Here is a 91,107-nt window from a genome sequence, read left to right on the forward strand (position 1 = left end):
CACACGATGGCCAGCGTCCAAACCAGTGCTGCCAGGAAGACCACGCAAGCGCGGCGCATGATGTAGCGTTCAACGACCTTCATGAAGGCTTTACTCGATTTTCTCGAACGGCATCATGCCACCTCGCCAAAGGTAGCTGTCCGGCGACGCCCGCACAACTGGCTCCGTTGCGCTGCGTTGGGCAGGCGAGCCGGTTCCCGTCCCACGTCGCGTGCCGCAGTAGGCCGGAGTGTCGGCGGCAATGGATAAGAAAGGACGAACATCGATGGTTAACAACAGGTTGCGGCATTAAGCGGGCCGTGCCGCGACGAATCGCCATCGATTCCATGTCTCATATGGGTAGCCATTTTGGCAAAGTCTTGCCAAATGCCGGAAAACGACCAAATGTCGCGGATCGCTTCAAACCGCTTCGCGCATCATCGCGCAATCCCCGAAAGCAGGACATGATGAACCCGAGACCATCGATCGCCTTTGCAAAATTCGTCGCGCCCCAGTCGGCGGCGAACAGAAAGGGCACGGTCTTCGTGCTGTCGGCGGATGATGGCTTGAGCGATGCGGCCAGGGCTTACGATCCGGGCAAGACGCTCGACCGGGCTTTCCCGGTCGCCGAGTTTACCGGCAAGTTCGCCGGCACTGTCGAAATCCTGGCGCCGGAAGCAACATCGCTCGACAGGCTGGTCGCGATCGGCGCCGGCAGGGTGTCGGGCCTCGACGAGTATGCCTGGCTGAAGCTCGGCGGCACCATTGCGGCATCGCTGCGCAAGGCAACCGACGTGGCCGTGGTCCTCGACCTGGCCGGTGCCTCGCCCGATGGCAAGGACGCCGCGAACCTCGCGGCGGGCATTCTTTTGCGCGGCTATTCCTTCGACAAGTACAAGACCAGGAAGGATAAGGACGAGGGCCAGGGGAGCGGCCAAGGGGGGGGCAAGGCCGATCCGAAAAAGCCGGTCAAGGTGACCATCCATACCGCCGACCCTGCGGGCGCCAAGAAAGCTTTCACCGATGCCGAGGCGGTGATCGACGGTGTGCTTCTGGCGCGCGATCTCGTCAACGAACCGGCAAACGTGCTGGGACCTGTCGAGTTCGCCGCCCGTGCCAAGGACCTCGAGGCGCTCGGCGTCAAGGTCGAGATCCTGACCGAGAAGGAGATGAAGAAGCTCGGCATGGGCTCGCTGCTCGGTGTCGCGCAAGGCTCGCCCCGAGGCGCCCGCATGGCGGTCATGCAATGGAACGGCGGCAAGGCCAAGGACAGCCCGGTCGCCTTCGTCGGCAAGGGCGTCACGTTCGACACCGGCGGCAATTCGATCAAGCCGGCCTCCGGCATGGAGGACATGAAAGGCGACATGGGCGGCGCTGCCGCCGTGACCGGGTTGATGCATGCGCTCGCCGCGCGCAAGGCCAAGGCCAATGTTGTCGGCATCATCGGTCTTGTCGAAAACGCCGTCGACGGTCATGCCCAGCGCCCGGGCGACATCGTCACCTCGATGTCGGGACAGACCATCGAGGTGCTCAACACCGACGCGGAGGGGCGCCTCGTTCTGGCCGACGCGCTGTGGTACTGCAACGACCGCTTCCAGCCGAAATTCATGGTCAACCTGGCGACGCTGACCGGCGCCATCATGGTTGCGCTCGGCCTGCATTATGCCGGCCTGTTCTCCAACAACGACGAACTGGCGCAAAGGCTGACCGCGGCCGGACAGTCAACGCAGGAACGGCTGTGGCGCATGCCGCTCGGCGCCGAATACGACAAGCTGATCGATTCCAAGAACGCCGACATGAAGAACATCGGTGGCCGCTACGGCGGCGCGATCATCGCCGCGCAGTTCCTGCAGCGCTTCGTCAAGGACACGCCCTGGGCGCATCTCGACATTGCCGGTACCGCGATGGGCTCGCCATTGAACGAGATCAACCAGTCGTGGGGTTCGGGTTTCGGCGTGCGGCTGCTGGACCGGCTGGTACGTGATCACTACGAGAGCTGACGTCGATCCATGGCCGATGTGCTGTTCTACCATCTGACCGAATCGACGCTGGAGGATACATTGCCCGGCCTGCTCGAGCGCAGCATCGATCGTGGCTGGCGCGCCGTGGTGCAGACCGGCACCGAGGAGCGGCGCGACGCGCTCGACCAGCATCTATGGACTTTCCGCGATGATTCCTTCCTGGCACACGCGACCGATCGCGAAGCTTACCCAGCTGAACAACCAATCCTGTTGACCACCGGCGACGGCAATCCCAACGAAGCCAGGATCAGGTTCCTGGTAGACGGCGCGGCGCCGCCCGATCTTGGCGGCTACGAGCGTGCGGTGTTCCTGTTCGATGGCCATGACGCGGCCCAGGTCGAAATGGCCCGGGCGCATTGGAAGACGATGAAGGACGCGGGCCACGCCGTCACCTATTGGCAGCAGACCGTGGACCGCCGCTGGGAGCGCAAGGCGTGAGAGCAGTGCCTAAAGCCGAAACGCGGACCAGAGATGACCCGCGCACCGAGTCATCTCTGTAGTGCCATTGAGGCTCACTGCCCGCCCAATTCTTGGGCTTACTGCCCGCCCATTTCCTTCTTGAATGTATCGAAATCGACCTGCATGCCGTTGAAGATGGTGCTCCAGTGGCGTGTCAGCGCCGCCATCGCCACGGCTTCCTGGATCTCCTCGTCGGTTGCGCCGGCGCGCTTGGCGTCCTGCGTGTCCGACCATATGCAGTAGGTGCAAGGAATCTGTGCCGCCACGGCCAGGGAGATCAGCGACTTGACCTTGGGCGGCAGCGCCGTCTTGTCGCTGAGTTCGATGGCCTTGACCTCGGCCCAGGCACCGGGCAGACCGGTTTTGGGAAACTGCTTCACAAAGCTCGGTACACCGCCCATGGTCGACTGTATGTCCTTGAGGGTTGCATCATAGTCGTCGGCGTGGGCCGGCGCGGTGCCGAGCGACAGCACGCAGGCTGCGGCGGCGAACAGGAACACATGCTGGGACGAAGACTGCACGGATTTGACGACGCGATGGTACGACATGGTTTTCTCCTCTGGTCTTTGTTAGCCTTACGATGTAAGGTGACGGTGAAAATGAACCTTACACTGTAAGTTGTCAAGCGGCGCAATGGATCAATCAATCAAGAAAAAGAGAGCGCGCGGACGTCTGTCGCGCGAGATGATCGAGGACGCGGCCTTCGAGGTGATCGAGAGGGAAGGGCTTGCCGGCTTTTCGATGCGCAAGCTGGCGGCAGCACTTGGTTGCGAGGCAATGAGCATTTATCATCACTTCCCCTCGCAGGCGCATCTCTTTGAGGCGCTGGTCGACAGGCTGATTGGTCCGTTGAAGATGCCGGATCCGGATCTGCCATGGCGCCAGAGGATGCGCATGGTGGTATTGGATTATCGGCGTATCGGTCGCGAGCATCCGGCCTTCGCGAGCTATTTTCTCAGCTACCGGATGAATTCGCCCGTTTGCCTTGCCTATATCGACAACATCGTGGGCTTGTTCAATGACGGCGGCTTCGATCAGGAAATGGCCGCAAGGCTGTTCCGTGCGGTGGGGTACTATCTGTTGGGGGCGGTACTCGACGAGACCGCCGGTTACTCAAAGGGCCCGTCGGCGGTCACAACGGTCGGCCGTGAGCAGCTTGAGCGCGATTTCCCCAACATCGCCATCGCGGGACGCTACTTTGGCACCGCTGAATTCGACAAAACCTTCGATCTTGGCCTGGAGATGCTTCTGGACGAGATGGAGCGGATCCGCACTGCTACCCCAGACAGGTCCGCGCAAGGCGGCAGCCATAGCGAGCAGAAGTAGAAATAGCCAAGGTTTTCGATGCGCTTTCTGTTTGTCCTGATCCTGCTCTCCGGCACCGGCATCGGTCTCATCTACCCCTGGGCGATGACCAATTTCTCCGGTCGCGAAATCGGCACCTGGCGGGTCTATGAGCAAGGCCGGTTCAGGCCGTTGACCATATCGCTCAAAGATCGCGATGCGCCGGTGCGGGTGCTGGTCGACCTGACCGCCAGGGCCGAGCGCATCGTTTCGCAGCAGCGCACGGTATTGACGCTGACCGCGGCCACCAATGGCCGCACTGTGCTTGCCTCGACGCTGCAGTTCAACCATGTGGACAATCCGCGCCAGGCCAGCCCGCAACTGCCCGACAAGATCTTTCGCGACGAGGCCGGCCTGATCGCCACCGTCAGCCCTGGCGCTTACCTCTTCACAGTCGGCCCGGGCGATGCCGAGGACATACCGATGCGGGCGGTCGACCTTGTCTTGCGCTCCGGCGTCGGCGAGATCGACGGCCGCGCGCGGCCGATAGGCTTCACGCTGATGGCGGTCGGCTTGATCGGCTTCCTGCTATCCCTGCGTTCTGGTGGCGGCCGGCCGGAAAATCCGAACTCGCAACCGCCGCCGCCACACTGGGGCAGGGGTCCCACATGAACTACCGCCACGCCTACCATGCCGGCAATTTTGCCGATGTCGTCAAGCATGTCGTGCTGACGCGCCTGCTCGACTATCTGAAGCAGAAGGACAAGGCGTTTCGTGTCGTGGACACCCATGCCGGCATTGGCCGCTACGACCTGTCGTCACTCGAAGCGCAAAAGACCGGTGAGTGGCAGGGCGGCATCGGCAGGCTGATCGATGCCTCGTTCGACGCGAAGGCGGCGGCGCTGCTGGCGCCCTATCTGGCGGCGGTGCGCTCGCTCAATCCCGAGGGCGGCGTGAAGAAATATCCGGGCTCGCCGCTGCTCGCGCGCAATCTCCTGCGCAAGCAGGACCGGTTGTCGGCGATCGAACTGCATCCGAAAGACGCCGCGAAGCTGAAGACGGAATTCGCCGGCGATTTCCAGACAAGGGTGATGGAACTTGACGGCTGGCTTGCGCTCGGGGCGCACCTGCCGCCGAAGGAAAAGCGCGGCTTGGTGCTGATCGATCCGCCCTTCGAGGAAGAGGGCGAGTTCGGCCGCCTCGTCGAGGGGCTGGTGAAGGCGCACAGGCGCTGGCCCAACGGCATCTACGCGCTGTGGTATCCGATCAAGAACCGCAAGGCGATCATCGCCTTCAGGAAAGCGCTGAAGCAATCCGGCATCCCGAAAATCCTCGACATAGAATTCGAGATCAGGCCGGCCTCTTCGGCACCCAGCCTCGATGGCACCGGCATGGTGGTGGTCAATCCGCCCTTCATGCTGGAAGGCGAACTGCGAACCATATTGCCGGCACTGCACAAATTGCTCGCCGTGGAAAAGCCGGCGCATTGGTCGATGGAATGGCTGGCCGGCGAGCAGGCCCCGCCGCCGGTATAGCTGGATTTGATCGCCGCGCCCCGTGCGACCGCATGATCCGCCCGCAGGGAACTTCGCCGTTACCCGCGGGTTGCTGCTTACAGCAACTACCCGCGCCGGTTTCTGGAAACCATTGTTTCGGCAACCGCTTGACCGCCGTCGAGCGAATCCGCACAGTGCGCGCAATCGACCTTGAGAGGCTGCCATGACTCGCTTCGCCAAATCCGCACTTGCTGCCCTGATTTCGCTCTGCACGCCCCTTGCCGCGCCTCTCGGTATCACCCAGGCGGTCCATGCGGCTGACCTTGCCGTCTATTCCGAGGACGATGGCAGCGTCTGTGGGGAGACATGGGTGCTGAGCAAGATCACGCATCGGTTCTCCTACCAGGTGCATCACGTGCCGCATCTGCCCGAGGTCGCCATCACCGATTTTCGCGACATTCGCCAACACCGCTATGAGCAGGCGAGCGAGGAATGGCCGATTGGCCGTCACTATTGCAGGGCAACCGTCAGCCTGTCGGATGGCCGGGACCGGTCGATCTTCTATCTGATCGAGGAAGGCCAGGGCTTTGCCTCGATCGGCGACAATGTCGAGTTCTGCGTCTCGGGCTTCGATCGCTGGATGGTCTATAACGGCCGTTGCCGCGTCCTGCGCTGAACGCGTCTCTTCTTCCCGATCTTTTTTCGCGCCTGCGGCCTGAAGGGGTCGCGGGCGCTTTGATGTCCTGCGTTGACAGGTGATGCGTTCCGTTGCACTGTGATGAGACAGACCTGTCTCATCACTTGGTTAGCGCATGACACCGTCACCTGCTTCCGACAAACGCCAGCATGTCGTCGAAACGGCCTATGCGCTGTTCAAGCGCGCCGGCTTCCATGCCACCGGCATCGACCGGATCATCGCCGAGGCGGACGTGGCCAAGATGACTATGTATCGCCATTTCCCCAGCAAGGACGAGCTGATCGTCGAGGTGCTCGACTATCGCGCCAGGCGTTTTGACGATCAGCTCGACCAGCTCGCCAGGGAGGGGACCACGCCGGAGCAGAAAATCGCGAAGATCTTTGACTGGCATGGCAGCTGGTTCCGCAGACCGGATTTTCATGGTTGCCTGTTTGCCCATGCCTTGGCCGAGTTTGGCGATCCCCAGCATCCTGTGTTCAAGGCTGTCGCCAGGCAGAAGAATGGCCTTAGGCAGCGCCTGCAGTCGATCCTCGAGCAGGTGATGCCGCGTGGGCGCGCCGAGAGTGCGGCGACGACCCTGTTGATGCTGATCGAAGGTGCGACCCTGATGGCGCAGATGGGGCAGGGAGACACCGCCATCCGCGACGCCCGCAAGGCCGCCTTGGACATCGTCGCCGCCTCGCGCAGGCCGCAATGAGCCCGCTGGTCATCGGGCTCGCGCTGTTCGCGGCGATTCTGCACGCAAGCTGGAACGCCTTCCTGCGAACGGGTGCCGACAGATTGTGGACCGTCACCGTCATGAGCTTCTCCAGCACGGCGCTTGCCATTCCCCTTGCAATCTTCAATGGTTTTCCGGCGACGCCCGCCTGGCCCTATGTCGGGCTCTCGGCCTGCCTGCAGGTCGGCTACAGCGTGTTTCTGGTGGCCGCCTACAGATATGGCGAACTGGGACAGGTCTACCCGATTGTTCGCGGCAGCGTGCCCCTGCTCGTCACGCTCGGCGGGTTCCTGCTGGCCGGCCAGCATCTCACCGCTCTGGGGACCGTGGGCGTTACCCTGGTCGGCGGCGGCATCATGGCTCTTTCGCTTGGGCGAGGAAGAGCCACCACGACATCGATCCTCTATGCGCTGGCAACGGGGGCAATCATCGCCGCCTATGCGATGGTCGACGCGATCGGCGTTCGTGCGGCGGGCAATGTCGGCGCCTACACCGCCTGGGTCCTGCTGGCCTATGGCGCACTGCTGCCGGCGACCTTCGTCGCCTGTCGCGGCAGGCTCGCTGTCGATGCGCGGGCACCGGAAACCTGGAAGGCGCTGGGCGGCGGCCTGTTCGCGCTTTTGGCCTATGGCGTGGTGGTGGCGGCCTTCGCGCTCGGGCCTGCCGGTCCGATCACCGCGATACGTGAGACCAGCGTCGTCTTCGCGGCCTTCATCGGCCGGTTGTTTCTCGGCGAGACGCTGACGCCCCGGCGAGTCGGCGCCTGCGCCGTCGTCGCGCTCGGCGCCATTTGTCTCGGCTATCAGCCGTGATGATAATGCCTCCTCGACACACGCGGCGATTCCGCCGCCATGGAAAAATTATCGGGACGGGCGGGTCACCGTATCATGAGACGGTGAACCGCTCAAAGGCGTTCGCTCGCCGTAGGGCCTATTTCCTGCGTTGTGCCTCTGCCTGATCGATGATCTTGCGAAGAAAGGCAATGTGACCGCGAAAGGCCCGCCGCCCGGCCGTCGTGGCTCTGATCCGTGTCTGCGGCCGACGTCCGACAAAGAGCTTTTCAATGTCGGCATAGCCGGCTCTGGCCAGCGTATCGAGATGTGCCCCGAGATTGCCGTCGGTGGTCTCGATCATGGCCTTCAACTGGGTGAACTCAAGCGCCTCGCGCCTTTCCAGCGTGTTCAGGACGGCCATGATCCTGAGCCGCGTACTCTGGTGGATAATGTCGTCGGCGCTCATCAATAAGCTCCAATGCGGCAAAGCCTCGGGCTGTCGCCGCGTGACCCGGCAATCTCTGCCAGCGGTGTGTCACTTGCCTTTGCACGGCCGAAATCAAAGGCGCGATAACATCCCCTGACAGAAAACTCTGTCATACAGAGTATTCTGTCAATCAGAAAACAGATGCTGGGAACATGCTTGACAAGGTGATCTTCAGATCGGGTGTCGCATCGCGCTCGTGATCCGCATGGACCGCTCGCTTGCAAAAGATGATCGCCTCGATGAGACGGCAAGTGATGATATTCACGACCGAAGATCATGCGTGAAGTTGCTCGCTGATCTTTGGAGCTTCATGGCGAATTCGCATCGGGAATGCCGGTGTCAAATTGCTGGCGACGCCGGAAGATCAACGGCGGATTTTTCCGGTGATGAGTGTGATTGTGTGTCGATCGCAACCAAAATTTAAGTTGAGAAAATCATACCATTGCTTCGCTGGCTAGCGAGACGCGAGTCAGATATGCATTGCGCGCCGGGGTCATTCACGGCCATCGGCATAACGTGAAGGGGCATGACATGGCTAAGCAGTCATCTAAAGCGCCGGCATCCAAGGCACCGGCAAAGAAAGCACCCGCAAAAGCAGTCGCGGCGAAGGCCGCAACGGCAGTGAAGAAAGCAGCGCCTGCCGCCAAGCCGAAGGCCGCCGCGGCAAAGGCACCGGCGAAGAAGCCTGCGGCAGCGGCAAAGGCCGTCGCGAAGCCGGCAATGAAGAAGGCGGCGCCCGCGAAAGCCGCGGCGAAGCCGGCAGCGAAAGCGGCACCGGCCAAAAAGCCTGCGGCCAAGGCGGCGGCCAAGCCCGCAGCCAAACCCGCAGCGAAGAAGGCGGCTCCCGCCAAGGCCGCGGCAAAGCCGGCAGCGAAAGCGGCACCGGCCAAGAAGCCGGCGGCCAAGCCAGTTGCGAAAGCAGCCGCCGCAGCGACCAAGCCGGCGGTGAAGAAAGCCGTGGCGCCGAAAGCAAAGGCAGCGCCCGCGAAGGCGAAGGCTCCGGGCAAGAAGTAGACGGATCGTTGGGGCGTCGCGTGTCCTTCGGGATGCGGCAAGGACGCTCTGACGCTCTGGATCGGAGCATATTCGGCAACGGGGCCAGCCCTCGGGACTGAGCATCGGGAAGGGGCCGAGGGGCAAGCAAAGCGAGGCGCCGGTTGGCTGCCTCGCTCGCCCGACTCTCTTTCGCCCCTTGCGGTGGTCGGCGAAGGTTCTCGGCGCGACGCTTTGGCGCCTGCGAAGTATGGGCTCCTGTGACGTGTGAACGCGGGGTTTAAACCCGGCGGCTTGCTGTCGTGGCCTGCTGATACTTCCTAGTGTGCCGGTTCAGGTTTGTCGTGATGCCAAGACGGAAACCGCGGCAGGTTTCTGGTCGTTGGTTTTTTGCACTCTGGCGATTGATCGCAAGAGTTTGTCCGGTCAACACTGGACGGTCGCAAACAGGAAACCGATCATGCCGAAGCTGCTCTACGCGTCCGCCTCTCCCTACAGCTCCAAGGTAAGGATGGCCGCGGCCTATGCCGGGATCGCTCTCGAGGAGGTGCCGGTCAGAACCGAGGACAGGCCGGCCGAACTGATCGGCGCCAATCCGCTCGGCAAGATCCCGGTGCTGGTGCTCGACGATGGCCGTTCGATTCACGACAGCCGCGCCATCACGCAGCACCTCAACCGGATTTCGAAGAACGCATTGTTTCCACGCAATCCCGACAAGCGTCTGGAAGCGGAAGTACTGGAGGCGCTGGCCGACGGCATCTGCGATTGCGCGCTGTCGATGGTCTATGAGCGCCGCACCCGCCCCGAAGAGATGGTCTATCAGCCCTGGCTCGACCGCCAGTGGGCGAAGATCACGGCAGCACTCGACCTGCTCAATGCCAATCCGCCAAAACTGCCGAAGAAGATCACGGCCGGTCAGTTGGCGTTGCGTGCCTGCCTCGGCTACCTCTCGCTGCGTTTCGCCGGCAAATGGGAAAAGAGCCGTGGCCGGTTGACCCGCTGGGCGGCGCGTTTCGACGAAAAATTCCCGGAGCTGAAGTCCGTGGTTCCGGCCTAATGCATGTCGCCCGGAAGTGTCCTCGGTTCCGGGACAACGACATGCATAAAATCAAAAGCTTACAGCAGGTCGGGCGAATCCTATTCGCCGCGACATGCTGTAAGCGACCGGACATAAAAAAAAGCCGGGCGCGAGGCCCGGCTTTTCGTGTCGTGGCTTGAACGACTTAGAACTTCATGCCGAGGCCAAAGGTGACGCGGTTGTCCGTCGCCTTGACCTTGCCAATACCACCTTCGAAGCTCTTGCTGCCGAAGTCGGTGTAGCGATATTCGACACGGCCGAACACGTTGTCGGTCAGCTTGATGTCGGTGCCGACGCCGGCGGTCCAGCCGAGCATGGTGGCGGTGTCGCTGGCGCCGAGAACGGTGTCTTCCACCTTCAGGCTTCTGCCGGCGAGGCCGCCGGTGCCATAAAGCAGGATTTCCGGGGTCACGGCGTAGCCGAGACGGGCACGCAGCGAGCCTTCGAAGCCGCCCTTGGAGTGGATGCCGTTGTCGTCACCCTTCACGCCGTTGTAGCCGAGTTCGGCTTCACCGCCGTACACGAAGTTCTCCTGCTGCCACTGATAGCCGCCGAAGACACTGCCGACAAAACCCTTGGTATCGGTCGAAACGCCGAAGTCCTTTTCCTTGGTCTTGCCGCTGAAGCCGTAGCCCAGGTTGATACCGGCATAGGGGCCGGCCCACGAGGCGACCGGAAGTTCGGCAACCGGAGCGGGTGCCGGCGGCTCTTCCGAAACGACGTCCGCGGCATAAGCGGTACCGCTGAGGGCGAAGAGCCCGAGCGCAACAGCCAGCGGCCGTGCGAATTTAAAATTGGCTTGCATTGTTCTTTACTCCTTAAGCCACAGGACACAGGCTTGTTTCTCACGATCGCCATCGACCCGTCCGGGGGGTGAAACGGATCTGGCGTTCGTCGGTTCCAAATGTCGTGTCAAAATGCGGCTGAACCGAACCTGAACTTGGGTCATTCCCCGGCACGAATGAGGCAGAACCTTGACGTTGCATCTTCGCAACAGCGAAATGTCAGCAGCAAGTTCATGCTGCGCTGCACACCGCTTGGTGCAAGGAGTCCAGCGACCTATATTGCGATCCAATGGTTCCGAGTCCAAGAGGGCTCGGCATGCCGAACCGGGCACTTCGCCACAATGTTGCCCCAGGTGCGAACGCCGTTTAACGCATGCCGGGCCACATTTCGTCGGCATCGCGTTTCGGGCCGAAATTGAGGATTGACAGCAGATGAGCAAAGCCACTGCCGTGGCGCTGGTGACCGGTGGGGCGAAACGGATTGGCAAGGCGATCGTCGAGGACCTCGCTAGCCATGGTTTTGCGGTCGCCATCCATTCCAATCGCTCGCACGATGAGGCGGATGCGTTGGCCGCGGGGATTAACCGGTCGGGCGGCCGCGCCGCCGTGGTGGCGGCTGATCTGACCGACATGGACGCCGTCAGCGACCTCGTCGGCCAGGCGGAAGCAGCGCTGGGCCCAATTTCGCTGCTGGTCAACAACGCTTCGCTCTTCGTCGATGATTCCGTGGAAGATTTCGACTGGCACGCCTGGGACCGCCATTTTGCCATTCACGTAAAAACCCCGGCGCTGTTGGCGCAGAACTTCGCCCGTTCCCTGCCGGAAGGGCATGAGGGGCTGATCGTCAACGTCATCGACCAGCGCGTCTGGAGGCCGACGCCGCGCTATTTTTCCTATGCGCTGTCGAAATCGGCATTGTGGACCCAGACGCAGATGCTGGCCCAGGCACTCGGACCCGCAATCCGCGTCAATGCGATAGGGCCGGGCCCGACGCTGAAGAACGTGCGCCAGGACGATTCGGATTTTGACGCGCAGGTCGCTGGCCTCATTCTGAGGCGCGGCCCGGAATTGCCGGAATTCGGCGCCACCATCCGCTATCTCTGGGAGACGCGCTCGGTCACCGGTCAGATGATCGCGCTCGATGGCGGCCAGCATCTTGCATGGCAGACGCCCGATGTGACAGGCATGGCGGAATGAGTCCTTTGGATCACAAGAACAAGGCGCGCGGCGGCACTGATGATCTTCCTCCCGAAATCGACCTCGAGGACGAGGCGCTGGAGGAGATCGTCGAACCGGTTGGCCCGGATGTCGCCTTCACGGCCATCGACTGGACGCCGCATGCCGGCGACGCCGAAGGCATGGTCGGCGCCGAGGTGATCCAGACGCTGGTGAAGCGGCTGCCCAATGCGCCCGGCGTTTATCGGATGATGAACGCCGCCGGCGACGTGCTCTATGTCGGCAAGGCGCGCAGCCTGAAGAAGCGTGTCACCAATTACGCGCAAGGCAGATTCCACACCAACCGCATCGGCCGCATGGTGCGCGAGACGTCGACGATGGAGTTCGTCGTCACCCGCACCGAGATCGAGGCGCTGCTGCTCGAAGCCAATCTTATCAAGCGTTTGCGGCCGCGGTTCAATGTGCTGATGCGGGACGACAAGTCGTTTCCGTATATCCTTTTGACAGGCGACCATGTCTCGCCCGGCATTTACAAGCATCGCGGGGCACGCTCGCGCAAGGGGGACTATTTCGGCCCCTTTGCTTCGGCGGGCGCCGTCGGCCGTACCATCAATTCGCTGCAGCGCGCTTTCCTGCTCAGAAGCTGCACCAATTCCTTCTACGAGAACCGCACGCGGCCATGCCTGCTCTACCAGATAAAGCGCTGCGCCGGGCCGTGCACCGGCGAGATCTCGCATGAGGGTTATGCCGAGCTGGTCGCCGAAGCGAAGGACTTTTTGTCCGGCCGCAGCCAGAAGGTGAAGACCGAGATTTCGGCTGCCATGCAGCAGGCTTCGCAAGACCTCGATTTCGAGCGCGCCGCGATCTATCGCGATCGGCTGGCGGCCTTGTCGCACGTGCAGAGCCATCAGGGCATCAACCCGGCGACCGTCGACGAGGCCGATGTCTTCGCTATCCACCAGGAGGGCGGCCAGGTCTGCATCCAGGTGTTTTTCTTCCGCACCGGCCAGAACTGGGGCAACCGTGCCTATTTCCCCAAGGCCGATCCGGCGCTGGAGGGATCGGAAGTGCTGGGTTCGTTCCTGGCGCAATTCTACGATGACAAGCCGACACCGCGTGCCATTCTCCTGTCGCAGACCGTCGAGGACCAGGAACTGCTGGCCGAGGCGCTCTCGACGCGCGCCGGCCGCAAGGTGGCGATCTCGGTGCCGCAGCGCGGCGAGAAAAAGGATCTGACCGACAACGCCTTGCAGAATGCGCGTGAGGCGCTTGGCCGCCGGCTGGCCGAAACCTCGACGCAAGCGCGGCTGCTTGCTGGTTTCGCCGAGACCTTCGGCCTGACCAAGCCGCCCGTGCGCATCGAGGTTTACGACAACTCGCACATTATGGGCACCAATGCCGTCGGCGCCATGGTCGTCGCGGGGCCGGAAGGCTTTGTGAAGAACCAGTACAGAAAATTCAACATCCGCTCGACCGAGATCACGCCGGGCGACGATTTCGGCATGATGCGCGAGGTGATGGAGCGGCGCTTTTCACGGCTGCTCAAGGAACATGGCGACGTTGCTCCCGACGAGACTGCCTCGGCGGATTCAGGCGACGATATCGAAGATGATATTTCCGGAAGCTTCCCTGCCTGGCCCGATGTCATCCTGATCGATGGTGGCCAGGGCCAGATGACGGCGGTGCGCAAGATCCTGTCGGATCTCGGCATCGAGGACCGGGTCGTCGCCATCGGCATAGCCAAGGGACAGGACCGTGATGCAGGCCGCGAGCGCTTCTTCGTCAAGGGCAGGGACTCGTTTTCGCTCCCCGTGCGCGATCCCGTTCTCTATTTCGTCCAGCGGCTGCGCGACGAGGTCCACCGCTTCGCCATCGGTTCGCACCGGGCCCGCCGCAAGAAGGAAATGGTCAAGAGCCCACTCGACGAAATCGCCGGCATCGGCCCCGGCCGCAAGCGCGCGCTTCTCTTGCATTTCGGCACCGCCAAGGCGGTCAGCCGCGCTGCAATCGAGGATCTGAGGAAGGTCGACGGCATTTCCGAACAGGTGGCGAAACTGGTCTACAATCACTTCCACGAGAGCTGAAGAAAATCGTCACTTTCAGCTGGCCAGTCGAATCTGGCCTGTTGACCCCCTACATCCGCTTCTGATTTGAGTACGCAGGCAGAAAGAGTCTCTGAAGACATGGCCCAGCGCGCATTTAACCTGCCCAACATGCTGACCTACGCCCGCATCATCGCGGTGCCGCTGGTCGTGCTGTGCTTTTTTCTCGAGGGCCATCTGAAATCGAGCGACTTCGCCCGCTGGTCGGCGCTGGTCATTTTCCTGCTGGCGTCCGTCACCGATTATTTCGACGGCTATTTTGCGCGCGCCTGGCAGCAGACCTCCAACATCGGCAAGATGCTCGATCCGATCGCCGACAAGCTGCTGGTCGCCACCTGCCTCTTGCTGCTGGCGGCCGACACCGACCGTCATGCCGGGATCGCTGGCTGGTCGCTGTGGGCGGCGATCATCATCCTGTGCCGCGAAATCCTGGTTTCGGGCCTGCGCGAATATCTGGCGGCGCTCAAGGTTTCGGTGCCGGTGACGCAGCTTGCCAAGTGGAAGACCACCATCCAGATGGTCGCCATCGCCTTCCTGCTGGCCGGACCTGCCGGTGACAAGATCTTTCCGCTGACCACGCAGACCGGCCTCGTGCTGTTGTGGATCGCGGCCCTCGTGACGCTCTACACCGGCTACGACTATTTCCGCGCCGGTCTCAAGCACATCATGGACGAGTGATATGACGACCCGTCTCATCTATTTCGCCTGGGTTCGCGAACGGATCGGCACATCGCAAGAAGATGTCGAATTGCCCGCCGGCATCGAGACGGTCGCCGACCTCTTGCGCTGGCTGCAATCGCGCGGCGAAGGGTACCAACACGCGCTGCAATATCCCGATGTCATCCGCGTCGCCATCAACCAGGAACATGTCGATCACCGCGAGAAGATATCGGGCGCACGCGAGATCGCACTGTTCCCGCCGATGACCGGGGGCTGACACTCATGCCGGCCGTCCTGGTGCCGACCGTGCGCATTCAGCGCCAGGATTTCGACGTCGCCGCCGAAATCGCCGCGCTGACGCAGGGCCGTGCCGACATTGGCGCGGTGGTCACCTTCTCCGGCCTGTGCCGCGACGAGCAGGGCGCTCTCTCGGCACTCGAGCTCGAGCACTATCCGGGCATGGCTGAAGCCGAGATCGGCCGCATCGCAACCGAAGCCAACGAGCGCTGGCCGCTGCAAGGCCTCACCGTCATACATCGCCATGGCAAGATCGCGCCGGGGGCGAACATCGTGCTGGTGGTGGCCACTTCGGCGCACCGCCAGGCGGCATTCGAGGCGGCGAACTTCCTCATGGACTATCTCAAGTCGCGTGCGCCCTTCTGGAAGAAGGAGCATCGCACCGACGGCTCCGAGGGCGGCTGGGTCGATGCCAAGGAAACCGACGCCGAGGCAGCTCGGCGCTGGGAGCAGCCGCCGTCCGAATAATACCGTGCAGGCGTCACGGAACGACCGCAATCCTTCTGCCAACTGGTCACGTGACTGATTTGGGCAAGGGAGACGGTCATGCTGGACAGGATCGCCGAGTTCTTCGTCTTCGGCTTGGTGCCGCTGGTCGTCGGCATCCTGGCGGTGCCGGAGCTTTCCCTTGCCGCGGAAAAGGCGGTGAGGGGCGAGGTGATCTATCGCGAGCGCATCGCATTGCCACCCAGCGCCGTGCTTTCCGTCGAGCTTGCCGACGTCTCGTTGGCGGACGCGCCCGCCAAAATCATCGGGCAACAGAAGGTCAGGCCCGCCGGTCAGGTGCCGATCAGCTTCGAGATCAAATTCGACCCCTCTGTCATCCGACCGCAGATGACCTATGCGCTGCAGGCCCGGATCACCGTGGACGGAAGGCTGATGTTCATCTCCGATGTGCGCCATCAGCTCGATCCGCTGACCGACGCGCCACAGACCATCATGCTGAAGATGGTCGCACCCAGCAAGGAGCCAATGACTTCCGTCTTTGATCAGCTCTGGGTGGTCGACTATGTCGACGGCATTGGCGCCATCGCCGCGCCGCAGGCGACCTTCAAGATCAGCGAGGCCGGCAAGGCCGGTGGCAACGGTCCTTGCAACACCTATTTTGCCACGGCGAAGGTCGAGGGCCAGGCAATCGCTATCGGCGATATCGGTTCGACCTACAAAGCCTGCGCGCCCAATGTGATGGCCGAGGAAAAAGCCCTGTTCGATGCGTTGGCCAAGGCGGCGTCATACACTGTCGATGCCGGCAAGCTCGCCATATCGGACAAGGACGGCCGCGAAATCCTGCGCTTCAGCGCCGCAAGCTGATTGCTCACCCTGCCTGTTCGAACACGGCGCCGTAGTGGTATGGCGGCACGTCAACCATTTCAGCCAGCTTGAAACCGGCCGGCTCCACGGCGGCGATGGTCTGTTCCGGCGACAGTCTCAACTCAGTCTTCGGTCCGCGAGGCTCGCCCAGCACCACCGTTCGCTCGCGCGGCGTCCGATGCCAGTTCACAATGGCAAAACGGCCTGACGGGCCAAGCGTCGCATGGACCGCGCGGGCCAGGCGGAGCTGATCCGGAACACCATGAAAGGCGTTTGCCATGAAGATGAAATCGGCGGGTTGGGCTGCCAGGCTGGCAACCTCATAGGCGTCGCCCGTCACGAAGTCGCAATTCGACAGGCCATTTTCAGTCAGGCGCCGACGCGCGACTTCGAGCAAGTCGCCATCGATATCGATGGCGGTGACATGACGCGCGACCCTGGCAATCTGCAACGTGAACCAGCCATCGCCGGAGCAGAGATCGATCACGTCCATACCCGGCTTGATCCCGGTGGCCGCAAGCACTGCCGCCGGATCGGGCCACAGCGCCTCCCACCATCCGCTGGTCGGCATATCGGTGCCCTGGAAGAACCCTGGAATTGCACTGGTCATGGTCGGATCGACTCCATCGCGACGGTGCTTCGCGCCGGTCCATTCACGCATCTCGTACTTTGCCGGACTTTCCGGCGGCTCGCTTCATGTGAGATGGCGCAGAGCTTAAGACCATGTCCTTATACGAAAAAAGGCCGACATTTCGCCGGCCTTTTCGCATGGAAAATTACGGTGTTCAGCTCAGCCGACGATCTCGGTATCCGAGAACCAGTACTTGATCTCCTGTGCGGCCGTTTCCGGCGCGTCCGAGCCGTGCACCGAGTTCTCGCCGATCGACAGCGCATGCACCTTGCGGATGGTGCCTTCGGCGGCATTGGCCGGATTGGTGGCGCCCATCACATCGCGGTTCTTGGTAATGGCGCTCTCGCCTTCCAGGACCTGCACGATGGTCGGGCCCGAGGACATGGATTCCACCAGCTCGCCGAAAAACGGCCGCTCCTTGTGGACGGCGTAGAAGCCTTCCGCCTCACGGCGGCTCATCCACACCCGGCGCGAGGCGATGACGCGCAGGCCGGCTTCCTCCAGCATCCTGGTGATGGCGCCGGTGAGATTGCGCCGCGTTGCGTCCGGCTTGATCATGGAAAAAGTGCGTTCGAGCGCCATGGGTCGTCCTTGTCTGAATTTGAATTGAGAGTGGCGGGCTCTATACAAGCCGCCCGGCCTATTGCCAAGAGGGGTGAGGAGCGGGGTGAGGAGCGGTCCGCGTAGTGGGCGGAAAGCCAATTGCTTTTGCTCTCCGAGCGACGAACACCCGGAGCGACAGCGAGCGCCGGACCGGTCTGCGCTTCCATGGCTGGTCGCCGCAGGCAGGCGGGATCAGATGGCTGTAAAGCAACGGTTTGCTTGCTATAGTCGCTCGGTCGGCGCCGCGCTGAAGTCGGCCCGAAGGGAGACAACATGACCATGACAGACGATCGTCAGGAGCGCATTCGCAACCGTGCACATCAGATCTGGCAGGAAGAAGGGCAACCGGCCGGTCATCACGAACGCCATTGGCACCAGGCGGCGGCCGACGTCGATCGGGAGGACGCGGGGAAGCCGTCGGCGGACATGAAGCCAGCCAAGAAGGCATCCGGCGCCGGCAAGACAAAAGCAGCCCCCAAGGAAGAAAAGGCCGCCGCGAAAGCCAGCAAGCCGAAGGCCAGCAAGCCAAAAAAGGCGGCCAAATAAGGCCAGCTGTTCGGCCGCTGATTTTCGCAATAGGTAGACGGCGCTCGAGCTACCTTGCGGGCAGGCAGGCCTTTGCGTCCGTCACGCCGCGGCGGAAACCTTTCGTCCCAGCCCGCCATGAAGGTCGAGGCAGCGGGTGAACCACTGCGCCACCGCGTCGCTGTCTTCGAGCAACTTGTAAGGTGATGCGATACGCGCCCATTGCAGCGCGCCGAAGACGATATAGTCGGCAAACAGCGGCGAGTCGCCGCCGATGAACGGCTGGTAGCTCAACATGGAGCGCAGCGGCTCCAGCGCTGCCCGGAAGGTTGCCAGGCCGGCGTCGCGTGCGGCGACGACGTCCTCCAGCCGCTTGCCGAGGCGCTGCTCCCGGCTCTGTCGGAAATACGAGGCGTTCTCCTCGTCTTGCATGGCATGAAGGTCAACGAACGCCGCGGTGGTGACATAAGGGTGAATGGTCAATTGCGACCAGCGCTCGATGAAGCGCGCCATCGCCTTGCCGCCTTCGCCGCCAAACAGCGTCGGGCGATCCGGATAGGCCTCATCGAGATAGAGCGCGATGGTGAAGGAATCGGCAACGACCTTGTCGCCATCGCGGATAACCGGAACGGTTTTCGAGACACCGCCTTCAATGGCCGGCACTTCGAGAAAACGCGTCGGCGCGGTCGAGGCATCAAGTCCCTTATGGGCCAGCGCCATCGTTGCCTTCCAGCAATGTGGGCTGAACGGACGGCCCTCGTCACGCCCGACGAGATCATAAAGCAGAATGGTCATTGGCGCCGGTTCCTTTGCGGTCTAGGTATCGCTCCCGACACCCGAAACAGGCGCGGCGGGAAAAAGATGAAACAGCACTTCATGATGTTTGCGGCATACAATCAATGGGCCAATGGCCGCATCTACGATGCCGCCGACGATCTCAACGATGAGGAATTCAATCGCGACGTCGGCGCCTTCTTCGGCTCGCTGATGGGCACGCTCAACCACCTGCTCGCTGCCGATCGCATCTGGATGAAACGCTTCACCGGCGAAGGCGCCGCGCCGACGACATTGGACGCCATATTGTACCGGGCCTTGCCTGTCCTGAGGACAGCGCGCGAGGCCGAGGACCGGCGGATCATTGACTGGCTCGGCGGCTTGAACGACAAGGCGCTGTCGGGTCGTTTCACCTATATGACCGTATCGGACATGCGCACCGTCTCGCAGCGCCTGGCGCCCGCGCTGGCTCATGTCTTCAACCACCAGACCCATCACCGCGGCCAGGCGCATATGATCCTGACGGTTCTGGGCCGCCCTTCCGTACCGCTCGATCTGGCGCATTTCCAGCGCACCGAGGAAGGAAGGGCCTTCGCCTGATCCACATGGTTTTGTTTTAAATTCGGGGCGACCGGTTCGCGCGGGCTACCGTCGCATTTTTTGCCGTAGCCCCACTTTTACATCAGGCCACTCGGAATCGATAATGCTGAACCGGACGGAATTGCGTTTCCGGCCGTCCGGCATGATCCGTTCATTGCGAACGATTCCTTCCTGTTTTGCTCCTATTCTCAAAATGGCCGCTCTCGACGCGTCATTGAGTTCGTCGGTCGTGAATTGCACGCGAACACAGCGCATGACTTCAAATGCCTGAACCAGGAGAAGATATTTAGCCTCGGTATTGACGCCCGATCGCTGGACCGAACTGCCGAGCCACGTGTGCCCAATCTCCAATTTTCTGTTCGCCCGATCGATTTTCCAGAACCGCGTACTACCGCAAATCAAGCCCGTGGCGCGCAGGATGATTGCGTATGGCATGACGGTCCCGGCCTGTCGTCCAGCCAGGGCATTGGCAATATAATCATCGATCGCGCCTGGCCCAGGAACCACGGTGGCCTTCAGGTTCCATAGCTCGCCATCCGCGGCGGCACTCAAAAGCGCCGCGGAATGCTCTGGCTGAAGGGGGCTGAGCTCAACGAGATCCCCGACCAAGGCGGGTTGCCTGGATTGGACGCCCATCAATCGATGATTCCTATTTCTCTTGCCTGCGGTCATCGAGCGGCAAGTGAGACCTATTCGAATTCAGACAGCCTCTGAAGCCAAGTCGGTGACTTCGCTGTCCAACTGGCGTTGCGTCATGGCCGCTTCCGCCATCACCCATTGTTTGAACAGCAGCACCTTGCGTGCGGCAGGGCTCTTGTGGGGCGAGACAAAGTACCAACCGGCCGTGTTCGGATGATGAACGGCAAACGGAGCGATCAGCTTTTCGGCGCGGATATCGCTGGCCATATAGGCACGGTTGGCAACGGCAAAACCCATTCCTGAGTTGGCCGCCTCGTAGGACATCATGCACGAATCGAAATAGATGCTTTTGGTCTCGCTGAGCACAAAACTGGCACCAGCAAAACCAAGCCAGGATTGCCAGTTCTGGGTGCAGGTGTCGGAATGCAGCAACGTGAAGTGCTTGAGGTCGTCCGGTGTGACCTTTGACAGCGGCTTCTGGCCGAGAACTTCATGGAACAGCTTGCGGCTGCACACCGGCGTCAGGTCTTCCCGAAACAACAGGTCCGATGGCAGTCCGTTGAAGTGGCCGTCGCCATAGCGGATTTCGAGATCGAATTCGGAAGTCGTGAACTCATGCGTCGCGTACGAGGTCGAAACTCGCATCACGATATCGGGATATTGCTGCTGAAAAAGTGGCAGGCGCGGAAACAGCCAGCGTGCGGCAAATGTCGGCAGCACGGATATCTTCAGCACATGTTCCTGTGATTGCCCGGTCGCTTCCATGCTGGCGGCGACGATCCGCTCCAGCGCCTCGCGAACGCGCGAGACATAGGTCTCGCCCTCCGGGGTCAGCGACACCGCATTGCCGCCGCGCTGGAAAATCTTGAAGCGCAGCTGGTCCTCCAGGCTTTTGACGCGCTGGCTGACCGCCGAAGCGGTGATGAACTGTTCTTCGCCGGCACGCGTGAAATTGCCGTGCCTCGCAGCACTCTCCACGATTTTCAGCGAATTGAGGTTGACCTGACTGAGCAGACGCACGGTTTCGACCTTAAGCTGGGCTTATGGTAGCACTAGCATTCCTAATTTTACAGGGGGAGCTAATTTAATCGACTGTTAACCAAGTGTTTGCCCCCACTTGGAGAAGTACAATGAACGCACATACGATACCCGAATTGCGCTATGCGATGAGCCGCGAGGCCATTATCGGTCACGAAACCGCCTGGAAAGTGTCGCGCTTTGGCGTTGCGCAGTATCTGCATGGCTATGATCCGGCACTGCTTGCCGCGATCGAGGAAGCCGCCCTGAAGCTCAAGGCCAGTCATGCCGTGCACAAGCACCTCGACCTGACCTTCATCACCGGCGCCGACCGTTTCATCCCCGAAATCAAGGAGTTGCTGAACGACAAGTTGCGCCTGGAGCGGCTCTCTGACATGATGGGCACGAAGCTGGAGCCCTATCCGCTGTCGATCGTCGGTTCGACCGTCACCTTCATGAACCCCAGGGATGGCGCCGTCGAATGGCATTGCGACGGCGTTCCGGTCACCGAGCTCATTCCGCTGTCGATCAGCGATCCGCTGGTCGGCGGCCAGCTCGAAATCTATTGCGACGATTCCGAGACCGGCCGCGCCATTCTCGAATCCGGCCGCGAGATTCCGCGCAACCGCATCATGCGCATCGATCACAAGATGAACTACGCCACGCTCGGGCAGTTCCTCGGCGTCCTGCATCGCACAGCGCCGATCCAGTTCGGCGAGCGCGTCACCTTGGTGCTCAACCAGCGCTCTGTGGCCAAGCCCTATGTCGACGATAACAGGATGTTCTATCTTGCCGCCGACAACGATCACGACCGCGAGTGGGTCAACGAACTGGCCGAAGACGTGTGGACCAACCAGCTGCCGGCCTATCGCCGGTTCGAGGCGGAACATCCGACGCCGGCCCCCGCCGAAGCGCCGGTTCCGGGCGGAGCCAGGGAATCATGGTAACGACCCATGACCCCGAAAAGTGGAAACCGGTTTTCGGACAGGATCATGATCGACCACAGGGATAGAGCCTCTTGCCGGTTGTTTCGGCATCGATCGGGCTCGGTATCCGCGCTGGTCTTCGCCACCGGCGCGGTGGCGTTGTGGTCGACAAATGCGCTGGTCGGCAAATCCCTGCTGGCCATTCACCCGGTGTCGCAAGTGCAATTCCTGCAATTTGTAGGGGCCGCACTGGTGTTCGCGGTCATCCGGTTGATGAGCCGCGAGAAAGCCGCGGCAGTCACGGCGAGCACCGCGCTGGCGCCGCTCGCGGTTGGCTTTATCGGTCTGGTCGGCACCATGGTGCTGCAATATATCTCCTTTGCCTTGATGCCGGTGATAGAAGCCAATCTCGTGGCCTACACCTGGCCCTTGATGGTTGCCGCGGCGGTGATCGCCTTCGACAATCCCCGGCGTCCGGCCTTGCTGGGCCTTGCCGCGGCCCTTGGGTTCGTCGGCGTCGCGTTGGTGATTTCGGGAGGACGTGACCGCACCTGGTTCCAGGGTGATCTCGCCGGCTATCTGGCCGCATTCGGATCTGCGCTGTGCATGGCTTTCTATTCGGTGATGGTGGGACGGCTCGCCAATTCGCCGGACCGCTTGTTGTTGCCCTCGTCGCTGGTTGGCGTCGCGTTGACACTCATATGGTCCGCTCGCGAAGGCGTCGCCTGGCCCACCGGGATGGATCTGGCCCTCGGGCTCTATCTCGGCGCCGGGCCGATGGGGCTGGGTTATTACTTCTGGTCGCACGCCTTGAAGCTCGGAGGCAGCGGCAAGGTCGCTGTCGTCGCCTATCTCACGCCGATTGTCTCGACGCTGCTGCTGACCTTGTCCGGTGAACGGCTGACGACGACCGCCATTGCCGGAGCCGTCCTCGTGATCGGCAGTTGTGTCGCGGTCGGCCTGGAGCGTACGGAGGCGCAAGACTATGTTTGACGACAATGAACGTCTGGCCAGGCAGGAAGCGCACTGGCTCATCAAGGAATTCGGCGCGGAGGCATCACTTTATGCCGCGATGAAGGCTGAAAAGGCGATTGAGCAGAAGGATTTCGGGCGCTGTGCCCGCTGGAAGCGTATTCTTGAGATATTGGCGGATGGTCGGACAACCAAGTCTGTCGCTTCGAAGTATTAGATTTTCTAATTTGCGCGACGTCGATTTCCCATAAAGGTAGTTGATGCCAAGTCTTGATTCGTTTTGGGACTTTGGCGGTCCGTTGGGGGCGCGGTTAAAGAGATACATCGACAAAAGTCTTCACTGGGGTAGATGACTTTGTCGCAAATAAGGTGAAAGAATTGTCAAATATCGAGGATAAGACCGTTATCGAGCTAACCGCCGATATTGTCTCGGCCTATGTAGGCAACAATCCGCTTCCGGCTTCTGGCCTGCCTGACCTGATTGCCAGCGTCAGCGCCTCGGTCCGAAAGCTGGCTGGCGCGGCCGTCGTGGAAAGCCCGAGCCTGGTTCCGGCTGTAAATCCGAAAAAGTCGGTGTTTCCCGACTACATCATCTGCCTGGAGGACGGCAAGAAGTTCAAGTCGCTCAAGCGACACCTCAGGACAGACTACGGTTTGAGCCCGGACGACTATCGGGCCAAATGGGGTTTGCCGCCGGATTATCCGATGGTCGCCCCGAATTACTCGGCGACCCGGTCGGCGCTGGCGAAATCGACGGGACTTGGCCGCAAGCCGGCCGCTGCGCCGGCAGTCGTGGCCAAGGCGACAAAGCGTGGCAAGGCCATTGCCTGAGGCCTTGCTGGCCGGTATGGCAGGCCACTGATCGGCTGCTCTGGCGGCGCATTATCTGCGCCGTTTCCAGGCCTTGTGTGGCCAACTGGCCCGCAAGGTCTTGCGAAGCGTTGATGTCCAGTGCAAAAGCGCGGCCATGCTTATCATCAATGACCTCTCGCTCCGCATGGCGGGGCGCTTGCTTCTCGACCACGCCTCGCTCACCTTGCCGGCCGGCACCAAGGCCGGTCTTGTCGGCCGCAACGGCACCGGCAAGACGACGCTGTTCAAGGCTATAACAGGCGATTTTCCCTCCGAGACCGGCTCGATCAACCTGCCGAAGAATACGCGCATCGGCCAGGTGGCGCAGGAAGCGCCTGGCACCGAGGACCCGCTGATAGAGATCGTGCTCAAGGCCGACCTTGAGCGCACGGCGCTGCTCGAAGAAGAAAAGACCGCCACCGATCCACACCGTATCGCCGACATCCATATGCGGCTTGCCGATATCGACGCCCATTCGGCGGAGTCGCGCGCGGCCACCATCCTCGCCGGCCTCGGCTTCGACGACGCCGCGCAGCGGCGTCCGGCCTCGTCCTTCTCCGGAGGCTGGCGTATGCGCGTGGCGTTGGCCGCCGTGCTGTTTTCCGAGCCGGATCTCCTGCTGCTGGACGAGCCGACCAACTATCTCGACCTCGAAGGCACGCTGTGGCTTGAGAACTACGTTTCAAAGTATCCGCACACCGTGCTGCTGATTTCGCACGACCGCGATCTGCTCAATCGTGCCGTCAATTCGATCGTTCACCTCGACCAGAAGAAGCTGACGTTCTGGCGCGGCGGCTACGACCAGTTCGAGCGCCAATACACCGAGCAGAAGGAATTGCAGGAAAAGGGCCGGGTCAAGCAGGAAGCCGCCCGCAAGCACATGGAATCCTTCGTCGAGCGTTTTCGCGCAAAGGCCTCCAAGGCAAGACAGGCACAATCGCGCATCAAGGCGCTGGAAAAGATGAAGCCGATCTCGGCCATCGTCAACGACACGGTGCGGCCGTTCTCTTTCCCCGAACCTGTGAAGACGGTGGCCTCGCCGATCGTTGCGCTGAACAACGTCAATGTCGGCTATACCGAAGGCCAGCCGATCCTGAAGAAGATGACGCTGCGCATCGATGCCGACGACCGCATCGCGCTGCTGGGCGCCAATGGCAATGGCAAGTCAACCTTCGCCAAGCTGCTGTCTGGCCGTCTGAAGCAGGAGACCGGCACCATGACGGTGGCGCCCGGGCTGAAAGTGGCGATCTTTGCCCAGCATCAGCTTGACGATCTGCGCCCTGAGGAAAACGCCTATGAGCATGTCCGCCGGATGATGCCGGAGGCGCCGGAATCGAAAGTGCGCGGCCGTGTCGCCCAATTCGGCCTCACGACCGAGAAAATGAACACGCCCGCCAAGGACCTGTCCGGTGGCGAGAAGGCGCGGCTGTTGATGGGTCTGTCGGCTTTCGAGGGGCCGAACCTGTTCATCCTCGACGAGCCGACCAACCATCTCGACATCGACAGCCGCGAATCGCTGATCCATGCGCTCAATGAGTTTCCCGGCGCTGTCATCCTGATCTCGCACGACCGCCATCTGCTCGAGGCGACCGCGGACCGGCTGTGGCTGGTCAAGGACGGCGCGGTCAATCCGTATGACGGCGACCTCGAGGATTATAAGACACTGGTCACCGGCGTCTCCGGCGACCGCCGCGGCAAGCGCGAGGCCGACAAGGCATCAAAGGCTGACCGCCGCCGCGATGCGGCCGCGCGTCGCACCGCCTTCGAACCGTTGGCCAAGGAAATCCGCGCCACTGAGGCGCTGATGGACCGCATCCGCAAGCGCATCGACGGCATCGAGGATGAGCTGTCCAACCCGGCGGTATATGAAAAGGATCCGTCGACGGCGACGAGGCTCGCCAAGGAACGCTCGCAGCTTGCGCAGACGCTTGCCGGCCATGAGGAAAAGTGGTTGACCATGTCGGCCGAGTATGAGGAAGGCACGGCGGAGTAGCGGATGTCGAAGGAATTGTGGGTCGACGCAGGGAAGATTCTGGCAGGTGATCCCAAAGCTGTCGTCAAATGCCCCGACTGCGGCGAGGCAACTCTGGACGTCCACGATAGTAAAGTGGATGCAACCCATTTCGAGCGCCACATGCGCTGCCCAAAATGCGGCGCCTACAACGGGCTGCTCAAGCGCATTGAAGGCGAATAACTGGCCCTACACGTGGCCATCATAAACGGCTAGTTTGCCCCCATGAACCAGCACGCGAACCTCCGCATCGGCCATTCGGCCTGTCCGCATGATTGTCCGTCGACCTGCGCGCTCGAGGTCGAATTGCTCGATGGCAACCGCATCGGGCGTGTCCATGGCGCCAAGGCCAACAGCTATACGTCGGGCGTCGTCTGCGCCAAGGTTGCCCGCTATGCCGACCGCGTCCATCATCCCGACCGTCTGCTGAAGCCGCTGGTGCGCAAGGGTGCCAAGGGCGAGGGCGTCTGGCAGGAATCAAGCTGGGAGGCCGCACTCGACCTCGTCGCCGAAAAGTTCATGTCGGCCGAGGAGAAGCATGGCTCGGAGACGGTCTGGCCTTACTATTACGCAGGCACGATGGGGCTGGTGCAGCGCGACGGCATCGACCGGCTGCGGCATTCGAAAAAGTACTCGGGCTTCTTCGGCTCGATCTGCACCAATCTCGCATGGACCGGCTGGATGATGGGGGCAGGCGCCTTGCGCGGACCGGACCCGCGCGAGATGGCCAAATCCGATTGCGTCGTGATCTGGGGCACCAATGCGGTGGTGACGCAAGTCAATGTCATGACCCACGCCATCAAGGCGCGCAAGGAACGTGGCGCGAAAATCGTCGCCGTCGACGTCTATGAAAACGCGACCATGAAACAGGCCGATATGGGCCTGGTCCTGAAGCCCGGCACCGATGGCGCGCTGGCTTGTGCTGTCATGCATGTCCTGTTCAGGGAAGGCTTGGCCGACCGCGCCTATCTCGAAAAATACACCGACGATCCGAAAGGACTGGAAGCGCACCTGAAGACGCGCTCGCCGGAATGGGCCTCTGCCATCACTGGCCTTGGCGTTGCCGAGATCGAGGCCTTCGCGCGATTGGTCGGCTCGACCAGGAAAACATATTTCCGCCTCGGCTATGGCTTTGCGCGCCAGCGCAACGGCGCCGTCAACATGCATGCGGCGTCCTGCATCGCCGCCGTCACCGGCGCCTGGCAGTATGAGGGCGGCGGCGCCTTCCATTCCAATTCCGGCATCTTCAAACTCAACCAGGATGTGCTCGAAGGCACGAGGATGCGCGATCCCTCGATCCGCTATCTCGACCATTCGCGTATCGGCCCGGTGCTGACTGGCGCCAGCGACGCGCTTTATGGCGGACCGCCGGTGGCGGCGATGCTGATCCAGAACACCAATCCGGTGAATGTCGCGCCCGAGCAGCGGCTGGTGAAACAGGGTTTCCTGCGCGACGATTTGTTCACCTGCGTGCACGAGCAGTTCATGACCGACACTGCCAAGCTGGCCGATGTCGTGCTGCCGGCGACGATGTTCGTCGAGCACGACGACATCTACAAGGGCGGCGGCAACCAGCACATCACGCTCGGCCCAAAACTGATCGAGCCGCCGGAAGGGCCGCGCACCAACCATTTCGTCATCGAGCAACTGGCCGAGCGCCTCGGTGTCGCCGACAGGCCGGGCTTCGGCCTCACCGAACAGCAGCATATCGACATCATTCTTGGCAAGCGCGGGCTGGGCAGCTTCGACTCCTTGAAGGACGAGAAGTGGATCGACCTGCAGCCGGATTTCGACACGGCGCATTTCATCCGGGGCTTTGGTCACGCAGACGGAAAATTCCGCTTCCGCGCCGACTGGACCGGGCAGGCGGCTCCCAACCGGCCGCCGAAGAGCATGGGCTTGTTCGGCCCGGTGGCGCGACTGCCTGAATTTCCCGATCATGTCGACCTGATCGAGGTGGCCGACGAAGCGCATCCGTTCCGGCTAGCGACCTCGCCGGCGCGCAACTTCCTCAACTCGACCTTTTCCGAAACACCGGTGTCGAAGGCCAAGGAGGGCCGCCCGGAGCTCCTGCTGCATCCCGACGATGCGGCGGCTCTCGATCTTGCCGACGGCGACCGTGTCGAGATCGGCAACATGCGCGGCGAGGTGGTGCTGCGCGCCAGATTGTTCGACGGTATCAAGCGCGGTGTCGTGATCGCCGAAGGCATCTGGCCGAACAGCGCGCATGAGCGCGGCGAAGGCATCAACGTGCTGACGGGAGCCGATGCGCCCGCCCCCTACGGCGGCGCTGCCTTCCACGACAACAAGGTGTGGCTGCGCAAGGCGGAAAACCTGGGCGCCTAGCGCTGCTGATTCCCGTTCCCGATTCCACCTCTGGCCCAAGCACCAGCGGTCGCGAACGCCAACTCCCGTCTCTATAGAGGCAGTCGTCCGTCGCAAATGGGAGAGTGTCGATGGCCGGCGCGATTTCGCTTCTGGGAATACCGCATGACGAGAATTCGTCCTATCTCCAGGGGGCTGCCAAGGCGCCACCGCTCATCAGGCGCGAACTCATCAGCGATGCTTACTCCTCATGGAGCGAGACCGGCTTCGACCTGACCGGCCGTTTCGTCGATCATGGCGACATCGACTTCGCCCAACCGGGCGATCCCTGGCAGCGGATCGAAAGCGAAGTCGACCGCGCACTGGACGCAGGCCATCCCCTGATCAGCCTGGGCGGCGATCACGCCATCTCCTGGCCGGTGCTGCGTGCGGTGCGCCGTCGCCATCCAAGCCTGACGATCGTTCACATCGATGCCCACCCCGACATCTATCAGGCCTACGGTGACAATCCGCGTTCGCACACATCGCCTTTCGCACGGATCATGGAGGAGCGGCTTGCCGACCGCCTGATCCAGATCGGCCTGCGCACCGTGAACGACCATCACCGCGATCAGTTCAAGCGCTTTGGCGTAGAGGTCGTGGAGGCTGCGCATTTCAGCGAAAGCCTGTCGCTTGATCTCAAGACGCCCGTCTATATCTCGATGGATCTCGACGGGCTCGATCCTGCTTTTGCGCCCGGCGTCTCCCATCGTGAGGCTGGCGGGCTGTCGACACGGCAAGCCATCAACCTGATTCAAGGCATCAACCAGCCGATCGTTGCTGCTGATATCGTTGAATACAATCCGAGCCAGGACCTCTCCAATGTGACGGCGCTTGTCGCCGCCAAACTGACGAAGGAGATCGCCGGCATGATGCTCAGAACATCATCAGCGGCGGATTGACGGCGCGGCCGAATTTCACACCGGCAGGGTCTCAGTCGCCTTTTTCCTGTTTTGCCGCTGGCGGATGTCGTCGGCGACCGCCTGGGCTTCGATACCGATTTCGCGCAGCAGCCCGGTGACCGCGTTGTGAAAGCCGACCAGATAGAGGCCGAGATCCGAAGCGCGGGCATTGACGCCGCTAGGCCCCGGCTCGATGCCGGGTTCGAGGAACCTGGCATAGCCCGGCCGATAGCCGGTGGCGAAGAGGATGGCGTCGAATTCGCTGTTCCTGCCGTCCGCAAAACGCGCACCGCGTTCCGAGATTTCAGCGATGTCGGGCGCCACCTTGATCGCGCCTTCGCGGATCTTGCCGATGGTGCCGACATCGATCACCGGAATGCGCGATGCAAGCGCGATCTGCTGCAGCAGTCCCTGCTTCGGCCGCCTGAGCCCAAACTTCTCCAGCCTGCCCAGCACCAGATCGAGGATGACGGGGAACAGGGCGTCGTTGATGCGCTGCGGCCCGAGCCGCGTTGCCATGCCGACCATCTGGATCGGCACGCCGAACAGTTCGCGCGGCACGATGTGAACGCCGCCACGCACCGAGATCGTCGGCCGGGCGCCGGCTTCCGCCAGATCGAGCGCAATCTCCGCACCGGTGTTGCCCATGCCGACGACCAGCACCGATTGGCCGGCAAAAGGCGTGGCGTTGCGATAGTCGGCGCTGTGCAGCGTCTTGCCCTTGAAGCTGTCGATGCCGGCAAATTTGGGCAGCAAGGGCTCGGCATTGTAGCCGGACGCTATCACCACATGCGAAGCACGTAAGGCGCCGGACGTCGATTCCACCCGCCAGCCGCGGCCCTCCCGGGCGACCGCCCGCACCGTCTCTCCGAAGCGGGGCTCGAGGTCGAAACGCTTTGCATAGGCTTCGAGATACTCGACCACGAGATGGCGCGGCACATAGCGCGGATAGTCCTTCGGGAAGGGGACGAAGGGCAGCGAGGAGTAACGCTTGGTCGTATGCAGGTGCACGCGGTCGTAGTGACGCCGCCAGGCTGGCGCCGCCTGCTGCTCCTTTTCGAGCATGACGAAATCCAGCCCGGCTTGCCGCAGACACGCAGCAACCGCCAGGCCCGCCGGTCCGGCACCGATGATCGCGACTTTCGTGGCTTCGTCCATGCGCGCCTCCACCGCCAATTCGCGATCCAGAATGTCAGAAACGTGGCAAGGGTGCCACCGGCTCATCCAGGCAAGGGCACCGTCAACCCGACCTTGACGCGGTCCATGGCGACGAAGGTGCGGAACTTCCGCACATTGTTGCTGCCGAAGAACAGTTTTCGCGTCAGCGCCTCGTAGGCGCCCATGTCGGCCACGGTGATGATGAGGATGAAGTCGCTTTCGCCGGTGACATAATAGCATTGCTGCACTTGCGGCTCCGCCGAGAATTGCCGCTTGGCCGCATCGATCAGTTCGGTGCGTTCGCTTTCCAGCTCGACCTCGACGAAGATGGTGATGGGCTGACCGAGGGCCGCCGGCTCCACAATGGCGACATTGCCGGCGATGACACCGGTCTGCTCCATGCGCTTGATGCGGCGCTGCACCGCCGGTGCCGACAGGTTCACCGCCTCGCCGATCAGCCGCTGCGGCGTCGTGTTGTCCCGCTGCAAAATGGCAAGGATAGCAAGATCGAATCTGTCGAGTGAGGGTGGCGGCTGAGGCACTGGCGTATCCTGACGAAAGAAACTTGCATTCTAGGTGCCGAATTACAGCGCCTTTTGCGCATCTCCTGCAATATCTTCTCTCAGACGACGCCGAGGGGAGACCGTCAATGTTCCTGCCCAATCGAAACGCCTTGCATGGCCGACCGCTGGACGCGGCCGATGCCGAAATCCTCGGCATTGCCGGGGCGGACACGGTCGAGCGCTTCCTTGCCCGCCGTGACAATTATCTGACGACGCCGCTGCACGCGCTGCCGGCGCTGGCTGGCGAACTCGGTCTCGCTGCCTTGCATGTCAAGGATGAGGGCTTTCGTCTCGGCCTCGGCAGCTTCAAGGCGTTGGGCGGCGCCTATGCGGTCTTCCGCCTGGTCCTGGAAGAGGCCAGCAAGCGGCTCGGCCGCCCCGTCGATGTCGGCGATCTCGATCGGCCCGAAGTCCAGTCGGTTGCAGCGACCATGACGGTTGCATGCGCCACCGACGGCAATCATGGCCGCTCCGTCGCGCAAGGCGCCGAGCTCGTCGGTGCCAAGGCGGTGATCTTTGTCCATGCCGGCGTCAGCGACGAGCGCGTCGCGGTCATCGCCCGCTATGGGGCCGAGATGATCCGCGTCGACGGCAATTACGACGATTCGATCAGGCAGGCGGCGCGCATCGCCGCGGAGAAAGGCTGGACGGTGGTTTCCGATACCTCATGGACGGGCTACGAACGCATTCCAGGCCTTGTCATGCAGGGTTACACGGCGATCGTGCGCGAGGCGCTGCGCCAGCTCTCCGAACCGCCGACCCATGTCTTCGTGCAGGCCGGCGTCGGCGGCATCGCGGCCGCGATCGCCGGCCATCTCGCCATCGTGCTCGGCGAAACCAGACCGGTTTTCACGGTGGTCGAACCCGCCCGTGCCGCCTGCGTCTTCGGCGCCGCCAAGGCCGGGCATCCGGTCAAGATCGCGCATGGCGAGGCGACGGTCATGGCGATGCTCGAATGTTACGAGGCGTCGCCGGTCGCCTGGCGGGTGCTGGCACGCGCCGCCGATGCCTTCATGACCGTCGACGAGGATGACGCCATCGCGGTCATGCGTCGGCTGGCATGGCCGGCCGGAAACGATCCGGCCATCGTCGCCGGTGAAAGCGGCGGGGTCGGTCTTGCCGGGCTGATCCGCGCGATGGCCGATCACAAGGCCGAGCTTGGCCTCGACGCCACTTCGCGCGTGCTGGTCGTCAACACCGAAGGCGCGACCGATCCTTGCCGCTATGCCGAACTCGTCGGCATGAATCCGGAGGATGTGCTTGCCGGCAAGGCGTTTTCTGAAGCAAAGCCATGACCTCGCTTGACGCACAAAGACTGCTTGGCCGCATCCGCGACGCGCAGATGATGCCGCGCCTTGCGCCCGCGGCGATGATTTTCATGCCGAGCGCCGGCGGCATCAGCCACAATCCGCGCGAACATACCGCCGATGCCGAGCTTGTCGCCGGCGCCAACATTCTGCTTGATGTCGTCACCCGCCTTGCTGATCAGGAGATATCAGGCAATGGCTGAAATCGATCGCGATGCGCTGAAGCTGGAGATGACCGGATGGCGGCGCGATCTGCACGCGCATCCCGAATTCGGCTTCGAGGAGAAGCGCACGGCGGCCTTCGTCGCGGCCAAGCTGCGCGAATTCGGCCTGGACGATGTCGCCGAGGGTGTCGGCGGCACCGGCGTCGTCGGCACTTTGAAGCGTGGCAGCGGCAACCGTGCCATCGCGCTGCGGGCCGACATGGATGCGCTGCGCATATCGGAGCAATCGACCGCGCCATACCGCTCCGGCAATCCCGGTCTCATGCATGCCTGCGGCCATGACGGCCACACGGCGATGCTGCTGGGTGCGGCCAAGCTTCTGGCTGGGGAGGGCGGTTTCGACGGCACCGTGCGCTTCATCTTCCAGCCGGCGGAGGAATGGGGAAAAGGCGCGTTGGCGATGCTCGACGATGGCCTGATGCAGCGCTTTCCCTTCGACGAGATATTCGGCCTGCACAACATGCCGGGCCTGCCCGTCGGGCATTTCGAAACCCGCGCCGGTCCGGTCATGTCGGCCGAGGATATTTTCGAGATCGTCCTCAGGGGATTGGGCGGCCACGCTGCTCGGCCGCATTCGGGTCAGGAAACGCTGGTTGCCGCCTGTGCGCTGGTCACCAACCTGCAGACCATCGTCTCCCGACGGCTGAGCCCGGCCGACATTTCCGTGGTTTCGGTGACCGAACTGATCACCGACGGCACCCGCAACGCACTGCCGGGCCTTGCCCGCATCCTTGGCGACGCGCGCAGTTTCCGCCCCGAGGTCAGCGCCGAAATCGAACGCCAGATGCGCATTGTCGCCGAAGGTATCGCTGCCGCCTACAATGTCAGCGCCGAGGTCAACTACACCAGGGAATTCGTGCCTTTGCGCAACGATGCCGAACTGGTCGATGCGGCCTTCGCAGCCGCCGGGACCGTTTTCGAGCCCGGCAATATCGCGGTCGCCCGCGAGCCGATGACGGCGTCGGAGGATTTCGCCCGCTTCCTCGACCACGTGCCGGGCTGCTTCGTCTTCCTTGGCAACGGCGAAGCCTCGTCACCGCTTCACAATTCCAGCTACGACTTCAACGATGACGGGCTGTTGTTCGGTGTCAATTTCCATGTCGCCATTGCCAGGCAGCGGCTTGGGACTTGAACCTCCGTGGGCTTTTCGCGGCACTTTACGGGGGGAAAAACGCCCGGGAAAGGTTGAAATCCCTGATCTCGCATGACGCAACGGCAAGACTCAGCTAGCCTACCTGGCGCGGCGGATCTGATATCCGCCTGGCCGGCGCTATCAGATTACCTCCCAAGCGGCGCCGGCCTTCTTCCCTGCGCTAAATTAGCTTTCGTTAAATTTAGAATGCTCGCGCTTGGCGGGCCACGAACCGCCAAGTTCCGCCTCGATCGCCTCGAGGAATGCATCACGGCAATGCCTGAGGGCGATGCCGTAATCGTCTGGCGCAGGGCACCATTCACTGGCCGGCAATGCCATTGTTCACGACAGGAATTGCGAGGTCTTGGTCCGCTCCAGTCGCCTTAGTCGGCGGCAGTTTGTTGTCGCAAGCCGAGAGAGCCAAGGCCACCAGCGCGAGGATCAGTACCAGCTTTTTCATCGCTACTTCCTCCACCCCCAAAACGACGCGGTGTCGGTTTGGTTGCGCGATTGCACCGAGGGAACAAAATCCGCTGCCTCAGGTTGACCCAGCGAAGGAGGACCGCCGCATGATCCGTTTGCTCCTGGTTGGCACGTTGGCCTTTGTTACTTACCGTCTCGCCCGCAAGATGATCGATGAGGTACCCGACAGTGTCGATCCTCTCTTGCTGCCGGCGCCCGCAAACGACCGCGAGGCGTTGCGCCGGCAATCGGCGTCGATGGGCGTTGACCCGAAACGCTGACCTTCTTGTTCCGCCGAATTGGCGGAGCTGCTTCTCTGTTGCGAACAAAGCGGAAACGATGCTTGATGGGCGATGAACCTCGCCGCCCATGATTCGACCTTTTTGGACTCGACCGTCCAGCCGGCTTATCTCGCCCGGCTAAACGACGCCCAACGCCAGGCCGTCGAACATGGCGACGGCAAGATTGCAGGCCCGCTGCTGGTCATCGCCGGCGCCGGCTCCGGCAAGACCAACACCCTGGCGCACCGCGTCGCCCATCTGATCGTCAAGGGAGCCGACCCGCGCCGCATCCTGCTGATGACGTTTTCGCGGCGCGCCGCATCCGAAATGGCCAGGCGCGTCGAGCGCATCGCCGGCGAGGTGCTAGGCCGCGATGCCGCCGTGATCACGGATGCGCTGACCTGGGCCGGCACTTTTCATGGCATCGGTGCGCGGCTGCTGCGCGATTATGCACTGGAGATCGGCCTCGATCCGGCCTTCACCATCCATGATCGCGAGGATTCCGCCGATCTGATGAATCTCATACGCCACGAACTCGGCTTCTCCAGGACGGAAGCGCGCTTTCCGACCAAAGGCACCTGCCTTGCCATCTATTCGCGCGCCGTCAACGCGCAGGTGCCGCTCGGTGAGGTGCTGGGATCTGCTTTCCCCTGGTGCGCCGGCTGGGCCGAGCAGCTCAAGCAGCTGTTTGCCGGCTATGTCGAGGCCAAGCAGGCGCAGAACGTGCTCGATTACGACGATCTGCTGCTCTACTGGGCGCAGATGACCGCCGAGCCTGAAATCGCAGCGCATCTTGGCGGGCGTTTCGACCATGTGCTGGTCGACGAATACCAGGACACCAATCGGCTGCAGGCGTCGATTCTGCTTGCGCTGAAACCCGACGGCGCCGGGCTGACGGTGGTCGGTGACGACGCGCAGTCGATCTATTCGTTCCGCGCTGCCGAAGTGCGCAACATCCTCGACTTCCCCAGGCAGTTCGCCCAGGCCGCCGATGTGGTGATGCTGGAGCGCAATTACCGCTCGACCGAGACCATTCTTGCGGCCGCCAATGCGGTCATCGGCGAAGCTTCGGAGCGCTTCACCAAGAACCTGTGGTCGGAACGCAAATCCGCCGACAAGCCAAGACTTGTGACCGTGCGTGACGAGGTCGAGCAGGCCAATTTCGTCTGCGACACGATCCTGGCGGAGCGCGAGGCTGGCACCGCGCTAAAGTCGCAGGCGGTGCTGTTTCGTGCCTCGCACCACAGCGGACCGCTGGAGATCGAACTTACGCGGCGCAACATTCCCTTCGTCAAGTTCGGTGGCCTGAAATTCCTCGATGCAGCCCACGTCAAGGACGTGCTGGCGGTGCTGCGCTTCGCCGAAAACCCGCGCGACCGTGTCGCCGGTTTTCGCGTGCTGCAGCTTTTGCCGGGGATAGGCCCTTCCGCCGCCGCGCAAATCGTCGAAGCGATGACGTCGGCGTTGGACGAGGCGATGGGCCTGACCGGCTGGCGTCCGCCGCCGCGCGCCGCCGACGATTGGCCGGGTTTTGTCTCGCTTTATTCCGGCTTGCGAGCTGGCGCCAAATGGCCAGCCGACCTCGAACAGGTCAGGCTGTGGTACGAACCGCATCTGGAACGCATCCACGAGGATGCGATCACGCGCCGGGCGGACCTGTTGCAGCTCGAGCAGATCGGCTCGGGCTATGCCTCGCGCGAACGCTTCCTGACTGAGCTGACGCTCGATCCGCCGGACGCGACCAGCGATCAGGCCGGGCCGCCGCATCGCGACGAGGACTATCTGATCCTGTCCACCATCCACTCGGCCAAGGGCCAGGAGTGGAAGAACGTCTTCGTGCTCAACACGGTCGATGGCTGCATTCCGGCCGATCTCGGCGTCGGCACCAAGGAGGACATCGAGGAAGAGCGCCGGCTGCTCTACGTGGCGATGACACGAGCCAAGGACAGCCTTAACCTGGTCATGCCGCAGCGCTTCTTTCCGCACGGCCAGGCGGCGCGCGGCGACCGCCATCTCTATGCCTCGCGCACCCGTTTCATCCCGGCCTCCATTCTTGCCGCCTTCCAGCAGCTTTCGTGGCCGGCCGCGCAAGCGGCGCAGGGCAGGGCACCCCGGCCGGAGGTGCGCGTCGACATCGGCGCCCGCATGCGCGGGATGTGGAAATAGCAGGAGCCGATGGCGCAGCCGCCGATCAGGATCGCCATATCAGGCGCGCTCGGCCGCATGGGACGCCAGATGGCGAATGCGGTGCGGGCCGATGCGCGCCTGGCGCTTGCCGCCCGCTTTCACCGCCCGGGCAGTGTCGGTGATGGGCTGGTGAGCCGCGACGAGGCGCTTGCGATGGCCGATGTGGTCGTCGACTTCACCACGCCGGCCGTCTCCGCCGACCTGGCCAGCTTCTGTGCGGAGCGCGGTGGACCAGCGCTGGTAATTGGCTCGACGGGTTTCGATGCCGCCGAACTGGCCACCATCGCCGCCGCCGCGAAAACCGTCGCCATTGTGCGGTCCGGAAGCTTCTCGCTCGGGCTCAACATGTTGGTCGGATTAGTCGGGCGGGCAGCGCGGGCACTTGGCCCGCAAGACTGGGATGCCGAGATTTTCGAGGCGCATCATCGCCACAAGGTCGACGCTCCATCGGGCACGGCGCTGATGCTGGGGCAAGCCGTTGCCGGCGGACGCGGCGTCGAACTGGACGCGGTTGCCAGGCGCGTCCGCGATGGCGTCACCGGCGCGCGGCCGGCTGGCGAGATCGGCTTCGCGGTGGCGCGCGGCGGCAGCATCATCGGCGAGCACAGCGTCAGCTTCTGCGCCGAGGGCGAAACCGTCACCGTGTCGCATGCGGCTGGCGACCGCATCATGTTCGCGCGAGGCGCCATCGCCGCGGCACTCTGGGTGGCGGGCCGCGCTCCCGGCGAGTACGACATGCGCGACGTGTTGGGTTTTGGCGCATCGTAACCGGCAAACCCTGGCTGTTTTCATTCCCCGGTTGCTAAAATGGCTGAAAGCCAGCTGAAAGCTTGGGCATGCAATTGATTCATTGCGGCGTTCGCCGCGTGACCGGTGCGGGAGTGGCCGGCAGGAGGAATGCGGCGCAGCCTGGATGGCGCGCCGCCCAGGTGGAGGAAGTTACATGACCGGTTTGATCTCGAAGTGCATCTTGCGTTCGGCGGCGCTGACGCTCGCCATTGTCGGCACGGGCGCGACCGCGGCGTCCGCCGCGGACAAGATCACCATCATCGTCGGCGGCATGGAAAAGCAGATTTACCTGCCTGCCGTGCTCACCCAGCAGCTCGGCTACTTCAAGGATGAGGGGCTCGACGTCGAACTGATCAACTCGCGAGCCGGCGTCGAGGCCGAGAATGAATTGCTGGCCGGCGCCGTGCAGGGCGTTGTCGGCTTCTACGACCACACTGTCGACCTGCAGTCAAAGGGCAAATACATCCAGTCGATCGTCCAGTTCAGCCAGGCCCCTGGCGAGGTCGAACTGGTCTCAGCCAAGCACCCGGAGATCAAGTCGCCGGCCGACTTCAAGGGCGCCACGCTGGGCGTCACCGGGCTTGGGTCGTCGACCGATTTCCTGACCCAGTATCTTGCCGTCCGCAGCGGCCTGAAGCCGGGTGATTACACGCTGCTGCCGGTCGGCGCCGGCAATACCTTCATCGCCGCCGTCAAGCAGGACCAGATTCAAGCCGGCATGACCACGGAGCCGACCATCGCGAAATTGCTCAAGACCGGCGAGGCCAGTGTCCTGGTCGACATGCGCACGCCCGAAAAGACCAAGGAAGCGCTGGGCGGCGACTATCCTGCGGCATCCTTCTACGTCCAGTCTTCCTGGGTCGAAGGCCACAAGGACGAAGCACAGAAGCTCGCCAATGCCTTCGTCAAGACGATGAAGTTCATCGCCGGCCATTCGGCCGAGGAGATCGCCGACAAGATGCCGAAGGACTATTACGCCGGCAACAAGGACCTCTATATCCAGGGGCTCGCCGGCGGCAAGGCGATGTTCACGCCCGACGGACGCATGCCGGCCGATGGCCCGGAGACGGTGCTGAAAGTTCTGTCGACTTTCTCAAAAAGCCTGCAGGGCAAGCAGATCGACCTGTCGAAAACCTTCACGACGGAATTCGTCGACGCCGCCAAGTAGGCAGGCAGGCGAGGCGGATTACCCGGTTCGCCCTTGAGGAACAACAAGTAGCGCCGCTGGCCTGAATCGATTTGGCAGCGGCGCGCCTACCGATGTCGAGAGATGGCGGGCCCACAAGCTTTGGCCGCAGGCATTCTCGCATCATCGCTACAGGAGTATGCCATGCAAGTGCAAACGATGGCGGCCGAGAAGTTGTCTCAGGCCGCGCCGCCGGCCGATGCCGCGATCGCCATCGATGATGTGACGCTACGCTTCGTCACGCCCGACGGCCATATGATGACGGCGATCCGCGACTTCACCATGACGGTGGCGCGTGGCGAATTCGCCTGCGTCGTCGGGCCGACCGGCTGTGGCAAGTCGACGACGCTCAACCTCGTCACCGGCCTGCTGCGGCCGACCACGGGTCATGTCCGCGTCATGGGCAAACCGGTCACCGATATCAGCCGCGACATCGGTTTCGTCTTCCAGGCCGATGCGCTTTTTCCCTGGCGAAGCGTCATTGACAATGTCGCCGCCGGTCCGCTTTATCGCGGGATCCCCAAGGCGCAGGCCTATGATCGGGCCCGCGACTGGATCGCCCGCGTCGGCCTCGGCCGCTTCGAAAAACATTATCCGCACCAGCTTTCGGGCGGCATGCGCAAGCGCGTCGCCCTTGCCCAGACCTTCATCAACCAGCCGAAGATTCTGCTTATGGACGAGCCGTTCAGTGCGCTCGACATGCAGACGCGCACGGCCATGCAGGACGAGCTACTCGGCCTGTGGTCGGAACAGAAATCCTCCGTCGTCTTCGTCACCCACGATCTGGAGGAGGCGGTGGCGCTGGCCGACAAGGTCTATGTGCTCACCGCCGGGCCGGGAACGGTCAAGAGCGTCTACCGCATCGACCTGCCGCGTCCGCGTGTCATGGCCGACATCCGTTACGACCCGAAATTCGTCGAGATCGCCAAGGTGATCTGGAACGACCTGCGCGAAGAAGTGCAACTCGGCCAGAGCCGCACCTTGCAGAGCGGGCATTGAGAGGAGACACCAACATGACCGCTATCGCTCCCACCGCTTCCCATGCCGCCGTCCGCGATGCCTCCATTGCCGTTGCCGAGGCCCGGGCGAGGGCCCGGCTGCGCCGGCGCCATGCCTTGGTCATCGGCCTGCGCCTGGCTATCCTCGTTGCCTTCCTTGGCCTGTGGGAACTCGGCGCCGACTATAACATCATCGACCCGTTCTTCTTCGCCAGCCCCTCGGGCATCTGGGAACAGATCTGGTCGTGGATCACCGAGGGCACCTCGCAGGGACCGCTCTGGCTGCAGATCTATGTGACGCTGGAGGAAACCTTCCTCGGCTTCGCCATCGGCGCACTGGGCGGCATCGCCGCCGGCATCATCCTCGGCCGCAACCGGCTGCTGGCCGATGTCTTTTCGATCTACATCAAGATCGCCAATTCCGTGCCGCGCGTCGTGCTCGGCTCTGTCTTCATCATCGCGCTCGGCCTCGGCATGGCCTCGAAAGTGGCGCTCGCCGTGGTGATGGTGTTCTTCGTCGTTTTCGCCAACGCCTTTCAGGGGGTTCGCGAGGCCGACAGGGCGATGATCGCCAACGCCCAGATCCTCGGCGCCTCGCCGTTCCAGATCACCCGCACCGTCATTATCCCGTCGGCGATGAGCTGGATCCTGGCCAGCCTGCATGTCAGCTTCGGCTTTGCCCTGGTCGGCGCCGTGGTCGGCGAATTCCTCGGCGCCAAGCAAGGCATGGGCCTGCTGATCTCGACCGCGCAGGGCGCCTTCAACGCCAATGGCGTCTTCGCCGCCATGATCATCCTGGCGGTTATGGCGCTGGTGGTGGAATTCATCATCACCCGCTTCGAGAACTATGTCGTCAAGTGGCGGCCGGCGCCGTTCAACGAGCAGGGCACCTGATTTTGTTCCGAGGACAGTACGAGTCCGCGCTTGGCGCGGGTCGGGTCATGCCAGGGGCAACCTGACCTCGACCACCAGACCGCCGGCCGCGCCATCCCCGAGGGTGACGCGGCCGCCGGCATTCTCGACAACCTCGCGCACGATGGCGAGGCCCAGGCCGCTGCCTTCCTCGGTCGAACCGGCGATGCGATAAAAGCGCTCGAACACGTGATCCCGCTCTTCGGCCGGGATGCCGGGCCCGTCATCGGCCACTGTCAACACGGCTTCGCTATCGATGGCGGCCAGCTTCACCGTCACGCTGCCGCCTGCCGTGGAGTAACGCAGCGCGTTGTCGACAAGATTGACGATCATCTCGCGCAGCATGGTGCCGTCGCCAATGACTGCAACCGGCCCTGTTTCCTCCAGCCCAAGATCGATCTTGCGGGCGATCGCCGCGGGCGCCTGCGTTTCCAGCACATGGCGGGCGGCTTCGGTCAGGTCGATGCGATCGGCGCGTGGCCGCCGGCTGCCAGGCTCGGCACGCGACAGGGTGAGCAATTGTTCGGCCAGCCGCGCCAGCTTGCCGGAGCTGGCCTGCAGCGCCACCAGCGCTTCCTGGCGCGCATCGGTGGCGGTTTCGCGCAGCGCATAGCTTGCCTGCGTCGATAGCAGCGCCAGCGGCGTGCGCAATTGATGTGCGGCATTGGCGATGAAACGGCGCTGCGCTCCCATCTGCGCGCGCACCCGTTCCATGTAGGCGTTGAGCGCCTCTATCAGTGGCCGGATTTCGCTCTGCGCGCCCGGCACGTCAACCGGATCGAGGTCGCTTCGGCTTGGCGAACGCACCGCGTCGCGCAGGCTTATCAATGGCGCCAGGCCGCGGCGCAGGCCAAGCAGCACGAACACGCCGGCGATCGCCACCAGCGCCAGTTGCTGGATGAAGGCGCTGAACCACAGCCGCTTCACCATCGCATCATGCCCGGAGAGCGTTATGCCCACGGTGACCGTTATGGGGGAATCGCCGCCGGCGCCGATCACCGCGTGACTGAGCGTCAAGAGCCGCAACGTATGGTCGCGATAGCTCGCCTCGACGCTCGCATGCCGCGGCGCTTGCGGCAAATCGGGGTAACCGGTCAGCAACCGTCCTCCGGCGGTCTCGACGCGATAATAGACGCTGTCGCGATCGCCGGTATCGAACATCTCGATCGCCGCCGGCGGGATGGTGGCATCGAGTACGCCATCGGCCATGGCGACCTGCTCGGCGATGGCGCGGGCCGAGCCGACCAGCATGCGGTCGGTGACCAGATCGGCGGTCGCCAGAGCGTTGCGCTGGCTGGTCCACAGATTGATGGTCGCAAGCCCGGCCAGGGGGAGCACGACCCAGGCCAGCAATTGCAGGCGCAGGCTGTTAGTCTTCATGGCGCCAAATCATCATGGCGCCAGGTCATCGTGGCGCAAGAGATAGCCGAGGCCACGCAAAGTGGTGATCTGGACCCGCGAGCCTTCAAGCTTCTTGCGCACACGGTGCACATAGATCTCGATGGCGCTTGGATCGGCGTCGGTCTCGAAGTCATAGATCGCCGCGGACAAGGCGGCCTTGCTCACGGTGCGTCCCGCCTTGATCATCAACTGCTCGAGCACGGCATGTTCGCGCGGCGTCAATGCCAGCGTCTCGCCGCCGAGCGAAAACAGCCTGGTGTTGGTGTCGAAGACGAGGTCGCCGCAGGCAACGACCGGTGCCGTCCGGTCACTGGCGCGGCGCAGTTGGACGCGGATGCGTGCTTCGAGCTCCTCGATCTGGAAGGGCTTCGGCAGATAGTCGTCGGCGCCTTCGTTGAGGCCTTTGACCCGGCCATCGAGGCTGGAATTGGCAGTCAGTACGATCACCGGCACTCGGTTGCCGCGTGTTCGCAGCATACGCAGCACTTCCAGTCCACCCATGCGAGGCAGCGCAAGATCGAGAATGACAAGCGCGTGGTTGCCGGCGGCGAGCGCATGCTCGACATCCTCGCCGTCATGGACGATGTCGACGACATAATTGGCCTGGCGCAAGGTCTTGCCTAGCCAGTCCGCCAGTTCGCGATTGTCCTCCACAAGCAGCAATCGCATGTCTATTGCCGTTCCAGCATCCGCCCATTTTTGGTCTCAACGGCCGCCTCGGACTCGATTGGCGGGCCCATTCGGCAATCGGACCGAAATGATCGATAGTCTCGATCGCAACGCAAGGCAAATGCGGCTTGGCCGCGGTCGGGATCCGATTTTTGCAGGCTCAGACACCCCGTTTTGAAAATTAAATCGAACCGAACGGTTCGGTTCTGGTTGACGGATTGTATCGCAAACGGTGAACAATGTCCTCCGATCTGCTCTGGCATGCGCCCGGGATGGAAACGCTAACAATCTGAAAACATGAGATAAATCAGACTCAAAATGCTGCGATGCAATATGCATTGTCCATAATGTAATGAAATGCTGCAAAACCGATGCGACTAGAAATCCCAAAAGGCCTTTCCCATCTGGAGGTGGTCCGAGCGACGCGAAATCCTCCCAAGGGCACGCCACTAGACGGACAGAACAAAGAAATTCTGGAGTAAATAAAATGACCAAGATCGCTCTTACCGCCGCCGCCATCCTCGTTGCCACGGGCACTGCTTTTGCCGGCAGCGACAATTATGGCTCGGCCAACGCCAACCAGTCTGCCGCCACTGTCGACCATTCGGTCACCGCTTCGACCTCGAAGTCGACGGCAGCGTCGGTCCAGGCTCCGCAGGGCGCTGACCGCAACCTCTTCGGCCGCTAATCGCGACTGCCAATCCATCCACCTTTGATTCAGGAGTACTTGAAATGACCAAGATCGCACTCACCGCCGCCGCCATCCTCGTTGCCACGGGCACCGCTTTTGCCGGCAGCGACAACTATGGGTCCAACAACGCCAACCAGCCGGTTGCCAGCCAGTCGACCTCCAAGGTCGACACCTTCCGCACCGGTTCGATCCTGAAGGCGGACAAGGCGCAGGCTGACGCCAATGCCAAGGTGCCCGCTCAGTCAGGCCAGGGCATCTGGGGCCGCTGATCCCTTCAAGCATCGCATGACGACAAAGAGCGGTGGGCCTGGCCCGCCGCTCTTGTTTTTTGCCAGAGGGGCCGGTTGAGGCAACCGGGCCGGCCATGCCGGACAACCATCGAGCGGGCGCACCCCGCGTGCTGATCACGGATCGAACCAATCGGTTCAATTAATGTTGACGAGCCGTGAGCGCAGCGCGAAACGGAGCTCGGCGGAACACAACGCAATGCCCCGTGAGATCTTCATAACTATCTGTTATTACTGACGAAAAGCGTCTCATTTTCAAATTCCTTGTCGACCTTTGAGGTCCGAAATCGGGCCGTGAAGGAACATCTTCGTGATTGGAAGCCGGCGAACGAAAAACCCACTTCCAGGTGGTCCGAGCGACGCGAAATCCTCCCAAGGCTCGCCACTTGACGGACAGACCAGAACTATTGGAGTAAAGAAAATGAACAGGATCGCACTTACCGCCGCCGCCATTCTCGTTGCCACGGGCAGCGCCTTCGCCGGCAGCGACCACTATGGCTCGGACAACGTCAATCAGCCGGCTGTCACCGCGCCTGCGGACAGGATCGACCACAGCTCTACGGCTTCGATCCGCAAGCCGGTCGAACACCGCGGTTTCAAACTGACGCCCGATTCCAATCAGCCGGACCCCGGCCAGGGCAACTGGGGCCACTGATCCCGCGCGGGGCCTCGACTAACTCGACGTCAAAGAGCGGTGGGCCTGGCCCGCCGCTCTTGTTTTTTTGGATGAGCCCTGGGCATTGGCCGTATCAGCCGATCCTGGCAGTCGGCAAAAAACATTTCACGGTCAGGAATAAAACCAGGCTGCTTCTGGTCTTGTCCTCAGCGGAACCGTCCTCCCAAGACGCCGCCCAACGGATGAACCTGGAGATTGAAATGAACAAACTTGCTCTCGCTGCCGCCGCTATGCTCGTCGCAACCGGAGGTGCACTCGCCGGCAGCGACCATTATGGCTCGGACAATGCCAACCAGCCGGTCGCCCCGGTCGCCGGCGTGGACCACGCCGCCACCGGCGCCGTCGACAACAACACGAATATGACCAGGCACAAGGCTGCCGACACCAAGGTCAAGCCCGGCATCGACTGGCCGGAGCCCGGCCAGGGTATATGGGGCAACTGATGTCAGGGGTGCGGCAGGTCTGATCTGCCGCACCCGTCTAGCTCAGATCCTTCCGCCGCAGACAGTGCGTCAGCCGGGCGGCCGACAAGCCAGACCAATCGTGGTCAAAGACGAAGCGCGCGAGGGCTGCTGTCGGAAACTTTTGCTCGAGCCTCTTGCGCGCCTTCGCCTCCGATCCCGGTCCGGCAAGCTGTTTTGCCAGATCCTCCAGGCCTGGATTGTGGCCGAGAACCAGCACGCAGCCGCTGGACGGGTCTGCTTTGCGTACCTGGCTCAGAATATCCGCCGCCGAAGCATCGTAAAGCGCCTCGGCAAACGCGACCCGAGGCTGCGCGGGCAGTTCCGCGGCCACGAGCCGCCACGTATCGCGGGTGCGCAGCGCCGGTGACACCAATGCAAGGTCCGGCAGCCAGTCGCGCGCGGCAAGCTCGCGACCGATCAATCGGGCTGCCTTCAACCCACGTTCCGCGAGCGGCCGGTCGAAATCATCGAGATCAGGATCATCCCAGCTCGATTTGGCATGGCGTAGGAGGAGCAGCTGTTTCATCGCCATGTCCTCGGCTTAAGGCGTGATCCGCGCCAGATGCTCGAGATCGGCTTCCTCGCGCAGCGGGTCGGGTGCCATTACCACCGAGGTGCCGTTGTCGGCATCGTCGGCAAAGTGGGCGAGCACGGCGCGGCCCGCCTCCATGCGCGCCTTGCCTTCGGCCACCAGTCCAAGCGCCAGCGGATAGAGCCGATGCTCGGCCTTCAGCACCCGGGCAGCCAGCGTATCGGTATTGTCGCCGACCATCACCGGCACCGCCGCCTGGGCGATGATCGGCCCGTCATCCATCTCGGGCGTCACGAAATGCACCGTGCAGCCATGGATGCGGATGCCGGCGGCCAGCGCGCGGGCATGAGTATCGAGCCCTTTGAAGGCCGGCAGCAGGGCAGGGTGGATGTTGATCATGCGGCCCTGCCATTTCTGGACAAAGCCGGGGGTCAGGATGCGCATATAGCCCGCCAGCGCCACGATGTCGGCATTGAAGGCCGCGAGTGCCGCGTCGATCGCCGCGTCATGCGCCTGCTTGCTGCCGTGATCGGCGCGCGAAATGACTTGTGTGGCGATGCCGCGTGCCCTGGCGATGACGAGGCCGGCGGCGTCCGCCTTATCGGAGATGACGCCTGCGATCTCGGCCGGGAAGGACGGGTCGCTGGCCGCCGCGATCAGCGCGGTCATGTTGGAGCCGCGCCCCGAAATCAGAACGACTGTGCGTTTCCTCCGCGCGCTCATAGGCCGATCGAGCCCCGATAGATGACGCCGGCGTCGCGGCGCGGCACGATGCGGCCGATCGGCGTCACCGTCTCGCCGGCTTCCTGCAGGACGGCCGCAACCTGCGCCGCCTGACCCGAAGCGACAGCCAAAATCATGCCGATGCCGCAGTTGAAGGTGCGCATCATTTCTTCCGGCGCCACGCCGCCGGTCTTGGCCAGCCAGGAGAACACCGGCGGCGCGTCGATGGCTTCGAGGTCGAGCTCGGCCGAGAAATCCTTGGGCAGCACGCGCGGGATGTTTTCCGGAAAGCCGCCGCCGGTGATGTGCGCCAGCGCCTTGATGCCGTGCGTGTTGCGGATCGCCTTGAGGAGCGATTTCACGTAGATGCGGGTCGGCTCGAGCAGCGCCTCGGCCAACGTCGCTTCGTCGTTGAACGGCGCCGGATCGCTCCACGCCAGGCCGCTCGCGGCAACGATGCGGCGCACCAGGGAAAAACCGTTGGAATGGAGGCCGGAGGAGGCAAGGCCGAGCAGCACGTCGCCTTCGACGATGTCGTCCGTGGGCAAAAGCTGCCCGCGTTCGGCCGCGCCCACCGCAAAGCCGGCAAGGTCATAGTCCTTGCCGTGATACATGCCGGGCATTTCGGCGGTCTCGCCGCCGATCAGCGCGCAGCCGGCCTGGCGGCAACCCTGCGCGATGCCGCCGACGATCGCGGCACCCTGTTCGGGATCGAGTTTGCCGGTGGCGAAATAGTCGAGGAAGAACAGCGGCTCCGCGCCCTGCACGACGATGTCGTTGACGCACATGGCGACGAGGTCGATGCCGATCGTGTCGTGCTTGCCGGCATCGATGGCGATCTTGAGCTTGGTGCCGACGCCGTCATTGGCGGCGACCAGCACCGGATCTGTGAAACCGGCGGCCTTGAGATCGAACAGGCCGCCGAAGCCGCCGATCTCGCCATCCGCGCCTGGCCGGCGCGTCGCGCGCACCAGCGGCTTGATCTTCTCCACCATGAGATTGCCGGCATCGATGTCGACGCCGGCCTCGGCATAGGTGAGCCCGTTTCTGCGCTTGGCCGTTTTGTTCTGGCCCGTTTTATGCTGGCCGGTTTCGCGCTTGCTCATCGCAATGTTCCTGCTCGTTTGCGGGCTCTTCGCATGAACGGTTTCGGTCCGCAAGGATAACGGCCGAACCGGGCGCCGTTTGGTTGACAAAAGCGTGGATAGCCAGCGCATCGCGCACTGCGTCTGCCGCTGGCCCGTCCTGCTTCTCCCTTGCCTCGGCCCTCCATCTCCCTCATCTATCCCGAGGCATAATACGGCGGGACAATGCGTTGACCATCCCCAACCTAATCACCATCCTGCGCTTTGTGCTGGTGCCTGCCGTGGTGCTGGCCATGTTGCAGGCACGTTGGGAATGGGCTTTTGCCGGCTTCGTCGTTGCCGGCGTTTCCGACGGTGTCGACGGTTTCATCGCGCGCCGCTTCAACCAGCAGTCCAGGTTCGGCGCCTATCTCGATCCGATCGCCGACAAGCTGCTTTTGGTTTCGGTGTTCGTCGTCATGGGCTTCATCGGGCAATTGCCGCTGTGGCTGGTCGTCACCATGGTGTCGCGCGACGCGCTGATCGTGTGCGCGGTCCTGTTGTCCACGGTGATCGGCCATCCCGTCGAGATAAAGCCGTTTCTGGTGTCGAAGGCCAATACCGCCGTACAGATCGCGCTGGCGGCGGTTGTGCTGGGCGAACTCGCCTTTGCCGGGCACCTCGACCCTCTGCGGCCCACCCTCATATTGCTGTCCGGGGTCTTGACCGTGGCTTCGGCCGCGGCCTATCTCGTGGCTTGGCTGAGGCATATGAGCGGCTATGGCGAAGGCGGTAAATCAGGCTGACAAGCCCATCGACGGCAAGGCTGCCCGCAAGCCGGCCGCCCGCAAAGCGGTGGCGCGGGGCAAGACCGTGGACGACCAGACGGTCGTCGTGCCGGCCGGCGAGACGGCGGCGGAGGCCGAGGCGTCGGCCACGTTCCGCCGCCAGATCTTCTTCTGGCTGGCGGGTGCCGCGATCCTGGCGCTTTTTCTTTATGTCTTCAGCGCCATCCTGCTGCCCTTCGTCGCCGGCATGGTGCTTGCCTATTTCCTTGATCCGGTCGCCGACCGGCTGCAACGGCTCGGCCTCAGCCGCTTCATGGCGACCGTGGTCATCCTCATCACCTTCCTCATCGTGCTGGTGCTGGCCTTCGTCATCCTCATTCCGGTGCTGGCGACGCAGATGGCCGATTTCGCCGGCAAGCTGCCGGAGTACCTGACGCGGCTGCAGAGCCTGATCACCTCCTTTGATCCGAAGTGGCTGGAACAGAAATTCGGCGTCAACGCCAATGGCCTGCGCGACGGGTTGAACTCGCTGCTGACCTCCGGTTTCGGCCTGCTCACCACGGTTTTCACTTCGATCTGGAGTTCGGGCGTGGCGCTGGTCTCGGTGGTCAGCCTGTTCGTGGTGACGCCCGTGGTTGCCTTCTACATGCTGCTCGACTGGGATCGCATGGTGGCGGTTATCGACAGCTGGGTGCCGCGCGACAACGTGGCGACGGTCCGCGCCATCGCGCGCGACATCAACACCGCCACCGCCGGCTTCGTGCGTGGCCAGGGCACGCTCTGCCTGGTGCTGGCCGCCATGTATGCCACCGGCCTGACGCTGACGGGGCTGAACTTCGCCATCCTCATCGGCCTGTTCGCCGGGCTGATCTCCTTCATCCCCTATGTCGGCTCATTGACCGGGCTGGTGCTGGCCGTCGGCGTTGCCTTCGTCCAGTTCTGGCCGGACTGGACGATGATTGTCGCCGTTGCCGTGGTCTTCTTTATCGGCCAGTTCGTCGAAGGCAACATCCTGCAGCCCAGGCTGGTCGGCAAAAGTGTCGGCTTGCATCCGGTGTGGCTCATGTTCGCGCTGTTCGCCTTCGGCGCGCTGTTCGGTTTTGTCGGCCTGTTGATTGCCGTTCCTGCATCCGCGGCGGTTGCCGTTCTGGTGCGGTTTGCCATCGCCCGCTATCTGGAATCGCCGCTCTACAAGGGCCACGCGACAGCACCCGCGCCGCCGTTGCCGGCCGATCGCGGCGGCGGCCATCGCACGCAACCGCGTCGTTGACGTGACTGCCCAGCGAACCGATCCGCCGCGCCAACTGCCGCTCGATCTCGGCCACGGCACCGGTTACTCGCGCGACGAGCTGGTCGTCTCCGGCACCAATAACCAGGCGGCCGCACTGGTCGACCGCTGGCCGGATTGGCAAGCACCAGTGGTGGTGCTGGCAGGTCCCGCTGGTTCGGGCAAAACGCATCTGGCCTCGATCTGGCGTGCTCGCGCCAACGCGGTGGCCGTCGACGCCAGGCGCATGGGTGACAGCATCGCCAATCTCGGTGCGCGGCCGGCGCTGATCGACGATGTCGATATCGGCGCGGTCGATGAGCAAGGCCTGTTCCATTTGATCAATACCGTGCGCGGTGCTGGCTCGACACTGCTTCTGACGGCGCGGCGCTTTCCGTCGGCCTGGGGCGTCAAGCTGCCTGATCTTGCCTCGCGGCTGAAGGCGGCGGCGACCGTCGAGATCCACGAGCCTGACGATCTCTTGCTCGCCGGCGTCATCACCAAGCTGTTCGCCGACCGGCAGGTCGAGGTCGAGCCGCATGTCGTGCAGTATCTGGTGCGGCGCATCGAGCGTTCGCTGGCAACCGCGATGCGTGTGGTGGAGCGCCTGGATCGCACCGCGCTGGAGCGCAAGATGCCGATCACAAGGGCACTGGCCGCCGAGACCGTGAGCGCCATGGACGAGGGGCAGGGTGAGTTCGAGATTTGATGGCTTCAGGGCTCCAGCGATTCTCCGTCTCCACCTCGGTCCCATTTTGGCACACAAGATTGGCACCGGTCTTGCAGCGTGAGGTTGCCGGCTGACCCCGGTCCTGATTGCGTTCCAAATCAGGTTGTAGGCTCGCCGGGAATGAGGGCGGTTGGGGTTCTCGCCCGGCGAGCTTGCCTTCAAGAATGTATCGAGCGGGTGCCGCCGCAGCGGACATTCACCCAACAACACGGACCACTCGCATCGTCGAAACATGTCGGAGCCGATTTTTCGAAAACCGATATCGAGGGTGTGCTCTGAACGTGGCACCGTCAGCCGGTGAGCTTGCGGTCACAGCCATAGCCTGACGAAATGCCGGACCATCACATAGACGGCGGAATGCGCGGCGATGTAACAGGCCGCGACCAGCACGAACATCCCGATGCTGGCGGGCCAGGAATGGGAGGCGGCTATGCCCGGGGCCAGCCTGGCCTGTCTGCGGCTCTCGCGATTGTTCCACATCGCCAGGGCCGCGCAGGCGATCGCCCACGTCACCATGAACGGAATCCTCACGCCCGCATAGGCAAAATAGGCCGGCCCGAACAGCGACACCCAAGCATCGATCCCAAGCACCGCAAATCCCCCGTTTGCCGCAGCTTAAGCCGGCAATGGCGAGGGAAGCGAGCCTGAAATGGTGAAACGCGAATAAGCGCAAAACCCCTTCGGTGCCATCGGTATCGTATTTTAGAGAGAAATGGTCGGAGTGGAGAGATTCGAACTCCCGACCCTCTGGTCCCAAACCAGATGCGCTACCAGGCTGCGCTACACTCCGAACGGTCTGTTGCCTATTCATTTCGGTGTTACATGGCAAGTGCAAAAACCTTGCCGCCGGTGCCAATGCGCAGTAATGACGGCCTACGGGCGGCGATGCTGCCTCGCACAACAAAGAGGTGGCCATGTCCGCGCGCATTTTCAGCCCAGCCAAAACCGCGATGCAGTCCGGCAAGGCCAAGACCGGCCATTGGGTGCTGGAATTCGATCCCGAGATGCGCAAGAAGATCGACCCGCTGATGGGCTACACCACGTCGGGAGACATGAGAAGCCAGATCAGGCTCACCTTCGACACGCGCGAAGAAGCGGTTGCCTACGCCGAAAAGGAAGGGCTTGCCTTCCGCGTCGAGGAGCCGAAAGAGACCAAGCGCCGCCAGATTTCCTATGCGGAGAATTTCCGCTATGACCGCAGGACGCCCTGGACGCATTAACTGGCGGCCAGCGCCAAGTATTTCCAGCCGGCCCATTGGCCGGCCAACGGTCCCGTAGCTCAGCTGGATAGAGCACCGGCCTTCTAAGCCGATGGTCACAGGTTCGAATCCTGTCGGGATCGCCACAATTTCAGTTACTTAGTGCCGCTGTGGGTGAAAAGTTCCAACTCGGCGCGTAGCCGCTGTTGTGGAAAGTCCAGCGCGTGCCGGTCAGGGTGGCGCAGCGCGCCGCGCCTTCCATGATGCGGTCTCGACCGCTGGCGGGCGGGCCGTCGTCAGGCGCCATGCTCCCATCGCTTGAGGCACGCCGGCCGATGCGCACTGGTCTCGGATCGAGCCGGACCATTTTGAAACCCGCACGCACGCTTCAGAATGCCGTCATAGCAGCAAACGGTCTGTTCAATCCTCGATTCCTACAAAGTCCGAGCTTCTTCAGGAACATTCCTCCTATCGCGAAGTTGGGACAGTTGGCCCGCGATCGGGTGCCAACAGGTGATGCCGGCGGGCTTTTGGGAGAAAGCTATGATACGTGCCATCCCCTCACTCCACCTTTCCCGTCGGCGGGCATTGCAATTTGGGCTGGGAGCCAGCCTCGCCGCGACGACGGGCGTGGCGCCAGTTTCTCGCGCCTATGCCCAGGAGAAAATGCAGGACGAAGACATTTTCCGTTTTGCGCTCAACTTGGAATACATGGAGGCCGAATACTACCTGCGCGGCACCACCGGAAAAGGCATTGACGCCGCCGATGCCGGTTCGAAACCCGGCGAGGTCGTTGGCGGAAAGAAGGTGTCGTTCGACACCCCAGCCATCGGCGAATTCATGCAGGAAGTTGCTGAAAACGAACTCGCGCACGTTCGGTTCTACCGCAAGACGCTGGGAAAGAGCGCCGTCGACAGACCGGCCATCGATTTCGATGCAGGATTCAAAGCTGTCGCGGAGGCAGCTGGCCTTGGACCGGACTTCGATCCCTTCGGCGACGAAACCAACTTCGTTCTCGGCGGCATGTTGTTCGAGGATGTTGGCGTCACCGCCTATGCCGGTGCGGCAACGGTTCTGAAGAACAAGGAATTCCTCGCCGCCGCTGCTGGCATATTGGCGGTCGAGGCTTACCATATGGGAATGGCGCGTTCCACCTTATACCGGAAGGGAGAGAAGGCCTGGAAGGCCGCCAACGCTGTCTCCGATGCACGAGACAAGATCGACGGGCCGGAAGACAAGGACCAGGGCATCCAGGTGAATGGCAGAGCCAACATCGTACCCTCGACTCCCGACGCGATCGCGTTCACCAGAACACCGCAGGAAGTGCTACGGATTGTGTATCTCACCGACAAGGACGGCGTCAGCAAGGGCGGCTTCTATCCGGAAGGAATGAACGGTACGCTGAAGAGCACCTGAGCCGTTCACGAGGGGATCAGATCGCGCAGGCGAGCTCAGGAGCGGCACTCGGGGCGCGACTTCTCATGGCAATGCCGCTCAACGTCACTGCCTGAGCGGTTCCGCGGAGGACGGGATGCTCGCCGAAATCAAGGCGCGCGGCGAAGGCCATGGGCAATTGCGCCGACCCGAACTGCGGGCACGGCAAGCCACTTCCGCTGAATTGGCTGATGGCGACGAAGACAACATGGCCAAGGAAATTCGATCGCCTCTGCCTGCCGATGTGAACACTGCGGCCATAAGGTCACAGTCATTCACCTGATCGCCAATTCCATACCGAACGGTTATGGGAAACCAAGGGCGTCTAGCTTCGTCGCATAGTTCCAAGTTTCTTATTCTGTTCCACATGCTGCAGAGTGTCGCAAGTTGGAACACTGCTGAGAAAGGTTCATGTCTTTCGACCTTTCTAAGCCGATGGTCACAGGTTCGAATCCTGTCGGGGTCGCCATTATTTCAATGGCTTACGCCGCATGACTTCACGCGGCCGCTTGACCTTCACCCTTGCCTGTCAGTGCTGCCACGCCATGTGATGGAATCTGGAACAGGAGTTCCGGGCCCGCCGGGCTCTGGAATTATTTCGTGATCTGGCCGTGTTGGAACCTTGGCCAAAACTGCGCGTTCGGGGGCTTGTATTCGTGGAGCCTCATAAAGGGCAATGTGCGGGCAAGCGAATGGGTGGGCAAAACAAGCACGGGTTGGGGGAGGAGAAACCAGGTTATGTCGAAACGTGAGATTGGAACGTCCCCTGCCTTGGGGCGGCGTATCGCCGAACTCAGGGCCCGAATGCAGGATGCCGAAATTTCCGGCCAAGAGATGAAAATCTTTCACAAGGTCGCGGCCATCATGGGATCCGGCGGCGATTCCTTGCAACTGGATGCCGACGACCTGATCGCGGCATCCTTCGTCGCCGAGGCGGTTGGGCCGGCGTCCAGCCGCTGACTTCGGAAATTCTCCCGGTCCGAAATGCGGAGAGTAAATTTGCTTCCATGACCGGGGCACGGCCGCCTGTTGGGCGATCGTGCCCCGGTAACTGGCCATCTGATCTCGTCTCCCCGTCATCCGATCTCGAATTGAAAGGAAAGTCTTATCATTTTGTTTGCGTTGGCACGTCATAGTAGGGACGGCTAACGGAGTGGAAGGGATGAAGCTGGACCTGTCGCCGACCAGCTGGGGCAGGGTGATCGCCGTCACCGGCGCCGGCACGGCATTCTTCATTGGCGTGGCGTTTTTCGTCGATTCGTTCAATTTCCCCTATCTTTCGCCCGAATCTGTCTGGCGCGCGAAGCTGACCGACCTACTGCTGCCCTTGGTGCTGGGTGGCTCGTTTCTGTTTTTCCTGATGTGGAAGATCCGCCAGCTGGCGATAGCCCAGCGCGACCTCAGCGTCATCGCCGCGACGGACAGCCTGACGGCGGTATTGAACCGCGGCGCCTTCTCGATGCTGGTCGAGGCCTATCTCGAGCAGACCCGCAAGCAGGAAGAGACCCGTTCCGGCGCGCTGCTGATCATCGATGCCGATCACTTCAAGTCGATCAACGACCGCCTCGGCCATGATTGCGGCGACCAGGCGCTCAAACTGATCGCGCAGGCGATCAAGGGCCAGCTGCGCGGCGGCGATATCGTCGGCCGGATCGGCGGCGAGGAGTTCGGCGTATTCCTTCCCGGTGTCGACCCCTCACAATCCTGGCTGGTTGCCGAAGGCATCCGCCGACGGATACGCGAAATGGACTTTTCCCCAGGCGGCCGCTCCTGCCCGCTTTCGGTCAGCATCGGCGGCACCAGCTTCAGCGGGCCGACCACCTACGAGGCAATATTCTCCGCCGCCGACAGACGGCTTTATGCCGCCAAGTCGAACGGGCGCGATCAGGTCAGCTTCGATCCGGCGGAAGCCTCCCTGGTGTCTCTGCCCAGCATCGCCACCGTCCATTGACGGCGGCCTCGCAGCGAGCTCGCACCGGCCGCTTCCTTGACGCTTGCTTGTCTGTGTGCTTCCTCCGGGCAAGCAATGTAGGAAGTATCGCCGGAAATAGTCCTGCCACTTAAACCCCCCGATCGTGCGGTTCGCGGGTGCAGCACGGCCCTTGGGTGCAGGCAATGAATGGCGAAACGCGCCGGGATAGAACCAGTAAGCACCGCGATCATGATCCATTTATTCAACGGCTTTCAGAACCCGTTTGGCGGCAGTGAGCGCGAAACCCTGGAGTTGTATCGGCTGTTGAGCGCCGGCTCGCAGGTGCGCCTCTGGGCAACCTCGTCGCGCGTGTCCGAAGACCTGATGCGGGAATTTCCGATACGCCGCGTCTCACCGGCAACACGCAATGTGCCGGATGGCGGCACCTATGTCTTTCTTGGCGCGCATTGGCGCAACAAGATGTGGCCTTATCTGATCCCGCGGCCGCACCGGCTGATCTATGTCTTCAACACCTTTCATCCCAAGATCATCGCTCTGACGACACGCAGGCCGCGCCTGCTGGGTTGGCCCGTTGCCGAACTGGTGCTGATCTCCGACTTTCAGAGGCGCATGCTGGAGGTCGAAGGCGTCGTCCATGCCTCGCCGATCGATATCGAGCGCTTCTCATCACTGCCGGCAAGGCCAAATGGTCCGTTCACCGTGGGGCGGCTGAGCCGCGACACGGCGGACAAGCATCACGCCGACGATGTGGCGCTCTATGAGGCATTGCTTGGCGATGGCATCGCGGTGCGGATTCAGGGCGGCATGCCGCTCAAGGACAGGCTTGCGCCGCATCCGCAACTCGAACTCCTGCCGCAGGGTGAAGTTGTCGCCGAACAGTTTCTGCCGACGCTCGACGTCTTTTATTATCGCACCGGCTCCCATGTGGAGACGTTCGGCCGTGTGGTGTTCGAGGCGATGGCCTGCGGTTTGCCGGTGGTCTGCCATGCGAATGGCGGCTACGCCGACCACATCAGGCATGGCGAAAACGGCTTCCTGTTTGAAACGACGCAACAGGCGGCGCGGATCTTGGCGGATCTCAAAGCCGACCCGGGCCTGCGGGCGACGGTCGGCCGCAAGGCGCGGCAGACAGTCGAGCAGCTGTTTTCACCCCAGGCGTTGCAACAGCGGCTGGATTTCTATCGGCGTTAGCGGCACCCGCGCCATCTGCCTTCAGATACTCTTCGCCAATAATCCACGTAGCCGTTTGGCATCAATCCCGACATCGCGCTAAAGCTGGGATCACGTGAATCGCGGGCGGCCGGCATCGGTGCGCGGACAGATCGAGCAGGGCTTCTACCGATGACATTGACGGGCGCCGCGGCACTGCTGATCCTGGTCCTGACCTATGCCGGAGTCGCCATCGGCCGGATACCTGGCCTGCGGCTTGACCGGGCAGGCATTGCGCTGCTTGGCGGCGCGGCGATGATCGCCATCGGCGCGCTCAGCATGGAAGACGCCTATCGCGCCATCAATTTCGACACCATCACGCTTCTGCTCGGCATGATGATCGTGGTGGCGCATCTGAAGGTATCGGGGGCCTTTCGCGGTCTGGGTGCAATCGCCATCGAGCACGCGCATGCGCCGTTGATGCTCCTGGTGATGGTGACGCTCCTGACCGGCGTGCTGTCGGCCTTCCTGGTCAACGACGCCATCTGCCTGGTCATGGCGCCGATCGTCGTCCACGTCACCCGCGTCATCAACCGCAACCCGATCCCCTATCTGATCGCCACCGCCACCGCTTCGAACTGCGGCAGCGTCGCCACCATCACCGGCAATCCGCAGAACATGGTCATCGGCGCGCTGTCTGGCATTTCCTATCCGGCCTTTTCGGCGGCGCTCGCGCCGGTGGCCTTGTTTGGCCTTGTCGCCGTCATCGTCATTGTGCGCATCGTCTATCGCGCCGAATTCACCCGCAACGGCGAACTGACGCCACACATCTCGCGCGGCCGCATGCATCGTGGCCAGGTGCTGAAGGCGGTGGTCGTCTGCATCGGATTGGCGATCGCCTTCTTCGCCGGTGTTCCCGTAGCCAAGGCGGCGCTCATCGGCGGCGCCATTCTGCTGCTCACCCGCGCCATCAAGCCATCGCGCATCTACCGCGAGATCGACGGACCGCTGCTGTTCATGTTCGCGGGTCTGTTCGTGGTGGTTGCGGGCGCGGAAAAGACGCTGCTGACATCAGACATGATCGCCTCGGCCAAGAACATCGGGCTCGACGATGTCTGGAGGCTGTCGGGTTTCACCGCCGTGTTATCCAACATCATGAGCAATGTTCCGGCCGTGCTGGCGCTCAGGCCATTCATACCCGGCCTGGAGAACCCCGAGCGCGCCTGGCTGGTGGTGGCCATGAGTTCGACGCTCGCCGGCAACTTCACCTTGCTCGGCTCGGTCGCCAACCTGATCGTCGCCGAACAGTCCAAGTCGGCAGGCACACCGTTGTCTTTCGGTGCCTTCTTCAAGGTCGGCCTGCCGCTGACGCTGATCACGCTCGCGTTCGGCACTGCCTGGCTGGCGATGATGTCCTGATCGGTCCTGCGGCTGGACCGGTTCAGGGCGCCACATCGAGATGGCCCCTCATGTTGGGATGGAAGCGGCAGAAATAATCCACCGCCCCCGCTGTCTTGAGGGTCACTTGTCCCTTGGACTTCGGCGGGATCATCACGTCCCAGCCACCCTTCACCGTAGCCGTGTGGGCGACCACGTCCTTGTTCACCCATTCGATCGTGTCGCCGACTTTGGCCTGGAGGCTTGCCGGCGAATAGACGAGCCTGTCGATCGTCACCTGGATGGTTGCGGCCGCCGCCGGCGCCGCCGCAAGGGTCAGCGCCAGCATTGCCAGCCACGCCAGATGATCCAAGGCGCCCGCTTTCATTTCAACATGCCGGCGACGTGTTCGGCATGCTGCTCATGGCCCTGGAAGATCTTGAGGCCGGTCTCGAGCAGGCTCTTCAGCTCGGCATTGCTGGCCGAGGGGATGAGCAGGGTTTCGAGCGCGCCATCGACCTGCTTGTGATAAGCGACCTCGTTTTCGATATAGGCCTTGTCGAAGGCCGCGCCTTTCAGCTTGGCGAGCTTGGCGCGTTCCTCTTTCGCGGCCTTCGTCAGCGCTTGGCTGGTGGCGTTGTCCTCGGGCTTCACCTTGAGCTTCTTGACGAGGTCGAGCGCCTGCTTGTTCACCGCTTCGTGGTCGCGCTCCATGTCCTTGGCGAAATCGACGACCTCCTTGTTCTTCGATGTCTTGATCGCCTGCTTGGCCGCCTCGATGTCGAGGACGCCTGCCGTATAGGCGATATGGGCGATCTGCGGGTCGGTCGGCTTGTCGGCGGCTTGCGAGACCGGGGCAGCGCCGACGAGAAGCAGGGCGGCAAGGGCAACGGGATATCGGGTGAACATGGCATCCTCCTTGGCCCGGCCGCGAAGAGGCGCCGGGCTCAAATCTTTCAGTTGACGCTCATTGGATGCGGGGCGGAGAGAAACGTTCCCGGAAAATCAGGACCGCATCATTCGAAACCCAGCCGTTCCATCACCGCCCGGGTCAGTCGCTCGCAGCGCCGCCCGGCGAACGGGAAGGCATCGAGCAGCACAGGGCCGATTTCATCGTCCAGCGCCTTGCGTAGCAGGACACGGGCCCGGTGCAGCCTCGTCTTGACGGTCTCCGGCCGCACGCCAAGCAAATCGGCGGTTTCTTCCATGCTCAGGCCCTCGATGACGCGGGCGACGAAGACCATGCGGTAAATGTCGGGCAAATTGTCGGTCGCTCGTTCGACAAGTGCGAGAATCTGCCGCTGCGCCATCGCGCGCTCCGGATCGTCGTTGGAATTGAGGGGAAACCGGATGATTTGCGCTTCCGGATTGTCAGGCATATCCACTGTGCGACGCTTCTTGCGCAGGCGGCCAAGCGCTTCGTTGATGACGATGCGCGACAACCAGGTGGCGAGCGTGGATTCGCCGCGAAATGCCGCCAGGCTGGCGAAGGCGCTGACATAGGCCTCCTGGACGACATCCTCGGCTTCGGCGTCGTTGCGCAGAATGCCGCGCGCGATGCGGTAGAGCCTCTGGTTGTGTATTTTCATGATGGCGCGAAAAGCATTCGGCTCGCGCGCCTGCGCCTTGTGGACGAGCAGCATGTCGCCGGAAAGGCTTTCGGCAACCATGGGTGCCATGGCGGGCGTTGCGAGCTTGCTCATCGCGACCGGATCTCCCCGAACAGGCGCCTCTTCGAACATGCACTTGACTGCACGTTGGATGCGCCTGCCGGCAAAAGGTTCCCGGATCAGCGGGATCCGGGCTCGCTATTCTAGGCCGCCGCCAATCCTTTGTCTGCTGTCTGCACGCGTGCGGCGGCCGCCAGCAGGTCGGTCTGCGTGATCAGGCCGAGAATGCGCCGCTCGCCGTCGACTATCACCACGGCATGGCTGCGGCCGTCGGTCAGCGCCGGAAGCAGGCTCATCGCCGGCGTCTCGGGCGAGGCGGTGCCGGCTTTTGCCATCACGCTCTTCACCGTGTCGACGGCTTTCGTCAGCTCGCGTAGGCCGACGGCGCCAACCAGCCTTGCTTCGGCATCGACCACCGGCAAGGTGCGGATATTGTGATCGAGCAGTTGCCGGCGTGCCTCGTCGGCGGTGGCTTGCTCGGGCACCGAAACCACGTCGCGCGACATGATGTCCTCGCACAGCAGCGTCCGGTGCGACCGCACCATGGCCTGCAATTCGACCTGTCGCAGCAGCCGTTCGAGGTCGTCGCGGTCGATATCGAAGGTCTCGTCGAGCGCCGTCAGCGCCGCGTCGATGTCCTCGGGCCGGAAACCGGCGCGCTGCTGAGCCGGGGGATCGGCGGTGCCGTGGCTGTTGGCGACCGGTGCCACGACATGCGGGTAGTTGCGCCGCGCCAGCTTGTGGAAAAGGAAACCCAGCGCCACCAGGATGGTCGAATTCAGGGCCACCGGCACGAACGGGAACAGGAAGCCCGCGCTGATGACGGCCGGCCCACCGAGCACCGCCGTCAGCGCGGCGGCACCGCCTGGCGGATGCAGGCAGCGCGTGAACGACATCGCGGCGATGGCCAACGCCACCGCGAGACCCGAGGCCATCACCGGATCACGGATGAAATGCGCGACGGTCACGCCGACCAGCGCAGATATGGAGTTGCCGCCGATGATCGACCAGGGCTGCGCCAACGGGCTCGCGGGCACGGCGAACAGAAGCACGGCGGATGCGCCCATCGGCGCCACCAGCAGGGCCACATGCGGGCCGCCGCCCATCGCCAGCCCGCTGATCACGCCGGTCAGAGCGATGCCGATCGTGGCGCCGATACACGCCAGGATGCGTTCACGCAGCGTCGCGCCGGCTAGGATGGGGACAAAAAGACGAAAGGCCATGGAGAAACTTTGCGAGGAATGGATCTGTCGAGGATGCGTGCGGCACGCAATGCGGCCCAATTCACCGATTTGAAAGTCAAACAAATCCGTAAAGTCACGGCGCAGGAGAATAATATTGCGCGCCGGCTTTCGCCGGAGTGCTGGCTGCGGCTCCCGTTTTGTCATCAGCGTCAAGGGCTTGCGGCCCTTTGCCGACCTGTTTTACGTCAGCCCGTGCGTGCCGCCGCCGTAAGTCCGCGCAGGATGTCGGCTTTCAAGTCGTCGACATCCTCGAGGCCGATCTGCAGGCGGATCAACGGACCGTCATAAGGGCCTTTCGCAACGACGCGGTCGCCAAGCCAGACAGGCACAGCGAGGCTCTCATAGCCGCCCCAGGAGTAGCCGAGACCGAAGATCTGCAACGCGTCCAGGAAAGCGTGCTGCTCCTTCTGGCCGCCGCCGGCAAGCACGATGGAAAAGATGCCGCTCGAACCGCAGAAGTCGCGTTTCCATAGGGCGTGATCCGGATGGCTGGGAAGGGCAGGGTGGAGCACGCGCGCCACGCCCTTCTGGCCTTCGAGCCACGACGCGATGGCGAATGCGCTGCGCTGATGATGCTCGAGCCGCACGCCCATTGTGCGCAGGCCGCGCAGCACCTGATAGACATCGTCGGGGCCTGCACAGCAGCCAAGCGTGCAAAAGCTCTCGTAGAGCTGCTTCCAACAGGCCTCAGTGGCCGAGACCGTGCCGAGCAGCACGTCCGAATGTCCGGCCGGATATTTCGTCGCCGCGTGGATCGAGATGTCGACGCCATGGTCGAGCGGCCGGAAATAGAGCGGCGTCGCCCAGGTGTTGTCCATCATCACGATGGCGCCGGCCGCATGCGCCGCCTTGGCGATTGCCGGGATATCCTGCACCTCGAACGTATTGGAGGCCGGCGATTCGGTGAACACCACTTTGGTGTTCGGCTTAATCAACGCCGCGATGCCGGCGCCGACATTGGGAGCATAATACTCGACCTCGACGCCCAACCGCTTCAGCATCGTGTCGGCGAAGTTTCTCGTGGGGTGATAGACGGAATCGACGATCAGCAGATGGTCGCCCGCCGATACGAAGGCGAGCAGCGGAATGGTCACCGCCGCCAGGCCCGATGGCACCACGATGGTGCCGGCGGATCCTTCCAGCGCATCGATCGCCAGTGCTAGGGCATCGGTCGTCGGTGTGCCGCGCGTGCCGTAGGTGTATTTCTGGTTGCGAGCGGCCATCGCGGCGGCATTGGGGTACAGCACGGTCGAGGCATGCACCACCGGCGGATTGACGAAGCCGAAATAGTCGTGCGGGTTGTTGCCCGAATGGGCAAGCCGTGTGTTGATGCCAACCTTGCCGGAACCCTGCTCGCTGCCGTCTTTCGCCATGCTTGGTCGCCTTGTTTGATAAGGCGCTAGCCATAGTGCGGCGTCGTGGGCCGTGCAACAGCCCACTGTCCGCCAGGAATGGACTTCGAATATGCCAATTCTTGGTCTGGGGGACATCGCAGCCAGGCTCGGATTCTGAAACCGGCCGACCGTGTGGCAATGTCTTGTTGGCAATTTCGAGAGCTAGCCGATCTACCTATTGTAGCCGGCGGTGAAAGTTATATAATAAACTTCTAATATTAATCGCCGGACTGCCTCGATCAGATGCTGCCGGATGATTGTTGCCGGTTGACCGCCTGGTCCTCCCGATCCGGGTATCGCGCTTACCGAGCGCGGCAAAGGGAGGAATGCCATGCCTGATGTCAAATGGACAATGAAGGCGCGCGAATTCGTCAGCTGCAATTGCGCCTATGGTTGCCCCTGCCAGTTCAATGCCTTGCCGACCCATGGTTTCTGCCAAGCCGTTGCTGGCATGGAGATCGAGACCGGTCACCATGGCGACACCAGGCTCGACGGGCTACGGTTTGTCGGGATCTTCCGCTGGCCGGGCGCTATCCACGAGGGCAAGGGCGAAGCGGCTGTGATCATCGACGAGCGGGCGACCGAAGCCCAGCGCAACGCGTTGCTGCGCATTTTCGGCGGCCTTGACACCGAGCCCGGCGCAACCATGTTCGAGGTGTTCTCGACCACGCTTGAGAAGTTCCATGACCCGATCTTCGCCCCGATCGATTTCACGGTCGACGTCGACGCGCGAACCGGGCGGCTGCATGTCAATGGCATAACCGATGGCCATGGCGAGCCGATCAAGAATCCGGTCACCGGCGCCCGGCACAGGGCGCGCATCGACCTACCGCGCGGCTTCGAATACGCGATCGCCGAAATCGGGCGCGGCTGGACCAAGGCAACGGGCCCGATCAAGTTCGAGGTAGCCGATACGCACAGCCATTTCGCCAATCTGCATCTCACGCAGAGCGGCGTCGTGCATTGAGCTGATCCAATGGGCGATACGGCACTCAATGCGGTGCTGCGGCGCGACCATGCGGTCGTGACGGGCGCGCTCGTCGTGATTGTCGCGCTCGCCTGGGCCTATATCCTTTGGCTCGCTGCCGCTATGATGCCTGGTGCCCCTATATCGGGCGGCGACATGGCCGGATTGTACATGTCGAACATAGATATGGGTGCCGCCGTGGCGCCGGGTTTCCGGGCCTGGGCATCGGCCGATTTTGCTTTCATCTTCACGATGTGGGCGGTGATGATGGTCGGCATGATGACGCCGTCGGTCGCGCCGATGTTGCTGCTCTATGCCGGCGTCGGCCGCAAGGCGCTGGCGGATGGCCGGCCTGTCGCTTCGACGGGATGGTTTTTTGCCGGATATGTCACCGTATGGGTTTTCTTCAGCATCGTGGCCACCGGTGCGCAATGGCTGCTTGCTCGTTTCGCCTTGCTCAACCCCGCGATGGCGACCGGCAGTGCGGTCGTCGGTGGCCTCGTCCTGATCGCCGCCGGCTTTTATCAATGGACGCCGATTAAGGGCGTCTGCCTGCGCCAATGCCAGGCGCCGATCGCGTTCCTGGCGAGCCATGGCGGGTTCCGCACCACCGCGTCCGGCGCGCTTCGGCTCGGCATCGATCACGGCGCCTATTGTCTCGGCTGCTGCTGGGCGCTGATGGCCCTGCTGTTTGTCGGCGGTATCATGAACCTCTTGTGGATCGCCGGCATCGCCTTCCTTGTTCTCCTGGAGAAGGTGGTCCCAACTGGGCAATTGATCCCGCGGGTCTCCGGTGCATTGATGGTTGCGGTCGGCACCTTTCTCATCTTTCCGGCGCTTTGAGAGTGCGCGCCAACTTTGTCCACAAGCAATATTGGCCGGCAATCACGGGGTATCGTCGGCCGAAGGGTATCACGCAACGTCAATGCATTTCGTCCTGAGCGTAGTAACGCTAAGGTATAGCCCGGAACGGATTTTACGGCCCCGGGTCACATCCGCGTCAAATGAGCTTTGCCGAGCAAATTTGCGCTTCTGACTAAATCGCGGGCGCATCTGTCTGCAATTCAGGCATTTCAGGCAATCGATTTTCAAACCCGTTGCAATTCGGTCATTTTCCTTGACCTCACGGGAATTATCGCCTTCGATGCTGTTCGTGAATGGGAGGCGGCGCGTCGGTTTGCGATGCGGGGTTTCGGGAATGGGCCGGGATGGGAGCTGCGTTCACAAGGGAAAAAAGATCAGGGTTTTGCCTGAAAAAACAGAAAAGGGTCTGTGGGTTATGAAACACATTGCTATCGGCATTCTTGGCGTCGCCACGCTCGGACTGATGGCGTCGGCCGCGTCAGCCGCGACGCTCGACACCGTCAAGGCGAAGGGCTTCATCCAGTGCGGCGTCTCGACCGGTCTGGCCGGCTTCTCCGCGCCGGACGACAAGGGCGACTGGCAAGGCATCGACGCCGATTTCTGCCGCGCGGTTGCGGCCGCCGTCTTCGGTGACGGCACCAAGGTCAAGTTCACGCCGCTCAGCGCCAAGGAGCGCTTCACCGCGCTGCAGTCCGGCGAGGTCGACATCCTGTCGCGCAACACCACCTGGACGATCAACCGCGACACCGCGCTCGGCCTGAATTTCATCGGCACGACCTACTATGACGGCCAGGGCTTCATGATCAACGCCAAGAAGCTGCCGGGCGTCAATTCGGCGCTGCAGCTTTCGGGCGCCGCCGTCTGCGTGCAGAGCGGCACGACCACCGAGCTCAACCTCGCCGACTATTTCAAGGCGAACAAGATGGAATACAATCCGGTCGTCTTCGAGAAATTGGAAGAGGTCAACGCCGCCTATGATGCCGGCCGCTGCGACGTCTACACCACCGACCAGTCGGGCCTTTACGGCATTCGCTTGACGCTCGGCTCGCCGGCCGATCACGTCGTGCTGCCCGAGATCATCTCGAAAGAGCCGCTCGGACCTGCCGTTCGCCAGGGCGACGACCAGTGGTACCACATCGTCAAGTGGACCTATTTCGCTCTGCTCGATGCCGAGGAACTCGGCATCACCAAGGCTAATGTCGACGAGATGAAGAACTCCGCCAGCCCGGAAATCAAGCGTGTGCTCGGCCAGGAAGCCGATACCAAGATCGGCACCGATCTCGGCGTCTCCAACGACTGGGTCGTCAACATCGTCAAGGCTGTCGGCAATTACGGCGAAATGTTCGACCGCAATGTCGGCTCGGGCAGCCCGCTCAAGATCGCCCGTGGCATCAATGCGCTGTGGACCAAGGGCGGCCTGCAATACGCGCCGCCGATCCGCTGATCGAAATGTGATCCGGAAGGCAGGCACCTGCCTTCCGGTTTCTCTTTCACAGGGGACGTGACATGGCATCGCAGGAAATCCTACGCGAGGAGCCGAGCCGCGGCTCCTTCGTCAATGATCCGAGAATACGCAGTCTCTTCTTCCAGACGCTGGTCGTCGTCTTGTTGTTCGGCTCCATCTGGTGGATCGTGCAGAACGTCATCGACAATCTGCATCGCCTGCACATCGCCTCCGGCTTCGGCTTCCTCAAGGGGCGCGCCGGATTCGACATATCGGACACGCCGATCGCCTATACGTCGGACTCGACCTATGGCCGCGCCATCATCGTCGGCCTGATCAACACCATCATCGTTGCCGCCGCCGGCATCATCACCGCCACCATCATCGGCTTCGTCATCGGCATCGGCCGCCTGTCGCAGAACTGGCTGATCCAGAAGATCTGCACGGTCTATGTCGAGATTTTCCGCAACATCCCGCCGCTGCTGGTCATCTTCTTTTGGTATTCCGGCGTGCTCGCCGTACTGCCGCCGCCGCGCGACTCCTATCATCTGCCTTTCGGCTCCTTCCTCAACCAGCGCGGCTTCTATTTTCCCCGCCCGGTCTGGGGCGACGGCTCCTGGCTGATCCTGGTCGCCCTTGTGGTGGGCATCGCCATGTCCTGGTTCGTCGCCCGCAAGGCGCGTCAGCGGCAGATGGCGACAGGCCAGCAATTTCCGGTGTTCTGGACGTCCGCCGCGCTGATCGTCGGCCTGCCGCTGCTCGCTTACGTGCTGAGCGGCTTTCCGCTGAGCTTTGATTTGCCGAAACAGTCAACCTTCAACCTGACCGGCGGCTTCCAGGTCAAGCCGGAATTCCTGTCGCTCTATCTGGCGCTGTCCTGCTACACGGCGGCCTTCATCGCCGAAATCGTGCGCGCCGGCATCAGGGGCGTCAGCAAGGGCCAGACCGAGGCGGCGGCGGCACTTGGCCTGCGATCCGGGTCGATCTTGCGGCTGGTCGTGGTGCCGCAGGCCATGCGCATCGTCATCCCACCGCTGACCAGCCAGTATCTCAACCTGACCAAGAACTCCTCGCTGGCGATCGCCATCGGTTATCCCGACCTGACGGCGACAGCCGGCACGGTTCTGAACCAGACCGGGCAGGCGGTCGAAGGCGTGCTGATCATGATGATCGCCTATCTCATACTCAGCCTTGTGACCTCGGCTGTCATGAACGTGGTCAACGCCAGAATGGCGCTGGTGGAGAGGTAGAGCCATGCAGGAACATGACATGTCCTGGGTACGTACCGAGATGGTGCTCGCGCAGCCCGCGCCGGCGAGCGTCAGCGGCCCCATCGCCTGGGTGCGCAGGAACCTGATCGGTTCGGTCGGCGACACCATCCTCACCATCCTCGGCATCGTCATCGTCGCCTGGATTCTGCCGCAGGTCATCAACTGGGCGTTCATCAGCGCACAGTGGACCGGGCCGGATCGCACGGTCTGCGCGACCGTTGCGCAAGGCGGCATTCAGCCCGACGGCTGGAGCGGAGCCTGCTGGGCTTTCGTCAACGCCAAGTTCGGCCAGTTCATGTTCGGCACCTATCCGGTCGAGGAGCGCTGGCGGCCGATCCTGGTCGCCATCCTGTTCGTGGTACTGCTGGTGCCGATGCTGGTGCCGCGTGTGCCGCGCAAGGGGCTGAACGCCATCCTGCTCTTCCTGGTGCTGCCGATCGTTTCCTTCTTCCTTCTGGTCGGCGGCATATTCGGCCTGCCGCATGTCGAAACCTCGCGCTGGGGCGGGCTGCTGATCACGCTGAGCCTGTCCTTCGTCGGCATTGCCGTGTCGTTGCCGCTGGGCACCGTGCTGGCGCTCGGGCGGCGCTCGAAGATGCCGATCGTCAAGATGCTGTGCGTTATCTTCATCGAAGCCGTGCGCGGCATACCGCTGATCACCGTTCTGTTTTTCGTCAGCGTCATGCTGCCGCTGTTCCTGCCGGCCGGCGTCACTTTCGACAAGTATCTGAGGGCGCTGATCGGTGTGTCGCTGTTTGCGGCGGCCTATATGGCCGAAGTGGTGCGCGGCGGCCTGCAGGCGATCCCCAAGGGCCAGTATGAAGGCGCCGATTCACTCGGCCTCGGCTACTGGCAGAAGATGGGGTTGATCGTGTTGCCGCAGGCGCTGAAGCTGGTCATCCCCGGCATCGTCAATACCTTCATCGGCATGTTCAAGGACACCAGCCTGGTCCTCATCATCTCGATGTTCGACCTGCTCGGCATCGTCAAGCAGAACTTCTCGGATGCCAATTGGGCAACGGCGCAGACCGCGAAATCCGGCCTCGTCTTCGCGGCCTTCGTCTTCTGGCTGTTCTGCTTCGGCATGTCGCGCTATTCAATGTACACGGAACGCCGGCTCGACACCGGCTACAAACGCTAAACAAAAGAACAAGGGGACCCCAGCCATGGCCACCGAAAACGCCGTCAGCGCGGAAGAGATCAAGGTCAACGCCGCGAAGATGCAGATTTCCACCACCGATGTCGCCATCGACATCATCGCCATGCACAAATGGTATGGCGAGTTCCATGTGCTGAAGGACATCAATCTGAAGGTGATGCGCGGCGAGCGTATCGTCATCTGCGGACCGTCCGGCTCCGGCAAATCGACCATGATCCGCTGCATCAACCGGCTGGAGGAGCACCAGAAGGGCAAGATCATCGTCGACGGCAAGGAACTCACCAACGATCTGAAGAAGATCGACGAGGTGCGCCGCGAGGTCGGCATGGTGTTCCAGCACTTCAACCTGTTCCCGCATCTGACCATCCTGGAGAACTGCACGCTGGCGCCGATCTGGGTGCGCAAGACACCGAAGAAGCAGGCCGAGGAAATCGCCATGCATTTCCTCAAGCGGGTCAAGATTCCCGAGCAGGCCAACAAATATCCGGGCCAGCTTTCCGGCGGCCAGCAGCAACGCGTGGCAATCGCCCGCTCGCTGTGCATGAACCCGCGCATCATGCTGTTCGACGAGCCGACTTCGGCACTCGACCCGGAAATGATCAAGGAAGTGCTGGAGACCATGGTGGGCCTCGCCGAGGAAGGCATGACCATGCTCTGCGTCACCCACGAGATGGGCTTTGCGCGGAAAGTCGCCAACCGGGTGATCTTCATGGATCAGGGCCAGATCGTCGAGCAGAACACGCCGGCCGAGTTCTTCGACCATCCGCGCCACGAACGCACGAAACTGTTCCTGTCGCAGATCCTGCACTGAGCGCTCCGACGCCGATTCGAAAAAGCTCGGCCGCGCCATTGCCGGGCTTTTTTGCGTCTGGCTCGTCGGGTAATGATCTTCTCCATTGAGCCGCGAACGGAATCGCGAAGCCGCACCGATGAGAAAACTCCTGCGTTTCCTGGCCCTGCTGGTTGCGGCAGTGGTGCTCGCCGTGGCGCTCGGCACGCTGGTGCCGCGGCCGCTCTGGCCGGCGGCCGCCGCGGGTGAGGGCATGCGGCGCATATTGGTGCTGAAGAACGCGATCCACACCGACATCGCCATTCCGGTGGACGACGAGATGCGCCGGCGCTTCCGTTTCCTGACCGATGGCGGCCTGCCTTCGGACGCACCTGAAGTGCGCTACATCGTCTTCGGCTGGGGTGGGCGGGCCTTTTACCTGGAAACGCCGACATGGTCGCAAGTGAAGGCGCTGCCCGTATTCAAGGCGCTGACGCTCGACGCGTCGGTCATGCATGTCGACGTCGCTGGCGATATCACCGAGGCGCACCCCGATGTCGCCGGCTTCGACGTGGACAAGGACCGTTTCGCCGCATTGCTCGACTTCATCGAAGCGAGTTTTCAGCAGGGACCGAGCGGCCCGATCATCATCGATAATGCCGCCTACTCCAATTTCGACCGTTTTTATGAGGCCAATGGCCGTTTCAATGCGCTGATCGGCTGCAACACCTGGACGGCGGCGGCACTGCGCACCGCCGGCCTGCGCACCGGCTGGTGGAACCCGCTGCCGGCATCGCTTGGGTTGTCGATGCGGCTGTATAATTGAGAGATCGTTCGGCTCGATCAGCCGGCCTTGCGATCCTGTTTCGCAACATATTCGCGCAGTGCTTTATTGATCGCGCTCTGATAGCCGCGACCGTCCGGCGAGCGTGTTTTGAACCAAGCGACAAGATCGGAATCGAGACGAAGCGTTAGCTGCTGCTTAATTGGCTTGAAATAGGGATTTCGAACAGCGTTCTGCCAGAAATCTTCGGTCAATTCGGGAATATCGCTTGTATCGACATTGCCTTCGGGTAGCGCCCTCAGCGCTGCGATTTCCGCCTTCTGAGCTTCCGTCAAGGGAGGCGGATTTGTCGGGTCAAACTTATATCGAACGATTTTGCGCATAACGTCTCTTTTCCGTTGTTGTAGCCCTCCGCGCGGAAATGATGCGGATCACGTCTATCCCGTCTTCTTCTCGATCGGCATGGGCGACCAACAGCACAAGGAAACCCTCGACTACGCCTGTTGTTTGCCATCGGTACTCGCCGTCCTCGACTCTGTCCTGCTCGGTCAGCGCAAAGGGATCGGTGAAAACGCGAATGGCCGTCTCGAAACTCACACCATGTTTGCGCAGATTCGACCTGGCCTTCTCAAAGTCCCATTCAAATCGCAGTTCTACCATGCTTTGTAACCGCAAAAATGTAACTACAAATAGTCATTACGTCAAGGCGGCGGATCGTCGGGCCGCTTCATGATGTTCTGCTGTTCCCACCCGTAAAGCCAATCCAAATCCGCCGCGAGCTTCTCTCCCGGCCGCGTCGCCAGGAGCAGATTGCGCGCCAATGCCACCGGTCCCCGGGCGTGCCAGGCGAGGCGGTTGAGCGCGCCGCGTTTCAGCACCTTTTCGATGCGCGGTCGTCTCAGCTTCTCCCACATGGTGAGGCTTTGCGTCAGGTCGCCGGGGAAGTCGGCAATGATATCGGCAAGCATTGCGGCATCCTCGATCGCCATGGCAGCACCTTGCGCCGCGAACGGGGTCATCGCATGCGCGGCGTCGCCGATCAGCGCGATGCCGGCTGGCATCGTCCAGGGCTGCTTCCGATCGACTGTATGGAGTGGCCAGGTCAGCCATGGGCCAGCCAATTCCACCAGTCTTGCAAGGCCTGCGGCCGTGCCACGCATGGCGCTGGCGAGGATGCCGGGATCGGTGTGTCCGGACCAGCCCTCGGCAATGCGCTCGCCTTTGGTGAAAGCGACAAGATTGAACGCGTCACCCTTGCTCACGGGATAGGCCACCAAATGAAAGCCGGGGTGCAGGAAGGTGGTGACGCAGTCGGGGGCGCCGATCGCGGCAAAGGCTCGCCCGGCTTCACTGTCCGCGCTTACCGTCGCGCGCCAGGCCAGTTCGCCGGAGAATTGGCTGTTCGCGAGGCCGGCTCCACCGCCTGGGCCGGCAAGCCTCCGCACCGACGACCAGACGCCGTCGGCGCCAACCAACAGGAAACCCGCCGCCTGGACGGGCTTGCCGTCCACCTCGGCGGTCACGGTGACGCCGTGCGTGCCGGCGGCGATGTTGCCGACGCGCGCGCCGGTGGTGAGCTGGATATCGGGCATTTGTGCGACGCGCGCCATCAGGGCGTCTTGCAGATCCGCCCGGTGCGCCACGAGATAGGGCGCGCCCCAGCGTTCCTCGCCGGCGCCGCCAAGCGGTACGCGTGCCAGTTGGCGCAGGCTCGCGGCGTCCTTCAGCACCACGGCTTCCGGCTTGACGGCATTGACAAGAAGCGTGTCGAGGACGCCAAGCCGGCGCAGAATGCGCGTCGCGTTTGGCGAGAGCTGGATGCCCGCGCCGGCCGCTTCGAGGCGCTTGGCCTGTTCGAACACCCTCACGGGGTAGCCGCGTTCGGCGAAGGCGATCGCCGCCGTCAGCCCGGCGATGCCAGCCCCGGCAATCACGACCTGCCGGGACCGCGTCTCGCTCATGATCGGGAGGTCAGGCGGCCTGGTCGATGTAGAGGCAGCCCGCCGGCAGCGTTTCCGGCGCCTTCAGCTTCGGCGAATAGCGGTAGAGGGTCGAGCAGTAGGGGCAGACTTTCTCATTGTCGTCGCCCATGTCAAGAAACACGTGCGGATGATCGAAAGGCGGGTTGGCGCCCGTGCACATGAATTCCTTGACCCCGATGTCGATTGCCGGATGGCCCGCATCGTTCTGGAAATGGGGAATGGAACCGCCTGCCATCGTCGTCTCCTTAACGCAGTCTCTTCTGCATCTGGATCATATCAAACCTCTTTGCAAGTTCGATGAAATCAAACTGTCGCAAAAGCCTGTCAGAGAACTGTCGCAAAAGCCTGCCACAGGATAAGTTAAGCCGGTTAACCGGCCGAGGCGGGCGGAAGAGCAGGAATCATGAACGAACTGAAGCCGGTACAGAGCGAATTCAACAACATCACGGCAGCCAGCCCGGAAGGCAATCCGGACCGTTTCGTCAACCGCGAGTTCTCCTGGTTGCAGTTCAATCGCCGCGTTCTCGAAGAATCGCTGAACACCCATCACCCGCTGCTGGAGCGCGTCCGCTTCCTGTCGATCTCGGCCGCCAATCTCGACGAGTTCTTCATGGTGCGCGTCGCCGGCCTTGCCGGCCAGGTGCGCGAGGGCATCGTGCTGAAGAGCCCGGACGGACGCACCCCAGAGCAGCAGCTCGAACAATTGCTGCGTGAGGTCGAGCGGCTGCAGGAGGACCAGCAGAAGAGCCTTTCGGCACTCACGGTGCTGCTCAACAAGGAAGGCATCGAGAGCATCACCCGTGATGCGCTGACCAAGGACGAGAAGGCTTGGCTGGAAGAGCATTTCCAGGACCAGGTGTTTCCGGTGCTTACGCCGCTGTCGATCGACCCGGCGCATCCGTTCCCGTTCATTCCCAATCTGGGCTTCTCGATGGCGCTGCAGCTTCGCCACCGCAAGAATGGCGAGGAGATGAGCGCGCTGCTGCGCCTGCCGGTGGCGCTGAAGCGCTTTATCCGCCTGCCGGACCGCAAGAGCCATGTCCGCTTCATTCCGCTGGAAGAGGCGGTCGGCCTTTACATCGGAAAGCTGTTCCCAGGCTACGAGGTCAAGGGCTCCGGCACGTTCCGCATCATCCGCGACAGCGACATCGAGGTCGAGGAAGAATCGGAAGACCTGGTGCGGTTGTTCGAAACCGCGCTGAAGCGTCGCCGCCGCGGTTCGGTCATCCGCATCGAATTCGACATGTTGATGCCGGGAGAATTGCGCGATTTCGTCGCCGGCGAGCTTGGTGTCTCGTCCAGCCGCATCAGCGTCCTCACGGGCCCGCTGGCGCTCAGCCAGATATCCGAGATCGTCTCCGTTCCCCGCGATGACCTGAAATTCACACCCTACAATCCGCGCTTTCCCGAGCGCATCCGCGAGCATGGCGGCGACTGTTTTGCCGCCATCCGCGAGAAGGACATCGTCGTCCATCACCCCTACGAGTCGTTCGACGTGGTGGTGCAATTCCTGCGCCAGGCAATGGCTGACCCCGAAGTGGTGGCGATCAAGCAGACGCTCTATCGCACCTCCAATGACAGCCCGATCGTGCGTGCGCTTGTCGACGCGGCCGAGGCCGGCAAGTCGGTGACGGCGCTGGTCGAGCTCAAGGCCCGTTTCGACGAGGAGGCCAACATTCGCTGGGCGCGCGATCTCGAACGCGCCGGCGTGCAGGTCGTGTTCGGTTTCCTCGAACTGAAGACCCACGCCAAGATGTCGCTGGTGGTGCGGCGCGAGGACGGCAAGCTGCGCAACTACGTCCATCTCGGCACCGGCAACTACCATCCGGTGACGGCGCGCATCTACACCGACCTTTCCTTCTTCACCACCGATCCGACGATCGCCCGCGACGTCGCCCAGCTGTTCAATTTCATCACCGGCTATGCTGAGCCGACCGCCGAAATGCGGCTGGCGATCTCGCCGTTCACGCTGAGGAGCCGCATCCTCAAGCACATTTCAGACGAGGTCACCCATGCGTTGGAGGGACGGCCGGCGCGCATCTGGATGAAGATGAACGCGCTCGTCGATCCCATCATCATCGATGCGCTCTACGACGCCAGCCGCGTCGGTGTGGAAATCGACCTTGTCGTGCGCGGCATATGCTGTCTGCGGCCGCAGGTGCCGGGCCTGTCGGAGAACATCAGGGTCAAGTCGATCGTCGGCCGGTTCCTCGAGCACAGCCGCATCTATTGCTTCGGCAACGGCCATGGCCTTCCCTCGGACGAGGCGATTGTCTACATCTCCTCGGCGGACCTGATGCCGCGCAATCTCGACCGCCGCGTCGAGACCATGGTGCCGATCACCAATCCAACTGTGCATGAACAGATTCTGGGCCAGATCATGCTCGGCAACATCATGGACAATCAGCAAAGTTTCGACGTATTGGCTGATGGAACCTCCCGGCGCGTGGTGCTGGAGGAGGGCGAGGAACCGTTCAACGCGCAGGAATATTTCATGACCAATCCGAGCCTGTCGGGACGGGGTGACGCGCTGAAGTCGCATGCGCCCAAGCGTATCGCGCAGTTCAAGCGCCGCAAGAAGAACGCCACCACCTGATGCTGTCCAATTCCCAGGGCCGGCTGCAGGACCGCCGACCGCTGTCCATCATCGACATCGGATCCAATTCGATCCGTCTTGTCGTCTATGAGGGGCTGGCGCGTTCGCCGACCACGCTGTTCAACGAAAAGATGCTGGCGGGCCTCGGCCGCGGCATCGTGTCGACGGGGAAGCTCGACCCCGAGGGGGTGGCGCGCTCGATGGAGGAGTTTCGCCGTTTCCGCGCGCTCTCCGATCAGGCCGGTGCCGAACACATGTACGTGCTGGCGACCGCCGCCGCCCGCGAGGCGATCAACGGTCCCGATTTCATCCATCGGGCCGAGGATGTGCTCAAGACCGAAATCCGCGTGCTCTCCGGCCGCCAGGAAGCGCATTACTCCGCGCTTGGCGTCATCTCCGGTTTCCATCCGGCCAACGGCATTGCCGGCGACCTTGGCGGCGGCAGCCTGGAGCTTATCGACATCGACGGCGAGGCGATCGGCGACGGCATCACGCTGCCGCTTGGCGGCCTGCGCCTGCAGGACATGGCGAAGAACTCGCTCGTCCAGGCGCAGAAGATCGCGCGCCAGGAATTGGCCCGGGCCAAGCTCTTGAAGGGTGGGCAGGGCAGGACTTTTTACGCTGTCGGCGGCACCTGGCGAAATCTTGCCAGGCTGCACATGGAGATGAACAACTATCCGCTCGGCGTCATGCACCACTACGAAATATCGGCCGAAAGTGCTCAAACCTTCCTCAAGCAGGTAGCCAGGGGCGAGGTCGAAAAGGTGAGGGGTATCGAGGGTGTGTCCAAGAACCGCCGCTCGCTGCTGCCATACGGCGCCCTCGTGCTGCAGGAAATCATGACGGCGATGCAGCCGTCCAGGATTGTCGTTTCGGCGCAAGGCGTGCGCGAAGGTTTTCTCTATTCGCTGCTCGACGCGGCCGAGCAGAAGGCCGATCCGCTGATCTCGGCCGCCGAGGAGCTTGCGCTTCTGCGCTCGCGTTCGGTCCATCACGCGCATGATCTGGTCGAATGGACAGGCAAGGCCTTCAAGGCGTTCGGCATCGACGAGACGGAAGACGAAGCGCGCTATCGCCACGCCGCCTGCCTGCTCGCCGATATCGGTTGGCGCGCTCATCCGGAATATCGCGGCAAGCAGTCGCTCAACATCATCGCGCATGCGTCCTTCATCGGTGTCGATCATCCCGGCCGCGCCTATCTGGCGCTGACCAACGCCTACCGTCATGACGGCGTCTTCAATGAATTGGTGGCGCCCGAAATCAAGGCGCTGGCGCCGCCGCGGCTGTTGGAGCGCGCCCGCGTGCTGGCGGCGATGATGCGCGTCGTCTACCTGCTGACGGCCGCGATGCCTGGCATCATGCCGAGGCTGAAATGGGAAACTCGCCCCAACGGCGCGCTGGCGCTGGTGCTGCCGGCTTCGCTTTCCGACCTCTACGGCGAGCGCCCGGCCGGCCGGCTGGCGCAGCTGGCGCGCATCACCAACCGCCGCCTGGAACTGGCGATCGAGGGCGGGCAGAGCGTGTCGGTCAAATAGTCAAGTCACGTCGGCGCCGATGCCGAAGCCTCGCCCGTCGGCCGACCATGCGCCGGCGCCGGCCATGGCAAGCGCCAGGAAGCCGCCCGCGATGGCGATGTCCTTCATCAGCATCTGCTGGTGCAGGAAGGCGAGCGTCGCATCGCCGGCGCCTTGGCCGTAATGGCCGATGAAGCCCGCCACGATGCAGAAGGCGGCCAGCAGCAGCGCCACGATCCGTGTCTGGAAGCCGACCAGAATCAGCAGCCCCGCGATCGACTCGAAAATGCCGGTGGCCCAGGCGGCGAGCGCGGGCAGCGGCAAGCCAAGGCCGGAGAAATAGCTGGTGGTCCCGGCAATGTTGGCGAGCGCCTGGAAGCCGGACGGCACGAACAGCACGGCAAACAGCAGCCGCGAAACCATAAGCAATGCATTGCGACCCATGGCACCCTCCGTTGCCGGCACGGTCACCGGCGACCATTGCAGTCTACGCCCATGACCACACAACGAAAAAGCGGCGCGGAAAATTCCGCGCCGCTTGTGTCGGATCCTTGGGAGGGGAAGCCTTAGCCGCGCCTGGCGTCGATCGAATACGCGCCGGCACCCGAGGAGGTCAGCAGCAGGAAGCCGCCGGTGATGGCGACGTTCTTGAGAAACTGGATCATCTGCATCTGGTCGGCCCAGCCGGTGTGGGCGACCAGCCCGGTTGCGATCGTGAAGATCGCGAGCACCCAGGCGGCGATCCTGGTCTGGAAACCGACGAGGACGGCAAGGCCGCCAAGCAACTCGATCAGGCCGACGATGACGGCTGTCGCCGTCGGTGCCGGCAGGCCAAGGCCACCGAAATAGGCGGCCGTGCCGGAAATGGCGGATAGTTTGCCGAATCCGGAAAGCAGGAAGATGACTGCGAGCAGGATACGGCCGAGCAGGATGGTGACAGAACTGTTGGACGCGGTGCCGGCGGCGGAAGTGTTGATGGACATGGTGGCTCTCCGATTGGTTTGGATCGCCACTCAGATAGACGATGCCGACTGTTCACCAAAGTCAGCTATGCGGTGACACATTGTTCACGGAACATACATTTCCGTGATCGGGCAGGAGGCGCGAAATTTGTGTCGGACGATGCGGTGGCGGGAATAAATTCTCCCGCCGAAAAATGTCAGCCGTGGTCCGACGCAATTCCGGACGGAAAACCGCTTTGCACTTTTCCTGGAATCGCTTCATCCCGGATGGGTCATGTCCTCCGGCCGCACCAGGCGGTCATAGTCGACCTCGCTGACCAGTCCGGTTGCCAGTGCTTCCTCCCGCAACGTGGTGCCGTTCTTGTGCGCGGTCTTGGCGATCTTGGCGGCGTTGTCATAGCCGATGGTGGGCGCAAGCGCCGTCACCAGCATCAGCGAACGGTCGAGGGCCGCCTTGATATTGTCCTCTCGCGCCTCGATGCCGATTACGCAATTGTCGGTGAAGGAGACCGATGCGTCGGCCAGCAACTGCACCGACTGGAGGAAGTTGTAGGCCATCAGCGGATTGTAGACATTGAGTTCGAAATGGCCCTGGCTGCCGGCGAAGGTCAGCGCCGCATTGTTGCCGAAGACCTGCACGCAAACTTGCGTCATCGCCTCGCACTGCGTCGGGTTGACCTTGCCCGGCATGATCGAGGAGCCGGGCTCGTTTTCCGGCAGCGACAATTCGCCGAGGCCAGAGCGCGGGCCGGAGCCGAGAAAGCGGATGTCGTTGGCGATCTTGAACAGTGCCGCCGCCGCCGCGTTGATGGCGCCGTGCGAGAACACCATGGAATCGTGCGCCGCCAGCGCTTCGAACTTGTTCGGCGCGGTGACGAAGGCGATGCCTGATATGGCGGCGATACGATCGGCCACCCGCTCGGCGAAACCGACCGGCGCATTGAGGCCGGTGCCGACGGCAGTGCCGCCTTGCGCCAATTCCTGCAGGCCGGGCAGCGTCAATTCGATGCGTTTGATCGACGATGCGACCTGCGCCGCGTAGCCGGAGAATTCCTGGCCCAGCGTCAGTGGCGTGGCATCCTGCGTGTGGGTGCGGCCGATCTTGATGATGTGATTGAAGTCCCGGCTCTTGGCGGCGAGCGCCTTATGCAGGTGCTTCAGCGCCGGCAAGAGGTCGTGCACGATCCGCTCGGCGCAGGCGATGTGCATGGCCGTCGGATAGGTATCGTTCGACGACTGGCTCATATTGACGTGGTCGTTGGGGTGCACCGGCTTTTTCGAGCCCATGACGCCGCCCAGCATTTCGATCGCGCGATTCGAGATCACTTCGTTGGCGTTCATGTTGGACTGCGTGCCCGAACCGGTCTGCCAGACCACCAGCGGGAAGTGGTCGTTGAGCTTGCCGTCGATGACCTCTTGCGCGGCCTTGATGATTGCCTTGCCGATGGCCGGATCGAGCCGCTTGAGCTCCATATTGGCTTCCGCCGCCGCCCGCTTGACGATACCCAGCGCGCGCACGATCGAAGCCGGCTGCTTTTCCCAGCCGATCTTGAAATTGCCCAGCGAACGCTGCGCCTGGGCGCCCCAATACCGGCCGGCGGCAACCTCGATGGGGCCGAACGTATCGGTTTCGGTTCTGGTTTTTTCAGCGCTCACTGGGTCTCTCCTGTCGAAGCCGGCAACGGCGTATCGCGTTGCACAACGGGCTTCAAGCGGAGAATGTGGGCGACCGAGATGCAAATCGGTTGAAGATGCTTCCGATCTCCCCACTGGAAGCCCTTGCAGGAGAGATCGGCGGCTTCGCGTTCTCAACTCAAGGGCGGACCGACAATGTCGATGCCATTTTCCGCGCAGATCCGCACCAGAGCCTCGATCATCTGCGGCGTCGGCTCCGACAGCGGCGGCAATTGCGGCTGTTGGGCGGGACGGCTGGTCTGACGCAGCATCGTCTCGAAATCGGAGCCGCGCGTGATGGTCAAGGTGCGCGCGCCGTCTTGGGATTCGACCCTGTATGTGTGCGGCAGGCCTTTCGGCGCGATGATGATTTCGCCAGGACCGGCGATCTGGTCGTGGCCGTCGATCCGAAAGCGCAGCTGTCCCTCCAGGACATGAAACACCTCGTCCTCGTGCCGATGCACATGCAGCGGCGGAGAATCGCCATGGGGCATGTGGTGCTCGACGACACAGATGCCGTCCTCGCCCTCCGCCGAGGAGAGCCGAATGGCAACCAGTGTGTTGTTGAACCAGAAGAGTTCCTTGCCTGCGATCGTGCTGTTGATCATTGTCATGACGGCTCTCCCTTGTGCTTGCGGTGCCGACCGAGCGGCGTCTGCGGCTACCTGACCAAGGATTGGCGGGCGATGGAAATCGAATGATCGTATGGGGCGGATTGATGCCATGAATTTAAATGCGCTCGACCTCAATCTCATCAGGGTGCTCGGTGCGCTTTTGCGTGAACGAAGCGTGACGCGCGCCGGCGAGCAGATCGGGCTGAGCCAGCCCGCCGTGAGCGCGGCGCTCAATCGCCTGCGTCATGTCCTCAACGACCAGCTGTTTGTGCGGCGCGGCAACGACATGGTGCCGACCCCGCGCGCCGAAAGCCTGACGGAGCCGGTGCGCGCGGCACTGCGCGAGATCGAACGCGTTTTCCAGACTGGCAAGGACTTCGATCCTGCCGGGTTGGAGCGAACCTTCACCTTCATGGGTGCGGATTTCTTCTCCATGCTGCTGATGCCGCCGCTGGCGGCGCGCATCGCGGCGATGGCGCCCGGCGTGTCGTTTCGCTTTCTGGACAGCGCGCGCGGCGACGTTTCGAGGTTGCTCCAGGACGATGAAATCGATGCTGCCCTCGAACGCCCGCTGGAGGTTCCCGACTGGGTCTCCAGCACGCCACTGTTCCATTCGCCATTCGCAATCATTGCCGCGAGGGACAATACCGCGATCAAGCAAGCCGGGATCGCGGACGGCGAGCCTTTGCCGATAGAGCTTTTCTGCGAATTGCCGCATGTTCTTCGCTCCATCGACGGTTCGATGTCGGGCTCTACCGACGCGGCGCTGGACAAGATCGGGCTGAAGCGCCGGGTGAGCCTCGCCTTGCCGCATTTTCAGGCCGTTGCATTGGCGGTAGCCAGCGGAAACCACCTTGCCGCCGTTCCCAGGCAGTTCGCGGTAGCAGCGGTCAAGAGCTTGCCGGTCGTGATCTACCAACCGCCGTTCGCGATTGCGGTGCCGGAAGTCAGGATGTACTGGCACGCCCGCCATGACGATGAGCCACCGCACCGCTGGATTCGCAATCAGATCCTCGAAGCTGTCGAGACGCTCGGCTTCAGGGATCTCGACGGCGATGAAACGACCGGTTCCCGGACCTAGGCTTCATCCAGCCGTGTATCCGCCATCCACCGCAAAAATCACCCGTGGGCGGTCGAGCGCTTTTCAGTGGCCAGCCGTGCGGCGACATAGCCCTTGACCTGCCGGATCGCCTGTTCGCGCGAGACGCTGCCCGGCTGCAGGCCGAGGCGAAGCCAAAGTCCGTCGATCAAGGCCGTGACGCCAAGCGCGATGTCGTCGGCCTCGCCGGGTGAGGCGAGGCCGCGCAGGCCAGATAACAGGTTCGAGCGCATGCGCCCGTGGATCACCTTCTGGATGCGCGCCAGCTTTTCATCGCGCGGCACCTCGGCGCAGAGCGAAAGCCAGGCATGGCAAAGAGGCGGCAGGAAGAGATGCTCCTCGAAATTTCCCTCGATCACCGCATCCAGGCGTTCCATCGACGTCCGTGCCTGGCGAAGCCTTGCGACCACCGCATTGCACAGGACCGCGTTGGCCTCGCGCATCGCGTGCTCGAACAATTCCTGCTTGTTGCGGAAATAGTGCAGCACGATGCCTTTGGAGGCGCCGGCATGCGCAGCGACCTTTTCCAGCGTCGCCCCCGCAATGCCTTCGCGCTCCAGGACCGCGAAGGCAGCCTGCCGCAATTCCTTGCGGCGTATGTCGCCAAGGCGCTTCAGTTTCACGAGATTGTTCCATGCATCACAAATCCACGTTGACATTTTCGTCCCGCGAGATCAATCATTGACCGATGGGGCAATAAAAAGACCGATTGGTCAATTTGAGCAACGAGGAGAACGGAATGTTGCGCATCCTTGCAAGTGGTGCCTGCCTTGCCGCGCTGGTCTTGGCCTCGCAGGCGGCCCAGGCGGCGGACCCCGAGCAATGCCGGGCGGTCCGCATGGCCGAGCCCGGCTGGAACGATCTCGCTTTCACCACGGGGGTGGGCAACGTGCTCCTGCAAGCGCTCGGCTATCAGCCACAGAGCGAGGTGCTCGGCATCAACGTCATCTACGAAGGCATGAAGAACCGGGATCTCGACCTGTTCCTGGGCTACTGGGACCCGGCGATGGTCACTTATTACGAGCCCTACAAGAAGGACGGCTCGATCGAGAATGTGCGCGTCAATCTCGTCGGCGCCAAATACACCTTCGCCGTGCCGACCTATGTCTGGGAGGCGGGGGTCAAGGACGTCTCCGACCTGCACAAGTTCGCCGACAAGTTCGGCAAGAAGATGTATGGCATCGAGCCCGGCTCCAACCAGTTGATGATGGATGCCATCGCCGATCCGGCCTTCGGCCTCGATGGCTGGCACGTGGTCGAGTCCAGCGAAGCCGGCATGCTGTCGGAGGTCGGCTACGAGATCAAGGAGAAGCAGTTCATCGTCTTCCAGGGCTGGGCGCCACATCCGATGAACACCATGTACGACTTCAAGTACCTGACCGGCGGCGACAAGTTCTTCGGCCCGAATTTCGGCGCCGCGACGGTGACGACCCAGGTCCGTAAGGGCTACCTGCAGGAATGTCCGAACGTGGCGCAGTTCCTCAGGAATCTAGCCTTCGACATCGACTTCGAGAATGTCGGCATGGGCTACCTCATCAATGACGGCATGAAGCCGGAGGATGGGGCGCTGAAGGCGATCACGCTGAACAAGAACCGCCTCGATGCCTGGCTCGCCGGTGTCACGACTTTCGATGGCAAACCTGGTCTTGCCGCCGTCAAGGAAAAGCTCGGCCTGTGAAACTCCCGGACGCCTTGCCCATTGCCGGAGTGGAACAGGACGCCTGGGCTGGCCGCAAGCAATGGATCAATGCGGGCGATCTCGACATCGCCTATGTCGAGATCGCCGGCGCCGGGCCGCCGCTGTTGCTGGTTCATGGTTTCACGGATACCAGCCGCAGCTTTTCGCTGCTGGCGCCGCACCTGGCCGGACGCCGGCTGATCATGCCCGATCTGCGCGGCCATGGTGCCTCGCAGGCGGGCGACGGCTGCAGCGTCGCGGATTTCGCCGAGGACATCGCCGGGTTGATCCGGCACCTGCGGTTGGGCCAGCCTGTCGTCGTCGGTCATTCCCTGGGCGGCATGGTGGCGATTGCATTGGCCGCGCGGCAGCCGGACCTCATCGGCGGCCTGGTCGTGCTGGCCAGCGCGCTGAAGCCCGGTTTCACGCCGGACCATCCGCTGCTGGTCGGCATCCAGGATTTGCGCGACCCGCTATCGCCGGCCGACCCGTTCTACGACTGGTGGCATGCCTGCCGGTCCTCGGTGCCGCGGCCGTTTCTCGCTGGCCTGGCGAAGGAAGCTTCCGCCATGCCGGTGGCCCGCTGGCGCGCCATTCTGGAGGAAGTCCGCATCACGGACCTGATAGCCGAGGCGCGAACCGTGCGGACCAGGGCTCTGATCATCGCCGGCGCCTGCGACCCGCTTTTCGGCGAGACGCACCAGCAGGCTTTGGCCGAGGCGCTGACCGGATCCCGTCTCGTCTGGGCACCAAATTGCGGTCACAATCCGCATTGGGAGGATCCGGCCTTTGTCGCCTCCGCGATCTCGGGGATGTTGTCCGGCCGCTGATCACCTCAACAGCGATCGGGCCGTGGGCACCAGCCGCAACGTCTCGGCCGGCTTCGCGCTGACGGCTTGCATGCTCTGGCCGAGCGCCCCCCACGCCGGCGAAACGGCGAGGCGATGGCTGGCATCGGCGTTGTGGAAGGCGGCAACGGCGATGAAGACGTTTTCTCCGGCACGCACGGGAAGTCGAGGGAACGTGTTTGCGGCCGGCTCCGTCAGGAAGGCGCCGAGCAGACGCGCGCCGTTCTGGGCAAGCCGCGCAACCATCTCCGCCCGGAAACGCCCGGCGAAGTCGGCGCCGGTGCCCGGCAGCAAATGATGAATCGAAATCTCAACCAGACCAGGCAACCGATTCCGATCGCCTGTGCTTTTGGCCGCCGTTGGCCGGCGCGGTTCTGACAGATCGAAGCCGGCGTCCGGCCAGGCCGGTCGCAGCAGCAACACATCGTCGGAATCGATCATCGTCGCATTGGCGGCATCACGGTGCGCCGCCCATACAGGGCCGTCATAGAATGCGCCGAGAGCATCCTTTCGGGCATCCATGCTCTCGAAGCCGCGCATCCAGACGAACATGTCGGGGCGGTCGAGGTCGCGGAATTGGCCAATAATCGTCATCCCCGCATCTTCCTGGCTTTCGATGAACTCCGTGTCGAAGATCTCGATCAACGTTTCGCGCCGGCCGGGTTTCAATGTGTACTGGCGCAATTCGACGATCGGCGAGGCGAGTGCAGCGGGCTTCGGCATGGCATTCGGGGTCGGCTTCATCCGGCGTTCTCCAAAACAGGTTGATCATCCTGTTTATAAACAGACCGGTTGCCCTGTTTTGTCAACATGCTATCCTTCGGCAATGTCAGCAGAGATAAACATCCGGCCAAAGCGGGCCCGAGGCAAACGCATCAACGATCCCGAAGGCATGCGCAGGAAAGTGCTCGATGTCGCGGAAGTCGCGTTTCAGGCACGCGGCTATCATGCTTCCAGCCTGGGCGACCTGATGACGGCGGCAGGCGTCAGCGGTGGCGCGCTGCATCATCATTTCCCGACCAAGAAGGCATTGGCGCTGGCGGTCATCGACGAGCGCGTGGCGGCGGCGGTCGAGGAGACGTGGATAGCGCCGGTGCGGCAGGCGGCTTCGGCGCGCGAAGGCGTGCGTCAGGTGTTCGAAGCCGTGGCGGCCGAACTGGAACGGCAAGGTTTCGTGCGCGGCTGCCCGCTGAATAACCTGGCGCATGAACTCTCGCTTGCCGATCCCGAATTCCGGATTGCCCTTGCCGGCATTTTTGCGGCATGGCGCCAAGCGATCGCCGACAAGATCAGGGCCGACCAGCGGGAGGGCAGGGAGCAAGGCACGGATCCCGAGCATTTTGCGCTGGTTGCCATCGCCACCTATTCCGGCGCCATGTCGCTGGCCAAGACAGAGCAGCACGCCGGCCCGTTGCGCGATTGCCTTGCGGCGTTCGAGCGGAGCGCCGCCCACGCGGCATCATCGCAGGGCGATCCGGGGGCGAGGCGACGTCGCAGAGTGCTGCGGCGGTTCGGCGGCACTTGAGGGCAAGCTACAGCCGAGCTTTGCCGCCGATGCCGCGACGAGCGTGGAAAGCCGGTTGCTACTCGGCCAATGGCTTGATCGTCTCGTAACCGCTGAACTTTACTGCCGCCCGCTCTCCATGCTGAAATTCCCCGATGATGAATCGCCCTTCGTCCCTATTGCTGTCGCGCCGTGGTTTTCTGTTGCAGGCCGCCGGTCTTGCCGCGGCCAGTGCGCTTCCGCGCACGGCGCTCGGTCAGACCGGGCAGCGCATCCAGCCCGTCGACGCCACCTTCCTGTTCGTCGCCGATGTCCATGCCTGCCGCATGGCGAGCGGCTTGAGCCCCAATTGCCAGCAGGAAGGCAAGACGGACGCGGCGCTGTTGCGCAACGTCGCGGCGTTGAATGCCATCGGTGATAAGAAGTGGCCGGCCGAGATCAACGGCGTCGCCACAGGCCTGCGGTCGGCCGGCAGCCGCATCGGCACGCCGCTCGGGCTTGCCGTTGGCGGTGACATCACCGACGATGGCGGCGGCCAGATCACCGAGCCCAGCGAAGGCACCCAACTCCTGCAGTTCAGCCAGCGCTATCAGCAAGGCATGGGCCCCGACCGCGTGCATGTTCCGGTTTATGTCGGGCTCGGCAATCACGACCTCGATCAGAACGGTCCGCCACATCATGTCGACTGGTACCGGCGCGAAATGCGCGATTATGTCGAGGTCAATCACCGCGCCGGCGTGTTCTTCAAGCCGCCGGTGCCGGCCACCAGCTACGACGTCGACACCGACTGCTATTCATGGGACTGGGGTGGCCTGCATCTGGTGCAGACCCATCGTTTCGCCGGCGACACCGGCCATGGCGCCGACAACAGCCTGCCTTGGCTCAAGCAGGATCTGGCGACCTATGCGGCGGACGGCCGCCCGGTCATCCTGTTCCAGCACTATGGCTGGGACAGTTTTTCGATGGAGCGGTGGGATACCGTCAAGAGAGTATTCGACGACGGCGGCAAGGGAGCGTCGCATTGGTGGAGCGATGCGGACCGCCAGGCATTGCTGGCGGCCCTGAAGGGCTACAACGTCGTTGCCGTCTTCCATGGTCATCAGCACGAGGTGCCGATGATCTATCAACGCGACGGCCTCGATCTCTTCAAGCCGAAAGCGGCCTACATGGGCGGCTTCGCTCTGGCACGTGTCACCGACGACAGCCTGGACGTCGTGTTGGGGCAAGCCAGCGACGATGATGGCGACGTGATTTTCACCAACGCCTTCAGCAAATCGCTGAAGACGTGAAAAGGGCCGCTGGATGCGGCCCTTCCACAGCGATCAAACAGATTTCTTGACCTTGTCCTTCACGTCGCCGTAGGCCTTCTGCACCTTGCCTGTGGCCTTGTCGGCCATGCCTTCGGCCTGCGTCCGTCTGTCGCCGGTCGCCTTGCCGGCGGCTTGCTTGACCGAGCCTTTCACCTGCTTGGCCACGCCGGCGACCTGATCCTTGTTCACCATTTCCGCATCTCCCGGATCTTGTTCGCTTGAGCAAACGAGCCGGCACGGTTTCGGTTCCAGCAGCCGCTCCCTGTGTCGTCAAACGGTGCCTTTCGGCGGCCGGGCCGGCGGGCTAGGGTGCCGGCCGGCGCAGTGCGCAAGGAGCAACACCGCCAAGGGGGACAGATGTCGGAATTCACGCTCTATATCGGCAACAAATGCTTTTCGTCCTGGTCGCTCAGGCCCTGGGTGGCGATGCGGCACCTGGAGATACCGTTCGAAGAAGGATTCGTGAGGCTGCGCACGCCCGAGACTTTTGCCAATCTGGCGAAAGTTTCGCCGACCGGTCAGGTGCCCGTCCTGGTTCACAAGCCCTTGAATCACGATGGCAGGATGGTCTGGGAAACCCTTGCCATCCTTGAATATCTCGCCGACCTTTTTCCTGGGAAAAAGCTCTGGCCGGCCGATATCGGCGCCCGGGCGCTGGCGCGTTCGGCGGCGACCGAGATGCATTCCGGTTTTCGCGAAGTCCGCTATGGCTGGCCGATGAATTTGCGCCGGCCAAAGGGGCACAAGCCGCTCGATGCCGAGGGCGAGGCCCAACGTGCCCGCATCGAGGCGCTGTGGCGCGAGTGCCGTGAGAAACACGGCAGGGGCGGCCCGTTTCTGTTCGGTCATTTCACCGCGGCCGATGCCATGTATGCGCCTGTCGTCACCCGTTTCGACACCTATGGCGGGGAGCTGGCGCCCGACACCAGGGCCTATGTCGACGCGGTTCTGGCAACACCGGCCATGCGCCAATGGTATGCCGAAGCCGCCGAGGAGACATGGCCGGAGCCGGGTCCCGACGAATAGGGCTGTCCGTGAAGCGGTCTTACCCAGCGATCGGGACTAGCCGCGTGAGGTGCTTTCAACTGACGGATTTCGGGCCGATAGCGCAATATTTGACAGGCGGCTGAAACACGGGTAGAAGAAATCTGTCGATATTTGTTTGACTGACTTTTGTTATCCGCGCTTTCGAGCGCGCCTTTGACGAACTTCCCACATCAAAAATCGAGACAAACGACGTTGTGCATCCGCACGGCGGCGAACGAATATTTGCCATGGAAAGGGTTCGTCATGAGCACCGGCACAGTTAAGTGGTTCAACGCCACCAAGGGTTTTGGTTTTATTCAGCCTGACGACGGCTCCGCCGACGTTTTTGTCCACATCTCGGCCGTGGAACGCGCCGGCATGCGCGACATCGTCGAGGGCCAGAAGCTCGGCTACGAGATGGTCCGCGACAACAAGTCGGGCAAGATGTCCGCCGACCAGTTGAAGGCGGCCTGAAGAAAGAATTCAGCCGTCCCGGTGACCACGGATGTACTGGCACCGGTGAATGGCGAATTCGGGCGCATGGCCATGGGGACCTGAGTTTCCAAGGTTTGTGCTGCCCATCAGGAGCTAGCCTTGTGCATCCAGTTGGATGCGCGGCGCTCCCAGGGAAGGTCAGGCGGTGCCTGGCCTTTTTCATTTTACGCTTGTTGCCGCTGAAAATGCGCTGCGCATTGGGCTGAACGTGCTAAGGGACGCTCCAGCAATTTGAATCCGCTGCCGCATTGCTTTGTGCATGGTCCCGACCGAAGACCCGGTCTCGCCCTATCGGCACCAGGCTCCTGACAGGAGAAAGATTTTGACCGCTCATTCGAAGACAGCCGTCGATCCGGCCGTGTCGCTGTTCAGCAAGACGCAAACCCAGTCGATGTCGCTCAACCGCATCATTTCCGAGCGCGATGCCGTCAGCCAGGCGCGGGAAGCCAAGACCGCGCGCTTGCGCGAGTTGCGGCTGGAGAAAGAGGCCGACGAGATGGCCGCCGCCGCAGCACTCGCGTCGCTGCCGAAACGAGCCGGAAAACGCTGATGGCCACCAAGCGCGTACCGTCAACGCCGATCGCCGCTGATGCGACCATCGCCGACATGGTCGAAACCCTCGACAAGCCGGTCGAATATGTCCGTCGCGTGCTGGAGAAACTCGAACGCTGCAAGCGCGCCCATGGCGATGCCCAGGTGCGCATCGGCGTGCGCGGCCGTGCCGAGTGCCCGAACTACCTCATCGAATATGTCCGCGAAGACGCCAAGACCCATGAGCGGGTGACCTATCAGGATGCCGCCTATAGCGGCAGCACGCATCGTGAGCTGGCGGTGCATCACATCGCGGAAGCCAGGAACTGGTCGCCCGAGGAAATGAACATCACGGCGGTTTCGGCGCTGATCGGCCGCCTGCGCAATCCGCGCGCACCATCATCGCGTTTCGCCGACGAGGACTGACATGGCCATAAAATTCTCCGCCAAGGACCAGCCGGCAGCGCCGGCTTCCGCCGCAAAGCCGGCCAAGCCGGTTGCCGCGCCAAAGGCGGCCGAGGCAGCGACCGATCTGTTCAAGTCGCCGGCGGACGCACCGAAGGGCAAGACCGGCAAGAAGAAGTAGCGCCTTGCCTGGGGACGCCGATCGCAACGTTGCTGCTTCGGAGCCGTTCGCCGTGGCAGCCGCGACCACCCTGCCTTCGTCTCAACCGGGCATCGCTCCTGTGTTCGATTGCCAGAGCTGCGGCGCCTGCTGTTCCTATTCGGCCGAATGGCCGCGCTTTTCGACCGAGGACGATGCGCAGCTCGACCGCATCCCGGAAAAATACGTGGCGGCCGACCTGTCGGGTATGCGCTGTGACGGCGTGCGCTGTTCGGCCCTGTCCGGCGAAGTCGGCAAGTCGACCGCTTGCACCATCTACGAAATGCGACCGGATGTCTGCCGTGCCTGCATGCCCGGCGATGACGAGTGCCTGATGGCGCGCCGGGCGCTCGGATTTTCCACCGTTTAGCGCGCCCTCCTGGCGGCGAATGCCGTGGCTTGTGCGCACCCCGCTTGCTGGCTAGGCTGCGTCAGGGCAGGGCGCTGGAGGAGATCATCGTGAGCATCGAATTTCTGTTGACGTCGCTGATCGTCGTGGCTTCGCCCGGCACCGGCGTTCTCTACACGCTGAGCGCCGGACTTTCGCGCGGTGCGCGGGCCTCGATCATTGCCGCCTTCGGCTGCACGCTCGGCATCATCCCACATATGGCCGCTGCCATCACCGGTCTGGCGGCGCTGCTGCACACCAGTGCGGTTGCTTTCGAGACGCTGAAATATCTCGGCGTCGCCTATCTGCTCTACATGGCCTGGAACACGCTGAAGGAGAAGGGCGGCCTGAGCGTCGAGGACAATGTGGCGCCACGCTCGGCCGGCAAGGTGATCGCCACCGGCATCCTCGTCAATGTGCTCAATCCGAAACTGTCGATCTTCTTCTTCGCCTTCCTGCCGCAATTCGTCAGCACCACCGAGCCCAACGCACTGTCGAAGATGCTGGAGCTCAGCTCGGTCTTCATGCTTTTGACCTTCGTGGTCTTCGTCGGCTACGGCATCTTCGCGGCGTCGATCCGCAGCCATGTCGTGTCGCGACCGATGGTGCTGACCTGGATGCGCCGGACGTTTGCCGGCGCCTTCGTCATGCTCGGCGCCAAGTTGGCACTGGCGGACAGGTGATCGCGCGGCTTACAGCCTGTCGCGGCGAATAGGGTTCGCCCGACCTGCTGTAAGCTTCTCATTTCATGCATGTCGTTGTCCCGGAACCGAGGACACTTCCGGGCGACGTGCATTAGCCCTTGACGTAACCCATGGCCTCGACGATCCGCCCGTCCGCGACGCGCATCAGGTTGACGCCGCGCAGCGAATTGCCGTCGGCCATCCAGTAGCGCCAGCGGATCGTGGCGCGGTCGCCGGCCACGAAAGTCTCTTCCAGGTCGAAGCGCGTACCGGGTGCGGTGGCGATCGCCGACCACAGTTCGACACAGGCTGCCTTGCCGGCGCGGCGCGCGCCGTCCGGCGCCGGCGTGGTGTTCTCGATCACGCAGTCCTGCGCCACCAACTCGTCGAGAGCCGAGGGGTCGTGACGCTGGAACACGTCGTTATAGCGCCGCATGATTTCAGCCGTTTCGCCGGATCGGTTGGCTGCGGCGATGTCGATGATCGATTCCTGGGTCATCGGATTTTCTCCTTCCGTTCTTAGTGAGTTATGAGGTTCGCTTTCAGGGTGATCGCGGCGACGCCGGCCAGCGCCCGCGAGACGAGGCATCCCGCGTTGGCCGACTGCGCCAGCCGCTCGAAGTCGGCGGCGGCGAGACCGGCGACGTTCGCCTCCGTCTCAAGCTCGATGCGGGTAATCGTCGGCCCGGCCGCGGTGGCGCCCAGATGCACCTTTGCGATCGTGTGGATATCGCTTGCGATATGACCTTCGCTGCCGAGAATGGCGGTGAGCGCCATCGAGAAGCAGCCGGCGTGGGCGGCCGCGATCAGTTCCTCCGGATTGGTTCCGGGGCCGTTCTCGAAGCGGGACGGAAACGAGTAGGCGCCTTCGAAAACGCCGCTGCCCAGCCTTAGCCGGCCGGATCCTTCCTTGAGCGTGCCGTGCCATTCGGCCGATGCGTCGCGAATTGTCATTGCTCTCTCCTTTGGTTGATGAATAGGGGCTCACGCGCCGTCGATAACGACCTTGCCGAACACGTCGCCCCGCATGAAATGCCGATATGCCTCGCGCGCTTCGGTAAACGGGAAGACCTTGTCGATGGCGGGCTTCAAGCGATGCGCCGCGACGGCGGCGAGCATTGCCTCCAGCCCGTTGCGGCTGCCGACGAAGACGCGGCCGATGGTGACAAGACTGCGCTGGTAGACGGCGGCTGGGATCTCGACCGATCTGCCCTTCTGGTCCTGGACCGTCAGCAGTACGATGCGTCCGTAGAGGGAGCTTGCGATCAGCGATTGCGTAAAGGTCGCCGGCCCGCCGGTCTCGACGGTCAGATCGATGCCGCCCGTCGCCTCGCGCAGCTTGTTGCCCCAATCCGGCGTCTCGGCCGTTGCGATGACGAGGTCGGCGCCGAGCGCGCGCAACCGGTCGGATTTTTCGACGCGTGAGGTGACAGCCGCCACGCGGCAGCCCATCAGCTTGGCAAACTGCAGCGCAAACAGCGCGACGCCGCCAGAGCCGATAACCAGGACCCATTGCCCCGGTTTTGGGACCTCGGCGCCCGTCAGCGCGCTCCAGGCCGTCAGCCCCGCGCAGCTGAATGTCGCGGCTTCATGCCAGTCGAGATGCTCAGGCAGCCGCACCGCCCATTGCTCGTCGAGCAAGGCATATTCACCGAGCATGCCGTCCAGCGTGCAGCCGAGCTGGTCGATGAGCCCGGCGTTGATGCGGCCGTCGATCCAGCGCGCGAAATAGCTGCCGGTGACGCGGTCGCCGACGGCAAAGCGGGTGACACCATCGCCGATGGCCACCACTTCGCCGGCGCCATCGCTCACCGGCACGACGCCGGCCCGCGGCGTCAGCGGATAGGTGTCGTTGAGGATCATCGTGTCACGGCGATTGAGCGAGGTGGCGCGCACCCGCATCAGGATCTGACGTGGATCCGGCTGGAGGACCGCTTCCTCACGCATCACCAGTCTGTCGAGGCCGCCGTCCTGTCCTTCCAGCCGATATTTTTGCATCACTGCCTCCGAAATATGTAGACCGATTTACATATTATGTAGACCGATTGTCATATTCTGGGCAAGCCCTATAATGCGCACTCCTGACAGAGGTTGACATGGCGACGGACACACGCACGCGAATGATCGAGGCGACGGCACTGCTTTTGCGGCGGCGCGGCTATCACGGCACTTCGTTGAACGACATTTTGGGTGCCAGCGGCGCGCCGCGCGGCTCGCTCTATTTCCATTTCCCAGGCGGCAAGGACCAACTGGTCGTCGAGGTGACGCGCGCCAGCGTGGCCGATGTGTCCGTGCGGTTGGGTGCCCAACTGGCGGCGGAAAGCGATCCGGCGGTCGCCGTCCACCACATTTACCAGTCCGTCGCCCGCATGCTGGAAGACAACGAGTTTTCGCTCGGCTGCCCGATCGCGCCCGTGGTGCTGGATGCGCCGAACGACGTGCCCGACCTCGAAGAGATCTGCCGCTCGGCTTTCGAGCAATGGATAGGCTTGCTGCGGGATGCCTTCATCAGGGCAGGGATCCCGGAGCGTCGCGCGCAGGCTCTGGCGCTGCTGGTCGAATCTTCGCTGGAAGGCCTGATGGTGATTGCCCGCGCCACCCGCGACCGCGCCCCGCTGCTGGCAGTGGCTGACGAGGTCGGGGCCCTGATCGAGCAAGCGGTGCTCGCCGGCAAGGTGGCGCAGCAAGCGGAGACTGTTGCTGTCTGACGCTGGTTCCAACCAACCGCGGTGGAGCACCAGCCTCAACAGCAAAGAAAAGGGCGACCTCTCGGCCGCCCTTCGATAATTTTGCGAGGATGGCTGGATTAGAAATCCATGCCGCCCATGCCGCCCATGCCGCCGCCGCCCATGCCGCCAGGCATGCCGCCGCCAGCCGAGTCCTTCTTAGGAGCTTCGGCGATCATGGCTTCGGTGGTGACGAGCAGGCCGGCGACCGATGCCGCGTCCTGGAGGGCCGTGCGCACGACCTTGACCGGATCGACGATACCCATGACGATCATATCGCCATATTCGCCGGTCTGGGCGTTGTAGCCAAAGGTCGCGCCCTTGTTCTCGAGGATCTTGCCGGCGACGATCGATGCTTCCGCACCGGCGTTGGCCGCGATCTGGCGGGCCGGAGCCTGCAGTGCACGACGAACGATGTTGATGCCGGCGGCCTGGTCGGCGTTGACGCCGGTCACCTTGATGTTGGCCGAAGCGCGCAGCAGGGCAACGCCACCGCCGGCAACGATGCCTTCTTCCACGGCCGCGCGGGTCGCGTTGAGGGCGTCATCGACGCGGTCCTTCTTTTCCTTGACTTCGACTTCCGTCGCACCGC

The 91,107-nt window shown here is 62.7% G+C and carries 108 protein-coding genes, 2 tRNA genes and 1 pseudogene (1 of these 111 cut by a window edge); 72 read left to right on the forward strand and 39 right to left on the reverse strand.

The window, feature by feature from the left end; all coding sequences use genetic code 11:
* A protein-coding gene (gene lptF / locus O7B34_RS14605) for an LPS export ABC transporter permease LptF (protein ID WP_337146688.1) crosses the window boundary here: on the reverse strand, nt 1-83 show its 5' portion. 1,120 nt of this gene lie to the left of the window's left edge; the window shows 83 of its 1,203 coding nt (coding positions 1-83); the start codon lies at nt 81-83; its stop codon lies off the left edge, out of view.
* A gap of 363 nt (nt 84-446) precedes the next feature.
* Here lptF and O7B34_RS14610 point away from each other — a divergent pair, with 363 nt between their 5' ends.
* Complete coding sequence (locus O7B34_RS14610) at nt 447-1,979, forward strand: leucyl aminopeptidase (protein ID WP_337146689.1); 1,533 nt, start codon at nt 447-449, stop codon at nt 1,977-1,979.
* Nucleotides 1,980-1,988: 9 nt separating this feature from the next.
* The gene (locus O7B34_RS14615) at nt 1,989-2,438 is read left to right on the forward strand and encodes a DNA polymerase III subunit chi (RefSeq protein ID WP_337146690.1); all 450 of its coding nucleotides are present in this window, start codon (nt 1,989-1,991) and stop codon (nt 2,436-2,438) included.
* A gap of 98 nt (nt 2,439-2,536) precedes the next feature.
* On the opposite strand, the gene O7B34_RS14620 is transcribed toward O7B34_RS14615, so the two are convergent.
* On the reverse strand, nt 2,537-3,007 hold the full coding sequence (locus O7B34_RS14620) for a carboxymuconolactone decarboxylase family protein (RefSeq protein WP_140749327.1): 471 nt from the start codon (nt 3,005-3,007) through the stop codon (nt 2,537-2,539).
* A gap of 136 nt (nt 3,008-3,143) precedes the next feature.
* Here O7B34_RS14620 and O7B34_RS14625 point away from each other — a divergent pair, with 136 nt between their 5' ends.
* The 6 genes from O7B34_RS14625 to O7B34_RS14650 all read left to right on the forward strand — a co-directional run bounded on the left by O7B34_RS14625 (nt 3,144) and on the right by O7B34_RS14650 (nt 7,466).
* A complete protein-coding gene (locus O7B34_RS14625; protein ID WP_337146797.1) occupies nt 3,144-3,785 on the forward strand; it encodes a TetR/AcrR family transcriptional regulator in 642 nt (213 codons plus the stop codon).
* A gap of 18 nt (nt 3,786-3,803) precedes the next feature.
* Entirely contained in the window at nt 3,804-4,415 is a 612-nt protein-coding gene (locus O7B34_RS14630) for a hypothetical protein (protein ID WP_337146691.1), read from the forward strand.
* On the forward strand, nt 4,412-5,278 hold the full coding sequence (locus O7B34_RS14635; protein WP_337146692.1) for a 23S rRNA (adenine(2030)-N(6))-methyltransferase RlmJ: 867 nt from the start codon (nt 4,412-4,414) through the stop codon (nt 5,276-5,278). Before O7B34_RS14630 ends, O7B34_RS14635 begins: the two co-directional genes overlap by 4 nt.
* A gap of 184 nt (nt 5,279-5,462) precedes the next feature.
* Nucleotides 5,463-5,915: a hypothetical protein gene (locus O7B34_RS14640; RefSeq protein WP_027144529.1), complete on the forward strand. Its 453-nt coding sequence runs from the start codon at nt 5,463-5,465 to the stop codon at nt 5,913-5,915.
* Between the two features lie 136 nt (nt 5,916-6,051).
* On the forward strand, nt 6,052-6,633 hold the full coding sequence (locus O7B34_RS14645; protein WP_337146694.1) for a TetR/AcrR family transcriptional regulator: 582 nt from the start codon (nt 6,052-6,054) through the stop codon (nt 6,631-6,633).
* Nucleotides 6,630-7,466, forward strand: a complete 837-nt coding sequence (locus tag O7B34_RS14650; protein ID WP_337146695.1) for a DMT family transporter — start codon at nt 6,630-6,632, stop codon at nt 7,464-7,466. Before O7B34_RS14645 ends, O7B34_RS14650 begins: the two co-directional genes overlap by 4 nt.
* A gap of 118 nt (nt 7,467-7,584) precedes the next feature.
* Here O7B34_RS14650 and O7B34_RS14655 read toward each other — a convergent pair whose 3' ends face one another.
* On the reverse strand, nt 7,585-7,893 hold the full coding sequence (locus O7B34_RS14655) for a transcriptional regulator (RefSeq protein ID WP_337108012.1): 309 nt from the start codon (nt 7,891-7,893) through the stop codon (nt 7,585-7,587).
* A gap of 552 nt (nt 7,894-8,445) precedes the next feature.
* Between O7B34_RS14655 and O7B34_RS14660 the strand changes: the two genes are divergently transcribed.
* On the forward strand, nt 8,446-8,928 hold the full coding sequence (locus O7B34_RS14660) for a hypothetical protein (protein ID WP_337146696.1): 483 nt from the start codon (nt 8,446-8,448) through the stop codon (nt 8,926-8,928).
* Between the two features lie 439 nt (nt 8,929-9,367).
* Nucleotides 9,368-9,964 (forward strand): glutathione S-transferase family protein, encoded by a 597-nt coding sequence (locus O7B34_RS14665; RefSeq protein ID WP_337146697.1) that lies wholly within the window; start codon nt 9,368-9,370, stop codon nt 9,962-9,964.
* Nucleotides 9,965-10,130: 166 nt separating this feature from the next.
* Here O7B34_RS14665 and O7B34_RS14670 read toward each other — a convergent pair whose 3' ends face one another.
* Complete coding sequence (locus tag O7B34_RS14670) at nt 10,131-10,790, reverse strand: outer membrane protein (protein WP_337142918.1); 660 nt, start codon at nt 10,788-10,790, stop codon at nt 10,131-10,133.
* Between the two features lie 412 nt (nt 10,791-11,202).
* Between O7B34_RS14670 and O7B34_RS14675 the strand changes: the two genes are divergently transcribed.
* The 6 genes from O7B34_RS14675 (at nt 11,203) to O7B34_RS14700 (ending at nt 16,316) form a co-directional block, all read left to right on the forward strand.
* The gene (locus tag O7B34_RS14675) at nt 11,203-11,967 is read left to right on the forward strand and encodes an SDR family oxidoreductase (RefSeq protein ID WP_337146698.1); all 765 of its coding nucleotides are present in this window, start codon (nt 11,203-11,205) and stop codon (nt 11,965-11,967) included.
* Complete coding sequence (uvrC, locus tag O7B34_RS14680) at nt 11,964-14,030, forward strand: excinuclease ABC subunit UvrC (RefSeq protein ID WP_337146700.1); 2,067 nt, start codon at nt 11,964-11,966, stop codon at nt 14,028-14,030. Before O7B34_RS14675 ends, uvrC begins: the two co-directional genes overlap by 4 nt.
* Before the next feature lie 99 nt (nt 14,031-14,129).
* On the forward strand, nt 14,130-14,726 hold the full coding sequence (gene pgsA / locus O7B34_RS14685; protein WP_010915213.1) for a CDP-diacylglycerol--glycerol-3-phosphate 3-phosphatidyltransferase: 597 nt from the start codon (nt 14,130-14,132) through the stop codon (nt 14,724-14,726).
* A gap of 1 nt (nt 14,727) precedes the next feature.
* Entirely contained in the window at nt 14,728-14,985 is a 258-nt protein-coding gene (moaD, locus tag O7B34_RS14690) for a molybdopterin converting factor subunit 1 (protein WP_027144520.1), read from the forward strand.
* A 5-nt stretch (nt 14,986-14,990) separates the two neighbouring features.
* Complete coding sequence (locus tag O7B34_RS14695; RefSeq protein ID WP_337146701.1) at nt 14,991-15,473, forward strand: molybdenum cofactor biosynthesis protein MoaE; 483 nt, start codon at nt 14,991-14,993, stop codon at nt 15,471-15,473.
* A 78-nt stretch (nt 15,474-15,551) separates the two neighbouring features.
* A complete protein-coding gene (locus tag O7B34_RS14700) occupies nt 15,552-16,316 on the forward strand; it encodes a YbaY family lipoprotein (protein WP_337146702.1) in 765 nt (254 codons plus the stop codon).
* A 4-nt stretch (nt 16,317-16,320) separates the two neighbouring features.
* Here the strand turns inward: O7B34_RS14700 and O7B34_RS14705 are convergent, their stop codons facing one another.
* Nucleotides 16,321-16,926, reverse strand: coding sequence for a class I SAM-dependent methyltransferase (locus tag O7B34_RS14705; protein WP_337146703.1), 606 nt, complete (start codon nt 16,924-16,926; stop codon nt 16,321-16,323).
* 180 nt (nt 16,927-17,106) lie between these two features.
* Entirely contained in the window at nt 17,107-17,529 is a 423-nt protein-coding gene (gene ndk / locus O7B34_RS14710) for a nucleoside-diphosphate kinase (protein WP_027144516.1), read from the reverse strand.
* 294 nt (nt 17,530-17,823) lie between these two features.
* Here ndk and O7B34_RS14715 point away from each other — a divergent pair, with 294 nt between their 5' ends.
* Nucleotides 17,824-18,096, forward strand: coding sequence for a DUF2934 domain-containing protein (locus O7B34_RS14715; protein WP_337146704.1), 273 nt, complete (start codon nt 17,824-17,826; stop codon nt 18,094-18,096).
* 81 nt (nt 18,097-18,177) lie between these two features.
* Here O7B34_RS14715 and O7B34_RS14720 read toward each other — a convergent pair whose 3' ends face one another.
* Nucleotides 18,178-18,870: a glutathione S-transferase family protein gene (locus O7B34_RS14720; protein WP_337146706.1), complete on the reverse strand. Its 693-nt coding sequence runs from the start codon at nt 18,868-18,870 to the stop codon at nt 18,178-18,180.
* A gap of 66 nt (nt 18,871-18,936) precedes the next feature.
* On the opposite strand from O7B34_RS14720, the gene O7B34_RS14725 reads away from it, so the two are divergent.
* The gene (locus O7B34_RS14725) at nt 18,937-19,449 is read left to right on the forward strand and encodes a DinB family protein (protein WP_027144513.1); all 513 of its coding nucleotides are present in this window, start codon (nt 18,937-18,939) and stop codon (nt 19,447-19,449) included.
* Between the two features lie 45 nt (nt 19,450-19,494).
* Here the strand turns inward: O7B34_RS14725 and O7B34_RS14730 are convergent, their stop codons facing one another.
* Complete coding sequence (locus O7B34_RS14730) at nt 19,495-20,058, reverse strand: GNAT family N-acetyltransferase (RefSeq protein ID WP_245262194.1); 564 nt, start codon at nt 20,056-20,058, stop codon at nt 19,495-19,497.
* A 90-nt stretch (nt 20,059-20,148) separates the two neighbouring features.
* On the reverse strand, nt 20,149-21,108 hold the full coding sequence (locus O7B34_RS14735) for a LysR substrate-binding domain-containing protein (RefSeq protein ID WP_337107998.1): 960 nt from the start codon (nt 21,106-21,108) through the stop codon (nt 20,149-20,151).
* A gap of 110 nt (nt 21,109-21,218) precedes the next feature.
* Between O7B34_RS14735 and O7B34_RS14740 the strand changes: the two genes are divergently transcribed.
* From O7B34_RS14740 to speB, 8 genes are all read left to right on the forward strand, one after another.
* Nucleotides 21,219-22,052 carry a hypothetical protein gene (locus tag O7B34_RS14740; RefSeq protein WP_027144510.1) on the forward strand — a complete coding sequence of 278 codons (834 nt, stop codon included), beginning with the start codon at nt 21,219-21,221 and terminating at the stop codon, nt 22,050-22,052.
* Nucleotides 22,053-22,097: 45 nt separating this feature from the next.
* Nucleotides 22,098-23,024 (forward strand): DMT family transporter, encoded by a 927-nt coding sequence (locus O7B34_RS14745; RefSeq protein WP_337146708.1) that lies wholly within the window; start codon nt 22,098-22,100, stop codon nt 23,022-23,024.
* Nucleotides 23,017-23,220, forward strand: a complete 204-nt coding sequence (locus tag O7B34_RS14750) for a hypothetical protein (protein ID WP_337146709.1) — start codon at nt 23,017-23,019, stop codon at nt 23,218-23,220. Before O7B34_RS14745 ends, O7B34_RS14750 begins: the two co-directional genes overlap by 8 nt.
* 161 nt (nt 23,221-23,381) lie before the next feature.
* Complete coding sequence (locus tag O7B34_RS14755; RefSeq protein ID WP_337146711.1) at nt 23,382-23,834, forward strand: MucR family transcriptional regulator; 453 nt, start codon at nt 23,382-23,384, stop codon at nt 23,832-23,834.
* Nucleotides 23,835-23,970: 136 nt separating this feature from the next.
* On the forward strand, nt 23,971-25,848 hold the full coding sequence (locus tag O7B34_RS14760) for an ABC-F family ATP-binding cassette domain-containing protein (protein WP_337146712.1): 1,878 nt from the start codon (nt 23,971-23,973) through the stop codon (nt 25,846-25,848).
* Between the two features lie 3 nt (nt 25,849-25,851).
* Entirely contained in the window at nt 25,852-26,049 is a 198-nt protein-coding gene (locus O7B34_RS14765; protein WP_337146713.1) for a hypothetical protein, read from the forward strand.
* A 42-nt stretch (nt 26,050-26,091) separates the two neighbouring features.
* A complete protein-coding gene (locus O7B34_RS14770; RefSeq protein ID WP_337146714.1) occupies nt 26,092-28,212 on the forward strand; it encodes a molybdopterin oxidoreductase family protein in 2,121 nt (706 codons plus the stop codon).
* Between the two features lie 110 nt (nt 28,213-28,322).
* The gene (speB, locus tag O7B34_RS14775) at nt 28,323-29,132 is read left to right on the forward strand and encodes an agmatinase (protein WP_337146715.1); all 810 of its coding nucleotides are present in this window, start codon (nt 28,323-28,325) and stop codon (nt 29,130-29,132) included.
* A gap of 15 nt (nt 29,133-29,147) precedes the next feature.
* Here the strand turns inward: speB and O7B34_RS14780 are convergent, their stop codons facing one another.
* Both O7B34_RS14780 and O7B34_RS14785 read right to left on the reverse strand, forming a co-directional pair.
* Complete coding sequence (locus O7B34_RS14780) at nt 29,148-30,290, reverse strand: flavin-containing monooxygenase (protein WP_337146717.1); 1,143 nt, start codon at nt 30,288-30,290, stop codon at nt 29,148-29,150.
* Between the two features lie 62 nt (nt 30,291-30,352).
* A complete protein-coding gene (locus tag O7B34_RS14785) occupies nt 30,353-30,832 on the reverse strand; it encodes an Lrp/AsnC family transcriptional regulator (RefSeq protein WP_337146718.1) in 480 nt (159 codons plus the stop codon).
* Between the two features lie 107 nt (nt 30,833-30,939).
* Between O7B34_RS14785 and O7B34_RS14790 the strand changes: the two genes are divergently transcribed.
* The 3 genes and pseudogenes from O7B34_RS14790 (at nt 30,940) to O7B34_RS14800 (ending at nt 33,516) form a co-directional block, all read left to right on the forward strand.
* On the forward strand, nt 30,940-32,148 hold the full coding sequence (locus O7B34_RS14790) for a diaminopropionate ammonia-lyase (protein WP_337146720.1): 1,209 nt from the start codon (nt 30,940-30,942) through the stop codon (nt 32,146-32,148).
* 26 nt (nt 32,149-32,174) lie between these two features.
* Nucleotides 32,175-32,363 (forward strand): annotated as a pseudogene (locus tag O7B34_RS14795) (Zn-dependent hydrolase); the annotation flags it as partial.
* Nucleotides 32,356-33,516 (forward strand): M20 aminoacylase family protein, encoded by a 1,161-nt coding sequence (locus tag O7B34_RS14800; RefSeq protein WP_337142903.1) that lies wholly within the window; start codon nt 32,356-32,358, stop codon nt 33,514-33,516. The pseudogene O7B34_RS14795 and the gene O7B34_RS14800, both read left to right, overlap by 8 nt.
* 319 nt (nt 33,517-33,835) lie before the next feature.
* Here O7B34_RS14800 and O7B34_RS14805 read toward each other — a convergent pair whose 3' ends face one another.
* Nucleotides 33,836-33,976 carry a hypothetical protein gene (locus tag O7B34_RS14805; RefSeq protein ID WP_337142902.1) on the reverse strand — a complete coding sequence of 47 codons (141 nt, stop codon included), beginning with the start codon at nt 33,974-33,976 and terminating at the stop codon, nt 33,836-33,838.
* A gap of 109 nt (nt 33,977-34,085) precedes the next feature.
* On the opposite strand from O7B34_RS14805, the gene O7B34_RS14810 reads away from it, so the two are divergent.
* From O7B34_RS14810 to O7B34_RS14835, 6 genes are all read left to right on the forward strand, one after another.
* Nucleotides 34,086-34,259: a hypothetical protein gene (locus O7B34_RS14810; protein WP_015318449.1), complete on the forward strand. Its 174-nt coding sequence runs from the start codon at nt 34,086-34,088 to the stop codon at nt 34,257-34,259.
* Nucleotides 34,260-34,331: 72 nt separating this feature from the next.
* Nucleotides 34,332-36,425 (forward strand): ATP-dependent helicase, encoded by a 2,094-nt coding sequence (locus O7B34_RS14815; RefSeq protein ID WP_337146721.1) that lies wholly within the window; start codon nt 34,332-34,334, stop codon nt 36,423-36,425.
* Between the two features lie 9 nt (nt 36,426-36,434).
* Entirely contained in the window at nt 36,435-37,214 is a 780-nt protein-coding gene (dapB, locus tag O7B34_RS14820; protein WP_337146722.1) for a 4-hydroxy-tetrahydrodipicolinate reductase, read from the forward strand.
* Between the two features lie 175 nt (nt 37,215-37,389).
* On the forward strand, nt 37,390-38,403 hold the full coding sequence (locus tag O7B34_RS14825) for an ABC transporter substrate-binding protein (protein WP_337131809.1): 1,014 nt from the start codon (nt 37,390-37,392) through the stop codon (nt 38,401-38,403).
* A 162-nt stretch (nt 38,404-38,565) separates the two neighbouring features.
* A complete protein-coding gene (locus tag O7B34_RS14830) occupies nt 38,566-39,420 on the forward strand; it encodes an ABC transporter ATP-binding protein (RefSeq protein WP_015318445.1) in 855 nt (284 codons plus the stop codon).
* 14 nt (nt 39,421-39,434) lie between these two features.
* Nucleotides 39,435-40,313 (forward strand): ABC transporter permease, encoded by an 879-nt coding sequence (locus O7B34_RS14835; protein WP_337146724.1) that lies wholly within the window; start codon nt 39,435-39,437, stop codon nt 40,311-40,313.
* Nucleotides 40,314-40,358: 45 nt separating this feature from the next.
* On the opposite strand, the gene O7B34_RS14840 is transcribed toward O7B34_RS14835, so the two are convergent.
* Both O7B34_RS14840 and O7B34_RS14845 read right to left on the reverse strand, forming a co-directional pair.
* Entirely contained in the window at nt 40,359-41,711 is a 1,353-nt protein-coding gene (locus O7B34_RS14840) for a sensor histidine kinase (RefSeq protein WP_337146725.1), read from the reverse strand.
* A gap of 12 nt (nt 41,712-41,723) precedes the next feature.
* A complete protein-coding gene (locus O7B34_RS14845; protein WP_337146727.1) occupies nt 41,724-42,401 on the reverse strand; it encodes a response regulator in 678 nt (225 codons plus the stop codon).
* Between the two features lie 487 nt (nt 42,402-42,888).
* Here O7B34_RS14845 and O7B34_RS14850 point away from each other — a divergent pair, with 487 nt between their 5' ends.
* The 4 genes from O7B34_RS14850 to O7B34_RS14865 all read left to right on the forward strand — a co-directional run bounded on the left by O7B34_RS14850 (nt 42,889) and on the right by O7B34_RS14865 (nt 44,498).
* A complete protein-coding gene (locus O7B34_RS14850) occupies nt 42,889-43,089 on the forward strand; it encodes a DUF680 domain-containing protein (RefSeq protein ID WP_337146729.1) in 201 nt (66 codons plus the stop codon).
* 44 nt (nt 43,090-43,133) lie between these two features.
* The gene (locus O7B34_RS14855; RefSeq protein WP_337146730.1) at nt 43,134-43,361 is read left to right on the forward strand and encodes a DUF680 domain-containing protein; all 228 of its coding nucleotides are present in this window, start codon (nt 43,134-43,136) and stop codon (nt 43,359-43,361) included.
* 439 nt (nt 43,362-43,800) lie between these two features.
* A complete protein-coding gene (locus tag O7B34_RS14860; RefSeq protein WP_337146731.1) occupies nt 43,801-44,034 on the forward strand; it encodes a DUF680 domain-containing protein in 234 nt (77 codons plus the stop codon).
* A 221-nt stretch (nt 44,035-44,255) separates the two neighbouring features.
* A complete protein-coding gene (locus O7B34_RS14865; RefSeq protein ID WP_337146733.1) occupies nt 44,256-44,498 on the forward strand; it encodes a DUF680 domain-containing protein in 243 nt (80 codons plus the stop codon).
* 37 nt (nt 44,499-44,535) lie between these two features.
* Here O7B34_RS14865 and O7B34_RS14870 read toward each other — a convergent pair whose 3' ends face one another.
* Genes O7B34_RS14870 through purM form a run of 3 tightly spaced genes read right to left on the reverse strand, consistent with a single transcriptional unit; the run spans nt 44,536 to nt 46,880 of the window.
* The gene (locus O7B34_RS14870) at nt 44,536-45,045 is read right to left on the reverse strand and encodes a SixA phosphatase family protein (RefSeq protein WP_337146734.1); all 510 of its coding nucleotides are present in this window, start codon (nt 45,043-45,045) and stop codon (nt 44,536-44,538) included.
* A 15-nt stretch (nt 45,046-45,060) separates the two neighbouring features.
* Nucleotides 45,061-45,774 (reverse strand): phosphoribosylglycinamide formyltransferase, encoded by a 714-nt coding sequence (gene purN, locus O7B34_RS14875; protein ID WP_337142890.1) that lies wholly within the window; start codon nt 45,772-45,774, stop codon nt 45,061-45,063.
* A complete protein-coding gene (gene purM, locus O7B34_RS14880) occupies nt 45,771-46,880 on the reverse strand; it encodes a phosphoribosylformylglycinamidine cyclo-ligase (RefSeq protein ID WP_337146735.1) in 1,110 nt (369 codons plus the stop codon). Before purM ends, purN begins: the two co-directional genes overlap by 4 nt.
* Nucleotides 46,881-47,089: 209 nt before the next feature.
* Here purM and O7B34_RS14885 point away from each other — a divergent pair, with 209 nt between their 5' ends.
* Genes O7B34_RS14885 through hdaA form a run of 3 tightly spaced genes read left to right on the forward strand, consistent with a single transcriptional unit; the run spans nt 47,090 to nt 49,602 of the window.
* On the forward strand, nt 47,090-47,644 hold the full coding sequence (locus O7B34_RS14885) for a CDP-alcohol phosphatidyltransferase family protein (RefSeq protein ID WP_337146736.1): 555 nt from the start codon (nt 47,090-47,092) through the stop codon (nt 47,642-47,644).
* A complete protein-coding gene (locus tag O7B34_RS14890; protein WP_337146737.1) occupies nt 47,619-48,896 on the forward strand; it encodes an AI-2E family transporter in 1,278 nt (425 codons plus the stop codon). The genes O7B34_RS14885 and O7B34_RS14890 overlap by 26 nt, the downstream gene beginning before the upstream one ends.
* 1 nt (nt 48,897) lies before the next feature.
* Complete coding sequence (gene hdaA / locus O7B34_RS14895; protein ID WP_337146738.1) at nt 48,898-49,602, forward strand: DnaA regulatory inactivator HdaA; 705 nt, start codon at nt 48,898-48,900, stop codon at nt 49,600-49,602.
* Between the two features lie 330 nt (nt 49,603-49,932).
* On the opposite strand, the gene O7B34_RS14900 is transcribed toward hdaA, so the two are convergent.
* Together O7B34_RS14900 and O7B34_RS14905 are read right to left on the reverse strand one after the other, a co-directional pair.
* Nucleotides 49,933-50,214: a hypothetical protein gene (locus O7B34_RS14900; protein ID WP_337146739.1), complete on the reverse strand. Its 282-nt coding sequence runs from the start codon at nt 50,212-50,214 to the stop codon at nt 49,933-49,935.
* A gap of 122 nt (nt 50,215-50,336) precedes the next feature.
* Nucleotides 50,337-50,413: transfer RNA gene (locus tag O7B34_RS14905), tRNA-Pro, on the reverse strand.
* Nucleotides 50,414-50,537: 124 nt separating this feature from the next.
* Between O7B34_RS14905 and O7B34_RS14910 the strand changes: the two genes are divergently transcribed.
* The 8 genes from O7B34_RS14910 to O7B34_RS14945 all read left to right on the forward strand — a co-directional run bounded on the left by O7B34_RS14910 (nt 50,538) and on the right by O7B34_RS14945 (nt 56,757).
* A complete protein-coding gene (locus O7B34_RS14910; RefSeq protein WP_015318428.1) occupies nt 50,538-50,843 on the forward strand; it encodes an ETC complex I subunit in 306 nt (101 codons plus the stop codon).
* Nucleotides 50,844-50,891: 48 nt separating this feature from the next.
* Nucleotides 50,892-50,968: transfer RNA gene (locus O7B34_RS14915), tRNA-Arg, on the forward strand.
* A gap of 397 nt (nt 50,969-51,365) precedes the next feature.
* Entirely contained in the window at nt 51,366-52,238 is an 873-nt protein-coding gene (locus tag O7B34_RS14920; protein ID WP_337146798.1) for a ferritin-like domain-containing protein, read from the forward strand.
* 115 nt (nt 52,239-52,353) lie between these two features.
* A complete protein-coding gene (locus O7B34_RS14925; protein WP_337146740.1) occupies nt 52,354-52,539 on the forward strand; it encodes a hypothetical protein in 186 nt (61 codons plus the stop codon).
* A gap of 455 nt (nt 52,540-52,994) precedes the next feature.
* Nucleotides 52,995-53,216 (forward strand): hypothetical protein, encoded by a 222-nt coding sequence (locus O7B34_RS14930; protein WP_337143003.1) that lies wholly within the window; start codon nt 52,995-52,997, stop codon nt 53,214-53,216.
* Between the two features lie 202 nt (nt 53,217-53,418).
* Nucleotides 53,419-54,207, forward strand: a complete 789-nt coding sequence (locus O7B34_RS14935) for a GGDEF domain-containing protein (protein WP_337146742.1) — start codon at nt 53,419-53,421, stop codon at nt 54,205-54,207.
* A 210-nt stretch (nt 54,208-54,417) separates the two neighbouring features.
* On the forward strand, nt 54,418-55,380 hold the full coding sequence (locus tag O7B34_RS14940; RefSeq protein ID WP_337146743.1) for a glycosyltransferase family 4 protein: 963 nt from the start codon (nt 54,418-54,420) through the stop codon (nt 55,378-55,380).
* A gap of 150 nt (nt 55,381-55,530) precedes the next feature.
* The gene (locus O7B34_RS14945) at nt 55,531-56,757 is read left to right on the forward strand and encodes an anion transporter (RefSeq protein ID WP_337146745.1); all 1,227 of its coding nucleotides are present in this window, start codon (nt 55,531-55,533) and stop codon (nt 56,755-56,757) included.
* A gap of 22 nt (nt 56,758-56,779) precedes the next feature.
* Here the strand turns inward: O7B34_RS14945 and O7B34_RS14950 are convergent, their stop codons facing one another.
* From O7B34_RS14950 to O7B34_RS14970, 5 genes are all read right to left on the reverse strand, one after another.
* Nucleotides 56,780-57,103 (reverse strand): cupredoxin domain-containing protein, encoded by a 324-nt coding sequence (locus O7B34_RS14950; protein WP_337146747.1) that lies wholly within the window; start codon nt 57,101-57,103, stop codon nt 56,780-56,782.
* Nucleotides 57,100-57,624: a DUF4142 domain-containing protein gene (locus tag O7B34_RS14955; protein WP_337146748.1), complete on the reverse strand. Its 525-nt coding sequence runs from the start codon at nt 57,622-57,624 to the stop codon at nt 57,100-57,102. The genes O7B34_RS14950 and O7B34_RS14955 overlap by 4 nt, the downstream gene beginning before the upstream one ends.
* Nucleotides 57,625-57,731: 107 nt before the next feature.
* Nucleotides 57,732-58,418: an RNA polymerase sigma factor gene (locus O7B34_RS14960; protein WP_337146749.1), complete on the reverse strand. Its 687-nt coding sequence runs from the start codon at nt 58,416-58,418 to the stop codon at nt 57,732-57,734.
* 110 nt (nt 58,419-58,528) lie between these two features.
* The gene (locus O7B34_RS14965; RefSeq protein WP_337146750.1) at nt 58,529-59,608 is read right to left on the reverse strand and encodes an HPP family protein; all 1,080 of its coding nucleotides are present in this window, start codon (nt 59,606-59,608) and stop codon (nt 58,529-58,531) included.
* Between the two features lie 206 nt (nt 59,609-59,814).
* On the reverse strand, nt 59,815-61,002 hold the full coding sequence (locus O7B34_RS14970; protein WP_337146751.1) for a cystathionine beta-lyase: 1,188 nt from the start codon (nt 61,000-61,002) through the stop codon (nt 59,815-59,817).
* A 352-nt stretch (nt 61,003-61,354) separates the two neighbouring features.
* Between O7B34_RS14970 and O7B34_RS14975 the strand changes: the two genes are divergently transcribed.
* The 7 genes from O7B34_RS14975 (at nt 61,355) to O7B34_RS15005 (ending at nt 68,323) form a co-directional block, all read left to right on the forward strand.
* A complete protein-coding gene (locus O7B34_RS14975; protein WP_337146752.1) occupies nt 61,355-61,990 on the forward strand; it encodes a DUF1326 domain-containing protein in 636 nt (211 codons plus the stop codon).
* A 9-nt stretch (nt 61,991-61,999) separates the two neighbouring features.
* Entirely contained in the window at nt 62,000-62,833 is an 834-nt protein-coding gene (locus O7B34_RS14980) for a DUF2182 domain-containing protein (RefSeq protein ID WP_337146753.1), read from the forward strand.
* 436 nt (nt 62,834-63,269) lie between these two features.
* Nucleotides 63,270-64,298 (forward strand): amino acid ABC transporter substrate-binding protein, encoded by a 1,029-nt coding sequence (locus O7B34_RS14985; protein ID WP_337132278.1) that lies wholly within the window; start codon nt 63,270-63,272, stop codon nt 64,296-64,298.
* Nucleotides 64,299-64,360: 62 nt separating this feature from the next.
* A complete protein-coding gene (locus O7B34_RS14990) occupies nt 64,361-65,548 on the forward strand; it encodes an amino acid ABC transporter permease (RefSeq protein ID WP_027144473.1) in 1,188 nt (395 codons plus the stop codon).
* Nucleotides 65,549-65,552: 4 nt separating this feature from the next.
* Nucleotides 65,553-66,710, forward strand: coding sequence for an amino acid ABC transporter permease (locus tag O7B34_RS14995; protein ID WP_337146754.1), 1,158 nt, complete (start codon nt 65,553-65,555; stop codon nt 66,708-66,710).
* Between the two features lie 79 nt (nt 66,711-66,789).
* The gene (locus O7B34_RS15000) at nt 66,790-67,539 is read left to right on the forward strand and encodes an amino acid ABC transporter ATP-binding protein (RefSeq protein WP_031213892.1); all 750 of its coding nucleotides are present in this window, start codon (nt 66,790-66,792) and stop codon (nt 67,537-67,539) included.
* Between the two features lie 118 nt (nt 67,540-67,657).
* Nucleotides 67,658-68,323, forward strand: coding sequence for a TIGR02117 family protein (locus O7B34_RS15005; RefSeq protein WP_337146755.1), 666 nt, complete (start codon nt 67,658-67,660; stop codon nt 68,321-68,323).
* Nucleotides 68,324-68,340: 17 nt separating this feature from the next.
* Here O7B34_RS15005 and O7B34_RS15010 read toward each other — a convergent pair whose 3' ends face one another.
* The 4 genes from O7B34_RS15010 to O7B34_RS15025 are packed head-to-tail and all read right to left on the reverse strand — an operon-like array spanning nt 68,341 to nt 70,498.
* Nucleotides 68,341-68,664 carry a BrnA antitoxin family protein gene (locus O7B34_RS15010; protein WP_337146756.1) on the reverse strand — a complete coding sequence of 108 codons (324 nt, stop codon included), beginning with the start codon at nt 68,662-68,664 and terminating at the stop codon, nt 68,341-68,343.
* The gene (locus O7B34_RS15015; protein WP_337146757.1) at nt 68,642-68,941 is read right to left on the reverse strand and encodes a BrnT family toxin; all 300 of its coding nucleotides are present in this window, start codon (nt 68,939-68,941) and stop codon (nt 68,642-68,644) included. Before O7B34_RS15015 ends, O7B34_RS15010 begins: the two co-directional genes overlap by 23 nt.
* 41 nt (nt 68,942-68,982) lie before the next feature.
* On the reverse strand, nt 68,983-70,242 hold the full coding sequence (locus O7B34_RS15020; RefSeq protein WP_337146758.1) for an FAD-dependent monooxygenase: 1,260 nt from the start codon (nt 70,240-70,242) through the stop codon (nt 68,983-68,985).
* A gap of 10 nt (nt 70,243-70,252) precedes the next feature.
* Nucleotides 70,253-70,498, reverse strand: coding sequence for a zinc-finger domain-containing protein (locus O7B34_RS15025; protein WP_337146759.1), 246 nt, complete (start codon nt 70,496-70,498; stop codon nt 70,253-70,255).
* A gap of 168 nt (nt 70,499-70,666) precedes the next feature.
* Between O7B34_RS15025 and O7B34_RS15030 the strand changes: the two genes are divergently transcribed.
* The gene (locus tag O7B34_RS15030) at nt 70,667-72,859 is read left to right on the forward strand and encodes an RNA degradosome polyphosphate kinase (RefSeq protein ID WP_337146760.1); all 2,193 of its coding nucleotides are present in this window, start codon (nt 70,667-70,669) and stop codon (nt 72,857-72,859) included.
* Nucleotides 72,859-74,394, forward strand: coding sequence for an exopolyphosphatase (ppx, locus tag O7B34_RS15035; protein ID WP_337146761.1), 1,536 nt, complete (start codon nt 72,859-72,861; stop codon nt 74,392-74,394). The genes O7B34_RS15030 and ppx overlap by 1 nt, the downstream gene beginning before the upstream one ends.
* Here ppx and O7B34_RS15040 read toward each other — a convergent pair whose 3' ends face one another.
* The 4 genes from O7B34_RS15040 to O7B34_RS15055 form a co-directional block, all read right to left on the reverse strand.
* Nucleotides 74,395-74,817 carry a DoxX family protein gene (locus O7B34_RS15040; RefSeq protein ID WP_337146763.1) on the reverse strand — a complete coding sequence of 141 codons (423 nt, stop codon included), beginning with the start codon at nt 74,815-74,817 and terminating at the stop codon, nt 74,395-74,397.
* Nucleotides 74,818-74,939: 122 nt separating this feature from the next.
* Nucleotides 74,940-75,356: a DoxX family protein gene (locus tag O7B34_RS15045; protein WP_337146764.1), complete on the reverse strand. Its 417-nt coding sequence runs from the start codon at nt 75,354-75,356 to the stop codon at nt 74,940-74,942.
* A gap of 237 nt (nt 75,357-75,593) precedes the next feature.
* Nucleotides 75,594-76,991 carry a class II fumarate hydratase gene (gene fumC / locus O7B34_RS15050; RefSeq protein ID WP_337146765.1) on the reverse strand — a complete coding sequence of 466 codons (1,398 nt, stop codon included), beginning with the start codon at nt 76,989-76,991 and terminating at the stop codon, nt 75,594-75,596.
* Nucleotides 76,992-77,143: 152 nt separating this feature from the next.
* A complete protein-coding gene (locus O7B34_RS15055) occupies nt 77,144-77,623 on the reverse strand; it encodes a cupin domain-containing protein (RefSeq protein WP_337146766.1) in 480 nt (159 codons plus the stop codon).
* Between the two features lie 109 nt (nt 77,624-77,732).
* Between O7B34_RS15055 and O7B34_RS15060 the strand changes: the two genes are divergently transcribed.
* Nucleotides 77,733-78,704: a LysR family transcriptional regulator gene (locus O7B34_RS15060; RefSeq protein ID WP_337146767.1), complete on the forward strand. Its 972-nt coding sequence runs from the start codon at nt 77,733-77,735 to the stop codon at nt 78,702-78,704.
* Nucleotides 78,705-78,742: 38 nt separating this feature from the next.
* Here O7B34_RS15060 and betI read toward each other — a convergent pair whose 3' ends face one another.
* The gene (gene betI, locus O7B34_RS15065) at nt 78,743-79,381 is read right to left on the reverse strand and encodes a choline-binding transcriptional repressor BetI (RefSeq protein WP_337146768.1); all 639 of its coding nucleotides are present in this window, start codon (nt 79,379-79,381) and stop codon (nt 78,743-78,745) included.
* 80 nt (nt 79,382-79,461) lie between these two features.
* Here betI and choX point away from each other — a divergent pair, with 80 nt between their 5' ends.
* Nucleotides 79,462-80,400 (forward strand): choline ABC transporter substrate-binding protein, encoded by a 939-nt coding sequence (gene choX, locus O7B34_RS15070; RefSeq protein WP_337142868.1) that lies wholly within the window; start codon nt 79,462-79,464, stop codon nt 80,398-80,400.
* Nucleotides 80,397-81,230 carry an alpha/beta fold hydrolase gene (locus O7B34_RS15075; RefSeq protein ID WP_337146769.1) on the forward strand — a complete coding sequence of 278 codons (834 nt, stop codon included), beginning with the start codon at nt 80,397-80,399 and terminating at the stop codon, nt 81,228-81,230. Before choX ends, O7B34_RS15075 begins: the two co-directional genes overlap by 4 nt.
* Here the strand turns inward: O7B34_RS15075 and O7B34_RS15080 are convergent, their stop codons facing one another.
* Nucleotides 81,231-81,992 carry an NIPSNAP family protein gene (locus tag O7B34_RS15080; RefSeq protein WP_337146770.1) on the reverse strand — a complete coding sequence of 254 codons (762 nt, stop codon included), beginning with the start codon at nt 81,990-81,992 and terminating at the stop codon, nt 81,231-81,233.
* A 148-nt stretch (nt 81,993-82,140) separates the two neighbouring features.
* Here O7B34_RS15080 and O7B34_RS15085 point away from each other — a divergent pair, with 148 nt between their 5' ends.
* Nucleotides 82,141-82,773 carry a TetR/AcrR family transcriptional regulator gene (locus O7B34_RS15085; RefSeq protein WP_337146771.1) on the forward strand — a complete coding sequence of 211 codons (633 nt, stop codon included), beginning with the start codon at nt 82,141-82,143 and terminating at the stop codon, nt 82,771-82,773.
* 134 nt (nt 82,774-82,907) lie between these two features.
* Nucleotides 82,908-84,041 carry a metallophosphoesterase gene (locus tag O7B34_RS15090; protein WP_337146772.1) on the forward strand — a complete coding sequence of 378 codons (1,134 nt, stop codon included), beginning with the start codon at nt 82,908-82,910 and terminating at the stop codon, nt 84,039-84,041.
* 33 nt (nt 84,042-84,074) lie between these two features.
* Here the strand turns inward: O7B34_RS15090 and O7B34_RS15095 are convergent, their stop codons facing one another.
* Nucleotides 84,075-84,254, reverse strand: a complete 180-nt coding sequence (locus O7B34_RS15095; RefSeq protein WP_337146774.1) for a CsbD family protein — start codon at nt 84,252-84,254, stop codon at nt 84,075-84,077.
* A gap of 165 nt (nt 84,255-84,419) precedes the next feature.
* Here O7B34_RS15095 and O7B34_RS15100 point away from each other — a divergent pair, with 165 nt between their 5' ends.
* From O7B34_RS15100 to O7B34_RS15130, 7 genes are all read left to right on the forward strand, one after another.
* Nucleotides 84,420-85,088 (forward strand): glutathione S-transferase family protein, encoded by a 669-nt coding sequence (locus O7B34_RS15100; RefSeq protein ID WP_337146776.1) that lies wholly within the window; start codon nt 84,420-84,422, stop codon nt 85,086-85,088.
* Between the two features lie 264 nt (nt 85,089-85,352).
* Nucleotides 85,353-85,562 carry a cold-shock protein gene (locus tag O7B34_RS15105; protein ID WP_010915421.1) on the forward strand — a complete coding sequence of 70 codons (210 nt, stop codon included), beginning with the start codon at nt 85,353-85,355 and terminating at the stop codon, nt 85,560-85,562.
* 343 nt (nt 85,563-85,905) lie between these two features.
* On the forward strand, nt 85,906-86,133 hold the full coding sequence (locus tag O7B34_RS15110; RefSeq protein ID WP_337142861.1) for a hypothetical protein: 228 nt from the start codon (nt 85,906-85,908) through the stop codon (nt 86,131-86,133).
* Nucleotides 86,133-86,540, forward strand: a complete 408-nt coding sequence (locus O7B34_RS15115; protein WP_027144452.1) for a hypothetical protein — start codon at nt 86,133-86,135, stop codon at nt 86,538-86,540. Before O7B34_RS15110 ends, O7B34_RS15115 begins: the two co-directional genes overlap by 1 nt.
* Nucleotide 86,541: 1 nt before the next feature.
* Nucleotides 86,542-86,700 carry a hypothetical protein gene (locus O7B34_RS15120; protein WP_140507392.1) on the forward strand — a complete coding sequence of 53 codons (159 nt, stop codon included), beginning with the start codon at nt 86,542-86,544 and terminating at the stop codon, nt 86,698-86,700.
* A 52-nt stretch (nt 86,701-86,752) separates the two neighbouring features.
* Nucleotides 86,753-87,088 carry a YkgJ family cysteine cluster protein gene (locus tag O7B34_RS15125; RefSeq protein ID WP_337146777.1) on the forward strand — a complete coding sequence of 112 codons (336 nt, stop codon included), beginning with the start codon at nt 86,753-86,755 and terminating at the stop codon, nt 87,086-87,088.
* 89 nt (nt 87,089-87,177) lie between these two features.
* Nucleotides 87,178-87,789, forward strand: coding sequence for a LysE family translocator (locus O7B34_RS15130; protein WP_023766446.1), 612 nt, complete (start codon nt 87,178-87,180; stop codon nt 87,787-87,789).
* Nucleotides 87,790-87,901: 112 nt separating this feature from the next.
* On the opposite strand, the gene O7B34_RS15135 is transcribed toward O7B34_RS15130, so the two are convergent.
* Genes O7B34_RS15135 through O7B34_RS15145 form a run of 3 tightly spaced genes read right to left on the reverse strand, consistent with a single transcriptional unit; the run spans nt 87,902 to nt 89,787 of the window.
* Nucleotides 87,902-88,288 carry a nuclear transport factor 2 family protein gene (locus tag O7B34_RS15135; protein WP_337146780.1) on the reverse strand — a complete coding sequence of 129 codons (387 nt, stop codon included), beginning with the start codon at nt 88,286-88,288 and terminating at the stop codon, nt 87,902-87,904.
* Between the two features lie 20 nt (nt 88,289-88,308).
* A complete protein-coding gene (locus tag O7B34_RS15140; RefSeq protein ID WP_337146782.1) occupies nt 88,309-88,743 on the reverse strand; it encodes an OsmC family protein in 435 nt (144 codons plus the stop codon).
* 30 nt (nt 88,744-88,773) lie between these two features.
* On the reverse strand, nt 88,774-89,787 hold the full coding sequence (locus tag O7B34_RS15145; RefSeq protein ID WP_337146783.1) for a zinc-dependent alcohol dehydrogenase family protein: 1,014 nt from the start codon (nt 89,785-89,787) through the stop codon (nt 88,774-88,776).
* A gap of 98 nt (nt 89,788-89,885) precedes the next feature.
* On the opposite strand from O7B34_RS15145, the gene O7B34_RS15150 reads away from it, so the two are divergent.
* Nucleotides 89,886-90,497 (forward strand): TetR/AcrR family transcriptional regulator, encoded by a 612-nt coding sequence (locus tag O7B34_RS15150; protein WP_337146785.1) that lies wholly within the window; start codon nt 89,886-89,888, stop codon nt 90,495-90,497.
* A gap of 98 nt (nt 90,498-90,595) precedes the next feature.
* On the opposite strand, the gene O7B34_RS15155 is transcribed toward O7B34_RS15150, so the two are convergent.
* Nucleotides 90,596-91,107 (reverse strand): TCP-1/cpn60 chaperonin family protein (locus O7B34_RS15155; protein ID WP_337146786.1); only part of this gene is annotated, 512 nt, incomplete at its 5' end.

Source organism: Mesorhizobium sp. Cs1299R1N3 (genome assembly GCF_037179625.1).
GTDB lineage: Bacteria > Pseudomonadota > Alphaproteobacteria > Rhizobiales > Rhizobiaceae > Mesorhizobium > Mesorhizobium salmacidum.

What these genes read in the sequence shown, in the direction of transcription:
- O7B34_RS14610 (WP_337146689.1), top strand. Translation starts at nt 447, where the DNA reads ATGAACCCGAGACCATCGATCGCCTTTGCAAAATTCGTCGCGCCCCAG.
- O7B34_RS14615 (WP_337146690.1), top strand. Translation starts at nt 1,989, where the DNA reads ATGGCCGATGTGCTGTTCTACCATCTGACCGAATCGACGCTGGAGGAT.
- O7B34_RS14620 (WP_140749327.1), bottom strand. Translation starts at nt 3,007, where the DNA reads ATGTCGTACCATCGCGTCGTCAAATCCGTGCAGTCTTCGTCCCAGCAT.
- O7B34_RS14625 (WP_337146797.1), top strand. Translation starts at nt 3,144, where the DNA reads ATGATCGAGGACGCGGCCTTCGAGGTGATCGAGAGGGAAGGGCTTGCC.
- O7B34_RS14630 (WP_337146691.1), top strand. Translation starts at nt 3,804, where the DNA reads ATGCGCTTTCTGTTTGTCCTGATCCTGCTCTCCGGCACCGGCATCGGT.
- O7B34_RS14635 (WP_337146692.1), top strand. Translation starts at nt 4,412, where the DNA reads ATGAACTACCGCCACGCCTACCATGCCGGCAATTTTGCCGATGTCGTC.
- O7B34_RS14640 (WP_027144529.1), top strand. Translation starts at nt 5,463, where the DNA reads ATGACTCGCTTCGCCAAATCCGCACTTGCTGCCCTGATTTCGCTCTGC.
- O7B34_RS14645 (WP_337146694.1), top strand. Translation starts at nt 6,052, where the DNA reads ATGACACCGTCACCTGCTTCCGACAAACGCCAGCATGTCGTCGAAACG.
- O7B34_RS14650 (WP_337146695.1), top strand. Translation starts at nt 6,630, where the DNA reads ATGAGCCCGCTGGTCATCGGGCTCGCGCTGTTCGCGGCGATTCTGCAC.
- O7B34_RS14655 (WP_337108012.1), bottom strand. Translation starts at nt 7,893, where the DNA reads ATGAGCGCCGACGACATTATCCACCAGAGTACGCGGCTCAGGATCATG.
- O7B34_RS14660 (WP_337146696.1), top strand. Translation starts at nt 8,446, where the DNA reads ATGGCTAAGCAGTCATCTAAAGCGCCGGCATCCAAGGCACCGGCAAAG.
- O7B34_RS14665 (WP_337146697.1), top strand. Translation starts at nt 9,368, where the DNA reads ATGCCGAAGCTGCTCTACGCGTCCGCCTCTCCCTACAGCTCCAAGGTA.
- O7B34_RS14670 (WP_337142918.1), bottom strand. Translation starts at nt 10,790, where the DNA reads ATGCAAGCCAATTTTAAATTCGCACGGCCGCTGGCTGTTGCGCTCGGG.
- O7B34_RS14675 (WP_337146698.1), top strand. Translation starts at nt 11,203, where the DNA reads ATGAGCAAAGCCACTGCCGTGGCGCTGGTGACCGGTGGGGCGAAACGG.
- uvrC (WP_337146700.1), top strand. Translation starts at nt 11,964, where the DNA reads ATGAGTCCTTTGGATCACAAGAACAAGGCGCGCGGCGGCACTGATGAT.
- pgsA (WP_010915213.1), top strand. Translation starts at nt 14,130, where the DNA reads ATGGCCCAGCGCGCATTTAACCTGCCCAACATGCTGACCTACGCCCGC.
- moaD (WP_027144520.1), top strand. Translation starts at nt 14,728, where the DNA reads ATGACGACCCGTCTCATCTATTTCGCCTGGGTTCGCGAACGGATCGGC.
- O7B34_RS14695 (WP_337146701.1), top strand. Translation starts at nt 14,991, where the DNA reads ATGCCGGCCGTCCTGGTGCCGACCGTGCGCATTCAGCGCCAGGATTTC.
- O7B34_RS14700 (WP_337146702.1), top strand. Translation starts at nt 15,552, where the DNA reads ATGCTGGACAGGATCGCCGAGTTCTTCGTCTTCGGCTTGGTGCCGCTG.
- O7B34_RS14705 (WP_337146703.1), bottom strand. Translation starts at nt 16,926, where the DNA reads ATGACCAGTGCAATTCCAGGGTTCTTCCAGGGCACCGATATGCCGACC.
- ndk (WP_027144516.1), bottom strand. Translation starts at nt 17,529, where the DNA reads ATGGCGCTCGAACGCACTTTTTCCATGATCAAGCCGGACGCAACGCGG.
- O7B34_RS14715 (WP_337146704.1), top strand. Translation starts at nt 17,824, where the DNA reads ATGACCATGACAGACGATCGTCAGGAGCGCATTCGCAACCGTGCACAT.
- O7B34_RS14720 (WP_337146706.1), bottom strand. Translation starts at nt 18,870, where the DNA reads ATGACCATTCTGCTTTATGATCTCGTCGGGCGTGACGAGGGCCGTCCG.
- O7B34_RS14725 (WP_027144513.1), top strand. Translation starts at nt 18,937, where the DNA reads ATGAAACAGCACTTCATGATGTTTGCGGCATACAATCAATGGGCCAAT.
- O7B34_RS14740 (WP_027144510.1), top strand. Translation starts at nt 21,219, where the DNA reads ATGAACGCACATACGATACCCGAATTGCGCTATGCGATGAGCCGCGAG.
- O7B34_RS14745 (WP_337146708.1), top strand. Translation starts at nt 22,098, where the DNA reads ATGATCGACCACAGGGATAGAGCCTCTTGCCGGTTGTTTCGGCATCGA.
- O7B34_RS14750 (WP_337146709.1), top strand. Translation starts at nt 23,017, where the DNA reads ATGTTTGACGACAATGAACGTCTGGCCAGGCAGGAAGCGCACTGGCTC.
- O7B34_RS14760 (WP_337146712.1), top strand. Translation starts at nt 23,971, where the DNA reads ATGCTTATCATCAATGACCTCTCGCTCCGCATGGCGGGGCGCTTGCTT.
- O7B34_RS14765 (WP_337146713.1), top strand. Translation starts at nt 25,852, where the DNA reads ATGTCGAAGGAATTGTGGGTCGACGCAGGGAAGATTCTGGCAGGTGAT.
- O7B34_RS14770 (WP_337146714.1), top strand. Translation starts at nt 26,092, where the DNA reads ATGAACCAGCACGCGAACCTCCGCATCGGCCATTCGGCCTGTCCGCAT.
- speB (WP_337146715.1), top strand. Translation starts at nt 28,323, where the DNA reads ATGGCCGGCGCGATTTCGCTTCTGGGAATACCGCATGACGAGAATTCG.
- O7B34_RS14780 (WP_337146717.1), bottom strand. Translation starts at nt 30,290, where the DNA reads ATGGACGAAGCCACGAAAGTCGCGATCATCGGTGCCGGACCGGCGGGC.
- O7B34_RS14790 (WP_337146720.1), top strand. Translation starts at nt 30,940, where the DNA reads ATGTTCCTGCCCAATCGAAACGCCTTGCATGGCCGACCGCTGGACGCG.
- O7B34_RS14800 (WP_337142903.1), top strand. Translation starts at nt 32,356, where the DNA reads ATGGCTGAAATCGATCGCGATGCGCTGAAGCTGGAGATGACCGGATGG.
- O7B34_RS14805 (WP_337142902.1), bottom strand. Translation starts at nt 33,976, where the DNA reads ATGAAAAAGCTGGTACTGATCCTCGCGCTGGTGGCCTTGGCTCTCTCG.
- O7B34_RS14810 (WP_015318449.1), top strand. Translation starts at nt 34,086, where the DNA reads ATGATCCGTTTGCTCCTGGTTGGCACGTTGGCCTTTGTTACTTACCGT.
- O7B34_RS14815 (WP_337146721.1), top strand. Translation starts at nt 34,332, where the DNA reads ATGAACCTCGCCGCCCATGATTCGACCTTTTTGGACTCGACCGTCCAG.
- dapB (WP_337146722.1), top strand. Translation starts at nt 36,435, where the DNA reads ATGGCGCAGCCGCCGATCAGGATCGCCATATCAGGCGCGCTCGGCCGC.
- O7B34_RS14825 (WP_337131809.1), top strand. Translation starts at nt 37,390, where the DNA reads ATGACCGGTTTGATCTCGAAGTGCATCTTGCGTTCGGCGGCGCTGACG.
- O7B34_RS14830 (WP_015318445.1), top strand. Translation starts at nt 38,566, where the DNA reads ATGCAAGTGCAAACGATGGCGGCCGAGAAGTTGTCTCAGGCCGCGCCG.
- O7B34_RS14835 (WP_337146724.1), top strand. Translation starts at nt 39,435, where the DNA reads ATGACCGCTATCGCTCCCACCGCTTCCCATGCCGCCGTCCGCGATGCC.
- O7B34_RS14840 (WP_337146725.1), bottom strand. Translation starts at nt 41,711, where the DNA reads ATGAAGACTAACAGCCTGCGCCTGCAATTGCTGGCCTGGGTCGTGCTC.
- O7B34_RS14845 (WP_337146727.1), bottom strand. Translation starts at nt 42,401, where the DNA reads ATGCGATTGCTGCTTGTGGAGGACAATCGCGAACTGGCGGACTGGCTA.
- O7B34_RS14850 (WP_337146729.1), top strand. Translation starts at nt 42,889, where the DNA reads ATGACCAAGATCGCTCTTACCGCCGCCGCCATCCTCGTTGCCACGGGC.
- O7B34_RS14855 (WP_337146730.1), top strand. Translation starts at nt 43,134, where the DNA reads ATGACCAAGATCGCACTCACCGCCGCCGCCATCCTCGTTGCCACGGGC.
- O7B34_RS14860 (WP_337146731.1), top strand. Translation starts at nt 43,801, where the DNA reads ATGAACAGGATCGCACTTACCGCCGCCGCCATTCTCGTTGCCACGGGC.
- O7B34_RS14865 (WP_337146733.1), top strand. Translation starts at nt 44,256, where the DNA reads ATGAACAAACTTGCTCTCGCTGCCGCCGCTATGCTCGTCGCAACCGGA.
- O7B34_RS14870 (WP_337146734.1), bottom strand. Translation starts at nt 45,045, where the DNA reads ATGAAACAGCTGCTCCTCCTACGCCATGCCAAATCGAGCTGGGATGAT.
- purN (WP_337142890.1), bottom strand. Translation starts at nt 45,774, where the DNA reads ATGAGCGCGCGGAGGAAACGCACAGTCGTTCTGATTTCGGGGCGCGGC.
- purM (WP_337146735.1), bottom strand. Translation starts at nt 46,880, where the DNA reads ATGAGCAAGCGCGAAACCGGCCAGCATAAAACGGGCCAGAACAAAACG.
- O7B34_RS14890 (WP_337146737.1), top strand. Translation starts at nt 47,619, where the DNA reads ATGGCGAAGGCGGTAAATCAGGCTGACAAGCCCATCGACGGCAAGGCT.
- O7B34_RS14910 (WP_015318428.1), top strand. Translation starts at nt 50,538, where the DNA reads ATGTCCGCGCGCATTTTCAGCCCAGCCAAAACCGCGATGCAGTCCGGC.
- O7B34_RS14920 (WP_337146798.1), top strand. Translation starts at nt 51,366, where the DNA reads ATGATACGTGCCATCCCCTCACTCCACCTTTCCCGTCGGCGGGCATTG.
- O7B34_RS14925 (WP_337146740.1), top strand. Translation starts at nt 52,354, where the DNA reads ATGCTCGCCGAAATCAAGGCGCGCGGCGAAGGCCATGGGCAATTGCGC.
- O7B34_RS14930 (WP_337143003.1), top strand. Translation starts at nt 52,995, where the DNA reads ATGTCGAAACGTGAGATTGGAACGTCCCCTGCCTTGGGGCGGCGTATC.
- O7B34_RS14935 (WP_337146742.1), top strand. Translation starts at nt 53,419, where the DNA reads ATGAAGCTGGACCTGTCGCCGACCAGCTGGGGCAGGGTGATCGCCGTC.
- O7B34_RS14940 (WP_337146743.1), top strand. Translation starts at nt 54,418, where the DNA reads ATGATCCATTTATTCAACGGCTTTCAGAACCCGTTTGGCGGCAGTGAG.
- O7B34_RS14945 (WP_337146745.1), top strand. Translation starts at nt 55,531, where the DNA reads ATGACATTGACGGGCGCCGCGGCACTGCTGATCCTGGTCCTGACCTAT.
- O7B34_RS14950 (WP_337146747.1), bottom strand. Translation starts at nt 57,103, where the DNA reads ATGAAAGCGGGCGCCTTGGATCATCTGGCGTGGCTGGCAATGCTGGCG.
- O7B34_RS14955 (WP_337146748.1), bottom strand. Translation starts at nt 57,624, where the DNA reads ATGTTCACCCGATATCCCGTTGCCCTTGCCGCCCTGCTTCTCGTCGGC.
- O7B34_RS14960 (WP_337146749.1), bottom strand. Translation starts at nt 58,418, where the DNA reads ATGAGCAAGCTCGCAACGCCCGCCATGGCACCCATGGTTGCCGAAAGC.
- O7B34_RS14965 (WP_337146750.1), bottom strand. Translation starts at nt 59,608, where the DNA reads ATGGCCTTTCGTCTTTTTGTCCCCATCCTAGCCGGCGCGACGCTGCGT.
- O7B34_RS14970 (WP_337146751.1), bottom strand. Translation starts at nt 61,002, where the DNA reads ATGGCGAAAGACGGCAGCGAGCAGGGTTCCGGCAAGGTTGGCATCAAC.
- O7B34_RS14975 (WP_337146752.1), top strand. Translation starts at nt 61,355, where the DNA reads ATGCCTGATGTCAAATGGACAATGAAGGCGCGCGAATTCGTCAGCTGC.
- O7B34_RS14980 (WP_337146753.1), top strand. Translation starts at nt 62,000, where the DNA reads ATGGGCGATACGGCACTCAATGCGGTGCTGCGGCGCGACCATGCGGTC.
- O7B34_RS14985 (WP_337132278.1), top strand. Translation starts at nt 63,270, where the DNA reads ATGAAACACATTGCTATCGGCATTCTTGGCGTCGCCACGCTCGGACTG.
- O7B34_RS14990 (WP_027144473.1), top strand. Translation starts at nt 64,361, where the DNA reads ATGGCATCGCAGGAAATCCTACGCGAGGAGCCGAGCCGCGGCTCCTTC.
- O7B34_RS14995 (WP_337146754.1), top strand. Translation starts at nt 65,553, where the DNA reads ATGCAGGAACATGACATGTCCTGGGTACGTACCGAGATGGTGCTCGCG.
- O7B34_RS15000 (WP_031213892.1), top strand. Translation starts at nt 66,790, where the DNA reads ATGCAGATTTCCACCACCGATGTCGCCATCGACATCATCGCCATGCAC.
- O7B34_RS15005 (WP_337146755.1), top strand. Translation starts at nt 67,658, where the DNA reads ATGAGAAAACTCCTGCGTTTCCTGGCCCTGCTGGTTGCGGCAGTGGTG.
- O7B34_RS15010 (WP_337146756.1), bottom strand. Translation starts at nt 68,664, where the DNA reads ATGCGCAAAATCGTTCGATATAAGTTTGACCCGACAAATCCGCCTCCC.
- O7B34_RS15015 (WP_337146757.1), bottom strand. Translation starts at nt 68,941, where the DNA reads ATGGTAGAACTGCGATTTGAATGGGACTTTGAGAAGGCCAGGTCGAAT.
- O7B34_RS15020 (WP_337146758.1), bottom strand. Translation starts at nt 70,242, where the DNA reads ATGAGCGAGACGCGGTCCCGGCAGGTCGTGATTGCCGGGGCTGGCATC.
- O7B34_RS15025 (WP_337146759.1), bottom strand. Translation starts at nt 70,498, where the DNA reads ATGGCAGGCGGTTCCATTCCCCATTTCCAGAACGATGCGGGCCATCCG.
- O7B34_RS15030 (WP_337146760.1), top strand. Translation starts at nt 70,667, where the DNA reads ATGAACGAACTGAAGCCGGTACAGAGCGAATTCAACAACATCACGGCA.
- ppx (WP_337146761.1), top strand. Translation starts at nt 72,859, where the DNA reads ATGCTGTCCAATTCCCAGGGCCGGCTGCAGGACCGCCGACCGCTGTCC.
- O7B34_RS15040 (WP_337146763.1), bottom strand. Translation starts at nt 74,817, where the DNA reads ATGGGTCGCAATGCATTGCTTATGGTTTCGCGGCTGCTGTTTGCCGTG.
- O7B34_RS15045 (WP_337146764.1), bottom strand. Translation starts at nt 75,356, where the DNA reads ATGTCCATCAACACTTCCGCCGCCGGCACCGCGTCCAACAGTTCTGTC.
- O7B34_RS15055 (WP_337146766.1), bottom strand. Translation starts at nt 77,623, where the DNA reads ATGACAATGATCAACAGCACGATCGCAGGCAAGGAACTCTTCTGGTTC.
- O7B34_RS15060 (WP_337146767.1), top strand. Translation starts at nt 77,733, where the DNA reads ATGAATTTAAATGCGCTCGACCTCAATCTCATCAGGGTGCTCGGTGCG.
- betI (WP_337146768.1), bottom strand. Translation starts at nt 79,381, where the DNA reads ATGTCAACGTGGATTTGTGATGCATGGAACAATCTCGTGAAACTGAAG.
- choX (WP_337142868.1), top strand. Translation starts at nt 79,462, where the DNA reads ATGTTGCGCATCCTTGCAAGTGGTGCCTGCCTTGCCGCGCTGGTCTTG.
- O7B34_RS15080 (WP_337146770.1), bottom strand. Translation starts at nt 81,992, where the DNA reads ATGAAGCCGACCCCGAATGCCATGCCGAAGCCCGCTGCACTCGCCTCG.
- O7B34_RS15085 (WP_337146771.1), top strand. Translation starts at nt 82,141, where the DNA reads ATGCGCAGGAAAGTGCTCGATGTCGCGGAAGTCGCGTTTCAGGCACGC.
- O7B34_RS15090 (WP_337146772.1), top strand. Translation starts at nt 82,908, where the DNA reads ATGATGAATCGCCCTTCGTCCCTATTGCTGTCGCGCCGTGGTTTTCTG.
- O7B34_RS15095 (WP_337146774.1), bottom strand. Translation starts at nt 84,254, where the DNA reads ATGGTGAACAAGGATCAGGTCGCCGGCGTGGCCAAGCAGGTGAAAGGC.
- O7B34_RS15100 (WP_337146776.1), top strand. Translation starts at nt 84,420, where the DNA reads ATGTCGGAATTCACGCTCTATATCGGCAACAAATGCTTTTCGTCCTGG.
- O7B34_RS15105 (WP_010915421.1), top strand. Translation starts at nt 85,353, where the DNA reads ATGAGCACCGGCACAGTTAAGTGGTTCAACGCCACCAAGGGTTTTGGT.
- O7B34_RS15115 (WP_027144452.1), top strand. Translation starts at nt 86,133, where the DNA reads ATGGCCACCAAGCGCGTACCGTCAACGCCGATCGCCGCTGATGCGACC.
- O7B34_RS15120 (WP_140507392.1), top strand. Translation starts at nt 86,542, where the DNA reads ATGGCCATAAAATTCTCCGCCAAGGACCAGCCGGCAGCGCCGGCTTCC.
- O7B34_RS15135 (WP_337146780.1), bottom strand. Translation starts at nt 88,288, where the DNA reads ATGACCCAGGAATCGATCATCGACATCGCCGCAGCCAACCGATCCGGC.
- O7B34_RS15140 (WP_337146782.1), bottom strand. Translation starts at nt 88,743, where the DNA reads ATGACAATTCGCGACGCATCGGCCGAATGGCACGGCACGCTCAAGGAA.
- O7B34_RS15145 (WP_337146783.1), bottom strand. Translation starts at nt 89,787, where the DNA reads ATGCAAAAATATCGGCTGGAAGGACAGGACGGCGGCCTCGACAGACTG.
- O7B34_RS15150 (WP_337146785.1), top strand. Translation starts at nt 89,886, where the DNA reads ATGGCGACGGACACACGCACGCGAATGATCGAGGCGACGGCACTGCTT.